At 58.1% G+C, this 115,343-nt stretch carries 106 protein-coding genes and 12 pseudogenes (1 of these 118 running past the window's edge); 69 read left to right on the forward strand and 49 right to left on the reverse strand.

The window, feature by feature from the left end:
• The 3 genes from repA to FY152_23635 all read left to right on the forward strand — a co-directional run bounded on the left by repA (window position 1) and on the right by FY152_23635 (window position 3,665).
• Complete coding sequence (gene repA / locus FY152_23625) at window positions 1-1,224, forward strand: plasmid partitioning protein RepA (GenBank protein UXS35179.1); 1,224 nt, start codon at window positions 1-3, stop codon at window positions 1,222-1,224.
• Window positions 1,221-2,261 carry a plasmid partitioning protein RepB gene (repB, locus tag FY152_23630; GenBank protein UXS35180.1) on the forward strand — a complete coding sequence of 347 codons (1,041 nt, stop codon included), beginning with the start codon at window positions 1,221-1,223 and terminating at the stop codon, window positions 2,259-2,261. The genes repA and repB overlap by 4 nt, the downstream gene beginning before the upstream one ends.
• A 189-nt stretch (window positions 2,262-2,450) precedes the next feature.
• Window positions 2,451-3,665: a replication initiation protein RepC gene (locus FY152_23635; GenBank protein UXS35181.1), complete on the forward strand. Its 1,215-nt coding sequence runs from the start codon at window positions 2,451-2,453 to the stop codon at window positions 3,663-3,665.
• Window positions 3,666-3,938: 273 nt separating this feature from the next.
• Here the strand turns inward: FY152_23635 and FY152_23640 are convergent, their stop codons facing one another.
• From FY152_23640 to FY152_23655, 4 genes are read right to left on the reverse strand one after another with little or no spacing between them, the layout of a single operon-like run.
• Complete coding sequence (locus tag FY152_23640; GenBank protein ID UXS35182.1) at window positions 3,939-5,066, reverse strand: FAD-binding oxidoreductase; 1,128 nt, start codon at window positions 5,064-5,066, stop codon at window positions 3,939-3,941.
• Window positions 5,067-5,110: 44 nt separating this feature from the next.
• Window positions 5,111-6,118 carry a Gfo/Idh/MocA family oxidoreductase gene (locus FY152_23645; protein UXS35183.1) on the reverse strand — a complete coding sequence of 336 codons (1,008 nt, stop codon included), beginning with the start codon at window positions 6,116-6,118 and terminating at the stop codon, window positions 5,111-5,113.
• A gap of 19 nt (window positions 6,119-6,137) precedes the next feature.
• Entirely contained in the window at window positions 6,138-7,646 is a 1,509-nt protein-coding gene (locus tag FY152_23650) for an amino acid ABC transporter permease/ATP-binding protein (protein ID UXS35184.1), read from the reverse strand.
• Window positions 7,647-7,706: 60 nt separating this feature from the next.
• The gene (locus FY152_23655) at window positions 7,707-8,540 is read right to left on the reverse strand and encodes an amino acid ABC transporter substrate-binding protein (GenBank protein ID UXS35185.1); all 834 of its coding nucleotides are present in this window, start codon (window positions 8,538-8,540) and stop codon (window positions 7,707-7,709) included.
• Between the two features lie 226 nt (window positions 8,541-8,766).
• On the opposite strand from FY152_23655, the gene FY152_23660 reads away from it, so the two are divergent.
• Window positions 8,767-9,831 (forward strand): LacI family transcriptional regulator, encoded by a 1,065-nt coding sequence (locus FY152_23660; GenBank protein ID UXS35186.1) that lies wholly within the window; start codon window positions 8,767-8,769, stop codon window positions 9,829-9,831.
• Between the two features lie 1,599 nt (window positions 9,832-11,430).
• Here the strand turns inward: FY152_23660 and FY152_23665 are convergent.
• A pseudogene (locus FY152_23665) lies at window positions 11,431-11,600 on the reverse strand (recombinase family protein).
• Window positions 11,601-11,945: 345 nt separating this feature from the next.
• Between FY152_23665 and FY152_23670 the strand changes: the two are divergent.
• Window positions 11,946-12,193, forward strand: a pseudogene (locus FY152_23670) (type II toxin-antitoxin system VapB family antitoxin).
• A 69-nt stretch (window positions 12,194-12,262) separates the two neighbouring features.
• Window positions 12,263-12,381: pseudogene (locus FY152_23675) on the forward strand (sulfite exporter TauE/SafE family protein).
• On the opposite strand, the gene FY152_23680 reads toward FY152_23675, so the two are convergent.
• Window positions 12,361-12,540, reverse strand: a complete 180-nt coding sequence (locus FY152_23680) for a hypothetical protein (protein ID UXS35187.1) — start codon at window positions 12,538-12,540, stop codon at window positions 12,361-12,363. The pseudogene FY152_23675 and the gene FY152_23680 sit on opposite strands and share 21 nt — an antisense overlap.
• A gap of 341 nt (window positions 12,541-12,881) precedes the next feature.
• Between FY152_23680 and FY152_23685 the strand changes: the two genes are divergently transcribed.
• From FY152_23685 to FY152_23715, 7 genes are all read left to right on the forward strand, one after another.
• The gene (locus FY152_23685) at window positions 12,882-13,076 is read left to right on the forward strand and encodes a hypothetical protein (GenBank protein UXS35188.1); all 195 of its coding nucleotides are present in this window, start codon (window positions 12,882-12,884) and stop codon (window positions 13,074-13,076) included.
• Window positions 13,077-13,486: 410 nt separating this feature from the next.
• Window positions 13,487-13,732, forward strand: a complete 246-nt coding sequence (locus FY152_23690; GenBank protein UXS35189.1) for a hypothetical protein — start codon at window positions 13,487-13,489, stop codon at window positions 13,730-13,732.
• Window positions 13,733-13,779: 47 nt separating this feature from the next.
• On the forward strand, window positions 13,780-14,835 hold the full coding sequence (locus tag FY152_23695) for a fatty acid desaturase (GenBank protein UXS35482.1): 1,056 nt from the start codon (window positions 13,780-13,782) through the stop codon (window positions 14,833-14,835).
• A gap of 329 nt (window positions 14,836-15,164) precedes the next feature.
• The gene (locus tag FY152_23700; GenBank protein UXS35190.1) at window positions 15,165-16,034 is read left to right on the forward strand and encodes a transglutaminase family protein; all 870 of its coding nucleotides are present in this window, start codon (window positions 15,165-15,167) and stop codon (window positions 16,032-16,034) included.
• A 220-nt stretch (window positions 16,035-16,254) separates the two neighbouring features.
• A complete protein-coding gene (locus FY152_23705; protein UXS35191.1) occupies window positions 16,255-16,464 on the forward strand; it encodes a cold-shock protein in 210 nt (69 codons plus the stop codon).
• A gap of 162 nt (window positions 16,465-16,626) precedes the next feature.
• On the forward strand, window positions 16,627-16,848 hold the full coding sequence (locus tag FY152_23710) for a hypothetical protein (protein UXS35192.1): 222 nt from the start codon (window positions 16,627-16,629) through the stop codon (window positions 16,846-16,848).
• 191 nt (window positions 16,849-17,039) lie between these two features.
• Window positions 17,040-17,507 (forward strand): hypothetical protein, encoded by a 468-nt coding sequence (locus FY152_23715; protein UXS35193.1) that lies wholly within the window; start codon window positions 17,040-17,042, stop codon window positions 17,505-17,507.
• Window positions 17,508-17,565: 58 nt separating this feature from the next.
• On the opposite strand, the gene FY152_23720 is transcribed toward FY152_23715, so the two are convergent.
• Complete coding sequence (locus FY152_23720) at window positions 17,566-18,714, reverse strand: tyrosine-type recombinase/integrase (protein UXS35194.1); 1,149 nt, start codon at window positions 18,712-18,714, stop codon at window positions 17,566-17,568.
• Window positions 18,715-19,166: 452 nt separating this feature from the next.
• Between FY152_23720 and FY152_23725 the strand changes: the two genes are divergently transcribed.
• Window positions 19,167-19,415 carry a hypothetical protein gene (locus FY152_23725; GenBank protein UXS35195.1) on the forward strand — a complete coding sequence of 83 codons (249 nt, stop codon included), beginning with the start codon at window positions 19,167-19,169 and terminating at the stop codon, window positions 19,413-19,415.
• 312 nt (window positions 19,416-19,727) lie between these two features.
• Here FY152_23725 and FY152_23730 read toward each other — a convergent pair whose 3' ends face one another.
• From FY152_23730 to FY152_23740, 3 genes are all read right to left on the reverse strand, one after another.
• Complete coding sequence (locus FY152_23730) at window positions 19,728-20,681, reverse strand: hypothetical protein (GenBank protein ID UXS35196.1); 954 nt, start codon at window positions 20,679-20,681, stop codon at window positions 19,728-19,730.
• Window positions 20,682-21,375: 694 nt separating this feature from the next.
• Window positions 21,376-23,142 (reverse strand): hypothetical protein, encoded by a 1,767-nt coding sequence (locus FY152_23735; GenBank protein ID UXS35197.1) that lies wholly within the window; start codon window positions 23,140-23,142, stop codon window positions 21,376-21,378.
• Window positions 23,139-26,426, reverse strand: a complete 3,288-nt coding sequence (locus FY152_23740; protein UXS35483.1) for an AAA family ATPase — start codon at window positions 26,424-26,426, stop codon at window positions 23,139-23,141. Before FY152_23740 ends, FY152_23735 begins: the two co-directional genes overlap by 4 nt.
• Window positions 26,427-26,656: 230 nt before the next feature.
• Here FY152_23740 and FY152_23745 point away from each other — a divergent pair, with 230 nt between their 5' ends.
• Window positions 26,657-28,894, forward strand: coding sequence for a prepilin peptidase (locus FY152_23745; GenBank protein ID UXS35198.1), 2,238 nt, complete (start codon window positions 26,657-26,659; stop codon window positions 28,892-28,894).
• Window positions 28,895-28,997: 103 nt separating this feature from the next.
• On the opposite strand, the gene FY152_23750 is transcribed toward FY152_23745, so the two are convergent.
• The 8 genes from FY152_23750 to FY152_23785 all read right to left on the reverse strand — a co-directional run bounded on the left by FY152_23750 (window position 28,998) and on the right by FY152_23785 (window position 38,986).
• On the reverse strand, window positions 28,998-29,354 hold the full coding sequence (locus tag FY152_23750) for an SH3 domain-containing protein (GenBank protein UXS35484.1): 357 nt from the start codon (window positions 29,352-29,354) through the stop codon (window positions 28,998-29,000).
• 309 nt (window positions 29,355-29,663) lie between these two features.
• A complete protein-coding gene (locus tag FY152_23755) occupies window positions 29,664-30,545 on the reverse strand; it encodes a hypothetical protein (GenBank protein UXS35199.1) in 882 nt (293 codons plus the stop codon).
• Between the two features lie 6 nt (window positions 30,546-30,551).
• Window positions 30,552-31,160 (reverse strand): His-Xaa-Ser repeat protein HxsA, encoded by a 609-nt coding sequence (gene hxsA, locus FY152_23760; GenBank protein ID UXS35200.1) that lies wholly within the window; start codon window positions 31,158-31,160, stop codon window positions 30,552-30,554.
• Window positions 31,157-32,245: a His-Xaa-Ser system radical SAM maturase HxsC gene (gene hxsC / locus FY152_23765; protein ID UXS35201.1), complete on the reverse strand. Its 1,089-nt coding sequence runs from the start codon at window positions 32,243-32,245 to the stop codon at window positions 31,157-31,159. The genes hxsA and hxsC overlap by 4 nt, the downstream gene beginning before the upstream one ends.
• Window positions 32,242-33,651 carry a His-Xaa-Ser system radical SAM maturase HxsB gene (gene hxsB / locus FY152_23770; protein UXS35202.1) on the reverse strand — a complete coding sequence of 470 codons (1,410 nt, stop codon included), beginning with the start codon at window positions 33,649-33,651 and terminating at the stop codon, window positions 32,242-32,244. The genes hxsC and hxsB overlap by 4 nt, the downstream gene beginning before the upstream one ends.
• 309 nt (window positions 33,652-33,960) lie before the next feature.
• The gene (locus FY152_23775) at window positions 33,961-35,097 is read right to left on the reverse strand and encodes a hypothetical protein (GenBank protein UXS35203.1); all 1,137 of its coding nucleotides are present in this window, start codon (window positions 35,095-35,097) and stop codon (window positions 33,961-33,963) included.
• A 41-nt stretch (window positions 35,098-35,138) separates the two neighbouring features.
• Complete coding sequence (locus FY152_23780; protein ID UXS35204.1) at window positions 35,139-35,462, reverse strand: hypothetical protein; 324 nt, start codon at window positions 35,460-35,462, stop codon at window positions 35,139-35,141.
• A complete protein-coding gene (locus FY152_23785) occupies window positions 35,459-38,986 on the reverse strand; it encodes a hypothetical protein (protein ID UXS35205.1) in 3,528 nt (1,175 codons plus the stop codon). The genes FY152_23780 and FY152_23785 overlap by 4 nt, the downstream gene beginning before the upstream one ends.
• 396 nt (window positions 38,987-39,382) lie before the next feature.
• Between FY152_23785 and FY152_23790 the strand changes: the two genes are divergently transcribed.
• Window positions 39,383-39,622: a hypothetical protein gene (locus tag FY152_23790; GenBank protein ID UXS35206.1), complete on the forward strand. Its 240-nt coding sequence runs from the start codon at window positions 39,383-39,385 to the stop codon at window positions 39,620-39,622.
• A gap of 205 nt (window positions 39,623-39,827) precedes the next feature.
• Complete coding sequence (locus tag FY152_23795) at window positions 39,828-40,112, forward strand: hypothetical protein (protein ID UXS35207.1); 285 nt, start codon at window positions 39,828-39,830, stop codon at window positions 40,110-40,112.
• A gap of 888 nt (window positions 40,113-41,000) precedes the next feature.
• On the opposite strand, the gene FY152_23800 is transcribed toward FY152_23795, so the two are convergent.
• Window positions 41,001-41,624, reverse strand: coding sequence for a plasmid pRiA4b ORF-3 family protein (locus tag FY152_23800; GenBank protein UXS35485.1), 624 nt, complete (start codon window positions 41,622-41,624; stop codon window positions 41,001-41,003).
• 313 nt (window positions 41,625-41,937) lie between these two features.
• Between FY152_23800 and FY152_23805 the strand changes: the two genes are divergently transcribed.
• Window positions 41,938-42,264 (forward strand): hypothetical protein, encoded by a 327-nt coding sequence (locus FY152_23805; GenBank protein ID UXS35486.1) that lies wholly within the window; start codon window positions 41,938-41,940, stop codon window positions 42,262-42,264.
• Window positions 42,265-43,532: 1,268 nt separating this feature from the next.
• Here the strand turns inward: FY152_23805 and FY152_23810 are convergent.
• Window positions 43,533-43,775 carry a hypothetical protein gene (locus FY152_23810; protein UXS35487.1) on the reverse strand — a complete coding sequence of 81 codons (243 nt, stop codon included), beginning with the start codon at window positions 43,773-43,775 and terminating at the stop codon, window positions 43,533-43,535.
• A 395-nt stretch (window positions 43,776-44,170) separates the two neighbouring features.
• Between FY152_23810 and FY152_23815 the strand changes: the two genes are divergently transcribed.
• Window positions 44,171-45,256 carry a PAS domain S-box protein gene (locus FY152_23815; protein UXS35208.1) on the forward strand — a complete coding sequence of 362 codons (1,086 nt, stop codon included), beginning with the start codon at window positions 44,171-44,173 and terminating at the stop codon, window positions 45,254-45,256.
• Between the two features lie 140 nt (window positions 45,257-45,396).
• On the opposite strand, the gene FY152_23820 is transcribed toward FY152_23815, so the two are convergent.
• Window positions 45,397-45,711 (reverse strand): hypothetical protein, encoded by a 315-nt coding sequence (locus FY152_23820; GenBank protein UXS35488.1) that lies wholly within the window; start codon window positions 45,709-45,711, stop codon window positions 45,397-45,399.
• Between the two features lie 109 nt (window positions 45,712-45,820).
• Here FY152_23820 and FY152_23825 point away from each other — a divergent pair, with 109 nt between their 5' ends.
• Window positions 45,821-47,167: an MFS transporter gene (locus FY152_23825; protein UXS35209.1), complete on the forward strand. Its 1,347-nt coding sequence runs from the start codon at window positions 45,821-45,823 to the stop codon at window positions 47,165-47,167.
• A gap of 138 nt (window positions 47,168-47,305) precedes the next feature.
• Complete coding sequence (locus FY152_23830) at window positions 47,306-47,623, forward strand: winged helix-turn-helix transcriptional regulator (GenBank protein UXS35489.1); 318 nt, start codon at window positions 47,306-47,308, stop codon at window positions 47,621-47,623.
• A gap of 78 nt (window positions 47,624-47,701) precedes the next feature.
• Here the strand turns inward: FY152_23830 and FY152_23835 are convergent, their stop codons facing one another.
• Window positions 47,702-47,917 carry a hypothetical protein gene (locus FY152_23835; GenBank protein ID UXS35210.1) on the reverse strand — a complete coding sequence of 72 codons (216 nt, stop codon included), beginning with the start codon at window positions 47,915-47,917 and terminating at the stop codon, window positions 47,702-47,704.
• 659 nt (window positions 47,918-48,576) lie between these two features.
• On the reverse strand, window positions 48,577-49,293 hold the full coding sequence (locus FY152_23840) for a class I SAM-dependent methyltransferase (GenBank protein ID UXS35211.1): 717 nt from the start codon (window positions 49,291-49,293) through the stop codon (window positions 48,577-48,579).
• Between the two features lie 84 nt (window positions 49,294-49,377).
• On the opposite strand from FY152_23840, the gene FY152_23845 reads away from it, so the two are divergent.
• Window positions 49,378-50,172 (forward strand): AraC family transcriptional regulator, encoded by a 795-nt coding sequence (locus FY152_23845; GenBank protein ID UXS35212.1) that lies wholly within the window; start codon window positions 49,378-49,380, stop codon window positions 50,170-50,172.
• A gap of 411 nt (window positions 50,173-50,583) precedes the next feature.
• Here FY152_23845 and FY152_23850 read toward each other — a convergent pair whose 3' ends face one another.
• Window positions 50,584-51,183, reverse strand: a complete 600-nt coding sequence (locus tag FY152_23850; GenBank protein ID UXS35213.1) for a gamma carbonic anhydrase family protein — start codon at window positions 51,181-51,183, stop codon at window positions 50,584-50,586.
• Window positions 51,184-51,214: 31 nt separating this feature from the next.
• A complete protein-coding gene (locus FY152_23855; GenBank protein UXS35214.1) occupies window positions 51,215-51,595 on the reverse strand; it encodes a nuclear transport factor 2 family protein in 381 nt (126 codons plus the stop codon).
• A 92-nt stretch (window positions 51,596-51,687) separates the two neighbouring features.
• On the opposite strand from FY152_23855, the gene ftrA reads away from it, so the two are divergent.
• Complete coding sequence (gene ftrA / locus FY152_23860; GenBank protein UXS35215.1) at window positions 51,688-52,722, forward strand: transcriptional regulator FtrA; 1,035 nt, start codon at window positions 51,688-51,690, stop codon at window positions 52,720-52,722.
• A gap of 34 nt (window positions 52,723-52,756) precedes the next feature.
• Here ftrA and FY152_23865 read toward each other — a convergent pair whose 3' ends face one another.
• A complete protein-coding gene (locus FY152_23865) occupies window positions 52,757-54,016 on the reverse strand; it encodes an MFS transporter (GenBank protein UXS35216.1) in 1,260 nt (419 codons plus the stop codon).
• A gap of 127 nt (window positions 54,017-54,143) precedes the next feature.
• Window positions 54,144-55,283 carry a CynX/NimT family MFS transporter gene (locus FY152_23870; protein UXS35490.1) on the reverse strand — a complete coding sequence of 380 codons (1,140 nt, stop codon included), beginning with the start codon at window positions 55,281-55,283 and terminating at the stop codon, window positions 54,144-54,146.
• Window positions 55,284-55,592: 309 nt separating this feature from the next.
• Between FY152_23870 and FY152_23875 the strand changes: the two genes are divergently transcribed.
• From FY152_23875 to FY152_23890, 4 genes are all read left to right on the forward strand, one after another.
• The gene (locus tag FY152_23875; protein UXS35217.1) at window positions 55,593-56,114 is read left to right on the forward strand and encodes a MarR family transcriptional regulator; all 522 of its coding nucleotides are present in this window, start codon (window positions 55,593-55,595) and stop codon (window positions 56,112-56,114) included.
• Between the two features lie 266 nt (window positions 56,115-56,380).
• Window positions 56,381-57,448, forward strand: a complete 1,068-nt coding sequence (locus tag FY152_23880; GenBank protein UXS35218.1) for an alpha/beta hydrolase — start codon at window positions 56,381-56,383, stop codon at window positions 57,446-57,448.
• A 14-nt stretch (window positions 57,449-57,462) separates the two neighbouring features.
• Window positions 57,463-57,921 carry a hypothetical protein gene (locus tag FY152_23885; GenBank protein UXS35219.1) on the forward strand — a complete coding sequence of 153 codons (459 nt, stop codon included), beginning with the start codon at window positions 57,463-57,465 and terminating at the stop codon, window positions 57,919-57,921.
• Between the two features lie 56 nt (window positions 57,922-57,977).
• A complete protein-coding gene (locus tag FY152_23890; protein ID UXS35220.1) occupies window positions 57,978-59,189 on the forward strand; it encodes a multidrug effflux MFS transporter in 1,212 nt (403 codons plus the stop codon).
• A gap of 68 nt (window positions 59,190-59,257) precedes the next feature.
• Here FY152_23890 and FY152_23895 read toward each other — a convergent pair.
• Window positions 59,258-59,634: pseudogene (locus FY152_23895) on the reverse strand (VOC family protein).
• Window positions 59,635-60,056: 422 nt separating this feature from the next.
• Window positions 60,057-60,590 carry a serine hydrolase family protein gene (locus tag FY152_23900; protein UXS35221.1) on the reverse strand — a complete coding sequence of 178 codons (534 nt, stop codon included), beginning with the start codon at window positions 60,588-60,590 and terminating at the stop codon, window positions 60,057-60,059.
• Between the two features lie 102 nt (window positions 60,591-60,692).
• Between FY152_23900 and FY152_23905 the strand changes: the two are divergent.
• Window positions 60,693-61,167 (forward strand): annotated as a pseudogene (locus FY152_23905) (Lrp/AsnC family transcriptional regulator).
• 36 nt (window positions 61,168-61,203) lie between these two features.
• Here the strand turns inward: FY152_23905 and FY152_23910 are convergent.
• Entirely contained in the window at window positions 61,204-61,809 is a 606-nt protein-coding gene (locus FY152_23910; protein UXS35222.1) for an amino acid transporter, read from the reverse strand.
• 16 nt (window positions 61,810-61,825) lie between these two features.
• On the opposite strand from FY152_23910, the gene FY152_23915 reads away from it, so the two are divergent.
• From FY152_23915 to FY152_23935, 5 genes are all read left to right on the forward strand, one after another.
• Window positions 61,826-62,182: a hypothetical protein gene (locus tag FY152_23915; GenBank protein ID UXS35223.1), complete on the forward strand. Its 357-nt coding sequence runs from the start codon at window positions 61,826-61,828 to the stop codon at window positions 62,180-62,182.
• Window positions 62,183-62,215: 33 nt separating this feature from the next.
• Window positions 62,216-62,314, forward strand: coding sequence for a metal-binding protein ZinT (locus tag FY152_23920; GenBank protein UXS35491.1), 99 nt, complete (start codon window positions 62,216-62,218; stop codon window positions 62,312-62,314).
• A 445-nt stretch (window positions 62,315-62,759) separates the two neighbouring features.
• Entirely contained in the window at window positions 62,760-63,740 is a 981-nt protein-coding gene (locus tag FY152_23925) for an alpha/beta hydrolase (GenBank protein ID UXS35224.1), read from the forward strand.
• A 98-nt stretch (window positions 63,741-63,838) separates the two neighbouring features.
• Window positions 63,839-64,291, forward strand: a complete 453-nt coding sequence (locus tag FY152_23930; protein UXS35225.1) for a RidA family protein — start codon at window positions 63,839-63,841, stop codon at window positions 64,289-64,291.
• A gap of 71 nt (window positions 64,292-64,362) precedes the next feature.
• Window positions 64,363-65,094 (forward strand): gamma-glutamylcyclotransferase, encoded by a 732-nt coding sequence (locus FY152_23935; protein ID UXS35226.1) that lies wholly within the window; start codon window positions 64,363-64,365, stop codon window positions 65,092-65,094.
• Here FY152_23935 and FY152_23940 read toward each other — a convergent pair.
• A complete protein-coding gene (locus tag FY152_23940) occupies window positions 65,081-65,980 on the reverse strand; it encodes a LysR family transcriptional regulator (GenBank protein UXS35227.1) in 900 nt (299 codons plus the stop codon). The two genes, FY152_23935 and FY152_23940, sit on opposite strands and share 14 nt — an antisense overlap.
• Window positions 65,981-66,019: 39 nt before the next feature.
• Between FY152_23940 and FY152_23945 the strand changes: the two are divergent.
• The 5 genes and pseudogenes from FY152_23945 to FY152_23965 all read left to right on the forward strand — a co-directional run bounded on the left by FY152_23945 (window position 66,020) and on the right by FY152_23965 (window position 69,254).
• Window positions 66,020-67,010 (forward strand): annotated as a pseudogene (locus FY152_23945) (MFS transporter).
• Between the two features lie 218 nt (window positions 67,011-67,228).
• A pseudogene (locus FY152_23950) lies at window positions 67,229-67,945 on the forward strand (ATP-dependent DNA ligase).
• 174 nt (window positions 67,946-68,119) lie between these two features.
• Complete coding sequence (locus FY152_23955; GenBank protein UXS35228.1) at window positions 68,120-68,596, forward strand: Hsp20 family protein; 477 nt, start codon at window positions 68,120-68,122, stop codon at window positions 68,594-68,596.
• 72 nt (window positions 68,597-68,668) lie between these two features.
• A complete protein-coding gene (locus FY152_23960; GenBank protein ID UXS35229.1) occupies window positions 68,669-68,968 on the forward strand; it encodes a DUF982 domain-containing protein in 300 nt (99 codons plus the stop codon).
• Window positions 68,969-68,978: 10 nt separating this feature from the next.
• Window positions 68,979-69,254 (forward strand): hypothetical protein, encoded by a 276-nt coding sequence (locus tag FY152_23965; GenBank protein ID UXS35230.1) that lies wholly within the window; start codon window positions 68,979-68,981, stop codon window positions 69,252-69,254.
• 233 nt (window positions 69,255-69,487) lie between these two features.
• Here FY152_23965 and FY152_23970 read toward each other — a convergent pair whose 3' ends face one another.
• Window positions 69,488-69,727, reverse strand: coding sequence for a hypothetical protein (locus FY152_23970; GenBank protein ID UXS35231.1), 240 nt, complete (start codon window positions 69,725-69,727; stop codon window positions 69,488-69,490).
• A gap of 182 nt (window positions 69,728-69,909) precedes the next feature.
• Window positions 69,910-70,248: a hypothetical protein gene (locus FY152_23975; GenBank protein ID UXS35232.1), complete on the reverse strand. Its 339-nt coding sequence runs from the start codon at window positions 70,246-70,248 to the stop codon at window positions 69,910-69,912.
• A 320-nt stretch (window positions 70,249-70,568) separates the two neighbouring features.
• Between FY152_23975 and FY152_23980 the strand changes: the two genes are divergently transcribed.
• Window positions 70,569-70,811 carry a hypothetical protein gene (locus tag FY152_23980; GenBank protein ID UXS35233.1) on the forward strand — a complete coding sequence of 81 codons (243 nt, stop codon included), beginning with the start codon at window positions 70,569-70,571 and terminating at the stop codon, window positions 70,809-70,811.
• A 742-nt stretch (window positions 70,812-71,553) separates the two neighbouring features.
• Here FY152_23980 and FY152_23985 read toward each other — a convergent pair.
• Complete coding sequence (locus FY152_23985) at window positions 71,554-71,916, reverse strand: transcriptional regulator (protein ID UXS35234.1); 363 nt, start codon at window positions 71,914-71,916, stop codon at window positions 71,554-71,556.
• 93 nt (window positions 71,917-72,009) lie between these two features.
• On the opposite strand from FY152_23985, the gene FY152_23990 reads away from it, so the two are divergent.
• The 13 genes from FY152_23990 to virB11 are packed head-to-tail and all read left to right on the forward strand — an operon-like array spanning window position 72,010 to window position 82,134.
• The gene (locus FY152_23990) at window positions 72,010-72,549 is read left to right on the forward strand and encodes a hypothetical protein (GenBank protein ID UXS35235.1); all 540 of its coding nucleotides are present in this window, start codon (window positions 72,010-72,012) and stop codon (window positions 72,547-72,549) included.
• Window positions 72,550-72,551: 2 nt separating this feature from the next.
• Window positions 72,552-73,238 carry a lytic transglycosylase domain-containing protein gene (locus FY152_23995; GenBank protein UXS35236.1) on the forward strand — a complete coding sequence of 229 codons (687 nt, stop codon included), beginning with the start codon at window positions 72,552-72,554 and terminating at the stop codon, window positions 73,236-73,238.
• On the forward strand, window positions 73,235-73,534 hold the full coding sequence (locus FY152_24000) for a Type IV secretory pathway AvhB2 protein (protein UXS35237.1): 300 nt from the start codon (window positions 73,235-73,237) through the stop codon (window positions 73,532-73,534). The genes FY152_23995 and FY152_24000 overlap by 4 nt, the downstream gene beginning before the upstream one ends.
• Window positions 73,535-73,536: 2 nt before the next feature.
• The gene (locus FY152_24005) at window positions 73,537-73,878 is read left to right on the forward strand and encodes a type IV secretion system protein VirB3 (protein UXS35238.1); all 342 of its coding nucleotides are present in this window, start codon (window positions 73,537-73,539) and stop codon (window positions 73,876-73,878) included.
• Window positions 73,871-76,252 carry a VirB4 family type IV secretion/conjugal transfer ATPase gene (locus FY152_24010; protein ID UXS35492.1) on the forward strand — a complete coding sequence of 794 codons (2,382 nt, stop codon included), beginning with the start codon at window positions 73,871-73,873 and terminating at the stop codon, window positions 76,250-76,252. Before FY152_24005 ends, FY152_24010 begins: the two co-directional genes overlap by 8 nt.
• The gene (gene virB5, locus FY152_24015) at window positions 76,252-76,950 is read left to right on the forward strand and encodes a P-type DNA transfer protein VirB5 (GenBank protein UXS35239.1); all 699 of its coding nucleotides are present in this window, start codon (window positions 76,252-76,254) and stop codon (window positions 76,948-76,950) included. Before FY152_24010 ends, virB5 begins: the two co-directional genes overlap by 1 nt.
• Window positions 76,947-77,180 (forward strand): EexN family lipoprotein, encoded by a 234-nt coding sequence (locus FY152_24020; GenBank protein UXS35240.1) that lies wholly within the window; start codon window positions 76,947-76,949, stop codon window positions 77,178-77,180. The genes virB5 and FY152_24020 overlap by 4 nt, the downstream gene beginning before the upstream one ends.
• A gap of 4 nt (window positions 77,181-77,184) precedes the next feature.
• Window positions 77,185-78,120, forward strand: coding sequence for a conjugal transfer protein TrbL (locus tag FY152_24025; protein ID UXS35241.1), 936 nt, complete (start codon window positions 77,185-77,187; stop codon window positions 78,118-78,120).
• A 35-nt stretch (window positions 78,121-78,155) separates the two neighbouring features.
• Window positions 78,156-78,422 (forward strand): hypothetical protein, encoded by a 267-nt coding sequence (locus tag FY152_24030; protein UXS35242.1) that lies wholly within the window; start codon window positions 78,156-78,158, stop codon window positions 78,420-78,422.
• A 3-nt stretch (window positions 78,423-78,425) separates the two neighbouring features.
• A complete protein-coding gene (locus FY152_24035; GenBank protein ID UXS35243.1) occupies window positions 78,426-79,097 on the forward strand; it encodes a virB8 family protein in 672 nt (223 codons plus the stop codon).
• On the forward strand, window positions 79,097-79,945 hold the full coding sequence (gene virB9 / locus FY152_24040) for a P-type conjugative transfer protein VirB9 (protein ID UXS35493.1): 849 nt from the start codon (window positions 79,097-79,099) through the stop codon (window positions 79,943-79,945). The genes FY152_24035 and virB9 overlap by 1 nt, the downstream gene beginning before the upstream one ends.
• 9 nt (window positions 79,946-79,954) lie before the next feature.
• Window positions 79,955-81,124, forward strand: a complete 1,170-nt coding sequence (locus FY152_24045) for a TrbI/VirB10 family protein (GenBank protein UXS35244.1) — start codon at window positions 79,955-79,957, stop codon at window positions 81,122-81,124.
• An 8-nt stretch (window positions 81,125-81,132) separates the two neighbouring features.
• The gene (gene virB11 / locus FY152_24050) at window positions 81,133-82,134 is read left to right on the forward strand and encodes a P-type DNA transfer ATPase VirB11 (protein UXS35245.1); all 1,002 of its coding nucleotides are present in this window, start codon (window positions 81,133-81,135) and stop codon (window positions 82,132-82,134) included.
• Between the two features lie 56 nt (window positions 82,135-82,190).
• Here the strand turns inward: virB11 and FY152_24055 are convergent, their stop codons facing one another.
• On the reverse strand, window positions 82,191-82,535 hold the full coding sequence (locus tag FY152_24055) for a hypothetical protein (GenBank protein UXS35246.1): 345 nt from the start codon (window positions 82,533-82,535) through the stop codon (window positions 82,191-82,193).
• Window positions 82,536-83,007: 472 nt separating this feature from the next.
• On the opposite strand from FY152_24055, the gene FY152_24060 reads away from it, so the two are divergent.
• The 5 genes from FY152_24060 to FY152_24080 all read left to right on the forward strand — a co-directional run bounded on the left by FY152_24060 (window position 83,008) and on the right by FY152_24080 (window position 88,932).
• Window positions 83,008-85,155, forward strand: a complete 2,148-nt coding sequence (locus tag FY152_24060; protein ID UXS35247.1) for a ParB/RepB/Spo0J family partition protein — start codon at window positions 83,008-83,010, stop codon at window positions 85,153-85,155.
• A gap of 68 nt (window positions 85,156-85,223) precedes the next feature.
• Window positions 85,224-85,880 (forward strand): hypothetical protein, encoded by a 657-nt coding sequence (locus FY152_24065; GenBank protein ID UXS35248.1) that lies wholly within the window; start codon window positions 85,224-85,226, stop codon window positions 85,878-85,880.
• A gap of 198 nt (window positions 85,881-86,078) precedes the next feature.
• Window positions 86,079-86,501: an antirestriction protein gene (locus tag FY152_24070; protein UXS35249.1), complete on the forward strand. Its 423-nt coding sequence runs from the start codon at window positions 86,079-86,081 to the stop codon at window positions 86,499-86,501.
• A gap of 155 nt (window positions 86,502-86,656) precedes the next feature.
• A complete protein-coding gene (locus tag FY152_24075) occupies window positions 86,657-87,847 on the forward strand; it encodes a DUF932 domain-containing protein (protein UXS35250.1) in 1,191 nt (396 codons plus the stop codon).
• Between the two features lie 86 nt (window positions 87,848-87,933).
• On the forward strand, window positions 87,934-88,932 hold the full coding sequence (locus FY152_24080; GenBank protein UXS35251.1) for a hypothetical protein: 999 nt from the start codon (window positions 87,934-87,936) through the stop codon (window positions 88,930-88,932).
• Window positions 88,933-88,969: 37 nt separating this feature from the next.
• Here the strand turns inward: FY152_24080 and FY152_24085 are convergent, their stop codons facing one another.
• Window positions 88,970-90,160: a DUF1173 domain-containing protein gene (locus tag FY152_24085; GenBank protein ID UXS35252.1), complete on the reverse strand. Its 1,191-nt coding sequence runs from the start codon at window positions 90,158-90,160 to the stop codon at window positions 88,970-88,972.
• A 251-nt stretch (window positions 90,161-90,411) separates the two neighbouring features.
• Between FY152_24085 and FY152_24090 the strand changes: the two are divergent.
• Window positions 90,412-90,648: pseudogene (locus FY152_24090) on the forward strand (hypothetical protein).
• A gap of 61 nt (window positions 90,649-90,709) precedes the next feature.
• Complete coding sequence (locus FY152_24095; protein ID UXS35253.1) at window positions 90,710-91,117, forward strand: hypothetical protein; 408 nt, start codon at window positions 90,710-90,712, stop codon at window positions 91,115-91,117.
• 150 nt (window positions 91,118-91,267) lie between these two features.
• Here the strand turns inward: FY152_24095 and FY152_24100 are convergent, their stop codons facing one another.
• Entirely contained in the window at window positions 91,268-91,660 is a 393-nt protein-coding gene (locus FY152_24100) for a hypothetical protein (protein ID UXS35254.1), read from the reverse strand.
• Between FY152_24100 and FY152_24105 the strand changes: the two genes are divergently transcribed.
• The 3 genes and pseudogenes from FY152_24105 (at window position 91,653) to FY152_24115 (ending at window position 98,485) form a co-directional block, all read left to right on the forward strand.
• On the forward strand, window positions 91,653-96,125 hold the full coding sequence (locus tag FY152_24105) for a methylase (protein UXS35255.1): 4,473 nt from the start codon (window positions 91,653-91,655) through the stop codon (window positions 96,123-96,125). The two genes, FY152_24100 and FY152_24105, sit on opposite strands and share 8 nt — an antisense overlap.
• 5 nt (window positions 96,126-96,130) lie before the next feature.
• Window positions 96,131-97,166, forward strand: a pseudogene (locus FY152_24110) (DNA primase).
• Window positions 97,167-97,543: 377 nt separating this feature from the next.
• Window positions 97,544-98,485 carry a DUF2493 domain-containing protein gene (locus FY152_24115; GenBank protein UXS35256.1) on the forward strand — a complete coding sequence of 314 codons (942 nt, stop codon included), beginning with the start codon at window positions 97,544-97,546 and terminating at the stop codon, window positions 98,483-98,485.
• Window positions 98,486-98,533: 48 nt separating this feature from the next.
• Here FY152_24115 and FY152_24120 read toward each other — a convergent pair whose 3' ends face one another.
• The 3 genes from FY152_24120 to FY152_24130 all read right to left on the reverse strand — a co-directional run bounded on the left by FY152_24120 (window position 98,534) and on the right by FY152_24130 (window position 99,916).
• Window positions 98,534-98,812, reverse strand: a complete 279-nt coding sequence (locus tag FY152_24120; protein ID UXS35257.1) for an HU family DNA-binding protein — start codon at window positions 98,810-98,812, stop codon at window positions 98,534-98,536.
• Window positions 98,813-98,924: 112 nt separating this feature from the next.
• Window positions 98,925-99,434: an RES domain-containing protein gene (locus tag FY152_24125; GenBank protein ID UXS35258.1), complete on the reverse strand. Its 510-nt coding sequence runs from the start codon at window positions 99,432-99,434 to the stop codon at window positions 98,925-98,927.
• On the reverse strand, window positions 99,431-99,916 hold the full coding sequence (locus tag FY152_24130; GenBank protein UXS35494.1) for a DUF2384 domain-containing protein: 486 nt from the start codon (window positions 99,914-99,916) through the stop codon (window positions 99,431-99,433). Before FY152_24130 ends, FY152_24125 begins: the two co-directional genes overlap by 4 nt.
• A 304-nt stretch (window positions 99,917-100,220) precedes the next feature.
• On the opposite strand from FY152_24130, the gene FY152_24135 reads away from it, so the two are divergent.
• The 3 genes from FY152_24135 to FY152_24145 all read left to right on the forward strand — a co-directional run bounded on the left by FY152_24135 (window position 100,221) and on the right by FY152_24145 (window position 101,823).
• Window positions 100,221-100,487 carry an antitoxin of toxin-antitoxin stability system gene (locus FY152_24135; GenBank protein UXS35259.1) on the forward strand — a complete coding sequence of 89 codons (267 nt, stop codon included), beginning with the start codon at window positions 100,221-100,223 and terminating at the stop codon, window positions 100,485-100,487.
• The gene (locus tag FY152_24140) at window positions 100,484-100,882 is read left to right on the forward strand and encodes a type II toxin-antitoxin system VapC family toxin (GenBank protein UXS35260.1); all 399 of its coding nucleotides are present in this window, start codon (window positions 100,484-100,486) and stop codon (window positions 100,880-100,882) included. Before FY152_24135 ends, FY152_24140 begins: the two co-directional genes overlap by 4 nt.
• A 617-nt stretch (window positions 100,883-101,499) precedes the next feature.
• Complete coding sequence (locus tag FY152_24145; protein ID UXS35261.1) at window positions 101,500-101,823, forward strand: DUF736 family protein; 324 nt, start codon at window positions 101,500-101,502, stop codon at window positions 101,821-101,823.
• Window positions 101,824-102,474: 651 nt separating this feature from the next.
• Here the strand turns inward: FY152_24145 and FY152_24150 are convergent.
• Complete coding sequence (locus tag FY152_24150; GenBank protein ID UXS35495.1) at window positions 102,475-102,813, reverse strand: WGR domain-containing protein; 339 nt, start codon at window positions 102,811-102,813, stop codon at window positions 102,475-102,477.
• Window positions 102,814-103,386: 573 nt separating this feature from the next.
• On the opposite strand from FY152_24150, the gene FY152_24155 reads away from it, so the two are divergent.
• Both FY152_24155 and FY152_24160 read left to right on the forward strand, forming a co-directional pair.
• Entirely contained in the window at window positions 103,387-103,581 is a 195-nt protein-coding gene (locus FY152_24155) for a hypothetical protein (GenBank protein UXS35496.1), read from the forward strand.
• A gap of 85 nt (window positions 103,582-103,666) precedes the next feature.
• Window positions 103,667-103,912: a hypothetical protein gene (locus FY152_24160; GenBank protein UXS35262.1), complete on the forward strand. Its 246-nt coding sequence runs from the start codon at window positions 103,667-103,669 to the stop codon at window positions 103,910-103,912.
• 4 nt (window positions 103,913-103,916) lie between these two features.
• Here FY152_24160 and traG read toward each other — a convergent pair whose 3' ends face one another.
• The 3 genes from traG to FY152_24175 are packed head-to-tail and all read right to left on the reverse strand — an operon-like array spanning window position 103,917 to window position 106,343.
• Window positions 103,917-105,836, reverse strand: coding sequence for a Ti-type conjugative transfer system protein TraG (gene traG / locus FY152_24165; protein ID UXS35263.1), 1,920 nt, complete (start codon window positions 105,834-105,836; stop codon window positions 103,917-103,919).
• A complete protein-coding gene (locus FY152_24170) occupies window positions 105,833-106,066 on the reverse strand; it encodes a conjugal transfer protein TraD (GenBank protein UXS35264.1) in 234 nt (77 codons plus the stop codon). Before FY152_24170 ends, traG begins: the two co-directional genes overlap by 4 nt.
• Window positions 106,056-106,343, reverse strand: a complete 288-nt coding sequence (locus FY152_24175) for a pilus assembly protein (GenBank protein ID UXS35265.1) — start codon at window positions 106,341-106,343, stop codon at window positions 106,056-106,058. Before FY152_24175 ends, FY152_24170 begins: the two co-directional genes overlap by 11 nt.
• Before the next feature lie 224 nt (window positions 106,344-106,567).
• Here FY152_24175 and traA point away from each other — a divergent pair, with 224 nt between their 5' ends.
• The gene (traA, locus tag FY152_24180; protein ID UXS35266.1) at window positions 106,568-111,196 is read left to right on the forward strand and encodes a Ti-type conjugative transfer relaxase TraA; all 4,629 of its coding nucleotides are present in this window, start codon (window positions 106,568-106,570) and stop codon (window positions 111,194-111,196) included.
• A 202-nt stretch (window positions 111,197-111,398) separates the two neighbouring features.
• On the opposite strand, the gene FY152_24185 is transcribed toward traA, so the two are convergent.
• Both FY152_24185 and FY152_24190 read right to left on the reverse strand, forming a co-directional pair.
• Window positions 111,399-111,749, reverse strand: a complete 351-nt coding sequence (locus FY152_24185; protein ID UXS35267.1) for a hypothetical protein — start codon at window positions 111,747-111,749, stop codon at window positions 111,399-111,401.
• 567 nt (window positions 111,750-112,316) lie between these two features.
• Window positions 112,317-113,237, reverse strand: coding sequence for a LysR family transcriptional regulator (locus FY152_24190; protein UXS35268.1), 921 nt, complete (start codon window positions 113,235-113,237; stop codon window positions 112,317-112,319).
• 243 nt (window positions 113,238-113,480) lie between these two features.
• Between FY152_24190 and FY152_24195 the strand changes: the two genes are divergently transcribed.
• Window positions 113,481-114,395 (forward strand): HEPN domain-containing protein, encoded by a 915-nt coding sequence (locus FY152_24195; GenBank protein ID UXS35269.1) that lies wholly within the window; start codon window positions 113,481-113,483, stop codon window positions 114,393-114,395.
• Window positions 114,396-114,397: 2 nt separating this feature from the next.
• On the opposite strand, the pseudogene FY152_24200 reads toward FY152_24195, so the two are convergent.
• From FY152_24200 to FY152_24210, 3 pseudogenes are all read right to left on the reverse strand, one after another.
• Window positions 114,398-114,890 (reverse strand): annotated as a pseudogene (locus tag FY152_24200) (IS630 family transposase).
• Between the two features lie 71 nt (window positions 114,891-114,961).
• Window positions 114,962-115,223 (reverse strand): annotated as a pseudogene (locus tag FY152_24205) (ATP-binding protein).
• Window positions 115,224-115,226: 3 nt separating this feature from the next.
• Window positions 115,227-115,343: pseudogene (locus FY152_24210) on the reverse strand (Fic family protein); it runs 514 nt beyond the window's last position.

Below are 115,343 nucleotides of genomic sequence, written 5' to 3' on the forward strand. Positions count from 1 at the left end.
ATGGCGATAGCGAAAAACGTAGAAGCAACGATCAGTCAGAAGGAAGACGCGGGTGGAAAGATCATGCGTCACGCTGGCCTTCTGTCACAGCAATTGCAGCAGCTTCGCACCCGCATGTATCCTCCGAAGTCGGAGAAGAGCTTGAGGCCCTTCCTTACGAACGAAGTCTCCAAGCTGACGTCCATACCCGATTCCACCCTGAAGCTCATGTCGAGCGAAGGACGCGGTCCGATTCCCGGTCGGCTGGAGAATAATCATCGCGTCTATGCGCTTGCCCAGATAAACGAGTTGCGCGAATTCTTTGCCAGCCAGAAGCCTTCAGAGGCGCTGAGATTTTTGCCGCGCAGACGCGAGGGCGAACATCTTCAGGTCATCGCGATCGCCAACTTCAAGGGCGGCAGCGCGAAGACCACGACCTGCGTTCATCTTGCACATTATCTCGCATTGCAGGGGTATCGCGTCCTTGCACTTGACCTTGATCCGCAGGCATCGCTTTCCGCTCTCTTCGGTGCGCAGCCCGAATTCGATGTCGGCGCCAACGAGACTATCTATGCGGCTCTTCGTTATGACGACGCCGAGCGTCGCCCGATCCGCGATATTATTCGCAAGACTTACTTCGATGGTATCGACCTGATTCCCGGTAATCTCGAAGTCATGGAGTACGAGCACGAGACACCGCGTGTGCTGGCCCAAAAATCAGGCTCCGGGGCAATCTTCTTTGAGCGCCTGAAGCTCGCACTTGCGGAGGTCGACCAAGATTACGATGTCGTCATCCTCGATACACCTCCGTCACTGGGGTTTCTGACGCTCAGTGCAATCTATGCTGCCACCAGCATGATTATCACGGTACATCCGGCGATGCTTGACGTGGCTTCCATGAGCCAGTTCCTGTTGATGATGGGCGATTTGATCAGCGTGCTGAACGAGAGTGGAGCACAGCTCGATCAGGATTTCATCCGGTATCTTGTCACCCGCCACGATCCGAACGATGCGCCGCAGTCACAGGTCGTGGCTATGATGCGCCATCTGTTCGGAACTGATGTGCTTCTACCCACGCTGATTGAAAGCACGGCGGTTGAGGCAGCGGGACTTGCCAAGCGGTCCATTTACGAACTGGAGATGGGCCAGATCGGCCGTGATACGCACAAACGCGCACGCGAGGCGGTGGACGCCGTCAACGAGGCGATATTGAAACTCATCAACATCAGTTGGGGACGCACATGACCAGCAAGTCGTCGCGTAAATCCATCGTTGCAAATTTCGGACTGCTGTCGGCGGAGCTCGAAAACCGGCTGTCGACGGACAGTTCTGCCTCCCCGCAACAATCGCCAGCACCCGCACGTGTGGGCGCTGGCGTCATCGGTGCGGCACATCGGGCAATCGACGACATCAAATCGGAACGCGACCGGCTGAAGGCGCTTGTTGAATCGGGCGGCGGTGCGATCCGGGAACTCGATCCGTTAATGGTCGATCCCTCCCCCTTTCCTGATCGTCTTCCAGACGACGATGCATCGGACTTCGAGACTTTCAGGAACTCCATTCGGTCCGAAGGTCAGAAAGTTCCCATTCAGGTCCGCAAGTCACCATCCTCACCGGATCGCTATCAGGTGATCTACGGCCATCGTCGACTGCAGGCAGCCAAAGATCTCGGAATTCCGGTCAGGGCGATCGAGGTCGAGATTTCCGATGTCGAGCTTGTCATCGCGCAGGGTATCGAAAATGCCGATCGTCAGGATCTGAGCTGGGTCGAGCGCGCCCTGTTCGCCCGCCGTATGGATGACGCCGACGTGAAGCCTCGCGATATCAAGGCGGCATTGTCGATCGATGATCCGGAGCTTGCGCGAATGCGGGCGGTTTATCGCTCAGTTCCCCTCGATATCATCGAGGCGATCGGTCGGGCTGCCAAGGTCGGCCGTCCGAGATGGGTAGAATTCGGGAAGGTGTTTTCTGAACGTGCTGATCTGCACGAAGAACTGCGTAGAGTGCTGTCAGCCGCCGCAGAGAAGCGGCTGGGGTCAGACCAGAAGTTTCTAGCCGCCTTCAATGCCCTGAAACCCGCAACAGAGCCCCGGAAGGACGGCAAGAAGATTGCCGGTGCCGCGGGCGAGCCGCTTGGCAGTTACTTGCGCACGCCCAAGGACATTCGCATTTCGGCGGAGACGCCGGCCGGAGCAGAATTCCTCGATTTTATCGAAGCCGAACTGCCTACACTGGTGGAGCGGTTCGCACGCGAGGGGATCCAGGACTTAAATCGAAGCTGACTGGCAGGCTTCGAAATGATTTTACGGAAGGAAAGTGCGCAAAAGAAAAAGGCCCCCGAAACGTTGCCGTCATGGAAGCCCTTCTCGTTGTGTGAGAACTTGAGAATCGCATTTCCATGAATCCTAGTCAAGAGTCTTTGGCATCGTTTTGGTGAGCGTGGATCTTTTGCCTTTTTGAAAGGTGAGGACATGGAAGGTGGACAAGTGACGACGCCCTTTGGGCGGCGGCCGGTGAACCTTGCGCTTGTGAAGCGGCAGATTGCCACGACCAAGATCGAGGAAGGCAAGTCGGCAGACAAATGGAAAGTCTTTCGCGATGCATCGGAGGCAAGAGAAGTGCTCGGTCTGCAGGATCGTAGCCTTGCGGTGCTCGACGCTCTCCTCAGCTTTTATCCCGAGAATGAACTGCGCCAGGACGCGCAGCTCGTCGTCTTCCCGTCGAACATTCAGCTGTCAATTCGCGCGCATGGCATCGCAGGTGCCACTTTGCGTCGGCATCTTGCTCTTCTCGTTGAGGCCGGCTTAATCATCCGCAAGGATAGTGCGAACGGCAAGCGCTACGCTCGAAAGGATGACGAGGGATCAATCGAACACGCCTTCGGATTCGACATATCCCCGCTTCTTATGCGTGCTGAGGAACTCGCATGCCTGGCTCAGCAGGTTGCCGCTGATCGAATTGCCTTCAGAAGAGCAAAGGAAAGCCTGACGATTTGCCGGCGCGATATCCGAAAGCTGATCACCGCTGGCGTTGAAGAGGGAGCCTCAGGCGATTGGGGCGGGCTTGAAGAGCGATATCTTATGCTCGTCGGGCGAATTCCGCGCAATCCGACACTGAATGAACTTGGCGATCTGTGTGCCGAGATGGGCCGTTTGCGAGCGGATATCCTCAAACTCCTGAATTCTGGCGATTTTTCTTCAAAAATGATCACCAATGATGCTCAAATTGAGCGTCACATACAGAATTCAAATACCAACCCTCCTAATGAACTTGAACCTAGCTCTAGAAACGAGCATGGAGCGAAGCCGGGCGAGAACAAGCAGACGGGCCATGTGCCGATCAAGGCTTTTCCTATTGGCCTTGTATTGCGAGCCTGCCCGGAGATTTCGAACTATGGGCCTGGGGGCCAAATCGGGAGTTGGCGCGAACTCATGACCGCCGCCGTGGTTGTCAGGTCAATGCTTGGGGTTAGTCCCTCCGCATATCAGGAAGCCTGTGAGATAATGGGTCCAGAGAATGCCGCGGTAACTATCGCCTGCATTCTGGAACGTGGTGGCCACATCAATTCACCGGGCGGGTATCTCAGGAATTTGACGAACAAGGCAAAGCGTGGTGAATTTTCACTTGGTCCGGTACTTATGGCGCTGTTGCGAGCTGGCGGTCACCAGGTGAAAGCCACGGGATGATGGTTGGCGAAGAGGTGGTATCTATGACGGCCGCAGCCTGGGACTTCGGAACCGTAGTCAAGGTGGTGAGGCGTTTAACTGCTCACGTCAGGAAGACGGCCATGCCAGTTATCACCACCCGCCCTGCCCTTCATTGACCCGTCCCGTTCACTTCACCGAACTGGTGAACGGGACAAGATCAATCCACGTCCGGTCGATAATTGGTGCATGCGGCAAAATAAGCCCGCCGTTAGTTCGGCAGGCTCGTCCTCCGGAAATCTTCCTAAAATGGTTCTAGCCCGCGAAACGCTCGGGACGGAAGGTCGCCAACATCGGATGTTCCGCTCCCGTTGCAATCTCATAGGCCAGCAGCTCGCCGGTAATAAGACCAAGCGTTGCGCCACTGTGGCTGAAGGCGACGTAATAGCCGGGAATGGCCTTGATGGCTCCAATCACCGGCTCGCCGTCGCCCGGGATCGGTTTCCCACCAACACCGATCGAAGCGACTTCGAGTTGCGGATTGCCTTCCATCACCTTGGCAGCCTCCACCAGAAGCTCGGCAACAATGTTGTCATCGATCTCATAGGTGCCGTCCGCACGCACTGTCACACCCTCGTCGGCCGCCCAGTCGGCATCCAGCGAGAAGGAGCCACCCGGCGCGGGGCGAACAGCGACGCGCGGTGTATTGAGGACAGCGCGCAGGGGATGGGCCAGCGGCTTGGTTTGCACGAGAAGCGCGATCGGTGTCCCGTCACCGATGGTCTGTCCGCTTTCCGCAGCCATCTTGGGCACGGCCGGGCCTGTCGCGAGCACGACAGCATCCGCCCGATGGAGGTGACCCTTTGCAGTTTCCGCACCAACAGCACGACCACCCTCGAGCATGACCCGCGCGGCACCCTGGTCCGTTACCAGAACGCCTCCGAGCGCGAAAAACTCCTTGAGAAGCACACCGATCAATGTCGGCAGATCAACCCAGCCCTCCCCGGCATTGAAAATTGCACCCTGCGGGGTGATTGCGCCTGCATCGACACCGGGCGCGACACGGGCGACTTCGGCTGCGGAAAGCCGCTGCGCGTCATAGGCAAGCGAAACCTCGTGGCGATAGGCCGCGTCGATCTCGTTGCGCTCGTCATCCGCATCCCAGGTCAGGCCACCATCGAAGCGAAGCCATTCTGCGTCGGGATTCCGCGACGCCAGCGTCCGATATCGGTCGATGCCGGCCATACGCAGTCGATGATATGGTTCCGAGCGCATACGGGCCGAGTTGAGCCAGGAGAGCGAGCGACCTGAGGCGCCATTCGCGGGCGGGCCGTCATTAAGGATCGTGACCTGGATGCCGCTTCGCGCAAGCTGCACGCCGGTGGAAACTCCGAAGATACCGGCACCGATGATGACGGCCGAAGAGATGGTGTTGTCGGTCATGGGGTTGGCTTTCGTTCAATTGTCATACGGATGGTGTGAAGCGGTCAGGGCTTTTCCCAGCGACCACTGGCGGCGGAGCGGAAGAGGGCGTCGATTGCCTTCATGTTCGCAATCGCGTCGCCAAGCCCCGTGTCGAGTGGCTCTCCGGAGAGAATGGCCTCGGCGAATGCATCGGCCTGTTCGCGATACTGGTCGACCTGCCCGATCATGATCTCCTCGCGCCCACCGCCAGTAAGATCACGGCCGTCATCGAAGATAAGGACAGTCGGTTCATCGGCCGGTGCATTGAAAGGAATTGGAATTTCCAGACGCCCGCGCGTTCCAAGCACCGTAACCTTTTGCGTGAGGGACAGTTGCGTGGAACAGGTGAAGGCAAGCTGCTTTCCCTCCGGGAACGCTAGCAACCCGCTCGTCAGCCGGTCCGTGCCAAAGACGGGATCGCGCTCCATGAGCGCAATCGCCTGCACCGGTTCCGCGTCGAACAGAAAGCGCGCGGTGTTGATGGCATAACAACCGACATCGAACAGACCGCCGCCACCAATATCGGCCTGGTTGCGCACATTCCCGGGGTCATCGAGATAATAGGAAAAGATCGTCTGGATGGCTCTGACCTCGCCGAGGCTCCCCTCGGCGATCATCGCACGCGCCTTCTTCCATTGCGGATGGTGGCGCACCATGAAGGCTTCTGCGACCGGCAGGCCTGTCGCCTTTTGTGCGGCCGCCAGTTGCATCGCCTGCGCGGCATCGAGCGCAATCGGCTTCTCGCAGAGCACGGGTTTGCCCTGCTCCAGCGCCTTGATCGTCAAGGGCACATGCAGATGATTGGGCAAAGGGTTGTAGATTGCATCTATTTCCGGATCAGCAAGCAGATTCTCGTAGCTGCCATAGGACTTGGCGATGCCGAAGCGGGCCGCCATTTCCTTCGCCTTGGCGGCATCGCGCGAGGCGATCGCCGCAACGTGTCCCAGGCGGCTGGACTGGATGGCGGGAATGACCGCCTTGGCGGCAATGCCCGCGCAACCGAGCACGCCCCATCGTATCGTTCTTGTCATCTTTTTCTCCTCCCGACGCTCAGAGCACTTCCGCAAGGAAGCGCTGAAGACGCGGGCTCTGCGGATTGTCGAATATCGCCTCCGGCGTGCCGGCTTCCACCACGCGCCCCTCGTCCATGAAGACAACCTGATCGGCGACCCGGCGGGCGAAGCCCATTTCATGCGTGACGACGACCATGGTCATGCCGCGCGTGCCGAGTTCGGCCATGAGGTTGAGCACGCCCTTGACCAATTCCGGATCGAGCGCACTCGTTACCTCATCGAAAAGGATGACTTCCGGTTCCATCGCAAGCGCACGGGCAATGGCGACGCGCTGCTGCTGCCCGCCGGAAAGACCGCCCGGACGGTGATGCTGGCGGCTCGCAAGACCAACATCGGCAAGCCTTGCCTTGGCAATGCGCTCGGCCTCGGCTGCCGGCAGGCCCTTGATCTTCGTCAGCGACAGCATGACGTTTTCCAGTGCCGTGTGATCCGGAAAGAGGTTGAAATGCTGGAAGACCATGCCGACCCGGCGGCGCAGCGTTTCCGGCTTCATGGCGAGAATGCTTTCACCATCGATGAGAATATCGCCGCTCTTCGGCTCGACCAGACGGTTGAGCCCACGCAACAGGGTCGACTTGCCGGAACCGGACGGGCCGATGATGCAGGTGACGCTGCCCGGTTTTACCGAAAGGTCGACCCCCTTCAGCACGTCGAGATCGCCATAGGCCATGCCGAGACGGCGCACATCGAGGCTGCCGCCCTTGAAAGAGACACCGGTGGCGCGGGCTGCACTATCGAGTTCACTAACCTCCTCCAACCCACTGGTGATGGTCGAGGGGCGCTGCTTGCCAATCCGCAGGCGATTGTCGATCGCATTGACGACATGGGTGAGCGGTACGGTGACGATGAGATAAAATACGCCCGCCAGCAGCAGCGGTGAAAGATTGCCCGTCACCACCGCCTGATCCTGCCCTACACGAAAGATCTCGCGCTCGGAGGCCAGAAGCCCAAGGAAATAGACAAGGCTTGAATCCTTGACGTTGCCGATGAACTGGTTGACGAGGGCCGGCAGCACGCGGCGCACGCCCTGCGGCACGACGATAAGGCGCATGCCCTGGCCGTAGCTCATCGACAGAGCCCGGCAGGCCTCCATCTGGCCACGGTCGACGCTCTGGATACCAGAGCGGAAAATTTCGCCAATATAGGCGCCGGCAATCAGGCTGAGCGCCAGAATGCCGAGCGGATAAGGCGACGGGCCGAAGAGTTCGCGGCCGATGCGGGCAAAGCCCTGACCGATCAGGAGGATTGTAACGATGGCCGGCAGGCCGCGGAAAATATCCGTATAGAGACGAGCGGGGATGCGCAGCCAGGGCGAGCGGGAAATGCCCATGATGGCGAGCATCATGCCGATGGCGACGCCAAGCACCGTCGAGGTCGCAGCCAGGATCAGCGTATTCTTCAGGCCAACCGTGATCATGGTCGGCAGCACTTCGGCCATGGCATTCCAGTCGAGGAAGCTACGGCGCAGGTTTTCAAGCCAGTTCATCAGGATATCCCTTGAAAGAAAGGCCGGTCCGACCGGTAAGGGCCGGACCGGAAGGCGGCATCACTGCTTGGGAAGATATGCCTGCGGCATCGGCGTGCCGGGGAACCATTTTTCGTGCAGCTTTTTCCAGGTGCCGTCCTGCATGGCCTCTTTCAGGCTCTTGTTGAGCGCCTCGCGCAATGCATCGTTACCCTTGCGGATGACGAAGCCGGCCGGTGCATCGAAGCTCGGAATATTGACTGCAACCTTCAGCGCCGGGTAACGGGCGGAATAGTCCTTTGCCGCCTCGAAATCGAGGAAATGGGCATCGACCGTGCCGTTGTTGAGGGCGGAAACGGCAGAGTTGTTGTCCGGGAACTTCACGAGATCGGTGCCGGCAAAGTTCTTTTCGGCATAGATTTCCTGCAGCGTGCCCTGCACGACGCCGAGACGCTTGCCCTTGAGGCCCGCTGCATCGGTGATGCCGGCCTCCGAAGTAAGGACGCTCAGGAAACCTGCGAGATAACCATCGGAGAAATCAACGGTCTCCTTGCGCTTGGCCGTCGTACCGATTGCGGCGGCTGCAACATCGAAACGGCCGTTGGCGACCGAGGGCATCAGGGCCGAGAATTCCTGACCGGTGAAGACCACCTGCTCCTTCTTGAAGCCAAGGCGTCCGGCGACATTGAGGAAAAGCTCGATGTCGAAACCGGTGAAGTTACCGTCAGCGGTGGTGAAGGCATAGGGCTTGGCATCGCCCATCGTACCGACACTGATGGTGGCGGGATCAATGAGGCCAAGCGGATTGTCGGCAAGCGCCGGCGTCGCCGCGACTGAGAGGACACCGAGCGTGACCGCGATGGCGGTGGCGCGGATTTTGGTAAAGGGGGAAGTGAAGGCTTCGGTAAATCGCATTGGTTTCGTCTCCTCTGGTGTCGTTGTCTGCGATGTATTCAAGGCGCACGGGTCCCATCCGGACGGCGGCATGACCTCACCTGCCCGGCCCATGCAGTTCGCATGTCGGAAGTCTTTTCTGCTATTGAGACCGGTCTCAATAATAAAGAGACCGGTCTCTTTGATTGTTGGCAATTGTTATCTTCGCATTTGCCACTCGTCAAGTTCTCTTGTAAGGCTACCGTTTATGGATAAAAGCCTCTCTAAATCTCCTTCCGTCACCGTGGCTGACGTCGCACGCAGGGCCGGCGTCTCGAAGGCAACGGCTGCACGCGTGCTTGGCGGCTACGGAACTGTCAGCGACAGGGTGCGCGAGGCTGTCACAGCTGCCGCAAGTTCCCTTGCTTATCGCCCCAATGAGCTTGCCCGCAGCATGACGACGGGCCGCTCCGGCACAATCGGCGTCGTAGTGGGGGATATCGAGAACCCCTTCTTCAGCCTCGCGGTACGCGGCATCACGGATATCGCCCGGCAGGCGGGCTTTACCGTCATTCTTATCAATTCGGGCGAGGACGCGACGGCGGAGAAGGCCGCGATCTGCACATTGCTTGCCAAACGCGTCGATGGCCTGATTGTTTCCCCTGCCAAGGAGAATGATGTCGATCACCTCAGGGAGGCCATCCGTTCAGGCTTGCCACTCGCATTGCTCGACCGTTGCGGCGAGGCGTTGGACGTAGATACTGTCATAGCCGACGACCAGAACGCTGCGGAGAATATTACCCGCCAGCTGATCACACTTGGTCACCGCCGCATCGCCTATCTTACCGCCTGCGACACGCCGGATCATCGCTTCCATACGCCGCGGGACATCAGCACCGGTTCGGTGCGGCGCCGCATCGAAGGGTATCTTAGTGTCTGCCGTGAGGCTGGCCTTATCGGTATGGAGGACTGGGTGAAGGTTGGGGCCGTTACACCGGAACGCACACACCGGATCGTTATCGAAATGCTCCAGTCGGGACACCGTCCGACGGCGATCATTGCGTCGGACAGTATAATCGGTCTTGAAGTGTTCAGGGCACATCGTGAATTGGGATTAAATATTCCGGGTGATCTATCTCTGGTGTCGTTCCATGACGCAGACTGGACATCTGTAACCACCCCCCCGGTTACTGTCGTGCGGCAACCCGTCTACGAACTGGGAGCGACGGCGGCCAAGCTCTTGGTTGAGCGATTAAATGGCGAAGATCGGGCCGCGCGCAAGATGGTTCTAAAAACCGAGGTCGTTGAACGCGCTTCCACGCAAGCTATTTGACACCAACCGTCGCTCCTGGTCCGCGGATTTCCACGTTGCTTCCGTTTCCGGCATGGCCGCGACGTCCTCAATCATCGCAGGACCAACGTGCGGCCTTTGGGTCGATACTGTCGAAGACGCACCAGCCATCAGGGGCAACCGGTTTGGAAAGGGATTCTATCTCCTCGTCACCGCAGACGGAATAGTAATCTTTTGGTGCGCCGTGCAGACAAATGTATCCTGGCGGCGTGTTGAAAACTTATGTAGGCCTCACGAGAGAGGCATACGTTGCAGGCCCCTCCCCTTCTCCGGTATTGACCACGCGGTGGTATCACTGATGGGTAAGTCACTTCCGGCTATCTTGCAGTTGCGCGTTGTTAAAGAACTGGCGCTTCGGACGTTCCCGGTGCATTTCCCGTTTACGGCGAATAAAATGACACCGGGCGAGTTTGAAGAGTTCCACGGTCGCGGCGAACCTCGTCATCCCGCAGCGGCTTTTCTGGCGTTAGCGGGGGGCTCGCGGTTATTCCGTAACGGGGTTGCATATAAGTGGAGTCATTGCAGCGTGTACGTTTCGCGAGCAGCTCACACCTTCTCTCAAGTGGATATGCGGCCTTGGTTTGCGACGGCTGATACCGCCGTTCTGGTTCGCGCTCGACCGGAGAGATTCACCTTGGTGGAGTGCCAAAATTGAGCCCGTTGTTCGTCCACATCGTAGACATGCCGGCACTTGGGAAGTGGCTCCTTTGGCAGCGTACTATCATGCCGGTCAGTGGCCCCTCCCCTGCCCGCCTTCCCTCCCTCGTCCCTGCGGAAGTATGTCGGCTCTCTTTCGTGGCCGAGCTATGCCAAGCGGTGTTTTTCGCAAGGCAATATTGAGCTCTTCGGCATCCCTGCTTCACCTGAGCAGTGTTCCAAGCGAATGTTTCACTTTTGCAAACCTTGTCAGCTGACAAGGTTTTTGGTGCGGCGTGCCAATTGATTCCTAATTCGCCCGGGTTCTCTCGGTGCAACTCCGTTGGCTTCGGAGGCTAACAAGGGCGACTCAGCGCTTTGAAAACTCTGTCAGCTGACAAGGTTTTTCAGAGGTGCCTTCCAAGCCAAGCAGTGAAGATCGCACCCAATGGTATCAAGAAATGAACACGCCGTAGACTGAAGGGACTTATTCAAAGTGACGATGAAATACATGTAGCCGCGCTTGTAGAATCCGACCTGCCGTGGTGGAGGCGCCTGCACTTTCCAGGCACGCTGCCCCACTTGGCAATGTCGGACAGTCCGGATCGCGCGGCATTTGTCCCGTCTGCCTGGAGGCGATCGGCAAAGCGGCCGCGATCAATACGTTCGCAGACGCTGGTCGGGCTCCGAGACCGTGGCTTGCCCCATCCACCGAGTTTGCCTGCGCTTCTCCTGCATGAAATGTTTCACGCGATACGACTTCCGGTTCGAATATAGGGATGGATTGGCCGAGCTGATTTGCTCCGGCGGCCTGGCACCTGTCTCGTGCACCGCTGGCACACTTTTTGAGGTCCGTCACGCCGACCTGCTCATCGCGACGATGGAGGCGACCGGACTGACGACGGTTGCCATTTGCGTCCACCGCGCGCGGGCCGCTCCCCCATCGGGCCGGGCACGTGATGCGCCGGATCCGTGCTCCTGAAAAATCCGCTCGCAGCCGGCGGCGCGCAACTTGTCCATCTGAGCGTCATGGACCTGATCGTCCATCGAGACGCGTCATAGCCGATAAGCCGTCTGGGTGCTGACGATGGATTTTCGCCTGGCCGTTTTACCATGGTTTTCTCAGGCGTTTTCAGGTGCTTTGTACAGATAAGGAATGCGCGAGAAAATGATCAGTTGCAAGCGGGGCCCATGATCGTAATACAACGTCGTCAGGCTCGAAATGCGGCGGTCGATGGATGCCATCAGATAGCCAGCATGAAATGCGTTCTGGTGGCCGTCTTTTGCAGAAATTGCTTACAGTGTGGCGTTTGTTTTGGTCTTCAGGCGCAACGAACATGCATGATGGCAAAAACGCAGGGCTAAATATCAGAAACACCTGAAAGCCATCGAGATGGCATCTGCCATCTCGATGGCTGTATCAATTTAAGTTAGATTGGATTTAGACGAAGGAGCATTCAATGGTAACACCGCACCTATCTGTCCGCAGTTCCAAAGCGCGCGACCTTGCACAAAAGCTTGCCCGCCGAGAAAATCGCACGATTGCCGATATTGTCGAGCGCGCGCTCGAAACCTACGAGGCTCGTGAGGCGGGACGTGAACCCGCTGCGAAATTCTATAGCCGTCTTCATCGCAGTCGGGTACGGATATCGATGTCGACAGCATCATCGATGAAAACAGACGCGCTCACAAAGGCGTCGAGCTTTGATTTTTCTCGACACGAATGTGATGTCGGAGACTTTGAAGAAAGCTCCTCCTTTTTGCCCTCTCGCTTTCGATCGTCGCTCTGCTCTTTTCCTCTGTCGGTCAGGCGGGGGCACCGGCTATGTGGCGCTGATGGGGCTGGCCGGGTTCGCGCCCGCCGTTATCAAGCCTTCAGCCCTCGCCCTCAACATTCTCGGCGGCGATCAGAAAGTCCTTCGGAAGATCGACCGGCAATAAATCGATGCTAATGGCGGCCAGTTCCTGCGGTGCGAGTTGTCGAAGAAGGTTGTTCTTGATGGTGTGCGAATCCGGGGCGGAGATAGCGCTCTCCTGTTCTGCAGGCGGGAGCACTTAAAGACCCTCAGCAGCCATCACAGTTACCTATTCGGAATAGTGACAATGGCCGAGCGTACACGGGAAAGCTGAGCTGTGCATCTTCTCTTTCGAACTGCCTCTGGCCCCGGTCTCGTAAGAACCGATGAAAGGGCACGTCGCCCTTGTTAAAGCAGAAATTGTAACCATATACAGGTGATCGACCATTGCTTGCGATCTTGAACGGAAGCTCGCTTCACGATTTTGCACGGTACAATCGATCTGATCGGCGAGTGTCGCCGGGGCACGACGGGTCCAGCCGCCCCCGTGGAAGTCAACGTCTCTGCAGACGGCCTCACCCCAAACAGAAGGAGGACGTGATGTCTTCCAATCAATATGCCGCATGCGTCTCGCAAAACCTCGTGCGAACAAGTACGTTCGGCTACCACGAACAGGCCATGGTCTCCACAAAGGTGCTGTTCTCGGGCAGCATGCAACAGATGCCGCCGGCGGGTATGAGGGCGCTTCCAGCTGGCGCCTCGCAGTGGAAAGCACAGGCCCTCCCGACACCATAAAAACCGGGCGCAAGGTTGGGGAATCTCTCGACAAACGGTGCCAAGGCGCTTCGGAGGCCTATGGGGCCAGACAGGCAAGGCCGCATGAATGATGCTTCACGTTCAGCTCACGGCTGATTCACGGCCTCGCTACAGCCATTTCTGCCCGGATAATTAATCGAGTCGGCCGTGCCACGCCACGTGGCGCGCTTGCCATTGAAGGATTTCATAATGAATGACACATTCCGCCAATCCGCCGACGCGCTGTTTCCCGCTAAATGTGCCGAGGCAGGCTCTAATGCGGAAAAGCTCATAATCCTGCGAAAGGGGATGCAGCGGCGAATGCATGAGCTGCGAGAAACGGAGCGCATCGCTAGAGAGGCCGCACGCCTCCACGCCCAATCTCCCTCCGCCGCCAGGAGGACCGCAACTTGACTCTTTTCGACTACACTGGCGGGGCGGGGCTTTACGCTGGTAAAGCACTTGGCGGGAGGCGCCGGCCCCGCTACAGGCGCTTCGAGAGTGCCGCCGAAGCTCTACGTTTTGCGATCGAAGACATGCCTGGCGCACAGCAGCTGGGTTCTCTCCTCGAAGTCGACGAAGCTCGCTTCGACTATAGAGCGATCCGCGCGCTTTATGACGCTCCGGGTTATCCGCTACATCGCCGCATCAAATAGCGAGTTTAAGTCGGCGGTTTCACGCGAAACGACCCGCTGGGCATAATCTGATCCTCCGACGAAAAGGCAAGATTTTGAACACGACGACACCGTCCATCCGCAAGGACGAGAAGACCGAATTAGCTTGGCTGAAGATCGTTGCCAGCTACCGTAAGCCCAGGTTGGCTCGAAGCCTGTACGAGCTCGGCGTGACGCTGATCCCGTTCGTTCTGCTGTGGACCGGCGCGGCGATCGCGCTGCAGTTCGGATACTGGACAGGCCTCATCTTGGTCGTCCCCGCCGCAGGCTTTTTGCTGCGTCTCTTCATGCTGCAGCACGACTGTGGGCATGGTTCGTTCTTCGGTAGACGACGTTTGGATGACTGGACCGGTCGCGTCCTCGGTGTCCTGACGCTCACACCCTATGATTACTGGCGATGCGCTCATAACGAACATCATTCCTCAGCTGGTAATCTCGACGAACGTGGTGTCGGCGACATCACGACCCTCACGGTCTCGGAGTATCGCGATCTGACGCCGCGGCGACAGCTTGGCTATCGCCTTTATCGAAATCCATTTGTCATGTTCGGCATTGGCCCCGCCTTTCTGTTCCTCTTCAAGCAAAGGCTGCCGTTCGGCATGATGCGCTCGGGGACGCTGCCTTGGATCTCGACCATGGCGACCAACCTCGCCATCGCCATATCGGCGGCTTTGCTCATCTGGAGCGTGGGGATCATCCCTTTCCTCGTAATCCATCTGCCGATCGTTCTCATTGCCGGATCCGCGGGGGTCTGGCTGTTCTATGTCCAGCACCAGTTTGAGGGCACGCACTGGTCGCGACCGCCGGACTGGGCATTTCCGTACGCCGCCATGCATGGAGCCTCCCACTATGACCTGCCTCGCGCGTTGCGCTGGATCACCGGCAACATCGGCATGCACCATGTTCATCATCTGTCGAGCCGGATACCATTCTATCGGCTGCCCGAGGTGCTTCGGGACCATCCTGCACTTGCAAACGTCGGCCGGATTGGACTTCGAGACAGCTTGGCCTGCGTCAAACTTGTTCTCTGGGACGAAAAAACGCAACGATTGATCTCTTTGAGGGAAGCCGAGAAGAACGCTTGATAGCAGCCGGTTGGTTGCTGGTTGCCCGCTTTTGTTGACGGCTTGCTGTTGCCGATGTCGAGTTCGGATGTCGCATCGGAGCCGATGCCACGGTGGCGGATACGACGATAGACGGGGCGATGACCGAGTAGGTCATAGAAGGTGCTATGCGGTCCGCAGGGCAGATGACATGAACGTGTTCCTGGCCGCCACGGCGAGCGTCTCAGTTGGAGCCGCAATAGTAACTGGTCAGGGCTCTCAGAAGCCAAGCCTGGCCACGAGGACTGTCCCCGCCATTTGGAATACGTGAACTTTTCCACTGGTAGGTCTTTTGTCTGTGAGGAGCGGCAATGCCAAAACTTTCCATTCGTCACCGGACGACCTACAGCTACCGATGTCCCGTTCATCTCTCCCCCTATCGGCTTTTGCTTCGACCGCGCGAGGGGCCCGATCTCCTGCTGCAAAGTCATCAGGTTACAGTTTTGCCGGAAGGCAGGGTGGCGTGGACAACGGATGTATTCGGAAACGCAGTAGCGACTGCGACCTTCGCCGAGCCGTCGCACCAGCTTGAGATTGTAAGCCAGGCGGATGTCGAACTGAAATCGGAAGCTTGGCCGGTGTTCGACATCGCTGCGTCGGCCGCGAGTTACCCGTTCCTCTACGATGATCAGGATTGGAAGGACTTGAGCGCTCTAAGGGACGTTCAGTATGCCGATCCTTCCGGCGACTTCCGGCGGTGGGTCAGGGGATTCGTGATGGCGGAGCCGACTGATACACTTTCGCTGTTGAAGGATCTCAGCGCAGGTGTTTCGAACGGCGTTGCCTACCAGGCGCGCGATACAGAGGGAACACAACCTCCGCTGCAGACTCTTGGCCTACGATCCGGGAGCTGCCGGGATCTCGCGACGCTGCTTGCGGAATGCGTCCGGGTTCTCGGCATCGGGGCGAGGATCGTGTCCGGATATCTCTACGACCCGGCGCACACCCTCATCGGTTCGTCGCCGGGCGGCTCGACCCATGCATGGGTTGAAGTGTTCCTTCCGGGTGCGGGATGGATCGCCTTCGACCCGACAAACAGGAGCATGGGCAGCGCCAACCTGATCCCCGTGGCGGCCGCGCGCGACATTACCCAGCTCGTGCCGGTATCGGGATCGTTTATCGGTCCGGCAGATGGTTTCATGTCGATGGATGTGGCCGTGGACATCTCCTTTATTGCCTGATGAAGGGGAACGCAGGTCTAGACAGTAGTCTCCGCGGCGAAGCTGAGTTTAGTCCAGCGCGTCCCTTGTAAAATCGTAACGTGCACCCATATATAGGTCATCGACCATTGCTTGTGATGTTGGTCCGGAGCCTCGCTCCCGTCGGATTTCCTCTCAAATCATCGATCTTCCCCGCAAGGCATCGCGGGACCCACAACGATTGCTTTGAAAGGAAATCGTCATGACGACTGGCACCGTAAAATGGTACAACTCCACCAAGGGCTTCGGCTTCATCCAACCGGACAACGGCAGCACGGACGTCTTCGTCCATGCGTCGGCTGTGGAGCGCGCCGGAATGCGTTCGCTTTCGGATGGCCAGAAGATCTCCTACGAGGTTGTTCAGGACCGCAAGTCCGGCAAAAGCTCGGCCGAAAATCTTCAGGCAGCTTAAAGATTTCATTCGCTGCGCTGACCACGGATGCACTGGCAGCAGAGCTGAGTGGCTGTGAGAGGTCGGGTTAACGCCCGGCCTTTTTTCAAGCCGGGCTTTCCCGGCCTGATCCACCGTCGACCGGTTGGATGCGTCCGGGCCGGAGACCAAAAGGAGATTATCATGACCATGACCGAGCAGGCATTTTTCAAGCCCGAAAAGGTTTCCGCGCGAGACAAGGCCGCGACCACGAGTGAAGTGGCGCGGCAGATCATAGAAGCGGAAGCAACTGACCGGATCCGCAAAACCGCGCGCCTTCGCCAGCTGCGCGAAGCTCAGCCGATCGAGCTGAAACCGGTTCGTCCAGCGCGGCGCCGAAAGACAGGGCAATCTGCGGCAGTGTGATGAGGGAGCTACCCGCGGGATGATCCTGGTCATCAGACCGACACGTTAACGGAAGGAGAGGATGTGCCTCCCACCCACAACATTGTTTCGCCAAGCTATTCCAGCGCCGCTCCAACAATCGTCGTTGTGATCAGCTTTGTTTTTGTTTTATTCTTGATCACGGAGGGCTGGCTTTGGTGAACATAACCGACATGAAGCAGTCTCTTTTGCGAAGGCTTCTTAAAAGAGCGGACTATGCGACGCTTGACCTGAAGCCCGCGGCGGGAGCAGACCACGCGGCGGAGACCTCTCTCATCGAGCAGATCCGGGCCGGCATGATCGCTTACGAGGATTATCCCGCGTCTAAGAGTACAGTCGACGCGCAAGCGGGAGGCGAGGAGGTAGGTTCCCTAAACGAGATGAATCGTACGCGTGAGAGCTGCGATACGGAAGAGCAGATGGAATTCGCCGTGAGCGCCAACGGCGACCGCTGGTTTTTGTGCTGTCAGAGCAAGGGTGACGTCGTCTTCGTCCTGCATCGCGCAAATCCCTCGTCGGGGGGGCACGAGACACGCAGGTCCGTCGACGCATTCCTCGATCTGAAACCCATTGGGCCCGAACACGAGGCCCTGCGAGCGCTGCTTAGATCGAACGATGGAAGTCTGATTCTGGGACGTTGAGCAACCTTTCTGACTTGAGCAGCCACCGTTCTGGCACAAAACGCGGCCAGTGGGGCGTTTATAACAAGCGCGCAGCCCGGCCGCTCCGCCTCGTCGCACTGTTGTAGTAGCTGGAAGCCTGCTGGACCGAGCGGTGACGCGACTGCTCCATGGCCTCGGGGAGGGGGATGCCGCGATTGGCGGCCTCGGTCAGATATCCTGACCGCAATCCATGCGCCGAAAACTCCCCCCGATCTAACCCAGCCATCTCCGCCCGCTGCTTGAGGATCGCATTGATCGACTGCGGATCAAGCGCCCGTTTTGACACTGTTCCCCAACGGCCGATCCCCCGAAACACGCTGCCCTTGTCGATTTTCGCAGTCGCCAACCACGCATTTAAGGCCTCGACAGGTCGGCCGGTGAGGTAGACGACCTCGTCCGCTTCACCGGTTGTCGTTTTGGTGCGGCCGAGATGAATGACCAAAGAGGGGAGGGGAGGGCCGCCTTCAATTTCGATTGGAGCTTCCACGGTCAGTTGTTCTAGGCGAAGGCCTGCGATTTCGCTGCGGCGGCGGCCCCCGGAGGCAAAGGCGACCATCAGGATCGCCCGGTCACGGACATCGCGCAGGCTTTCAGTGGCGCAGGTCGCCAGCAGTTTTGCCAGCACATCTGATGTTACCGCCTTGGCGCTCTTGCGGCGACGCTGTCTCGGGACGGCGCGCACCGCCAGACGAATGGCGGATTTGAGGGCAGGGGAGGCGAAGGCGCCGTCGAGTCCGCGCCATTTCGTGAGGGTCGACCAGCTGGCCAGCCGCCGGCGCACCGTATCCGGTGCGTGCGGGCCGGTGGATTTCAGAAAGCCTTGGCGCCGGAGATTGTCGTCAACCTCATCAGGCATGCCGTGGTCGGGGTCAGTCGCACGTTTCTCCGGATCCCACAGATGATGGGCCACAAACTTGAGGAGCAGCGCCTCGGGCGCTGGCCATGGCAGCGATCGTCCTGTGGCCGCCAGTCCCCAGGCTTCGAGATAGGCGAGGTCGGAGGTTAGTGCCCTCAGGGTATTGTCCCCCATTCCTTGGTTGACGAGATGGCGCAGCGTCTCGACGTCCTGATCGGTCAACAGCTCGGCGAGCTCGTCGCGGCGTTCGAGCGGTAGGACGGACGCAATGGTATCGAGCTCTTCGGCGCGCCGCTCGGCGGACGTCTGTGATGTCGTCGCTTTGGCCACGAGGGACTCCAGAATCGCGGGTTTCGGCGCCCGCTGGGACCGTGATTTGCCCCGATTTTCCCCGATTTGCGCCGCGAAATCAACTACCATCGATAAGGGTTATTTATCGATGGTTAGAAGCTTAAATTCCAACCGTACGATATGCTGAACTCTAATGCCAAGATAGCTTTCGTATAATCAATTGTTAACCATAATTTCAATGGCTTACGGTCTCACAAAAATCAGCATGACTCGGTAGCTGAAGGGGTAGGTGGGGCAGATTTGGTGGCGGTGCCGTTGGTCAACGTAGATGGCGTAGCCGAGCTGAAGCGGCTCCGGATTTTCAAGCCGGAGCGAGAATGATCGTCGGTAGGGGTGGAAGCGCTAGGCCGACGTTGTCGATGCCAAGCCGGTCACCCAAATAATGGTAGAAAGATAGTCTAAGCGTTTGGCAGGTCTTGAGAAGGCCAAGCATGACGTCGCGCGCGACGCGGCCATCACGACTCATCGTGCCGCCGGAGATCTTTCGCTTTGTAACAAAACTCCGCAGATCATTGTCGGATGCATTCGGGATGATCGAGCACCTTCAGCAGTTCCGTCTTCCTTCGAAGCAGCCGCTCAAGCCGCTTGTCAAGCGCCTCATACCCCGTACGCAAGCTGGAGATACGGTCGAACCGTCGTCGGAAGGCGGACCGGCCTGCGGTGAAGGTTTCTGCTTATAAGCTTTCAGCGCTTTGTAGAAACGCCAGACGAGATCGCGGACCATGGGAGGAGACTGCTATTTCTTTGCCGTTCCTGGTATCAGCTTTTGCAGGAGACGCTCGGCATGAACCCAGCACAGCGCGTGATTGCCAACTCGGAACTGGCCGGCGTCGTCTGACACGATCACCGTGCTACCATCAGGCCGTGGTGAGGGATAGCACCCTGCAGGCCGGTCTCGCGTGCGTGTCGATCTCTTGTCGGTTGAAGATGTCGATATGCCCAATTTCCGTGCCGGCGCTGAAATGCTGCCACCGACTTTGCTCCAAGTACCGTCATTCGTCTTGATACCCGTGCATCTCCTCACCATACTCACGAATGATCTCGCTTGTGTCGACATATTCCATCGGGTCGACGCCGAAAAAATCTACCGGATCCCGCTCGTCAAGGGTTGTGATCTCGTGAGGCAGACCTGCTGCCATGAGTTCAGCAAGCCCGGTCAATTTGAGACCACAGACATCACACGAAAAGCTCGTCGGAACCGCGCGCGCCTCGTACATGAGGGACCCGTCACGCAAAAACTCGCGGCTGACGCCGACCGGTTTTGCGCCGAGCACGGCCTGCGACCCGCAGGAAGGGCACTTATGAGATTTCAAATGTGTCCCGTTCGTCTGCACCGCGTAGCCAAATGCGGCTGCCCTTTTGCGCAGTTCTGCCTGTTCTTCACTTGTTCGCTCATAGAACCGGTCCTTTGCATTCTTAATGTCGCTCCTGACGCGCTGCGATCGATCCTTGAGCTTCGCGGTCGCCGCCTCAGAAGCGGCAATGGCGTCTTCCGCTCCCATGAGATCAGAGAGATCGAGCTTGGTGGCCTCGGCGCCTTTCACGGCGAGCAGGTACACGGCTGGAAGGATCTGGCTGAGATCCTGCGCGCTGATGTCATCACCCTCGCCATGCAGCTCGCGGTTTCGTGCCTCGATAAGCACCGAGATGGGGTCGAAGGTCACGGCATTGAGGTCTGGGTAAGCAGATTTAAGGCGTGTGATAGCGGTGCGGAGCCCGACAGTCTTGGCGTTTTCGAAGCCTTCGACGCCGGCCGCATGAAGCAAACTATCCTCGGAAAGATCGGCATTTAAGACAGGACTCTTGAATATTAGGACCCCGCGAATGAAAAATTCACAGAAGAACGAAACGTTCAGAAGGAATTGGTCATCGTCACGAGGCAGTTCCGATGCTTTCGACCAATAGCGCTTGGCCTTCGCGAAATATTTTGATGCGTCCCAAGTCATGTGTGCGTTTCCAAAGCTATACGCCAGAGCCAGCCGGTTTGCTCCGGGGTCGGTTCGCGTCCATGGAGGAACGACCAGTTATCGATGATTATCCAAGAGATTTCGTGCCAATAGATGATATGGTCCGGCATTGCGAGATCGATTGCCGCGGCAAGACGTTGGGCATCCCTGTCTAGAGGGTGCATCACGTCGGCGTTGTAACGATAAAAGCGGCCGTGCTTACTCGTGTTCACGAAGGTTGCAGAGTACGACTTCGTAGCCGTCTTGATGCGGAAGGTTCCAGAGGGCAGTCCCACGTGAAGTCGCTTGCCGCAATACAAGGTCGTGCCACCTGGCCGCGCGACTGGACAGAAGAGTGCGACATAACGAGGCGGCAACGAGCGAAGCGCAAAGTCAGTATGAGGCGGAAAAAGGCCGAGTCCATGGTTAGCCGACAAAGTATTCAGTCGGGCTGACTCGATATCCCTCGGGCGCAGCTTATCAACCCGCGTTGTATTCGGCTGGAGTTTTGCAATACACGCTCGAAGCGTTTTCAACTCAGAAGCGTCGGTTCGTGGATGCGCGTAAAAACCCACTCTCTTAAGCGAGATTATAATCTCCTCCGAGTCTTTTTGGTCGAAACTCAGCCTGGCGCCTCCTCGCTAGCCTCCACCTCATAAACTTTGGTGGTGACGGTCATAACCAATTCTAGTCGTTAATTGCCTAAATTTTCCTGCGTGACGCGCCGAATTGCAGACTGGAATTTTTCAAGAAGCGTAGTCGCCAGACCGGGGCCTTCGAGGAAAAGTCCGATCTCGTCCATGGGGTTGTCCGTGTCGGCTGACTGAGATCCCCAATTCAGGCTACTGACAACGATTTGATCATTGTCCCATGCAAGAAACTTCGCGTGAAGCTGGGGTTCGGGCACGCCATGAAGGTCGACTTGTCCTTGCATTCGTTTCCGGTGCTCAGCGACGTGACTGCGTTTCACTGGCCCTCCCCGCCGGGAATAGTAAATCATCACCTCATCAAGCCTCTGGCCAGCTACTTCGGCTGGGTCGAAGAGGGCAGGCACCATGTTAGCCCCTACTCGGTTCGTACAGCAGATGAATCGAGTCTTCGCATCATGTGCAGCAATTCGTAGCAAGCGATTGTGGTCCGACGCATGGAGAATGCGCATGGCAGTCCTTACGGATCCGGGTGAGGGGGTCGAGGTTGAAAGACGGCTCCGATTGCGTCGCAGTTCGGCAGCCATGAATTGGAGTGCTTCAATCGACTGACCGGCAGTCGATATTTTGGCAATGATTGAGTGCATCACGTCCATTGCTGCGCCTGCGGCGTTCGCCTCAGTCAATTCGACCGACACTTCAACGGCACTAAACGGGGACGATAACCAATTGCAGGATCCCATCGAAACAATCGCTCCGCCTTTCCCGTCATCCGCAACCAAGAACTTTGCGTGGCTATCAACCGAGTCGCGATGAGCAAGTACGTAGCCGCGCGTTCGGCGGATAGCGGACAGGCGCTCACCCAATTCATGCATCGCTGCTGTATGCTTTGGGACGTCAATGGATGTTCCAAAGAAGAGGTGACATTTGACGCCCCGCTGGCACGCATCGTCGAGAGCCCGCCACAACCGATCGCGGTTTTCCTTGCACCGCTCGTCATTTTGCGAAGCGACAAAGGTAGACAGCACGAAAACATGTGATGTTGCCGCTTTGACGATTTGTTCAAAACGCTCAAGTTGCTGGAGCGAGCCCACCACGATCTGATCGGGACAAACTTCTGTCGAGATCGTTGCTGGTTCCTCAGACGCTGAAGACGCGGCCTTTGGCAATATTCCCGTTCGTATCGTTGATCTAAGTGCTTCTATCAGCTTTTCGCTCGCGCCCGGCGGGCTCATACCGTCTTTGACGTCGTTGAGATCGATCTCGAGAAATTTGCGCTCCAGGTACGAGCTGTTGGCCTGGATGCCGCGAAGCCACTCACCCGGGCGAAGCATGCCCGACATGAATTCCGTCACGCGCTGCATCATGGAATAATCGGTCTCCGCGGGGCCAACAGGGAAAGCAACGATCTTTCCGGCTGCGGGTAACCTGCCAACCGAGATGGTATCAACGTCCCTGTAACGGAAGACCGATTCTCCGACCTTCTCATAGATCACGCTAATACCGATCTCTCTCTCCGCGGACCTCTCAGGAAGCGCGCGACCCGATCGAATGAACTCTCGACCGACGATGTTGGTTGAAAGCACGGGCCGAGGTGCCATGCGGACCTCAATCAGGCCAAATTGCATTAGTCGGGCCACAGTGGAAGCGGCAACCTGACGCGGGATTTTAAGCGACGAGACCAGTTCATCGATGGTGCCAGGCGTGGCATCGAGCGTCAGCAAGACCATTTCCTCGATCGGGCTCCATCCCCAAACCCGCTGGACGAGACCTGGCGCTCGATAGTGCCACGCAGGAATATATATTTTGCTCACTTCTTCAATCTCCCGTTCTCGTCCGCCACGACGACGGAAACACCCGGCCCCAAATGAGGGAAATCCTGGGTTTCCAGCTGGGAGATCTCATTGAGCATCAAGGTCAGGAACCGAAACTCCTCATTGGTATTATCCGGGTCGATACCGTCAACGGCGTTTTTGATGAACTTCCGGCTCGTCGCAAGAATCAGTTTCTGCTTTGCGCGACTGAGCAGAACGTTCATACGTTGCGGGCTTTTGATAAAGCCAAGCGCGCGAGTGCCGACGAAGACATTGTTTCGGACGAGGCTCGCGAGAACAACGTCAGCTTCTCCGCCTTGGAAGCTATCACTTGTATATACGAACTTGCCGTTACCACGAGGGCTGGAAAAGCCGAAGAGCGTGTCGGATCGAACATTGATAAACTGGCGGAGCTTGCGCTCCAAATGGTTCACCTGCGCCAAATAGGGCGAGAGGACAACAAGCGTCGGCCGACGGCCGTCCTTTCCGATCACAGGTTTTAAGTCTTTCATAGCAGTGATGAGTGCGGCAGCTTCGACCTCATTCTTGTACGATCTCTTCACTTTCTCCTCAAACGATCGGCGTCGCGCGACGCTTAGCGAAGGCAGGTCGAGAAGAACGATCGGTGAGGCCGGCAGTCCATTGACTACGTCAACCTTCTGTTCCCGCTCTTTCACGCGGTCGGAGGACACGAGCTTTTTTTGATAGAATGTATTAGACACAAGGTCACAGATCGCTGGGTGCATGCGGCTCTGTTCCTGGAGAGTCGTCGATATCGAACTCTCACGGCCCGTAGCGGCTTGACGTTCGTCTTCGCGCTCGGCAATTGTGCGGAACGGCTCTTCAAGACGTGTTGCTGCAGCCAGAACGTCGCTCAATAGAAAAGAATTGGACTTCAGGCTACTGAACGCTTCGTCGACCTCAGGCGGCAGGTCCGAGATAGCCGATAGTTTTTCCTGGGCGTCGACCAGGAGCTCTGCGGCCGTGGAGGGATCGTAGAAACGCTGTCGTTCAGCGCTGTCGAATGGTGACAGCTGTTTATGGTCACCGATCATGACGCGTCGGTTTCCTAACAGCAAAGCGCCAATCAATTCGGCGCCGTTGGCGCGGGCAGCCTCTTCGATGAACACCCAATCGAACTGTTCGCCGTCCGCGATCATTTCTTCAATGGTATTCGATGACGTCGTCGCAAGAGTGACGTCGGCGGAACGGAGCATCAGATTGTCGGTGTCGCGCAGAATTCTATCCGCTTGTGCCGCTTCAGCAGTATCAATAGGCTTCAGTGTCTGCTCAATCTGCCGGCTCTGATTTCTGGTAATCGCCGGTCGACTTCCAACGGACTGCGCAGCCGATTTCAACAAGGCGACCGAGCTCTGTCGCAGCGTGCTGTCTTCGACGCTATTTTGCGACTTCTCTACACGCACGATGATTGATGCCCGTTCCGCAAGGCACTTGCGGAGCTCATCTTCCATATGAACGAGTGTCTCGTGGTTCTGTGCCGATACGAGAATTTTAGCGTCTGGCGTTCGCTGCAAAATGCTTTTCACGAGATTGGAGATGAGGAAGGTTTTTCCGACACCGGGTGGTCCGACGACCACATTTATCGATCGTCCAGCAACGATGCTATCCCAGGCAGCGATCTTGGTAGGGTCCATGTCTTCAATTGGCTCGCCAGGCGCAGCGATCTCGCGTAGGACGTCATCCAGAGCTACCTGTGCCGGATCATCGAGCGATCTGAGAAGCTCCACGTTCTGTCGTGCGGCGACGATGTTGAGCAGGCGACGGCGAATGGCGCGCTCAGTTCCAGTATCTCTCTTCGGGCGTAGGAACAGGTTGTCACCAAGCGTCGGCAGGTGATTGGTGGTGAAGGTGAGTGTCAGCTGGCCCTCGACCAACTTGCACTCTTCAAAACTGAGCTCCGGACTTCTTTCGCGACTGAAGACCAAATCATCGACTGGCGATAAGGTCCAATTCGGTTTGCCGTCGTCGTAGCGCATTTCCGACTGAAGAGCTGTTACAGTCTTTTTCAGGCCAATGCGCTTTCGGCGCTCTTCCCGTTCGGGATCCTCGACCAGAATCACCGTCACCACATCTTTCTCGTCCGGATCGACCATGGGTGAAATCTGAACAGGATAGATTCGAAATTGCTCCCTTAGTAGGGTAAAGGCTTCAAGCAGGATCAACGCATACCACGTCGACACGTCATCCGGTTTGCGATCATCTTCTGGGTGGCCGAACAAATCCTTCCACCGCTTTGCACCATGTCCAAGCCTGCGAACGCGCTCCTCCGCGCCGCCGCGGTGCCGTGAAAGCTGGAGACGATGAGCGATTTCGATCGCCCCATCCAACCAATCGTTTGGCTGTCTTTTGTGAGCCGCTTCGATGGTAGCCGTAAAATCGGTCTGTAACTTCAAATCATAGACCGCGACGTCCGTTATCAGCCGGACCTTATCTTGGCCGGTCGACTTGGCGCGAACGCTGGGGTTTAGAAGGTCGTTCTCAACGAACTTGAAAATCTCGTCTGTTTCGGTGGCCTGAATAACGCCGGAAGTTAGAAAGGGCAGGTCGCGTTGGGCAACGCCGTGGCCAGGGTAGAGGACGAGTTCGCCTTCTGCGCTAGATCCTGCCCGGCCAACGTCCGAGATGACCTCGTCCAGTTCTCTGATAACTACATTCCCATCAAAGAGTTGGAATTGTGGAGGTTCCGCCAACCTCTCGAGCATTCGGCGTTCGATTGCTGAGAGAGCTGGCCCCTCGTCGCTATCAGCTCCAAGGATCGATCTGGCGGTTCGTGCGAGATCCTTCCAGTCCTGTCTAAAAGAGATCGATGCTGAGGGGTCAAAGAGGTGTTCGTTTGCCCCAAGCACACCATCGGAGATGTGGATGCATGCTTCGAAGCCGCCGAGCCGATACCCTTCGGTTTCGTCACTCGCGCCAAATATTGTCTGCTCAGACACCGAGCCATGTACAATTCCGGCGTCGTGAATCAGGCGCAAACCCTCCGCGACCCGTCTAATATTGCGCCAAAAAACGTAGCGACCCGTATTCGTCATGAAGCGGCTTTTGCGCGCCTTCTTTCGGTGCGACGAGCCTGCGATGGGGCTGCCAGGGTCAAGCATGACGATCGCAATCTCGTCTTTATCCTCGGCAACCTCAAGCACCTCAACAAGAACGTCGCGCGCCACTTTCGATGTGAGCACACGCCGAATTCGCCTTTGGGCTCGTGCCACGATGCCTTTCAGGTCTTCGTCGAAAGGCGTCCGCGTCTTGGGAAATAAGCGCAACACATAATGTTCGCCGTCATCAATGCCGACGGCAGAACGTAGGTGTGAGTTCCATCGATCGACTGGGGAATGAAACGCATCTTCCGCGAACCGGAACCGGCTTCCTAGCGATTTGTTCTTTGCATCTTTATCGCGAGCCATTTTTAGTTGTCTCAGCCGGTTAAATTGTAAGAATCATCTGAAAAATATTAGGTTCGCCAGCATACGTTTTTCAAGCGGCGGAAAAATCTATGCACGAACTTCGCGCTAATGGTGTATCGAATCGATATGAGGGGCCCAGGGCGACGCCGAAGGAGAAGGCATTGGAAGAAGCTGAGACTGTCCAGAGGACGGAAAGTGAAGTCTTTGCCGAGCTCGAAATCTTGTGCGCTTCTCCGGGATTTATTCACGCGATCGCCTATTTTTGCTTTCGGGATAATCTCATCCGATACAGCGGCCAGCTCGGCGTCAGAGACATGGATTCTCATTATGAGGGCTCCAGTCTCCTGCGAAGTGAAATCTCGACATTGATAGGCCTGATGGTTCGCAGTCCGTGGACAACGGATATGCCGGCGCCGGAAGCCCTGCAGGGCTACATCGATAGCACCGACGAACTTATGCAAGAGCTTCATCATGCCATGGCCGCCGAGGCTTTCTTCGGCGGGAGAGATCTGGCAGGTCTGTTGGCCGGCAGAGATCCGTTTCAGGATGGAGCCGCGATGCGGGAACCCATCTTCTACGGCGGTGAATCTGCTTACAATTTCCAGTACAAAGCCCTTACCGAGCTGAAATACCGCGCCGATGAGGAGTGGCTCGAGAAGACACGCGGCTTCAGCATCACGGAGGCACTCTTAGTCGCGAAGGCGATTGGTGACCATCACCTTCATCGCCTAGGCCTTCTTCGCAAGGAAATGCGAGCACAGTCCCCGGACCAATGGACGTTTCTTCCCGCTTTTACCTTTACGATCAAAGATATTGCGGCTCGCGCTGAGATCGCAATTGGGAGGGTCGAAGCGATCCTAGCTGCATTCAAGTTTGGCAGGCACGAGCGCAACAGCGCATTTATCGGCTTGAGTGAATTCAATGAGGCGAACGCCCGGCCGATTCTAGCTTGCGGAGACGGCGGCTATATCCTCCTGCAACACTACCAACTGCAGGAATCACTCTACGAGTCGCCGTTTTTCTGGATGATGGCGGACGACGATTATCGCTCTACCGCTACCGCCAACCGGGGCATTTTCACAGAATCCTATTCGAGTGAGCGCCTTCGCTCGGTGTTTGGCCCCTCCCGTGTCCTAACGAATATTGACATCTACCGCGGGAAGAATCGGTACGCGGAGGCCGATGCGCTCGTCCTTTTCGGTAACCAGGCGATTGTTGTTCAAGCGAAATCAAAACGCCTTACTCTGAATGCGCGCAAAGGAAACGACCTGGCGCTCAAAGACGATTTTAAAAAGGCCGTTGCGAACGCCTATGATCAAGCGCTTCTCTGCGCAGGCGCATTGCAGCGTCCGAGCGACTTTGTCTTTCGAGACATGCAGGGACGGGAACTTAAGATTGCCGGCCCAGTTGAAATCATCTATCCGATGTGTGTCCTCGCCGATCACTATCCCGCTTTGACTTTCCAGGCGCGGCAGTTCCTCAAGATAGAGGCCGACAAGATCGTCCGAAGTCCGCTCGTCACGGACGTGTTCACACTAGACATCATCGCGGAATTTCTGGAGACGCCGCTCCACTTTCTGAACTACCTGGATTTGCGCGCACGCTCTTACACCAAGCTGCTGATCACCAACGAGTTGATCCCGCTTTCGTACCACCTCAGGAATAACCTATGGCTCGATGACAAGTACGATATGGTCAATCTTGGTGACGACTTTACGGCTCACGTGGACGTAGCCATGGCGGTCCGGCGTCAAGGCGCTTCTGGAAGCCGAGAGATCAAAGGAGTTTTGACTCGATATAGGGGCACGCCGCTAGGAGCGATAGTAGCACAGATCGAAGCCAGTGCGAGCCCGGAACTGACAGAACCGGGAATGTGGCTTTTGCAACTTTCGGACAGCTCAGCAAATGGTCTTTCACGTGCTTTAGACTTGCAAAATAAAGCGGCTGTCCGCGAAGCGAAGACGAAGGATATTTCACTTCCTTTCGACGCACAGCACGCAGGTATGACGATCCATATAAATTCGCTTCCTGAGGATCTCGCGAGAGAGAAAATCCTGCAACATGCGCGAATAAAGAAGTACGAATTGAGGGCTGAACGATGGTATGGGATGGTCCTACACTCCGGTGATCTCCAAATGAGGCAGGCCGTAGTGTTGTCCGATCCATGGCAGCCGAGTTCGGTGATGGATGCGACCCTAGCAAAATTGCCTCGTCGGTCACCGGCGCCACTAGATCAGGTCAGTTTGCGGGTTGGCAAAATAGGTCGCAACGAGCAATGCTCATGCGGAAGCGGCCTCAAGTTCAAAAAGTGTTGTCTCAATCGATGAGCGGTTGGGGAGCGTCAAATGCTTGCAATTCAAGCACTTAACTGAGGTTTATCACGGGTCGCCGGTTCAGATCCCATCAAGAACTTAGTGTTCCTCCTGTGAGTTAATCGCTCCGAAGGAATTTCGCATTTACCCATCCATCTCGGCCGGTTTCCGTCACAAGGATGTGCACCCATCCGGATTCCTCCATTATAACAGCGACCACGGTCCCCGTCGGCAGTATCTCAATCAATGGTGACGTCGGATCAGGCGATTTGCGCATGTTGAGGTTGGTTATGGTTCTGGCAGGTTTTGCGTTCTTTTGATCCGAGACTGGAGCGATCGCGATTTGGGGTGTTGATTTTATCTCTTTCGTGATCAGTGGCGGGAGAGGGGGAACTACGGCGTCAGTTACGGCTGCGATAGAGCCATTTTCGATTTTTTGCGCCAATGCGGATTTAACTGCGACATCGAATGCCAATTTCAGGTCTTCTTCGATATTTCGAGATTGCCGAGCAGACGTCTGTCCTGGCGCCACTTTTTGTTCGTCCGCGAGTTTGCTGTTGTTCGGATTAGTTGGAAGCGGTGTTGTCAGAGAATCACCAGATAGGCCTGTGCTTGCATCCTTGGCCCCGAGCGAGACCGAACCCGAATTCGCATTTTGATATCGCGCAGAAGTGTTTTCACCGTGCGATGTTTTATGCTTGGAAGATATGTGCGCCAAAAAAGTAGCGCCGGCAGTCATGCCAACGATGATCCAGAAATTTCGATAGGGTGCGGACATCGGTTGTTATCCTCTGTCAACTTCGACTTGTTTTAAACGAACCAGCGCGTCAAGCATCGTTTGCGGCGGCGCATTACGAAAAGTCTCTGTTGCTTCCTTTAAGCGATGTAAATCATCAGATGCGTTGCCGAGTTCGCGTTCGATCTTCGCGCGTTGTTCACCAATTTTGTTTTTGACGTCTTGAACAGCTTGGGGGTCCGTAGGGATTGACGCGTTGAAAACGAACTTCTTGGTGATCGAACTCGCCCATGCCTCCATTTCCCCCACAAGAGAAGGTCCGAAGCCCGGTACGCTACCAATACGTCCGTTGCGAACGTCCCATGCCGTTTGGAAACCGTAAGAGGCAAGCGTGACTTTGCGACCCTGCCCGATGCCAGAAATTTTCGCACGATCAATTGATTGGGATTTCATGTAGCTGATGAACTGAATTTCGCGCTTTTTCTGTTCAAGCGCGTTGAGCATCTCATGCTCTTTCGCTGGGAGCTTTGCATGGGTATTCGCAAGCGACAGATAGTGATTTCTTGCCTTCTCGAATTTCTCGGGCCCGGCTTGATTCCGCCAAATCGTTCGTTGCTCTTCCCAGGCTGTTTGGGCACCATCATATTGGGCTTTAAATTTCGTTTTTATGTCTAATGAGCAAACAGTGGTGAATATTGTGCCAACTGCAAGCGCGGTTCCCCAGAAACCATGCACAGCCAATGCGAGGTAGGAGCCAATCGCAAGAGCCGTTGCGCCAGCAAGGACGGTGACATTGCGTTCAAATCTTGCCGCGCGGCCCGCCGCTGATATCTGCACGAGGGGAAGTGGAGCGAGCGCTGCTTCAAGCTCCGGTGGCGCTGTGGGAGCTGGGATCGCTCGGATTGTCGAAAGAAGCTGGCTAATATCCATAGTGATTCAGTTAGCGACGATACCGAAGGCGTTGAGCACTTCGGGCGTAATGGTTCCGGTGACTTTCAAATTGTAGTCGGTCTGCATGGCGATCAACGCGGTTTTACTGCCTGGGCCGACCTGCCCGTCGATCAAGCCGGAATAATAGCCATACGCGGTCAACGCTGTTTGCACCTGCATCACAATCCGTTTGAACTTGTCGGTGTTGCCTGCAAGAGGTTTCAGCGGGATGGCAGGTGGTGTCGCCGGCGCGCTATAAAGCGGTGCAGGTGTTGCCGGCACGGCCGGTGCTACGGGTACGCTGGGTGCAGACGGGTAGATTGAGCGCGCGGGTGGGGTATAGGATCGAGAGGGTGATGAATAGGTTGATGACCCACCATAGCTATAGCCTCCGCCGCTGCTTGATCTATGGCTTGAGTGTGAGCGATGACTGGAATGAGATCGGTGTGATCGGTGGCCCGCAAGGGTGAAAACGTGTTTGAGCTTCAACCGCTCCAGGATAGTTGGAACCGAGCTCTTTTTCTCAACGACTCCGCCAATAGGCATGGCCGCTGTCTTTGACGGCAGAAAACCCGCCGCCAAAAGCGACGGGATCAGAAATAGCCGCGATTTCATAATGGCCCCAATGCAGTAAACCCCTCGCTATGATCATACCATTGAAAAAAACCACCACAAGTTTCGCGAGCGCTGCAATTATCGCAAAAATCGAGATACTTTCGTTTCCAGTCTGAAATCGTTGATGGAGCATTGGAACGGTAGGATTCCGGGACGGAGCAGGCCGGGAAATTGTAGAGCCAAGCCTGTGTTCCTCGAACTGTCACAATATCAAGCGCCCGAGCGAGTGGATCAAAATCGACAGACGTATCTTTAAACGACGACGTCCAATTCATGCGGCCATAGCCTATGCGCTCGAGTTGCATGACTGCCCAAAACGAAATAAAATTCAGCCTTGTGGAGATGAATTCGGCAAGCGCCGGGAGGTCATTCCAGTTTTGCTGTAGTACGACCGTTCGAAGCTCGACAGAGGCACCGGCACGCAGCAGCGTAGCAAGTCCGCGTTCAAGCGTTTTGAATGCACCCTCTTTGCCCACTATTCGATCATGAACTTCGGCTGTTGCAGAGTAGAGTGGAACACCCCACAGGACACGATCCCAACCGAAGCCTGCGATTTGTTCGACGTCATTCCCATCGAGGTGCTGTGCGTTCGTTAGAACGTGAAATCGGATGTCGGGTCTTAATTCAATGACCGTGGAGAGCATTTCGAACAAACGATGCTTGTGAAGCAGCGGCTCGCCGCCGGAGATGCCGATTGTCGCACCCGATGGGGCAAGCATCGCCGCTAGCGCGAAATGCTCAAACATGTCCTGGTGATACTTTTTAGGCGGCTGCGAGCACATGACGCAAATCTGATCGCATTGTTCGGTGACAAGAAAGGTATTGTGCTCCGAATGAGCTCGGATCAGGCGATGGGCGCTGACTTGCCCCGGCAGGAGTAGCAGCACGTCACCGTCCATAATCTCACCGGTTCGTGCATAGACACCCAGGGAAAAGCCGTTGAAATCATACTCCCGGCGGTCTCCGGCAACATCCAGCAGAACAGCATCGTGCGGACCTCGGTCTTCGCACAGTTCTTCACGGAGCCGAACTACGAGCGGAGTGTCGATCGGTAGCGGATCAACTTTGAGGCGCAAATCGATCATCGGTGAAACTTCGAAAATGATCGGTCGAACCGGACAGATCCCGACCAAATCGCGAGGGACTTCTGGACCTTGGGATCCTCTGAGTAGATCAGGGAAAAAATCTTGTCGAAGATATAAGTGTGGCGCTGGCAAAAGTCAGTGAGATGCTTTGGATGGTCGATACGTCCATAACGTGATAGATCGTCGACCAGATCAACACCGCAAAAAGCCTGATAGGGACAGTGGACGCAATCGGGATGGAAGTTGTTGACCGCTTCGCCGTTCAGGACCTTGATCTTGTCTGGTTTCAGACCAGTGAAAACATCCCCCATTGACAGATCGAGTTGCCCCACACGGGTGACCATTCGCGCTTCGTCGGTCGGATAAAACTTGCCATCGTAGTCGATCACAACATAGCTTTGGCCAATGATGTTGGGGTTGCGGAGATCGGTGTGATGGTTGTGGCCTGACCGCAGGACACGCCTTAGACAGTGCGTAAAGTAATATTCTTCTACGGCCAGATCTGCATCCCAGTTGTATGAAATCAGTTCATCGATGAACAGGAAGTGATATCGGTTCCAGGCAGCAGCACTCGCCCGGGCATCAAACCTTTTGCGTGCAAAGCCCTGATAGTTCACGGGTCGCAGATAAATCGACCGGATTCCATAGTGAACAAAAGTGTCGATCAGCGCCCTTGGGACCGGGGGATTGCGCGGGTCAACGGTTGGAAGGGCAGAGACTTTGTCGGCACCGAGCCGTTCGACCGCGGCGTCAAGGTTCTCGAAGAACGCGGATGTTCTTTCCGTTGTTACGGTACGCTGAGCCTGATGGATTTCCCGGGTTGCATCGAGTGAGGTGCTCGTGAAAACATCTGGCTCATTCAGGACTGCCCAAGCCTCGTCCGAGACATCTTGCAGGTTTGTACAGATGACAAACTCGCATTGATCAAATCTGGCCCGACAGAATGCCAGCACCTGCTTGATGACATCCAGACGGAGTAAAGGTTCGCCCCCCTGGAACTCTATCTTGATGTTCCTGGTCGACAGTCCGCCCAGGAACTCAAAAACGGCTGCCAGCGTCTCCTCGCTCCAGTCGAATCCCGGCGTACCTTCGTTCACCCGCGAAACCTGGCAGTAGCCGCAGGCGAGATTGCATCGCAGCGTTGGTACCAGGATCACGTAGTCCATTTCGGACGGGAGGTAGAGGCGGCTGGCGAAGCGATGTTCGAAGCCCAAATACGCGAGGTCACCCAATTCATCAAAAGCGTGGCCATTGGCGTTCAGAAACTGGAGGTCAGAGGAACTCAATTCGTCGCGGGCATACCGGTCAAGAAACGCCTCGTCTGCTTTGAAATAACCGCCGGCGTCATCTGCGAAAAGTACGTGCCCGTCGTTGCCGATGCGAAACTTAAGAGGAGCGACCAGCAAGGCCGGTTACTCCCTCGATCAGTATTTTGCGTAGCGGCAACGTCTGCTCAAAAATTTTCTGACGGTAGAGACAGAACTGGAAGTCCTGTTTCACGCGTGGATCGTCTGCATTCGGTCCCGTAAAGCGAACCGAACTCCCTTCCACGGTCAAGTCGACCTCCGGGTATAAATATCGGAAGCGAACGGACGCATCCGGGAGCCATGGCTGTAGCTTCTCATCGATGAACAATTCTGAACCGCTTCGTTGTGTTTCCATTTCTAAACCAGTCCACAGAGTTGACCCTCACAGGCTGCAAGACAAGAGATATACTATCTCAGGTTTTGCGAAAGGGAAGTCAAGCATTGGTCGGATGCGCCGACTTTGTGCTTTAAAAGCTCGATCCATTCGCCGTCATCGAAACCGTAAAACTGGATAACACATTCGCCTGATTCAGAGTCTGACCATTGGGCTGTCATCAACCGGCTGGAAAGCTCGTATTTCAAGGTAAGGTCCAGGTTGGCTCGGCCCCCCACGGGCAGCTTGAATACTTCTCCGGTGCGTACGTTCCCGACATAGGCGTTTGAACATCGTGCCCCGCAATCGATTTGAATGACTGCAAGTTCGCCGGCAAAAGCGGGACCTTCGGCCATTCTGCTTGTGATCTTGTCCTGGTAGTTTCGAAGCGTTGCGCTCTGACCACCAAGATCGGGTGGGTTCCTGGGGCCTGAATAAATGCGCGCAACAGGCAATTGTGAAGGTTTGATCCGTGCGAGCGATATCTGTCTTTTACGTCCCGCAGCCATATTATCCGTCGGTTGCCAAACAATCGGACGATATCCCACATCAACCACCGATGTCGTCCCGCCAAGGGTCTCAAAGTACCTGATATCAGAGAGCGCCACGGAGTGGAGCGTAGCCACAGTAGCCATGTGAGCATACGCATCGGCGCCGTACCGGCGTTTGAGATCGATGAGACCCGAGCGACTTATCTTCGTCACGAAAGTTGCGACAACGGCAGAGTCTGCGACCTCGTAAAAACTCGAAATCGCCACACCACCGTCCGAGGTGCTCACAACGGGCGAACCACTTGCTGGCATTATTCCGAGATTGCCGAAGCGCTGCCTGATTGCTGCGAGGGTTGTTTTACCGAACCGAAAGTCTGAAAAATACGCGAGTTGAGATAACCCTCGGCCATCCCATGCGGCCTCCAGGCGCACCAGTTTCTCTGTCGACTTTTCGGATGTGATGGACACTTTGACGCCATTTGCGGCATTGAACGTTCCATCCACGTATCCGTCGAAGCTATTCTGCCAGCTAACATTCTCCAGGTTCGACCGATTTTCGCCGATGAAATGACCGGCAATTGACTGAGCCGAAGCGCGCCCACCAAGGATGAGAGAAAGCATGGCTGCAAGACCAAGTAAGCCGACCCAACGGGAAAAAAATCGTGACTGTTCAGAGAACATTTGTGCCAGCCCCCCGCGGCAATTTTTGACACCCCGATTGCCTAACGGCGCTCCCACACCTTTAGATATGGCAAGCCGCCCATCTCAGCGACGGCCTCTGCAGCTTCCTCGCACGACATATGTGCAAGTGTTTTCGCAATTCGCGGCCGCAATACCTGCAACTGCGATTTTGCTCGTTCGTATTCTTCATTTGTCAGATTACTCCCAATAGTCGCGTCCACAAGCGAGTAATAGTCGTTGCATCGATCTTCAACTGCGCGAACACCGGCTTCAAATCGGGCGAAGCGATCAGCTGCGTCAGCATACGCAACTAAGGGGACCGCTGTCATTACAACTGAAATGACAAGTTTTTGGATTTTTGTCATTGAGTTGCCTCTCGAGTAGCATTCGCGGCGAACCTGCTGCTGATGTGATCTTGGTTGTATTCTGATACGTGCCGCGGCTGCATTTGCCTCAAGAGGGCTGCCCGGTTTTTAAGGCTGCTTTCCAAAGTCGCTATTTCGCTTGCCAGATGGGGTCCGCGATAAACGATGGAGGTTTCATGACGAGCATAGTCGCCCGATCGATGGGCGCTGCACCAGTTGAAGGATCCGACCGCAAGGAGCGTATCATCGACCCAAAGCAGTTTGCTGTGCAATTGTTCTACGGGGCGAACGATAACTCCGAACCTAGAGAGAAGATTGTCTGCCTCTTCGAATAAATCTGCATTGCTGGCTGTTCCCCGGGTAAGAACCGGATCCGCATAGACACTCATCTGAACGCCGCGCGCTTGAGCCGCGCGGATCGCGGAGATCAGGCCGACTTGCTCCATCGTTCCGATTTTGATCCATGGCGACACAATCGCGACGCGCTGCTTTGCCTCTGACAGCGCGCGAAGCATAAAAGCGTCATGCTCAGCGGAGTCCCGCAGCATTTCAACCGCAAGCGAACCCTTCGAAAGATCGACGCGAGCTTGTTGCTCAAACACGATCTCGTTTTCGGGGTGCTCAAACAGAAAGCGGGCAAGAAGTGAGCGGGGCGTAGCTGGTGCGACGGCCGCAAAGACATCCATGTCGCCAAAAACGAGGAACGCGTCCTTGGCGCGTGACACCGCGACATTCAACATACTGGGAGACTGGTCGATAAATCCGCCATCCGCATGTTTCGTATAGACCGGGGAAAAAATAACGATCTGCCGCTCGGCACCCTGAAGGGCATGGACGGTCCCGACGGTGATTCCGGTTTCCTTGCTCGCGTCGATTCCAAACTCCCGGCAGGCGGTGCGGATTTCAGAAACCTGCCGGCCGAAGGGCGTTACCACGCCAATAATCTCACTTAAGGGCTTTCTGTAACGTTTCTCGAGATCCCCGGCATTGGCCTTTATCCATGCGGCAATCATGCGTGCTTCAAGCAGGTTGTAGCGGCTACCGCCGGCTGCCTGGGCAATGCCGTCGATATGCAGATAGCCCATCGGAGGAATATCCATATCGGCCGATGGACCACGTTTTGGCTGGAGCGTTCCCTGGTAACAAAGCTCATTGCAAAACCGAATAATGTCGTCGTAGCAACGGCGGTGTTCGAACAGATAAAGCCCGCGTTCGAGGTTTTCGTAGGGATGGAAGCGGCAGGCCGATTGAGCCAGGCGCATCACGCTGCCGGTTCTTGATGTCATGCCAACGGCTTCCAAGTTCTCCAGGGCTTCTCCCGCGCGCCCATGAGGTATCAGTCCTGCCTCGGCGAGATTGCCTGCGTCGACAGTGGCGGTCAGCGATGTGATCGGTTCGATTTGCTGCGTATCTCCAATGACCAGCGCCCTCTTGGCCAAAGAGAACGACGGACCGGCAACTTCGGGCAGTACCTGTCCTGCCTCATCGACAATCAGAAGATCGATGTAGTTGTAGAGGTATTCAGTCTGGTAGCTGCGTCCAACCTTGTCGCGGCAAGTCATCTTGCCGGGCAGGGTGGCAAATGTCGAAACTGCGCAGGGTGTGATCATCATGCGCATCCGCCAAAGCGCCTCAACCATATCGCGGTCGCTTTCACCTCTTTTATCCTTGCGGACCTTCTCCAGCGCGGGAAGGACCTTTTCCAATTCAAGAAGCCAGCGACCCTCCCAGTAATGCGTCGCCAGTAGAAACATCGAAAAGCGGATGGTCACATCGGCGTGGCGGTCGAAGTCCAGAATATCAGGATCCGCTTTCTTGCCGCCGATACCACTATATACCGTCTGGAACGCACTGATGTGGTCCCGCAAATTCGTTATTTCGCGTTGCGACTGGTGATAGGTTTCAGCAGCTTGACGCGCCGTGTTCTGTTTATTCGTGACGAAGGCTTTGAGATTCGCTTCGATGCGTTCAAGCCGTGTCTCGTCGAGCAAAGTCTCGTCAACACCCAATTCGCGCAAGAAAATTCTGGCGCGGATAACGCGCTTTTGCGCAACAAAAGGAAGGAAGCTGAGCGCGGAGGTGAGCCATGGTTCTTTGGCCAGCCAAATATCCCAGAGCTTTAACAATTCGCTTGCCGCCGCCGCAATCGTTTCGCTCTCTACCTTCGTTGCCAACAGCCGCCGAATGGCATTGTCGGGGTCGACACCTAGCGTTTGGCGGACCCTGGCGCGCGCATTTACAAGATTGCGCCAGGTTTCATCAGCGTCGAGGAGCTTCCGGCTGTAATGCTCGATGTTTGCGCGTAGCTGCTTGACCACTGTTTCAACAGTCGGTTGTTTCAAGTGCGGAAATGCGAGTTTTGCGGCGTTTAGATAAGCAGTCCTTGCCTTTGCGAGGAATGGCGCTGTTTCTCTCTGCCTGAAAAATGTATCGGTCTGGTACTTTCGCGTTGCTTCATTTTCTTTTGAGAAGGATGCAAGGAAAAAGCCAAAGCTGAAGAACTCCGGCAGCCATCGTCCTGCAAAAACTCCATCTCCTTTCGCAAAATCTTTCGCGAATGCATCAATGATGTTGGTGACAGCTTGATTGTTGGTTGAAGCCGCGATGATTAGCGGCGGATTGCCACCGGCAAGTGCTGCCTTTATCCACTCTCCCGCAATTGCCGACAGCAACATGGTCGTCTTTCCGGTTCCGGGAGGTCCGTTCACCGCAAGGATCTCACCGGTTCCGGCTTGAGCAAGATGCGCCAGTACTTCCCTTTGCTGGTCGGCGACTGGAAACGTCTGATTGGAGTGACCCAGTCGATCGTGAAGAATGAAGGGCAGTCCGATGGTGGGCTCGATCTCCCGGATTTTCGTCCTTGCAAAATTGGCGAGCAAAGGTGCGTCCGGCTGTTCTTTGATCAGAGTATCGCTTAGCGCGAGAATCTGGCGAACGGTCTGTGAGGTATTGGTTGCCAGGCAGATCAGACCGGAGTCGATAGTGGTGTAATCTTTGTCACCGTGGGGCCAGCCTGCTCCAACCTCTTCCATCATCTTTTTCCAATAGGCCTGGTATGCGGACCACATGGCGGGGTCTGCAGGATTGGCCTCAAATGGCTTCATGGTAAGAAAGCGATCGAAGTCGCGCATGTTTCCGATGGAAAATCCACCACCAAGAAGGGGGTCGAGGATATCGCGAGCGATCCGCGTGTGGCCGGGTATGATGCGGCCTTTTCGATCGACCGCCGCGTCAGTCAGAATAGGAGCAACCTCAGCTGGCAATCCGTCGTTCTTGACTGCTCCACGATCAAGCATCCTGCGAACGTGCAGTGGCCTGTACAGTACTTCGACCTGCTTGAGGGTATCCGGTTTATCTTTGAAAAGAGCGTCGATCGTTTCCTGAGACAATCGTCCGGTTCGTGCCTCTTCGGATGAGACCGTCTGAAACTCTTTGCTTGCCTTCGTTGTCAGGCAAGCATCCCGCGATGCACTGTCGGCCACTGCGGCGCGCCAGTATTTCAGAACGGACAGATTGGCTTTCATGTTGTTGCCTCAAGCAGATGCACTTTGTTCTCGCTGGAGCCCAGCCGCGTAGTCGTAGTGCGCACCTTTGCAATTTACGCGTTAACACTTTGTGTTATGCTCGCTAAAAGCTGGCTGACCAAGCCGAAAACGGCTTCCGCCTCCCAGCAAGTGCGGCATCGATTGGCCGCTATCGCAATTTGGATATTATAAACTGACAGTATGCTCGCGGCCCGCCAATCGGTGTAACCGGTGTTCTGGCCCCACGTTGTCCGCTGTGCCTAATCTGTTATCGAGTTTCCATGGATGAGCAAAGGGGAGATTCTCCTTGGAGACTACGTTGGAGGTTCTCACCACGCGGCGGGGCCGACGTGAGGCTCATCGCCAATGGCCGGACGAGGTTAAGGTACGGGGGTCGTGTCGGAGAGTTTGCGGCCGGGTGTGACGGTGAACGAAGTAGCGGAACGTTACGGGCTGAAGGCCAATCATCTGTCGTCAGGGCGAACACTGGCGCGACAGGACAAGCTGGTTCTGACCGAGCCGGAAGATGCGGCCGAGTTCGCCGCCGTAGTCATCGAGACCTGCGCCGGAGCCACCGACGGTCAAAGCAGCCTCCCGCGCCGAGATCGTCGTCGGTCCAGTCACCATCCGTCTTAAGGAAGGTACGTCTGCCGCCCGGATCGCCGCCATCGCGCGTGCCCTGGCGGTGGCGACATGATCTTCCCGTCGAACCGCGTGCGGATCATTGTGGCGACCAAACCCGTGGACTTCCAGATCGATGAGCTTTTGCCATGGAATCCTCCTGCCCTTTGCGCCCAACTCGCCACTTCCTAGAGGGTGGTTCTTGAAGTAAAACACGTCGATGAAAAACGAATTGGTTCATGAAATCTGGCTCGATCCCGAGCCAGATGGTCAACTGCTCCCCGGTCTTTGTCTGGCTGGTCCCATGGGAGACAATTTTAGAGCGCTCCTCAATGAGGGGGCCGTGAAGGCGGGCGAAATAACCGGGCACAGCTATTTCGATGTCATGACGAAATACTGGAAGCTTCAGAGCTGGGGCGAGTACCAGACGGAGCACCGACAGGATCACGAGCCATATCCGGACGAGTGGGTTCGAATCCAACGCCCTTTTATCGACAGTATGTGAATTGCAGATTGACTGCGATGACCACTCAGTCGCTTGGCGCTGAACACCACTGATCTTACAGGTGAGCACCGTACTTTTGGTCAAGTGTGATCGACACATCGCTTACCAATCGGTGATACTATCAAGCCAAGTTCCTGATGAGCTTACGGGTCTCACGCTGAGGGAATTTGTGAATAACAGCGCAGGGAGCAGGCTTTGCTCCTGAAACAGACGGTAGCACCTCAACCAACTCACCGGCCGAGGCTGACGCCAATCCTGGCCGACAGCAGGCGCTCGGAAACTTCGTCCATACGGAATAACCCGATCGCCCCTCACCGCCGCTGATAGGGACAGTGAGGCAAAGTGCCTCCGGCCTAGTGGCCGATTTTCGTGGGGTGTTGCTACTGTATGAATATTCCATTAGGCCTTGACTTCAGCCAGAACTAGTGTGGACTGTTGCATAGTATTGCTGTGCTCTGAGTCCCCGTCATAAGGTACGCGCAGGCTTATTTTCGTAGATCAAGGAAGGAGAGCATTCATGGCACTTAAACCAGGACCAAAGCCGATAGCGAAATCCACAGGGAAACCGGATCAGCGCCGCCGTGATAACAAAAGCACACCAGGGAATACACCGTCCCTCAAACCCAGCAAGTCCACCAAATAAGGCACCTCAGAGAGGTGCTCTCGCTGATTTGCACTTCTACCGCAGTATTCGATTGAACCTGCGCGAAATGCCGCGCGGACTGCGTGCCTGTCGGATGTAATGTCAGCTTTCTCGAATTCCCCGCCGATACCCGTCACCTTCTTTCATCGCCGATCGACGGCCTCTTCAGGCATGGAGGGTCCGTTAAGCTATTGGATTTCGCCTCAGACCCTTTCAACTTGTTCGACCTTGAACCCTTACTCAACTCATTTCTTAGGTAAGACTTTCTGTTTCGGTTGATACAGACGCCGTTTGACGTTTGAGCGCAGAGCGTTGCGGAGATCCTTGTCCACCACCGCCAGGTCGAACCATTCCGGGTCAAAGTAGCCACCGCACCAACGAATGGTCTCGGCATATTCTGGATCTTCCCGATCGGCGATGATCTCCAGGAACCGCTCATAACCTGACACACCACCAACATCTTCCGGCGGTCGCGCCCTTTCGCCGGCGATGCAGCTACCGTTTTTGGGTGTTGACGCGAGCGTCAGGAACTCCTCCACCATAACCGTATGCCGCCAGCCATCCCCGAAATCATAGTGGTAGCTGAAGACTGCACCTTGCTCGAAGTCCAGCAAGCGAACCTCTCTCTGATCGAAGACCCGAGGATCGTCATCGGTCGCATCCTCCATCAGGGCCTCGACGTCGCCATACCGCAGACCACCGATGCGGAATTCATAGAGATGATAGTTCCACCAGTTGAATGCGGCCTGAATTCCGAGATGCAGGTGCTCCAGGTTCCAATGGGCAGGCAGGACCAAACGGCGCCAGACGTCCGGCTCGATCTCGTCGATGGAAACTCTGATCTGCACAGCGTTTGCGGCTTTGAACATTGGAAGAATGAACAAGGTTGGGAGAAGATCGTCAAGAAGGCCGCTCGATCGTGGCACTTTTATTGGAGTTGGATCGTCCTGGCGGCGATCCGACGGCTTGTGCAGCCTTCGATGCTCACTATCTCTGAGATGACCCTGAACAGGAGCATCGCATGGATCAAAGCGCGGCCGATCTGCTGTCGAAAGTCTGCATCGAAATTCTTCCGCCGGATCGCGATGAAACGTGGGCGTCGGATGCAACGACATGTCCGTGTTGTGGAAAGTTGCGCCCGGCATCCAGCATGGATGACGACGGCTGCGGGATCTGTGACGAATTGCTCGCGCCTTGACCTCCTACAGAAAAGCACCTCCACCTGTCCTGGCGACGTTCGAAGAAGCGCTTGCGAAATTGCCGGAAGGCTATGTTGACGGAAATTTTGGTAATCGATCATGGGGCGTGACCGTCAAGGGGTCGGAGGATGGCAAACGAACCTGGCTTTATGGCGAGGAGCTTGGCGGAACCGATATCGTCAGCTTTAACTTCTATCGATTGATTGGGTCGGGGCCGATGCTGATGCCGTGCGAAATGTCCTCTGCGACGGTGGTCGAATTCGTTCTCGGCTTCGAGCCGAGTACGGAGAAAGCTGCGCCTACACCATAATGGCCGAAAAATGAGCACAAGATTACGTTGCATTGCAGCAAGCGCATGGCTGTGCTGCGATCTGAGCGCTAGCGATCGGGGCAGCCTCTGGTATCTTCAGGACATCGAAGCAATGCACCTCCTCCCGCAGAGCTTCGTGTTTCAGGTGACCCATCCTCCTCCCAAGGGACGCCTGACGGAACAGCGGCACTCCTCCTCCCAGCCGTTGTTCAATTCTTTCGAAAGCCTGCCGCACCTCCTCCCGCGGCAGGCTTTTTCGTTTCGATACAAGCCCGGAATTCAGGCGTCAAAGCAGATTGCCTTATTCCACCAGCTCTCCGGATTTCGAAACGATCATGGATCCGTACGGTTCGCGGGACGAGGGCACATATGACGTGATGGAAGCGGGTAAACCTGAGGCTCCTGTGGCGGCGATCATCATCAATCTCAAACATTCCCAAGGCAGCGCGGCTGGATGCCGCGCGCCACTCGCTGAAATCCAATCCTCTACAAATCTCGGTGCTATTCAAGCGACAAGCCGCCGACTGTAGTCCCTGACGGACATTGGGTCCATTGCTTGACCGGTAGCATCTTGAAAAGAATAGCGTCGCACGTAATGTAATAGTGCTATTCAAGGTTGCCGGCTTAAGAAAGATGAACAACGGGCATTTGGCATTGATGTATCTCGGTATTGCCTTTCTGGCCACTGGCTGCGCAACGTTTTTGGGCGGTCTGGTTTATCTCTTTTGGCTTATATTTAGTGAACCAGCGATCATCACAGGTGAAAGCACCATCCGCGCCTTAATGCGCCAGGGCTAGGAGCCAGTCTGTTGGGCGGAAGCTGTCGTTGCCGGATCTCAGGATGTGGCAACGTATCCGGAGATGTCCTTATAGGCCGGGGAGGCGGGCAGCTTTCATATGACATGCGACGGAGCGAACCTGTCGCTCGGCCTCTCGGCTTTCAGCAGGTGGACAGAATGGTCACGACAGCGTCGAAGGCTGGGCTTCTTGCTCGATAGGCCTGTCTCATCGGCGGAATGCGGCGCCAGCATCGCTACCGATTATATCACGGTCCTCCCACGATGCGCACCTCAAGTAGATCAGGTTTTCCGCGGCGGTAGTTTTTGCCGTTTTATGAGCTTGAGCTTTGTGACTTGGCCTTGCGTCAGGCCGTGCGACCACTTGGAAAGTATCGCGTTCTGGACTGCGGCGCGGTCTCGGATAACGCTATTCAAAAAAATGATGTGACCAAGGGTTTGCGTTGGTGGCCTTCGATCTGAGCCGGAGGACTACCCGGCTGCGAAATCGTTTTCACGCAGCAACGCGATGAACGCTTCTTTCAGGTTCAGGCAACGATAAAGCAGATCGGCCTTTTCCTCTTTTAGCCGTCGCAGGAGGATCAACTCTCTTTCGTTGACGTTATTCGCCATTGCCCGGAGGCGAAGATCGATTTCGATCTCCCTAACTGCCATTTCGCAAGCGGCGATTTCCTCAAGCAGCCGTTCCCAATGTTTTTCCAGCACAAAGCTCACTTTGTGGCCCCACCCAATCGCCCTGTTTACCAACAATTAACAACCACAGGGGATTTGGACCAGCGTTTCCAGATATGGTTAACGCCCCGGCTGAGTTACGATCCGTTGACGTTTGGTCTCGCACGCCGGGGCGTTCGACACTTTTTCGATGCGGCAACATCCAATTGTGATGTCCAGGATTTTTGGTAATCTTGACCGCTTTGAGGCGTTTGCCGCGCTTCTCGACAAAATCGGCGAGCTCTCCAATGATGTCGTATTGCGACGATCGGGAATGCGACGATTGTGCGCCATCACCACAGCTCTTGCGCAGGGGTCAAAATATAATATCTTCAAGTTTATTGGGTCTTCTGCGAGCCTGCCAGCAGACATTTCAGCATTCGACGAGTACCCATGAGATGGAAGAATATCCCCACGCCGATGATGGCGCAACGAACGAAGCCCGTCTGCAGCGGCGGCTGACACAATTGAAAGGAGCGCAGCCGGGATATGAAGCTGCGGCTTTCCTTGCGGCAATCGTCGAATCGTCCGAGGACGCCATCATCAGCAAATCGTTGCAAGGGATCATTACCACCTGGAACCTGAGCGCGGAGCGGCTGTTCGGCTATTCAGCTGACGAAGCAGTGGGACGACCAATTACCATGCTGATCCCGGAGGATCGTCTGGACGAAGAGCCTGCGATCCTTGCAAGGATCAACGCGGGAGAGCGTGTCGATCATTTCGAGACAGTCCGCCGTCGCAAGGACGGCACCCTCATTGACATTTCCCTCACGATCTCACCCATCCGGGCCGGTGACGGCACGATCATCGGCGCGTCCAAGATCGCCCGTGACATCTCTGAGCGGAAACGTGCAGCAGAACATCAGGATATGCTGCTCCGGGAGATGCATCATCGGGTAAAAAATCTTTTTACGATCACCGGCAGCATTATAACTCTGGCCGCACGCACGGCGCAGACGCCTGCTGAACTCGCCGACGGCATGAAGAACCGTTTGATTGCTTTATCGCATGCTCACCAGCTGACCTTGCCCAGCTTCAGCGGCGGCGAATCCCCATCGGAACGATCCACGACCCTCTTTAATCTCCTGTCGAACCTGCTTTCTCCGTTTGCAGACAAAGACGCCGGGCGATGGCATCTGCATGGCGAGGACCCGCACATCAGTGCGGAACGCGTGACAAGTCTTGCGCTGCTGTTTCACGAGTATGCTACCAACGCAGTGAAATACGGTGCTCTTTCTGCGGCGGACGGACAACTGGATGTGACGGTGACGTCAGAGCCGGACTGTTTCGAGATCGCATGGCAGGAATCGAACGCGAGAGCCGCAACAGCCGGGCAGGCCGAGAAAACTGGCTTTGGAACGACCCTCGAAAAGATGTTGGTGCAGAGCCTGAATGCCCGGGTATCGAGAGAGTGGCAACCGCGCGGACTTCTGATTAAGCTCACTCTTCCGCGCGACCTGTTTGCGCTTGCAACCGAGACATAAGCCGGGAACGAACGCGTTCCACGAAATATGATCCTGCGGGAAGCGATCAGGGTAGCCTACCGCAGGCGCGCAATCGAGGACGTCACGGTCGGCGCATCGCTGAACGGGCCGATCGCGAACATGCACACAAGCCGAAACCGTCAGCCCGCTACAGCGGCCGCGGCCCGGACGTTACCTGCCGATTGATGGCCGATCAAGTCAGCGTAAAATCCTCCCATTTCCACCAGGTCGTGATGCGCTCCTCGCTCTACGATCCGACCATCGCGCATAACAAGAATTTCGTCGGCAGCCCGAATGGTCGAAAGACGATGAGCGATGATGATTGTCATTCGATCAACCATCAGCTCATCGAGAGCCCTGCGAACATGCGCCTCACTGGCTGCATCGAGATGGGACGTTGCCTCATCGAGGATGAGGACCGGAGCGTTTTTGAGGAATGCCCGCGCGATGGAAATCCGCTGTCTCTGCCCACTGGATAGAGGTCTCGTTTCGTTTCTATGGCAAGCGACGCGGTTTTGCCGTTGCTGTTATCCGAGCGTCATACTTCGGCTCTACGAGTGAACAATGCATCGTCATCTCTTTGTGTTGTTCCTGCTTGCGCTCACCCAGATCACCGGTTGGGGCATGGTGAGTATCCTGCCTGTGATCGCGACAACGGTCGCGAAAGAATTCCGAACCTCGCTGCCGATGGTCTTCGTGGGGACGTCTTTGATGTTCGTCACGATGGGGCTCGCCGCCCCTTGGACGGGCCGCGCATTTCGCATGTTTGGAGCACGTTCAGTCATGGCAGTGGGCGCAGGCCTGATCGGGGCAGGGCTTAGCCTCCTGGCTTTGATGCCGAGCCTTTCGCTATTCTGGGCTGCTTGGGTATTGATCGGGATGGCAGGCTCGATGTTTCTGACACCATCGGCTTATGCTTATATTGCGGATTACGCAGAGGATCGGGCGCGCAGTCTCATTGGCACATTAATGCTGGTGACGGGTCTTGCGGGCAGCGTCTTCTGGCCCGTTACCGCATTTCTCGAGAGTGGAGTTGGCTGGCGTGCAACAGTTCTAATCTATGCCGGTATCATGGCTTTTGTCGTCTGCCCGCTCGTTCTAATCGGCCTGCCGGCGACTGGAACAGCGACCGTGCCTGCCACCAGCGCAAGAAGTGCTCGCAAGGGCCCTGTCTTCGCCCTTCTCGTGACCGCCATCGCTTTGAACAGCTTCGTGACGTTTGGCATTGAAGCGGTAGGCATCCAACTCTTGCAGGCGACCGGAATGGAACTTGCCAGAGCCGTCGCGGTTGCCTCGCTTTTGGGGGTCTTTAAGGTCGGCGGGCGCGTGATTGACCTCCTCGGCGGAAATCGATGGGACGGGCTGTCCACCGGGATCGTGTCCGGCGCAATGATACCCATCGGTCTTGCGGTAATGTGGATTGGCGGTCAAGGCATCCTGTCTGTGGCTGGCTTTCTCGTGATCTACGGCGTAGGGAGCGGGGCTTTCGCTGTTGCCCGAGCGACAATGCCGCTCGTCTTCTTTGAGAAATCCGACTATGCCGCCGCAATGGCTACTATTGCCTTGCCGATGAACCTGATCAACGCACTGGCACCGCCGGTACTGGCTGCGCTGATGGCGGGGACCGGAGCGCATCCGGTCCTTGCGGTTCTTGGAGCTCTGAGCACGATGGCCTTTCTCGTTTTGTGGCAATTGAATCGCAAGCGGTCGTGGAGTGCAATCGCTGGGTCATTGTGGCCGACGCACTTTTGTTTCAACCTCCATAATGCCGCAAGCGGGGAGGTGAGCATCTGCAACAATAGAGATTGTCCAGATCTGGACGGGGTAGAGAAGGCGGCATCCGGTCAGGCAATCAAGCGTTCCAAATTTTTTAAATTCTTATTGAAACCGATAATCTCAGAGAGATTTTGAATGAGCCAGGAACCAGACAACCCGCGTTGGCAGTCCGTGCCGGATCGACCTACAGGGACCATTCTGCACTTTCGAAAAGACGGAAACCCACGCAAATGTTATGACGAAACCCATGGAAATCTGCGGGGGAGAACGAAGATGCGTCGATTGTCTGAACAGGATAGCTCCCTCTATTTGCGACGTTGCAGTCAGGTGCTCAACATCCTGTCAAACGCAAAAAGACTGGAGGTCGTGCTGACATTGCTCAAAGGCGAGCGGAGCGTGACGCAGTTGGCGCACCAGATCGATCTGTCGCAATCGGCGCTTTCGCAGCATCTTGCAAAAATGCGAGAGGCGGGCGTCGTGGAAACAAGACGCCACGGACTTGTTGTCTATTATCGCATCGCGATGCCGGGGGTCAGCGGGCTACTGGAAGAGGTCAAGCAATTCCTTGAAGCAAACCCTGAAAAAGGGTGATGCCTATATGCGCGCGGGATGCTTTCTTGCCTGCGCGCGACTGGTCCCCGATGCTTACCGCTTCATTCATGACAAGGCCTAGCTGGCGGCAAGACACGCCGTAACGCGCCATTCTTCATCGCGCAGGCGTGCCAAGTTCTCATCCAATTCGCTCAGCCTCATCATATGGGCTGTGATCTGCAATGAGATGATGTGTCGATCATCTATCGAGAAACGTTCCCACCTTTTGAGATTGTCGATGACCTCAATAAGGTCGAGACGTTCCTGTTCGAGCTTCTCCAAGTTCCAGATCATCGTAGCCGGCCTCCCGTTTCGACTTGCCTGAAACGTAGCATGGGCGGATCGGTTCAAACCGTTAGCATTTAGCGTAAATTTTATCTAAACTTTGCGGCCTGCTGCGGCTTTCCTGGACACCGAGTTATGGTGCTTCCAATCAAACTTAAACTTCAGAGTCCGCCAAGGGCCGAACGCAGACAACTCTAGCCGAGGCGCGCGAATGTCGCGTTACGCTTTGCGCCACCCCAGCGGACAGTCCCGCTCGCGGCCCCATTCCGGGCGTCTTAAATTGATTAAATACTTGAACTGCCTCGTTTATCTGCCGGCTTTCATCGAAAGCTATGGCGGGTCGGCGAAGGCGTGCGCTACCGGTTCTATATGTGATGGCCAACTTGATCTGAAGGCTGACGGGAAAGTCGGCTTCGGTCCCCTTGGTGCCCGCCGCGTCACCGAGATCGGCCTCCAGGTGCTCTTCCTTTTCCCTTTGGCGAGCCGAAACGCGGAATCTGCTAATCTGGCCGTAGCGCCGAGTCGATTAACTGCCTTCACGAGATCGACGTCGCAATGTGGCTCTCGCCGCCATGCAGGTCGTTCGCGTTGAAGTAACTGAAAGCTGGCCTTCCGCTCCGCGAGGCGTCATCTCATCCACAGCGTCTGCAATTGGCGCGAACTGTGCATTATTTTGTATTCTCATGCCGTCGGGCCAGCCACGCCCCCCAAAACAGGCTCTCGAAGAACCGAAGTGGTTGCTTGAAACCTGCGCCGGTCAGTAATGAAATGACCTCGTCTTCCGATCGGGGTGGCTCCGCACCCTGCAGAATCTTGCCCATTTTAGCCTGCACCTCTTCGGGGCCGGCGCCGGTCATACGCCAGCGTGCTGCCCAGGCTGCCATGAGCAGGGGCTGCGACGCGTAAACCCGGTAATTTCCCGCGACAATCAGGGGTGCTTCGGGATATAGCCGCGCTGAAATCTGCGTCAGAATATCCTGCTTCGCGGCGTCCCCCGGTAAATGGTGCAGCACGCCGATCATAATTGCGGCGTCAAACGACGGGGCTCTATCCAGATCGGCGACCGCTCCGAGAACCGTCTCCACCCGGTCAGACACTTCTGCCTTGGCCAGATGTTCGCGTGCAAGGTCAAGCATCGGTGCAGAAGGATCGATGGCCACAAAGTCCCATTTCGACTCCAACCGTGCGGCGGCGATGATTTCGCCCGCCGTGCCGCCAGCCCCGACGACCAGAACCCGTGCCGCCTTTCCTTCACCCATGGCCGCCGACAGCATGCAAGCCGAAAGCTCGTGGCAGGCGTCATAGCCGGCCAGCGCGATCCGGCTCTGGCGTGCGTATTCCCCGGCACGGGAGGCGTCGAATTTGGCTGCGGAATTCTTTGTCATGCTGTCTCTTGTCCGTTTTCGGCGGCCTGGCGTGCTACGTCCAGAAAGGATACAAGATTTACGATCAGGAGAGGGAGGAAATACATGACTGAAAGTTCAAATACCGACCAAAAACATGATCGGCTGACGGCTTTCCTGAAAGCCTTTCAACTGGGCGCCTTACGTCGCGATTCCGCTGAAGCAGCGAACCTCCTCATCGTCGATACCCATGGCGCAGGCGCACCGACTCATCTGCTTTATCGCGCCAGATCCACGGCGTCGCTGCCGGATGGCGCGGCTATGTGCGCTGGTGCCGCAGTGGATTTTGGCGGCAGTGCCAATCCGTTGATCGGTGCGCTGCCTGACGAATTGTGGTTTTCACTGGCCGACGAACCGAAATTGGGTGGCTTGTGCGAACTGATGGTGGCCGAAGTCGAGGTTGCCCGCTGTGGTGGCGGCACCATCGAGGAGCGGCTATGCGAGATCATCGTCGTGCTCGCGATCCGCAAGGCGATAGCGATCGGAACGGTCGATGCGGGATTACTGGCAGGTCTAGCGCATCCCCAACTGCATCCCAGCCTCGTCGCCATACATGACAATCCCGCGCGAAATTGGCAGATTGCGGACCTTGCCGCCATAGCGGGCATGTCGCGCGGACAATTTATTTCCACCTTCACGCAAATCGTTGACCAGCCGCCGATCGCCTACCTCAATGGCTGGCGCCTGGCGCTGGGACGAGCCAAACTGCGAGCCGGACGGAGTGTCAAATCGGTCGCCGCCGAAGTCGGCTTCGGCAGCGCCGCCGCATTTTCCCGTGCTTATTCCCGCAAGTTCGGTTCCCCCCCGTCCAGAGCAAAATTCAAGCCGGCGGTTCGCGAACATGGAAACTGGAAAGCTTGATTAGACTTTTCCGGGCGAGTGGATGCAATTGCGCGTGTTCATAGCGCCTTCCATGTTCAGGGTTGGTCGGTGACGAAGATCGTCCGATATCCGCATGTCTCCCGCAATACCATCCGCCAAAATTTACGCTACGATGAGGCGAGCTTCCTTATCTGAGCGGTAACCTCTTCGCGGTCGCAGACGCTTATTCACGGTCCCCGGCTGGATGAAGGGATTGGCGTCGACCTTGGCCGCTGGCCGAAACTCACAGCCTACATGCGGCGCATCGAGGTTCGGTCTTCGGTCACGGCGGCGCTGGAACGGGAAACCGTAGTCGCGTCTGTAGCGTAAGTAACTGCCTTTCAGAATAGTGAGAAATCGGGACGTGTGCCGGCCGCCCTTTGCGGGGAGTGGGGCTTGGACGCCGAGGCTTTAACAATCGCTTTCGGTTCGATGAATTCCAAGAGCATCGGACAAGCGTGACGTAATCGTTTTCATTACGTCGGGCGCGCTTCTATCGACGCCATAGACGAACCCAGGAAAATCCAGTGTATTCTGGATTGCCCAAATGGCTTCGTGCTGATCCGGCGACAGAATTTGCGCGGGGTCACCGACAGCCACCCAACCAATCGGCACGGTCGAGCCTGCTTCCAACCGCGTTCGCAGGTGCACGGTTCCGTTGATGCGGACTTCCGACCCATGTCCGATCTGCGCCCCGTGAAACACAGCGGCTCCGGTGGCGACAAAAACTTCGGCGTCGATTTGGGCGCCAACCACATGGCTGTTCGGACCAACGATGCAGTGGTCCCCAACGGTGCAGTCATGCCGGCTGGTGGCGCGGATGACCGCATTCTCGAAGACGATGCAGTTGCGTCCGATGCGGATGGAGCCGCCGGCTTCCGCCACCAGGCGAGCGCCATGCATGATCCTGCTACCTGCATCAATAGCAACATCACCACAGACCGTCGCGTCCTTAGCAACCCAGGCATCCGGATCGATTGATGGCAACCGTTCTTCGTACGACAAAATCATGGTTCTTGAACTCCTGCCTCTATTCTGGCCACTACGACGATGCGCGTACAGTTTCGAGATGCCAGACCTTGGCAACGATCCGCCAACCGTCAACGCCCTTCACGAAGCAAAGATGGTCGACGAAGACATTCGCGTGAATTCGCAACCTCACCTTCACAGTCGCTGCGGCTGGCGAAAGCCAATCAATCAGGATGATCTCGTCTTCGCGATCCTGCGCGCGGCTTGCGGGGGATTCACGCTTTGCGATCACTTGGCGGTAGTCGGCAATAGGGTCGACCGTAATGACGCCTTCGTCTGCATCGAACAGGCTGCAGGCCGGATGAAAGACGCGGTCGAAAAGCACGAGATCGCAGGCGTAGAGGGCATCGAAATAGGTCTGTATGGCGTTTAGCAGCTCGGTACCGCGGTTCATTGCGCTTCCTCCGTCGTTTGTTGGCGAGTGACCGTGTCGCACGCCAACAAGCCGAGTTGCCAGTGGCAGGATTGCCAGATAAGACGGCATTCATGCCAAAAAACGAGATACCATCCTTTCCTCCAAACAGGCGTGTCGTCAGCCTCGTCTATGACGGCCTCTGTACCTTTGAGTTCGGAATCACGGCCGAGGTTTTTGGACTGCATCGCCCGGAGGCAGGACCAGACTGGTATCAGTTCAAATCGGTCTCGCTGGAGGATCTGGTTCTTCATGCCTGTGGTGGCCTGACGGTCTCAGCGACAGGCACTGAAGCCGATCTGCATCAGGCCGGAACGATCATCGTTCCCGGCTGGCGCGGACCCGATGCGCCTGTGCCCGATCAGATCTGCGACGCCCTGGTTCGCGCTCATCGGGGCGGCGCCCGGATCATCTCCATCTGTGGAGGTGCTTACGTGCTCGCAGCCGCCGGTCTGCTCGATGGCCGACGTGCCACAACGCATTGGCGTTTCGCCGAGGACCTGGCCCGCCGCTATCCAGCTATCGAAATCGACGCGAGCTGTCTCTATGTCGATGAGGGGGACATTCTGACTTCGGCGGGCAGCTCTGCAGGCATCGATCTGTGCCTGCATATCGTCCGGGCGGATTTCGGGGCGGAACTTGCCAATACGGTGGCGCGTCGTCTGGTGATGTATAGCCATCGCCAGGGTGGACAATCCCAGTTCATCGAACGCCCCGTGCCATTGAGGCGAGAGGCTGACCGCCTGTCATCGATCCTCGATCACATTCTGGCCAACCTTCAAGATCCGCACACAATCAGTTCACTTGCCCGCCACGTCGGTATGAGCGAGCGTACTTTTCAGCGTCGCTTTCAGTCCCTGACCGGTTTATCCCCGCTCAAATGGATCCTGAGGGAGCGGCTGGAGCAAGCCCGCATCCTGCTGGAAACCAGCTCTACCGCACCCGATGAGATCGCCAGAGTGACTGGGCTTGGAAGCGCCGAAAACCTGAGGCTTCAGTTCGGTCGATGTTACGGGGTCAGCCCCGTGGCTTACCGCAATCGTTTTGCCTTACGGTCAGCAGGTGACCAGATGCGCCTCAACGGCGCCAATCAAATTTCTCCAATTTAGTTGGGGTGAATACCGTCCCCCGGGACTGCACGATTCATGCGACAAGAAACGCGCCGCGAATATGTGGTCCGACGGTCGCTTCCGACGAACCCGCCGGGGTTTGCTGTGCTGCCACTTTCGGAGGCGGCATGCGTGTGCCAACGGCGAACAAGATGGCGCTGAGACCCGCAAAACCGGCAAACAGCAGGAACATGCCGGCTCCGCCAAAAGCACCAAGCATGGCGCCGCCGAGTGTCGGTCCGATGAAGTTGCCGACGGTCGAGAACGAATGAGCGCCAAAATAGCTGCCTCGGTTTCGGTCGTTCGCAATTCCGTCGACCAGCATGTATTCGCAGGGCACAACCAGGATCTCTCCAATTGTGAAGACGACCATTGAGACCGCGAGACCCCAAAACCCGGCGGCGCTCATGAACCCGATTTCACCCAAGGCAAACAAAGTGCACCCGATCACAAGGCCATGGATTGCGCCTACGCGTTCAATGAACCGGCGGGCGAACGGATTTCCGATCAGGACAGCGGCACCATTGATTGAAACGAGATAGGCGTAAATTTCCATGCCTCCGGCGACATGGCTGGTGAGGTACGGGGCAAGCGTCGCTGACCATTGGCCATAAACCGCCATCAGCAGGATGCCGCCGCCGACAAAGAAGGTCAGCCGCGGATCGCGGATCGCAGCCCTAAGGCTCTCCAGCAACGGGACGGGTGCGTTCGCCTGAGGAACGACGTCACCTTGATGGATGGGCACGTGCAACAGGTGCAAGGCTACGGCGAACGCCACATAGACAGCGCCTGCAATGATGAAAAGAGTGGTGGAGGCCGCGCCCGCAGCTATGCCGATCAATGGGCCTATGGCCCAGCCCGCATTCGTCGCAGTGTAGCGCCATGAGAAATATTTGAGGCGCAGTGGTTGCGGGCACACGTCGCTCATCAGCGCGCGCGATATCGGCTCATAGATCGCGAGCGCGACCGCGGCGACGATCTGGGCAACGCAAAAGGCGATGACGGTTTCCGCCAATCCCATAACGATCAGCGCAAGCGCCATGGAAAGCAGGGTAAGCGTCAGCATGGTCCTGCGGCCCACCCTGTCCGACAGGGAGCCTGCGAAAGGAGCTGCGACAGCGCCCACCAGGGGACCGATCCCCAGTAGCGCACCGATAGCGGCAGGACCGAGCCCGAACGACTGTTGCAGCTTGATGGCCAGGAACGATAGCGTCATTGCACGTGCGATGGTCACCAGTCCTGATCCCGTAACCAGAAACAGGACGTAGTTCAGTCGTTGTCTTTCCTGCTTCATTGCATCCTCATCAACTTCATCGTCGGGGCGGTATAACCGCATTCGCGAAACTTCCGGTCTCTTAAATCAAATGAAACATCGATTTTTGCAACGTAGAGCGCTGCGACCTGCCATGTCGCGAATTCAGTCAAATGATGCGCTTTTCAGGAGAGAAACGCGTCGCGAGCGAGATGAGCAGGCAGATGCCGACAGCCATCATGACCCAGGCCTGTGACAAGTCATCTGAATGGCCGCGCAGCCAGCCGGCTGCAAAGGGCATGATGCTTGCGATAATGTAGCCGCCGCCCTGGACGAAGGCCAAGAGCCGGCCGGCACTCGCCGGTTCGTCAGCGTGATCGAGCGTCACGATCAACGACAGAGGAAACAGCGCGCCGATCCCCAGTCCAAGCAGGATCATCGCGGAAAGTGCCATGGTCAGCGGCATGATGATGAGGCAGATCAGGCCCCCGAGAATGGCGAAAAGAGCGACGACCAGCGGTCCCCGACGATCAGGAAAGCGATTGATGAACGCCGAAACAGCAAGACCGGCGACAACCTCCATCAGCGTAAGACCCGCGAGCATATAGCCGGCAATATCTTCGCTGCGCCCCAGTTGAACATAGAAAGGTGGCAGCCATGCCAGGACAAGCGTATAGGCGCCCGTACCGACGCCAAAGAAGATAAGCAGGAGCCAGGCTTTGCCGCTTCGTGACGGGGACAGACCCACGGTTTGACGGGATGCCGTTCGCTGTAAGGAGGCATCCGAAGGCGATGCTCCTTGCCACAGAACAAGTGCGAGGAGAGCAGGCAGCCCCCAAAGTCCCAGCATTGCTTCCCAGCCTACGAAACGGGACAAGCCAGCCGCTGTCGCGGCTGCGAGCGTTGCGCCGCCCATGATGCCGGTTGAGTACAAGCCCATCACGCGCCCTGCGCCGGACGGGAATACCTGCTTGATGAACCCCGGCATCAACGCTTGAACGCCAGCAATGCCAAGACCGCATGCTGCCGCACTGGCAAGAAGCCCGGCGCTGGAAAACCAGAAGAGCCGCGCTATGCAGGCAAGAGCGATGATCGCCACTCCCAGAGCAATGCCGCGTCTATCCCCAATCCATTGCTGCAGGGAAGAGCCGGCGAGCGCCCCGAGACCCATCAGAAAAACCGGAAGGGTGGTTAGCGCGCCCGCGCCGGTCGATGTGAGGCCCGATGCAGCTTCAATCCGGTCGAGAACGGGGCCCAAAGCCGCAAGGGCCGGCCGCAAGTTCAGCGCAACGGCGACAACGGCGATTATCGAAAGGGTGTTCGAAGCGGAGGATGTTTCATAGCTTTTGCGTTGCACATCTTGATGTTTTAGCACTTTCTATATCTCTTTCTATTAAGAATCTTGACATCGAGATAAACTACATGGTTGAAAGCAGCAACAGGTTTGTGCGACCGCGTCGACGAGTTGCGTGCTTGCGCAGGATTAAAAACTAACGGCTGAACCGATGCTCAGAGAACAGAAAGCCAGATATGCCAGTTGGATCCGCGACCGGCCATGACAGTAGCTACCGGTACACGGTTGAATCATCGCGAACATTCTTAGAAGCGAGGCACGAACATGAGTGAGCCTATCAACGGCTTGGATCCCGCAGCCGCTGCAGCAGAACAGTGGCGGAGGGAACGACCTGACATTGATCCCTTTCCGATGGAGGTGCTCGGCCGTCTCGGAGAGATCACGCTGATCATCATGCGCGATCGTCTCATCCCCTTTTTTGCAGAGCATGGCCTACAAAGCGGGGAGTTCGACGTATTGGCAACATTGCGGCGCTCGGGTGCACCCTACGAACTCACCCCCACCCAGCTCTATGAATCCGCAATGCTCTCTTCAGGTGGAATGACGGCTCGTATAGATCGCCTTGAACGAGAGGGTTTGGCGGAGCGACGAAACCATCCGACCGATCGACGGGGTACACTGGTGGCTTTGACCCCCAAAGGTGTCTCGTTGATCGACGGGATCCTTGCGAAGCATGTCGAAAACGAGCGCCGGGCGCTGGCAGGATTAACAACGGCCGAGCAACATCAGTTCAACGCCCTTTCCATTAAGCTTCTTGCAGGCTTACGACATACAAAATTACGGTGAATGCGCCAGGAGCGGTTCTTCCGAAGGCATGCTGATGGGATGAGCCGCCTGCGAGGGGAACAAGCGCGCTATCAACTTTTGCGCGCGTCAGGGTTTCGCGGCCGAATCTACCCGGATGGTCAAACCCTTACCGGCTATCCATTCCAGCTATGCCCGATGCCAGCGCGTTCCCAGACCTGAACTTTGAACGTATTCGCAATAGTATGTCCTCTCTTACGGAGCCGTATAATGGCACTGAAGCTCTCTCGGCCCTCCCGCCGATGCACATGAAGCTCTCGCTCAAGCTTGTTTCCTTGGGCCTGGTTGCACTGGTCGTTCTGCCGGTCGCAGTGGGCAGCGTCTACGAGGTACTGTCTCGGCATTGGACCAAGGCAAAATACCCGCCTCCGGGCAGACTGATTGACGTGGGAGGACGGAATATCCACCTCGATTGCCGTGGCCAAGGATCGCCGACCGTCATTCTTGAGGCGGGATTGGACCATTATGGGACGCTTTCGTGGGCAAAGGTACATGACAGCGTCGCACGCCTTACTCGCGCTTGTGCCTATGATCGCGCCGGAATTATGTGGAGCGAGCCGAAGGCCACGCCGCAGCACGCCGATGCCGTGGCAGAGGATCTTCGGGCTGTCCTGACCGCGGCAGGAGAGAAGGGACCTTTAATTCTGGTCGGCCATTCGATCGGTGGGCCTTACAGCATGGCCTACACCCGGAAATTTGGTGACGAAGTCGCGGGCCTGGTGTTCGTCGACGCCTCGCATCCGGATCAGGTCGCTCGGTTCGCGGAGGTTGCGAACACACCGCCGGACTACATCAACGAGGCTATGCAGATCGCGTCGAGCCTTGCGTGGACAGGGATTATCCGCCTCATGGCGACGGCTGACGACGCACATGATGTCCCGGTACGCGTCACGGAGAAGGCCAACGCCTTTGTCAGCACATCGCTGGCGGCCGTGGTGTCCGAGAATATGAATGTCGATCAGACGCTGGAGGAGGCCGGCGGCCTCCGCACTTTGGGTGACCGCCCCTTGGTCGTGCTCACGGCAATGGCACCGCTCGGCAAAGACGCTGTAAATGCAGAGAAAATGTCTCGGCAGGAGGACACGCGTCGTCGTGACGTTTGGAGGAAGCTGCATGAGGACGAAGCCTCCTGGTCAACGCGCAGCCGGCACCAGCTTCTGGCTGATTCCGGACACTATATCCAGTTCACTCGGCCTGACGCGGTCATTGCCGCCATTCTCGAGGTCGTGGATCACGTGCGGTTTGAAAACACCGGCGTGGGCGATTTGCGCCGACGGCAAAGTGCTTTGTCGGCGTCACCTGCTTTTAACAAATAATGGAATAGAACGACATGTCTCCTAAATACCTTCCACTTGTTGCCCTGCTGGCATCCTGGCCACACGTAGCGGCCGCCGCTGACGAATTTCCAAAGCGTCAGTCGGGTTTGTGGGTATTCGACTCTCCGGATAATCGCTTGGTAAAGGGGAGTTTGTGCGTCGATGACACTCGCACCAACTTCGTGGAGACGGATATCTGGTCGAATTTTGCGCAGGAGTGTGTTGTGTCCAATAATGTGGGCAGCCTCGGGCCTCAGAAAATTGAGGCGAACTGCCAATCGTCGATGACTGGCAAGGTAAAACTCACCGTCACCTATGACGGGGATTTCAAATCCCGTTACCACTTTGTTTCGGTCAGTTTGTTTGAGGGGATGGGCGGAAAAGACGACCAACTGACTTCGACGGTCGAAGCCGTGTATCAAGGACAATGCCCGGACGGCATGAAGCCAGGCATGCGAAGACCCGGCACCTGACGATCTCTTGAAGCCGGCACGATCTCCGGGATGTTTCTTAAAAATGTGAATGACCCATGACATATTCCATCAGCTTCCGCGAGCGCATTATCCTCTATGCCCTTCTAACCTCGTTGACCTCAATCAGCATCGATGCGCTCCTGCCGGCATTACGCCAGATCGGAGAAGAGGTCGGTGTCGCGCCGCCGCTATCCACGCAGCACATCATATCACTCTTTATCTTCGGCATGGCATTCGGGGAATTGTTGGTGGGGCCGTTGTCCGACGCGATAGGGCGCAAGAAAGCGCTCGTGCTCGGTGTTTGCCTCTACGCGGTCGGAACCATCACGGCGATGCTGGCCGGATCGCTCGAAATAGTCATCATTGGCCGGTTCCTTCAAGGCGTAGGAGCGTCGGGCCCCAAGATCGCAACACGGGCCATGATCCGCGATCAATTCGACGGCGATGCGATGGCGCGCGTCATGTCCTTCATGTTCACGCTCTTCATTCTCGTGCCGATGCTGGCTCCAGCCATGGGTCAGGGCATGATCTCGTTTGGCGGGTGGCGCAGCGTCTTCGGAATTTGTCTTGCGATTGCGCTCCTGCTTGGTATCTGGCTGGTGATGCGACACCCGGAAACATTGCCAGTCCCTAAACGCATACCGCTCCAGCCGACACTGTTGGTTCGGAATGGCGGGCGGATCCTGTCAAAGCGCCGTGTGACCTTACTGATCATCGCAACCGGGATCGTGTTCGGCGCGCAGCTCCTCTATCTCAGCACGGCGGCGGATTTGTTCTTCGACGCCTATGGGATCAAGGAAACATTCCCATTCTACTTTGCTGTCCTGGCCACAGGAATAGGCTTGGCATCGTACCTTAATGCAAGGTTCGTACAGAAATTCGGCATGGATGCTATGGCGCGCGCCGCCTTCATCGGGCTTGCATCCGTTGGTCTCTTTATGCTGCTCGCCTCGATGCTCTGGGGCGGCCGTCTGCCTCTTGTCGCCTTAATGCTGTTCGGGTTTTCCGCATTCTTTGCCGTTGGGATATTGTTCGGCAATCTCAACGCGATGGCGATGCGCTCTCTTGGCCAGGTTGCCGGCCTGGGCGCTTCCCTGATCGCGTCGGGATCGAGTTTCGTTGCGACCCTGTACGCCATCGGCATAGGAAGTTTCTATGACGGAACGGCCATAAATCTGGCAGTCGGTTTCTTTGTCGCAGGTGTCAGCGCCCTGGTTCTGGCGGAACTCGCAGGGGATGACGCCTCGCCGGTCGAAGCCGCTCGTTAAGCAGAAGCCAAGACAGGAATTCATGAAAGCCGAACAAACGTCAATTCGCCCGGCTTTGCGTAGCGGCTTTAAATCACCTGGCCGACATCGATACGATTCCCGTCCGGGTCCTCGAATACAAATGCTCGCAGGCCGTAATCCTTGTCCTGAAGGCTTTTGATGATCCTTGCGCCGTGTCGCTTGCAAACAGCATGGAGGGCATCAATGTCATCCACCACCAGGTGGGCAACATTGAAATCCGCAGCTTTGTGACCGGCTGCAAGGTCAGATGTAGCTCACCCTGATCGCGCTTCAGGATCATGAAGCCGACAGGATTACCGTTCTCGAAAATCTTCTGGAAGCCGAGAACCTGGGTATAAAAACTATGGGACTTACTCATGTCCCTTACGGGGAGCGTGGCGGCAATTCGTCCAAAACGGACGCCGTGACTGGCGATATCGTGCATCGCAGAGCCTCTGATTGCAAAGCCGCGATCTCATCTCCAGACGGTGCTGGTCGATGTGGTGCGCTTTGTTGTTTGAATCAGCAGGACGGTGCCTACGAGGTCTGTTTAACCTGTCTCGGTCCCTCGGGGAATAGGGATTTTGTCGCTGAACTCCGAAGACTGTCGTAAGATCAGGATTTCGGCCTCGGTCATGTAAATTAAACTGCGATGCGATTTCCTTCGCTATCGGTAATTCCAGCGACAACCACTTCCGCTGCCCGGCGTCTATGGCAATAGGCAAGTGGTGAAGGACGACAAGGTTATCGGCAGTTGGAGGGATGTATTACGAAAAGTGAATGTCGCCTCCACCGCAAGAGCCTGCAGCATCGATTTGCTGATCGCCGATCTGCCGAGGGACTGCGTGACGACCTCGATCCAACGGATCACACGCGGCTCATGAAAGCTCTCAGAAGTGCCAGACCCTCTGGCCAATCGCCAAGTTGGCTTTGGTCGTTGATATGGCCAGCCGCGCCGACCACCTTTAAATCGCCGCCCCATTGCTCTGCCCGCATCTTGACATAAGGCAGTGAACCGTAGGGATCATTGGTGCTTGCCACGATAAGAGAGGGAAATCGGAATTTAGCCTCAGGCGCGCCTGCAAAGCTTATCGCCTGTGGGGGAAAAGCCGGAGATGCCGGGTCAGGCACGGCAACCAACATCGCCCCTCTGATTTGCAGATCGGAAACTTGATGCCAATGGGCGACGAGCAGGCAGGCCAGGCTATGGGCAACCAGAATGGGCGACGTTTGCGCGGCACGCACGGCTACCTCCAACGCCACGATCCAGTTGGAAAGATCTGGGTCATCCCAACTTGTCGGGGCAAAACGGCTTATGGAGGATTCGGCGTCCTCCCAAAGTGTATGCCAGTGGAGCTTGCCGGAATTGCCGATACCCGGCAAATGAATGATTTCTGTCATACTGCGCCTCTTCGTTGTTCGCCGCCATGATGGGCATTTACGAGAACGAGAAAAATAGGCATTCATCGGAAAAGAACTCCGAAACCCGATAGATTCAAGGTCATGACAAAGCATTTCGACGCCCGTACCGAACTCGATCCAACAGACATTTCCATGATCGAAATATTGCAGGACGACGGGCGCATCAGCGTTTCTGAACTTGGAAGAAGGGTCGGCCTCTCTCAGCCGGCCACGTCCGAACAGCCTGAAACGGCTTGAAGAACGCGGCATCATCAACGGCTACAGGGCTGTCATCGATCCTGCTTCTGTAGGTCTTGGAATGATGGCGATCGTCCGCCTGCGCACCACACACGAACACATCAAAACTTGTCTGAAGCAGTTTTCCGAGATGCCGCAGGTCATTGAGGTCCTGAGGCTGACAGGAGAGGACTGCTTCCATCTGAAAGTGATCGTGCCCACACCAGCCGAGCTGGAAGGCACTGTCGATGCGGTTGCTCGCTATGGTTCGGTCACTACGGCGATCGTTCTGCGCAGCGAGCCGGTCAAGCGTATTGGACGTGAGCTACTGAAAGGCTAGGTGTCCAAGACCTGGAATTCTGCTCCAGGTAGACGGTCAGCCGGGTCGAAGTTCTTGAATCCAGGCATGTCCTGGATGCAGTGCCTCCAACCATCGATGAAGGGCGGATCTCTCTGTGGATTCCAAGCGAGGTAAAGCATTGCGGAAGTCCTGATCATCTTTCTCGCGGGCGTGCCTGGCTTTGAAGAGCAGGACGATGTGTGGCGCGAGATACCGGATGCCGCCGGCTGTCGCGCGTATGGCTTTGGCTCTGGGAAGGGTCAAAGATGGATCGCGTTTGTAGACCCACATGTCCAGCGATCCCCGATCGACCATCATGTCGACGCGCCAACGCCCGGCACCGATATCCGCACCCCAGAGCTGCCAAACATCCTCGGGCAGTGGTTCTACCCGGGGGAGATGATCGAGTTTGCCATCCCTCGCTGTAAAGAACTCCAGATCCGACAGGACGCTGCGATAGCCTTGGGCCTGGCATGCAGGCACCGAAAACTCAAGGTCTTCATGTGCGCGGGTCTGCTCGCCGTGCCAAAGATCCAGGGCCCAGCCGCCTACAATATACCAGTCGGTGTCAGCACGGCCGAGACGAGCGACCAACTCCTCCGGGGACCATGCTTCCCAAGCGTCATCTGGTGGTGGCTGCATTGAAGCGTTTCTCCTGATGGGACAAGAACGTCTGATACGTCAACTGACCCCCGATGTTCAACGGCGGCTCGCGGCGGTACTGCTCTGGTTTGCGATTACCGATCAGTTTTTCAAGGGTTCCCGGAACATCTGCATCAGTCACCTTCGGCCGCGGCAATACCTGGCAGGGCTGATCGATACTTTGATCGGTTACTGGGTCGTCGGCATTCCCGCGATGTTCGCCTTCGGATACGGAGCCGGATGGGGAAGTTACGGCGTATGGTTCGGGGTATGCATTGGCTTTGCGGTGACGAGCGTTCTGCTTTGGCTGCGTTTCGTTTCTGAACTCCGCAATGCCTCCGAACCGGGACAGGTGCCGGCGGTCTCCATCTAATCGCCTACCGTTGATCCAGCGCCTCACAAATCCATTAAAACATGTTTAATCAATGAAGTCACAAACTGGCCGACCTACTACCCATCCTCCATGAAGGTCGACGAGATCGTCAGTGAGATGAAGGCGCACTGATCGCACCATTGACGACAGATCAGGGACAGGCGCTGGGTCCATCCGGCGCTTGTTCTTGTTGCTGTCTGTGAATTGGTGTTTCGTGCCGCGGCTGGCATGAGCTGCTCGAACTTCAGCGCACATTCCGCCATGGCCTGCTATTCCAATGGCTAGTTTCACACCTCGATAGGTCGGGGTCGCGGAGTGCAGGATTGAACAACGGGTCGGCGGTGCGGATCCATTCAAGGCAAGGCGCTCATTTCGGTGGTTAGCGGCCCGATCACTCAAGTTGCATGTTTTCATCCGGATCTGAGCACTGTCCTCTACCGCGCAAACTATTTCATAAACAGCAATAAACTCAAAATTATTCCTGCAATTGTGAGCGGAGACATCTGGCGGCAATATCAACCTGTCAGACGAACACAGCGTCGCCTGAAGTTTCAATAACGAAATCGCAGGACGCGAAATGACCCAGAACATCCCTCCAATGACACGCAGAGGCGTGCTGCTTTCCGCAGGCGCTGCCGCAGCGGCTGTCGCAATTCCTCCCGCTTTTAGTTTTGCGGCGAAGGCTGCATCCGCCGCCAACCCAATCGAAGGAAACAAGACCATGGCCTATGTAACCACCAAAGACGGCGTCGAAATCTTCTACAAGGACTGGGGCCCGAAGGATGCCCAGCCGATCATGTTCCACCATGGGTGGCCGCTCTCGTCCGATGACTGGGATGCGCAGATGCTGTTCTTCGTTTCCAAGGGTTTTCGCGTCGTCGCCCATGACCGCCGTGGCCATGGCCGTTCCGCCCAGGTTGCCGACGGTCACGACATGGATCACTACGCCGCCGACGCCTTTGCCGTCGTCGAAGCTCTCGACCTGAAGAATGCCGTCCATATTGGCCATTCCACCGGCGGTGGCGAAGTCGCCCGTTATGTCGCAAAACATGGCGAACCCGCCGGCCGTGTCGCCAAGGCGGTTCTCGTTTCCGCCGTGCCGCCGCTGATGCTCAAGACCGAGGCCAATCCGGAAGGCTTGCCGATGGAGGTTTTTGACGGCTTCCGCTCGTCGCTCGCCGCAAACCGTGCGCAGTTCTTCAGCGATGTGCCGGCCGGCCCCTTCTATGGCTTCAACCGCGATGGTGCGACCGTTCATGAAGGCGTTATCCAGAACTGGTGGCGTCAGGGCATGATGGGCGGCGCAAAGGCCCATTACGACGGCATCAAGGCCTTTTCGGAAACCGACCAGACCGAAGACCTGAAGAATATCAGCGTCCCGACACTGGTGCTGCATGGCGAAGACGACCAGATCGTGCCGATTGCCGACTCCGCCCTGAAATCGGTGAAGCTGTTGAAAAACGGCACGCTGAAGACCTATCCCGGCTTCTCACACGGCATGTTGACCGTGAATGCCGATGTGCTGAACGCCGATCTGCTGGCCTTCATCAAGGGGTGATCGACGCTGGCGGCGGGTGCGGCCTCCCACGCGTCCGCCGTCTTTCAAATTGCTAATCCACACGCGCGGATCGCGCTGCCTCACATTAGGAAACCATCATGACGAACACGAAGAAAATCGCAAACCTCGGCGTCGCCTGGGAGCAAGCTTTCGGCTACGCACAGGCCGTTCAGGTCAAGGATACAATTTATATCTCCGGACAGTTGAGCCACGACGGCGATGGCAACCTCGTCGCGCCAGCTATTCTCGATGATAAAGGCCGGCCCGTCGATTTCACGCAAATGGAAGAGCAGATCCGTCACACATATGTCAATGCCAAGAAGCTGCTCGCCGAGTTCGGCGCCACTCTTGATGACGTCGTCGAAGAGACGCTTTTTGTTCTCGACATTCCGAGCGCATTTGCAGCCGGATCAAAGGTTCGCAAGGAGATGTACGGCACAGACACGCCGCCGGTTGCAAGCAACCTGATCGGAGTGAGCGCGCTGGCCTTCCCGGAGCAAATCGTCGAGATCACCTTCCGCGCCATCGTCGACGTGCCGACCGCCTCATAAAGCAACAGCCACGCCAACAGCCGCCGAAGCGTTTTCGCACTGGTTGCCGTCTTGCCAGAACAGGTTTCGGAATGCCGAGAACATCCTCCCACAACATGAGATCGCCAGCGGCTTTGCATCTGACTCCAGAACTGGTTGCCAGGACCCTCAGGTTCGTCGCAGAGGAAGGTCCGGAGCCAAATTGGACGCCAATCTCGCCCCAGCAGCTCGACCACCTTGTCGCTCGAGTGGAGGAGGGGTCTTGCGAAGAGGAAATCTGGGTATTTGCCTATGGTTCATTGATGTGGAACCCCGGATTTGAGGAGGCGGCGAAAGAAGATGCCGTCGCGTATGGATGGCATCGTGCTTTTTCGCTGAGGATCGAACGGCTCCGTGCCACCTCTGATGCGCCGGGTCTGATGCTTGCACTTGAGCCGGGCGGTAGTTGCTCTGGCCTGATCCTCAAACTTCCTTGCGCAACGAAGAGGCAAGATCTTCGCAAGCTTCTGGCGCGGGAAATCCTATACGCCGAAGTGTGCGACATGGTGCGGTGGGTCACGGTCAAGACATCTACTGGCACACGCCGCGCCTTGACGTTCTGGGCGAGCCCCAAACGGTCTCTCCTTACGGAAAAAGTGCCTCTCGATGAGGCCGCCGGACTGATTGCGCAGGCATGCGGACCGGCGGGATCCTGCGCGGAATATCTGCATCGCACGGTCCTTGATTTGGCGAGACGCCAGATCTTCGACCGCAACCTTTGGCAGTTGCAAAAACTCGTTGCGGAAAGGCTTGAGGCTCGTCCGCCACCCGTCAATCCAGCATGACCATATGTGCCGCCACCTGTTCCTCGAAGAATTTCGAGAAGGAGGCGATACGCGGCGGCAGAGCCTGGTAAGGCGGGTAGTAGAGGGTCAGCCATAGATCCGGCGGCGCCCATCCGTTGAAGACATGCACGAGTCGTCCGCTGCGGATGTGGTCGGCGATGTTGAACCCCGGAAGCAGAGCGACACCTGCCCCATCTGCCGCCATATCGGCAAGAACCTCACCGCTGTTGGCGCTGAACGCACGGCCGGCCGAGATCGTGATGCTGGACCCGCCATCCGACAGGACCCAGTTTTCCCGCCGGCTTTCCCCACTATAGGCCAGGCAGTCGTCGGGGTTCAACTCGTTCGGATGCTGCATGTCGACGAAGCGAGTTCCAGGTGCGGCTACCAGAATGCGCGGAACCACACGGATCTTGCGCCAGATGGTAAACTTGTCGGAAGGCTGCGACGAGATGCGGATCGCCAGATCGTAGTCGTCGTCCACGATGTTCACCAGGCCGTCAGACAAGGAGATTTCGAAGCTCATCTTCGGATATTTTTCCTTGAAGCCAGACAGGATCGGCGGCAGCACGGCCTTGCCGAACCATGTGGGAGCGCTGATGCGCAGCCTTCCTTGGTCCGCCTTATGGGCATTCATCACATCGCGGCGCGCATCCTCGAGCGTCTTCACCGCAGGCTGTATCTGGGCAGCGAAGATGGCGCCATCTGTTGTCAAGGAAACCTGACGCGTCGTCCGCACAAACAGCTGAACACCGAGCTCGGCCTCCAGCGCCGCTATGGCTCGGGTGACGGCTGCCGGCGTCATATCAAGTTCGCGTGCTACCTGGGCGAAATTCCGCTTCTCGGCGGCGAGGAGAAAGGTGCGAAGGGCTTTGTAGTCGTTCATATCATTGTTTCACTTTTTGCAATTCTGTCGAGAGAAATATTGCAATTCCTCTCGGTGATCAACGGGCCTGCATTCAGTCCACACAACAAACCTGTGCTGACGGAAAGGCATTGACATCTTTCGCCATCGCCGGCCGCGGTCGCGATGATCCAGGCGGCTGGAACCCTGCCGATCTTCTTGCTGGCCATTCCTGCGGGCGTTCTCACCGACATCCTTGATCGCCGCAAGTTCCTGATCGCCGTCCAACTCCTGCTGGCATCCGTCAGCATCTCACTTATGTCCTGTCCCAGACGGGCATGCTGTCGATCAGCGCGCTGATCGGCCTGACTTTTCTCGGAGGCATCGGCGCGGCGCTGATGGGGCCGACCTGGCAGGCAATTGTTCCCGAACTGGTCAAGCGTGAGGATGTGAAGAGCGCCGTGGCGCTGGACTCGCTCGGCACCAATATCGCCCGATCCATAGGCCGGCCGCAGGTGGTCTGCTTCTTGCCACCTTCGGAGCAAGGATTACCTATGGCGCCGATGTCGCAAGTTACTTCGTCGTCATCGCGGCGCTCATCTGCTGGCCGCGTGCAAAGAACGCCAACGACGCGTTGCAGGAAAACTCCTTCGGTGCGTTCCGTGCAGGCCTTCGTTACACCCTCTCGAACAAGCCGCTGCATGTGGTGCTTCTGCGTGCTGCCATTTTCTTCGCCTTCGCCAGCGCCGTCTGGGCGCTCCTCCCGCTCGTCGCTCGTCAGTTGCTCGGCGGTGATGCAAGCTTCTATGGTATCCTGCTTGGTGCAGTCGGCGCCGGTGCGATCGGTGGCGCGTTGATCATGCCGAAGCTGCGCGAACGTCTGAGCTCGGACGGTCTGCTTCTCGGTGCCGCGCTGATCACCGCTTCCGTCATGGATGTCTTGTCACTCGCCCCGCCGAAGATCGTTGCCATCATCGTTCTTCTGTTTCTCGGGGGCACATGGATCACCGCCCTGACCACACTCGACGGTGCGGCCCAGAGTGTCCTTCCGAACTGGGTTCGCGGTCGCGGCCCCAACACCTCCAATGCTTACTTGCGACGATTGCCATGAGATCGGTACCGGGACGCCGCGAAGACCCTGTCAATAATAAGCAACGACGATCGGGACAAGTGGCTCATGAAGAGGATCCGAAGAATTGAGAAGGCAGGTGAAAACATGAATGCAGATCGACTGTTTACCCAAAGTGAATTGCACGGAAAATCGGCCGATCCGTTCATCCAGGACGGCGGGCATTCATTGATGGCGAGGCGGTGGTACTGAATGAGGAAGGCCGCCCGGACTTTGGAGGGCTGCAGCGCTGGCTCGGCAGAAGAGGGGGCAAGCGCGTTTCGACGGAGTCCGTTCTCTTCGCCTTTGACCTTCTCTATTTTGACGCCCACGATTGGCCCCGGACCGAACTGTCAGTTCGCCGTCATCTCTTGACAGACTTGCTGGAGGGCGCCGTCGGTGCGATCCAGTTGTCCGAAGAGATAGAGGGAGACGACGCTGAGCTATTGGCCAACGCCTGCTCGATCGGCATGAGAGGTATCATCGCCAAACATCGAGATAGCCCCTACCGCCCTGGTCGGACCGGCGACTGGCTGAAGATCAAGTGCGTGCAGAGCAAGAGTTTCATGATCGTCGGCTACGAGCAGTCGGCGGTTGCCCACGGTGGGATTGGCAGCCTCCTGCTGGCGGCTCGCCGGGACCACGATTGGGTCTATGTCGGCGCCGTCGGCACGGGCTTCAAGGAAAAGGATGCAGCTTACCTGAAGAAGACGCTCGACAGACTGAAGACACGGACACCAGCCGTGCCGCTTAAAGGCAAGAACTACGTTTACGCGCAGCCGACCTTGATCGCGGAAATTGAATTCCGCGGCTGGACCGACCACGGCAATTTGCGACACGTATCTTACAAAGGGTTGCGCGAGATCCAGGACAATGCCGCTGTTTATGACCTCAACTGAGCAAAGGATTTCAGTGCGTCGGCGAGGTCTTAAATTTTTTCGGCTGGTGCTCTTGAATCCTAAATTCTCAAAAACCAAATCGATTGCCGCCAACCGCTGATAAAGGGCTGGCCTTGCTGGGAGCGCCGCCTTTCGGCGCTTCCGTACCCATGTTGCTTCAAGGAGGATATGGCTATGGCAACATCTTACGACTACGCACCTCTCTTCCGCTCGAGCGTCGGCTTCGACCGGGTGTTCAATCTTCTCGAAAACGCTCAGCGCGCCCGTTCGATCAGCGACTGGCCGCCCTATGACATCGTCAAGATCGGTGATGATAGCTACCGGATTTCGATTGCGGTCGCAGGTTTTGCCCAGGATGATCTCGACATCACCTTCCAGTCCAATCTGCTGACGGTCACTGGCAAGAAGCAGGAGACGGCATCCGAAGGTTATCTGCATCGCGGCATTGCCGGCCGTCCGTTCGAACACCGGTTCGAGCTTGCCGACCATGTCAGGGTGAATGGTGCCCATTTGAACAATGGTCTTCTGTCGATCAATCTCGTTCGTGAGATCCCCGAGGCCTTGAAGCCGCGGAAGATCGACATCCAGGCCCAGCCGGCCCTCGTGCAGTCGACCGCCCCGGTGCAGATCGAAGCGCAAAAGGCTGCCTGACCGAAACTTCAGAGAAGGGGCGTCGCGCGCAGCGGCGCCCGTTAACATCACGGGTTGGGAAGGAGAGAGACAATGAAACCCGATATGTTCAGACAACCAGTTACCATCCTTGTCGGCCTTGGCTTCCCGGCTGAGGTCCGGAGCGTCATGGATGCCTACCGGCATCTTGCCGAATGGCCAGCATCGTTGCGTGACACGGCACACTTGATCGCGCTGAAGGCCTGTAGTGCGGCACTGCGTGGCGAGATCGAAGCGGAGACCGCGCGCGGCCTATTCGCCGCTTTCGCTGAAAAGCATGATCTGCTGGCGCCGGAGAATGATGCCATCGCGGCATCGCACCTTCGGCGGGACAAAGATCCACACGTTCGATAGAAAGGCCGACATGCACGAGATGTTACAGCAGGCCGTGAGCAATGCCGAGGCGATGGGGCCGGCGGTCCTGCTTCAGGGCATGCAGATTGAGCGGCCGATCGATGTCGTAAAAGCGACTGCTCTCACCGCACACGACAAGCGGACCATCCTGGCTGCATGGGCCTCGGATTTCTACGCGGTCGATTCGAAGCCGTTGTTCCGCCATATTCCCGGAACACCGGAGTCGGTTTCCCTCGATGAGGTTCAGGCTGCCCTCCAAGAACTTGATCGACGCTACGGCTTCTGATCTCTGGCTTCTCAGGCAGCCTGTTTCATCGACTTCGCCAGCCGCTTGATGGCCTGCTCCAACGAACGCTGGCCATCGCAATAATCCCGCCAGGCGCTCGTATTTTGGAGGAGTGCCGGTACTGTGCGGTGAAGCGTTTCGGATCAAGATCGGCCTTCACCTGGGTCCGGGGAAGCCTCGTGATAAAAACAACTAATGCAGCTCGTTCGGTTTTGGTGCACTCGGAGTTGGGGCTACTTCTGGCGGATTTTGTCGTCTGCCTGGAGTCCAATATCCGATACGCTGTTCCGCCCGGATTTCGTCTCAATTCTCCCCTTAAGGTTGTTGATGTCCTTTTGGGACGTTCCCCACTCCGCGTCAAAAAACCATGTGTCGCCCTGCAACTCTGGATCGATGGCAGGTACAGCTTTCAGTCCAGCATCAATCTTTCCAATCGTTGTACCATCGGTAAATTCAACCCAAAACGAATTCATTCTTTCCTCCTGAAGATGAAAAATGCTTGCGGATACGGTCGAATGTCCGACCGGCCAAATAACGGTGACATACAATTTAAACGAGATCAATTATAAGTAGTAACCCGTGGTTAGATGGGTTCAGACAAGAGCAGTCCGGAGTCGTACGATAGGGCCGAGAGAAGCATGAACAATGCCGTAGCTCAGAGCCTGCGGGGGGCGGCTCGCGATCCACGATTGGCCTTCTTCGTAGGGGGGGACATTGCTGATTGCCGTTTATGGTCAATGGTCGGCGACATTGTTCCCGCCGGGTGCAGATCAGCCAAAGTGGCCGTTGCGGCAACCGCCAGGCCGCCAGAGGCATGAAGAATCCGATCCTCCAGCGAGACAGATTGGAAGGTGTGCCAGTCGGATTCTGCTTCGGGCCGATGCAGGCTGAAAACTTCGGCCGTGATCCCGAACTCGAAGGTGCGCAGACCACCATAAACCAGACTGACGACACGCCTGTTTGCAGGAAAGCGGGGTTTCTCAATACTTGGCATGGATGTTGTCGAGGAAGCAGGGGTGTTTATACTCCAGCAGAGGATAATATCTCATGACGGCTGCGATATGCCCGGTTCTGGCTGCTCTCTTTGTCGCTGAGGTAATCGGCTGGGTACACGTGTGGGCAGAGGTGGCTCGCGACCAAATGTTCGGCATAGTCGGAAATCGGACGCGGGCGCCCAACCAGGTAACCCTGCACTTGATTGCAGGTTTCTCGGGCAGGACAGACGGCCTTCGCCGCAGGCATACGAAGAGCCAGACAGTGTTGACCCTTCGGACAGATGCCTTAGGATTGTAATTCGATTGTCCGAGGTGTCATTTGAAAACACTTGAACTTGTTTGGTTGATTTGCGGTATTTTGGCTTTGGGAACTTGGCTCTATTCGGATGAATATGGAGCGCATGGCGATTTTGCAGTGATATGCAGTCTTGCGGGCGTCTCAATTTATCTCCTTTTGAGGTCGAAGGAGAAAGTCTATCGGTTGTTTGCCTGTGTTTCGCTCACCGTCATCTCCGCAGCGCTCGGAGTAGCTTTGCTGCGCATGGTGGGGTTGGCGGGGTAAAATTTCTGCCAACCCAATCAGGGGCACCCCTTAGGGCGACCTACTTCTACAGCGATCTCCCCTGCGCGCTGTGGGGCACCATGACAATTCGGGAGGCACGACGAGCACCTTGCAGCCTCGATCCTGGCTGGCGCAATCGCGCATGGCCGAGAATACGCTTACGGCGCTTTCAGGATGACATGCGACAGGCGAGGACCGGAGCGGTGCTGGGTGCGGCGATCCTATGATGTCGCGATAGGCATATTCGATCAGATTCCAATGAGTTCAAGCAGCCCGCTCCAGGGCAGCCCGTCAAACGGATCCCCATGTGCAAACCCGTTGCGAATGCTGGCCAATGTCGTCGGCCCCGGCCAGACGCGGGCTTTTCGCGCCTGTTTCGCAGCGTCGGTTTCAAAGAGCATCGCTTGAACCGAACCACCGTAAAGTCGTGTAAAGGAAAGCTTGTCGTCGGTAAGCCCCCTTAGCTCGAGACCATAGCGGACGGCTCGCCCACGGTTCGGTTCCAGCTCTTGTTGTTGCAACACCTAAAGCAGTCGTGCGCTTGCAGCGTTGCAGACGACCGAATTGCCGGCTCCAATAACATGGCGAGATTTGGCCCCACTCTCTCCATGGAGACCGCCCGACGATACTCACCTGAGGTGCGGTGCGCCCAGCGCGGAGTGTTAAAACAGCGCTCAACTGGGACCTCGGTGCTGCCAAACCAAGGCTCCGTCCGATACTGCACATTGTCTGCTGGCTAAAATCAGCGCTTTCCATCTCCGACAACCATCCGCAGGCTCTCGAACACCCCTGGTGCGAACTGGAACTGTCGCGCCGTCCCGCGGCCCATCGAGTTCTTACCCAGCGTCTCAAGCAGGATGCCCCGCTCAACCAGAAGGTCCATCGTTTCAATAACGCCGCCCCGCGTCATACCGGTGATTGCGATTATATTTGATAGCGTTAGCTTCTCGTGCGCTTGGTGCATCATGTACAGGATGTTCATCATCCCGATCTGTTTGATACGGGACTGCGCCGATTCACCTTCGATCGGCTTTTCCAGAATTTCACGCACTGCGAAGACAGATAAAGCCTGGCTTTGCCATCGGTCGCTCAAATTGCTTGCCATTGGTTTAACTATCTATTATTTGTATAGTATGTGGATCGAGGCGAGTCGCTTCTCAATCCCGGCTGACATTGAAGAACGCGGAGGGTAGGGGACATGCGAGGCCTTTTCTTTCAAACGATCGTAGCAGCGTTAGGGTTCGCCTCACTCTATACTATTTCGGCGCAAAGCGCTCGTGCCGACGAATGGGGTTGCCAGGTTATTCTGTGCTTATCCAATCCGGGCGGCCCGACGCAATATGGCGAGTGCAGGCCACCGATCGAGAAGCTCTGGAGCTGGCTTTCGAGAGGGCGTTCGTTTCCGACCTGCACGGGTGTCGGCTTTCAAAGCTCCCGCCCACGTTATGAGCCATACTACTGCGATGCCGGCTACCGTCTGTCTGCTGGCTATGGCCCACGGGGAAATGAGGCGACGTGCATCTCGACGTCGCTACAGGTCGTAAGCAACAGCCTTTGCCAGCGGGATCGAGACGGCGGTGGTTCAAACGATGGCTCAGCGATATCGCCACGCTGGCAGAGGGAAAACGGTGGCTATCAGTGCATGGCCTATACCGTGGCCCGTCCCTTGGTGCGCGAGAAACCCCGTTACGTCGATGTGACGATCGACGGGGTTGGTAAGCAGAGGGTCTGGTTCTGAACATGCCCGTTGCGTTCCTGGATCTAGCGCAGAACTGCGCACCCATCGTTGCATCGGAGACCCTTGCGGGCATCGTCAGCCTTGAAAGCCGGTTCGCGCCGTTCAACATCCGGATCAACAGCGGTGAGCCCCTCAAGCGGCAGCCCGCCACGAAGGCCGAGGCCATCGAAGTCGCCACATCCCTGGCGGCAAAGCGCCATGACATCCAGCTGGGTCTTGGCGGGATCGGGCTGGAAGAACTGCAGAGACTGAACCTCTCGATATCCGACGCCTTCGATCCGTGCCTCAATCTAAAGGCCACAGCGACTTTGCTCGATGGTTACTACCGCCTCGCGGCCAAGGCGGGGGCGAACCCCGCCCGGGCCGAGCAGATCATGCTGCAATCCTATTACGGACGTGACGATCCATCCGTTGGGGCCATGGTCAGCTACGACGATCAGGTTCGCCACGAAATCAAGCGGCTCGGTCCGACGATGGCCAAGTTGACGATTAGCGACACGGGGGAGGGAAGGGGGACCGGCGTTCCGACTGAGGTTCCCCAGGCAGATTTCGTCGCCGAAGTGGTGGCGGAGAACTCCGCAGAAAAAGCAGCCCCGATCTCTGACACGCCGACATGGGATGTCTTCAAGTCCCGACGCCGTTCGTCCGTCCTGGTGTTCCAGGGCAATCAACTGGAGCAGAGTAAATGAAAATACCTTCTCGAGTCAGACCCGTTTTCGCTTCGTCCGTGATGGCTGCTGCCATCGTGGTTATGCTTGTCGAACCAGCTTTCGCGCAGGCCGCCGGCATCGAAACGGTGCTGCAGAACATAGTGACAATGCTGACCGGCAACATCGCCAAGCTTCTGGCTGTCATCGCGGTCATCGTCATCTGCATCGCCTGGATGTTTGGCTATATGGACCTGAGGCGCGCAGGCTTCTGGATCATCGGCATCGGCGGTATCTTCGGCGCCACCGAGCTCGTCAACACTATCGTCGGTGGCTGAAGATGTCGGGCAAGGGAGCGGTTCTCGAAGAAGACACGCTGTTCATCGCATGCACGCGGCCGGCGATGATCGCCGGCGTGACGATGGAGGCGATGGGCTTCAACATCATGCTCACGACGATCCTCTACATCGTCGCCGGGTCGATCGCCTACTTGGCTGTCGGCGTCGTGTTCCACCTCATCTTCCGCGCCCTGGTGAAGCACGATCACAACATGTTCCGTATCCTGCTCGCCTGGGTCGAGACGCGCGGCCGGTCGCGAAACAGCGGCTACTGGGGCGGATCAACACTCTCGCCTCTCAGACTGGCCCGCCGCTTTGACGAAAGGGATATTGGATATGCCTAGTATCGCTACCCTCAGATCCCGCGAGCTCTCTCCGGAAGCTTTCATTCCGTACGTTCGGCACATCGATGAGACGACGATCGCCCTCGACTCCCGAAGCCTGATGGTCATGATCGCCCTCGAAGGCGTGTCATTCGAAACCGCTGATGTCCTTGACCTCAACGCACTCCATCGCGACCTCAACACGCTTTACCGAAACATCGCCGATGAGCGGCTTGCCCTCTGGACGCACCTGATCCGCCGCAGGGACAGCGACTATCCCGATGGGACGTTTGCAACGCCATTCTCCGCCGCGCTGAATGAAAAATATCGCGAGCGCATGGTGCGCGAGGACCTGTTCCGCAACGATCTTTATCTGACCGTCCTCTGGTCACCGGCCCGCGATCCGGCCGACAAGGCGGCTAAACTGCTGTCGCGCCTCCGGCGGGCCAGGCACGGTGGTTTTGAGCTTGACGAAGAAGCCCTCAAACAGCTTCAGGACAAGGTCCTCGATATCGCCGCCGGCCTGAAGCGTTTCGAACCGCGCGTGCTCTCGCTGTACGACCAGGACGGCATGCTGTTCTCCGAGCCGAGCGAGGTCTTGCATCAGATCGTTGGCGGAAGGCGCGAGCGAGTGCCGCTGACGGAGGGCCGCATCGCCTCGGCGATCTACTCCGACCGTGTCATCATCGGGCGCGAGACGATCGAAATTCGGCATGAGGCGGCAACCCGGTTTGCCGGCATGCTGAGCTTCAAGGAATACCCTGCCCGCACAAGGGCCGGCATGCTGGATGGCGTCCTGACCAGTCCATTCGAACTGATGCTGTCCCAATCCTTCTCGTTTGTGTCGAAGGCGGACGCTCGCGTCATCATGGGGCGAAAGCAGAACCAGATGGTCAGCAGCGGCGACAAGGCGGCCTCGCAGATCGACGAACTTGACGATGCCATGGACGATCTGGAGTCCAACCGGTTCGCGATCGGCGAGCATCACCTGACACTCTCCGTCTTCGCGTCGACAGTGAAGGAACTGACGGACAACCTCGCAAAGGCTCGCGCCAGCCTGACCAATGGTGGCGCTGTCGTGGCAAGAGAGGATCTTGGTCTCGAGGCTGCCTGGTGGGCGCAACTGCCCGGCAATTTCCGCTACCGGGCGCGATCAGGCGCCATCACCTCGAAGAACTTCGCTGCGCTGTCGCCGTTTCACTCTTATCCGATCGGACAGAAGGACGGCAATGAATGGGGACCCGCCGTCGCTCTGCTTAAGACGGCCTCTGGATCACCCTATTACTTCAATCTCCACTACGGTGATCTCGGCAACACCTTCATGTGCGGGCCATCGGGGGCCGGCAAGACCGTGATCGTGAATTTCATGCTGTCACAGCTGGAGAAGCACGATCCGCATGTGGTGTTCTTCGACAAGGATCGCGGTGCGGACCTCTATGTCCGCGCCGCTGGAGGCACCTACCTTCCGCTGAAGAATGGTGTCCCCACCGGCTGCGCGCCCCTCAAGGCCCTCGACCTGACACCTGAAAACAAAGTCTTTCTGGCGCGTTGGGTCGGTAAGCTTGTGGGATCCGGGACGCGAGAACTGACGGTTACAGAACTTCGCGACATCTCCGGCGCGATCGATGGCCTTGCTGACCTGCCTGTGGACCGCCGGACGATCGGAGCACTGCGGACCTTTCTCAACAACACCGATCCCGAAGGGATCGCCGCCAGGCTTCGCCGGTGGGAGAGGGGAGGGCCGCTTGGCTGGGTCTTCGACAATGTCATCGAGGATATCGGCTTTGGCGATTTCGGAGGGTCAGGCAAGTTCATTGGCTACGACATGACCGATTTCCTCGACAACGAGGAAATCCGCACACCGCTGATGGCCTATCTCTTCCACCGCGTCGAGCAACTGATCGATGGCCGTCGGATCATCATCGTCATTGACGAATTCTGGAAGGCGCTTCAGGACGAAGGGTTCCGCGATTTGGCGCAGAATAAGCTGAAGACCATTCGCAAGCAGAACGGCTTGATGCTGTTTGCCACGCAGAGCCCGCGCGACGCGCTGATCTCGCCGATCGCGCACACTATCATCGAGCAATGCCCGACACAGATATTCCTCCCCAATTCACGCGGCAGCCATGCCGACTACGTCGAAGGTTTCAAGCTCACGGAGCGGGAATACGAATTGATTGCACGTGAGCTTTCTGTCGAAAGCCGAAGGTTCGTATTGAAGCAGGGACACAACAGCGTCGTCGCCGAACTCGACCTCAACGGTTTTGACGACGAACTCGCCATCCTTTCCGGACGGACCGCCAATGTTGAGCTCCTCGACGCGATCCGCGCGGAGGTCGGGAATGACGTCAAGGATTGGCTTCCCATTTTCCAACAGCGAAGGAGTGCAAGCTGATGGCTTCCCATCGACTAAAGGGCGCAATGATCGCAACAGTGCTTATCTTTTTCGCCGAAGGCGCAGCTGGGCAGGGGATTCCGGTCATTGATCAGACGGCTATCGCAAAGCAGATCGAAAGCATCGCGCAGCTGAAGTCGCAACTTGACGCCCTCAACCAGCAGATCGAACAGGCGCAGCAGCTTTATGGCTCGCTCAACAAGCTAACCGATATGGCGGATGTCGCCAGCGTTCTTAACGATCCCGCGATCCGCAAGGCGCTTCCGTCCGATTTCGCCGCCATCGAGGGGTTGCTTAAAGGCAATGGCACCGGCGTGTTCGGAGATTCTGCCTCGAAATTCCTGGACAGTAACTCGACCTACCGCACCAGTGCCGACGATTTCTACGCCAAGGAATTGTCGCGTATTCAGAGCCAGAATGCGGGTCAGATGAGCCTGGGTCAGCAGATCTACGATGCTGCGACCAAGCGCATCGACGGAATCGATCAACTCCGCGAGAAGATATCGTCGGCGAGCGACTCCAAGGACATCGCGGACTTGCAGGCGCGGCTCCAGGCCGAACAGGCATTCCTTCAGACCGACGTGCTGCGGATGGAAGGGTTGCGGATGGTGCAGCAAGCACAGAGCCAGATCGATGAACAACGGAAATCAGAGGATTGGCGCCAACGCATGGACGCCATGAAGGCGGCACTGCAGTGAGGCGGGTTCCGATTTTCCTCTCGCTGGCGCTGCTGGCAGGCTGCTCGCAGGGGGCCGAGCGAACGTACACGGTCGAAGAGTTTGTCGCCGATCCCGAGCTGCTGACCCGTACGATTTCTGATTGCCGGGACAATCCGGGTGAATTGCGCGACACGCCGAATTGCAGGAATGCGGAAGCGGCAGACGGCAGGCTCCGCCTCCAGAACATGCGCGAAGCGCTGCGAGGTTGATCCGATGTACCAAGTGTTCGAATTCATCGATGGACAGTTCAAGCGACCGTTGGAGACGTTCGTCTCGGATGGAACCTCGAACATCGCCGAATGGGTGACGGGGCCGCTGACGGCCGCCGTCACACTTTACGTCGTGCTCTACGGTTATCTGGTTCTACGTGGGTCTGTGCAGGAGCCCATCCTCGACTTTGCCTATCGCGCGATAAAGCTCGCAATCATCGTCATGCTGGTCAAGAACGCCGGCGAATACCAGACCTACGTAACCAACATCTTCTTCGAGGTGTTGCCCAAAGAGATCGCGCAGGCCCTCAATTCAGGGGCGGCGCCGAGCGCTAGCACGTTCGACAGCCTGCTGGACAAGGGTCAGGCGTCTGCGACCGATATCTGGTCGCGCGCCTCCTGGCCGGTCGACATCGTCACCGGGGTCGGTGGCATGATGGTCATCGGCGTCAGCTTTCTCGTTGCAGGGATCGGTTATGTGGTCTCTCTCTATGCACGGTTGGCGTTGGCAATCGTGCTGGCGATCGGGCCGATCTTCATTGCGCTCGCCATGTTCCAATCGACGCGCCGGTTTACCGAGTCCTGGATCGGGCAGCTTGCGAACTTCGCGATCCTGCAGGTCCTCGTCGTCGCCGTCGGTTCGCTGCTGATTTCCTGCATCGACTCGACCTTCACCGCGATCGATAGCTACACCGACGTTCTCATGAGACCGATCGCGCTCTGCGCCATAGGCATCGCCGCCCTTTATGTTTTCTACCAGCTTCCCAGCATCGCGTCAGCCTTGGCCTCTGGCGGTGCGTCGCTGGCTTATGGCTATGGCGCCGCTCGAGATGCGCACGAAGGCATGCTGGCCCGGGGAACATCATATACCGGCCGGATGATTGGTCGCGGGGCTCGCGTTGCTGGCCGCGCGTTTGGGTCAAGAGATGCCGGCGCATGACATCCGCACAAAACAATAAGAAAAGGCCTGCCTGAATGATGAAGCCTGCCCTGTTGCTCGTTCTTGCTGCCACGCTCGGCGGCTGCGCGTCACTGACCTACCCTTTACCGAAATGCGATGGCTATTCGCGCCGCCCCCTGAACCGTTCGATGTGGGAATGGGAGGGCGACAGCAAGCTGAAACACCAGCAATCCGACGCAAGGCCCTCCACGTCCATGACGCCGTTTGCCGAAGAGACCAGAGAGCCTGCAGCCTTCGCGCACCTTGACATCGACGGCTCCTATCGCCGCTGTGAGGGATGAGACATGGTGACGACAGACAATCCTAAGAGCTATTTCGACAAGGCCCGTCGTTTCGATCAGGACCGACTGATGCAGATCGAACGTTCGAACCGGATCGCCTGGTCGATCGCCATCGCGTCCGGCATTGTGGCGAGCGTATCCGTCTTTGCCATTGCGGGTCTCACGCCGCTCAAAACGGTCGAGCCCTTCGTTGTTCGCGTCGACAATTCTACGGGCATTGTCGATGTCGTGTCGGCATTGACGGCGACGGCCGGCACCTATGACGAGGCGGTGACAAAATACTTCGCTGCCAAATATGTGCGCGCCCGCGAGGGTTATGTCTGGAGCGAGGCACAAGAAAACTTCCGCACGATCGCCCTTCTATCGACCCAACAGGAACAGACGCGCTTCGCAGCCATGTATCGGGGCAGCAACCCGGAATCGCCTCAAAACGTCTACGGCCGAACTGCCACGGCGAGGATCGATATCGCGTCGATCTCCCTCATCAATCAGAATGTTGTCTCCGTGCGCTACATGCGCACCACGACCCGCGGGGAGGAAGTTCGCACCACCCATTGGGTTGCGACCTTGACCTTCTCGTATGTCAACGCCCCGATGTCATCGACGGACCGGCTCGTCAACCCGCTCGGTTTTGTTGTCAGCGAATATCGGGCAGATCCGGAGGAGGTAAGATGATGCGCACCTTGCCAATCGTCGCATTCGTCCTATTCGCTTCCGTGACGTCGGTGCTGGCGCTGGAGATTCCACGCAGCGCCTCGCAGGATAGTCGTGTCCGCTTCGTAAACTACCAGCCCTTCAACATCACGAGGGTCGTCGGCACCTTGCGATCATCCGTACAGGTCGAATTCGCGTCTGACGAGGAGATCGTCCATGTGGCCCTCGGTAACAGCGTCGCCTGGGAAGTTGCGCCGGCCGGCAACATCCTGTTCTTGAAACCGCGCGAGAACCAGCCGGTGACGAATATTTCCGTGGTGACGACGCGCCGGGATGGCTCGACGCGAAGCTACCAGATGGAATTGACAGTGCGAGACGGTTCTGTGGAAGCCGGACAAAATACCTATTTCTACGTTAAGTTCAGATACCCCGAAGATGAAGCTGCGTTTCGCCGGCAGCAGGCTGCATCAAGGGCCCTCGCGGCCCAGGCGAAGGAAGCCGACAATGTACTGGCCCTCCACGAGGCGTATGGCCCCCGAAATTGGCGATATTCGGCGCAAGGGTCTCAGGCACTGGAGCCGCAAAGCGTCTACGACAATGGAAAGATCACGACGTTTGCCTTCATCGGCAACCAGGAAATGCCTGCGATCTATATGGAAAATTCGGACGGGTCGGAAAGCCTAGTTCCGAAGTCGGTCGATGGCAATCTCGTCATGGTGCATGCGATCAGCCGCAAGTTCATCCTACGGCGGGGCAAGGACGTGCTTTGCGTGTTCAACGAGGCCTACGACCGAGTCGGCATCAATCCCGATACCAACACGACGTCGCCCTCGGTAGAGCGCGTCGTGAAAAGCGACAGCGCGCAATAGGGGGTAACCATGGCTCAAGAAGACGAAACGCGCATTCCCGGAGAGCGTGCGGAAACAGTCACCGGCCGGCGGATCGACAACAACCCACTCTTGAAGCGTGGCGCAGTGGCCGTTGCAATCGTGGCCTTTGTCGGCTTCGCCCTTTGGTCGACGACGGGCAAGAAGGCGAAGGAGGAGAATGCTCAGCCTGAGCGAGTGGTCATTCGCCAGACGAATCCGTTTGAGGCCGCCAAGGAAAAGGCCGAACCGATTCAAGCTGTCCCGGAAGTGAAGTTGCCGACACCCGTCGTCGAACCGGTCGTGGAGGAACAGGATAAACTTCTCGATTCCGCCCGACGCGCCCCTGTGATGGCCTTCAGCAGCGGGCAGAAAAACACCAAAGACCGACGGGAGGCCGATAATTCGAATTCCCCTGACAGCAATTTCGTGCCGTTCGACAACAATATGATGGGACAGAACCAGCAGAACAGCGACCAGCAGCGTTTTGACGGTCTCCTGCGGCCAACCCGGCTTGAGGGGTCGCGCGCGGGCACGCTCGGCAATCGGGACTTCATCGTGGCGATGGGGACTTCGATCCCTTGCGTTCTCGAAACGGCGCTGGCATCCGACCAGCCGGGTTTTACCAGTTGCGTGATCAACCGCGATGTTCTTTCCGACAACGGCCGGGTCGTGCTGATGGAAAAGGGCACGCAGGTCGTTGGGGAATATCGGGGCGGGCTCCAACGCGGACAAAAGCGTCTCTTCGTTCTCTGGAACCGGGCAAAAACACCGAAAGGCGTCATCGTCACGCTTGCGTCTCCGGCGACCGATGCCCTTGGACGCGCCGGCGTCGATGGCTATGTCGATACCCACTGGTGGGAGCGCTTCGGCAGCGCCCTCCTGCTTTCGATTGTTGGTGACGCGACCAGCTATGCCAGCAGTCAGTTGCGGGATAGCGATGTGGACGCACAGAACACCACGAGCGCCGGCCAACAGGCGGCGGCGATCGCTGTCGAACAATCGATCAACATCCCGCCAACGCTGAACAAGCATCAGGGCGAACAGGTTTCGATTTTTGTTGCTCGCGACCTCGACTTTTCCGGAATCTATCGTCTGCGGGTAACCGAACCGCGTAACCGCATTTTCGACCGCGCCGTGCTGGGCGATTTTTCGCCGCGGTCGACGCTTGTCACGAAGTAGGGTAGGCAATGTCGGAGGGACAGGACTCGGCTGTTGTAACGGAACTCTTGAAGCCGTTTTCGCCATATCTCCAAGACCCGTCCCTTTATGAAGTGATTGTGAATCGGCCCGGGCAGGTGCTGACAGAAGGTTCAGGCGGTTGGCGGACCTATGATAAACCGGAACTGACCTTCGAAAAGCTCATGCGCCTCGCTCGGGCCGTGGCCAGTTTTTCTCATCAGTCGATCGATGAGACACGTCCAGTCTTGTCGGCAACGCTGCCCGGCGACGAGCGCATCCAGATCGTTATCCCTCCGGCCACGCTGAAAGACACGGTCAGCATTACGATCCGAAAGCCTTCGTCGGTCGATTTCAGCCTTGACGACCTGGAGGCAAACGGATTCTTCGGAACAACGCGCGCAGTGTCTCATCGTCCATCCTCCCGGGATGAGGAGTTAACCGAACTCTACCGTGCTGGTCGTTTTAAGGATTTCCTGCGCCAGGCAGTCATCGCCCGCAAGAACATCATCATCTCGGGTGCAACAGGTTCAGCCAAAACCACCCTTTCGAAAGCGCTCATCAAACATATCCCCGAAGCCGAGAGGATCATCTCAATCGAAGACACGCCTGAGCTGGTGATCCCGCAGCCAAATCATGTGCGACTTTTCTACTCAAAGGGCGGGCAAGGTCTTTCCCGTGTGGGGCCGCGTGAACTCCTGGAGTCATGTCTTCGTATGCGGCCAGACCGCATCTTGCTACAGGAGCTCCGCGACGGAACTGCGTTCTATTATATCCGCAATGTCAATTCCGGCCATCCCGGTTCGATAACGACTGTTCATGCCAATTCAGCGGAACTTGCCTTCGAACAGTTGGCGCTCCTGATCAAGGAGTCAGACGGCGGAGCCGGCATTGATCGCGCTGACATTCTCACGATGCTAAAAGCGGGCATTGATGTTGTGGCGCAGTGCAAGCGAGAGAATGGTACATTCCGGTTAGCGGAAGTGTTGTTCACAGGGGCATCGAAAGATTGAGCTCCGGCCCAATTATTCTAACGCGCGCGCTGGTGTCGAACTCTTCAAAAGAAGAGTCATACCCGACTACTCGACCCACGCGCCACCATGGGGCCAAACGTCTCGACGATCTCACACCGCGCGACCACGCCTCCGGGCCCATCATTTAGCAATGCGAGGACAGCGGCCCGATCCAACGGCACCGTCTCCATCTTCTCAAGAACCGTCGTCGCCCATTCCATTTCGGGGTCGGCCTCAACGTCCTCGCGCAAAGCAATCACCGCACTGCGGGCTTCCTCAAGACTGTCAAAAAAGATTTCCGCAATCCCCGTTGGCTTCCATCGTTCCTCCGGAGGGATGCCGGCCACGGAATAGGTGTAGAATGTAAAAGAAGGAGTTTTCACCGATTTCTCCTCGAGCATTGAGGCGGTACGTCCCCGCCATTCGTGCTCATTGACCCCTGGTGATCGGGGAGTTGGAAAACCGAGCGTACTCGATCCCTGGGGCCTTTAGCTCAAAGAGCCTGTTGCATACGCCACAGGCTCCCCGACCATAAGGTCAAGGAGTCGAAGCCATTCTGGTTGGCCTCCGACCAGTACGCTTGGGGTTTCCACGCCCCGAAGCGGCACGTACCGCTTCAATCTGATGCTTATGACATCCGACTGTATTTGTCCTGAGTTTTCTGCCGCACCATGGTGTCGAAAAAGGGATTTGCCCCTTGAGTGGGACGGGTCGCGGCGGAGGGAGAAGGGTTGGCCGCTGGCGACACGGTAAATACGGGCCGGGAGCGGTGAGGGCGGCGGGCGTGGTTGGAGGAAGAGGGGGGAAAGAGGGTTTGTGGCGGATTGAGGTTGTCGGAGAGAGGCTCCGGCCGACCCGCCACGGAGAAACGACATGGCACAGGCCAGCCAGAAAATCACGCTCAACGCCGGGCGCGACATTCCCTTCAACAAGCTCGTTCTGAGCCAGCAGAACGTTCGTAAAACCAAGGCGGGCATCTCGATCGAGGAGCTCGCCGAGGATATCGCCCGTCGCGGACTGCTGACCAGCCTCAATGTCCGCGCTGAAGTCGATGGCGACGGCAACGAGACGGGCATCTACCGGATCCCGGCGGGCGGTCGCCGTTACCGCGCTCTTGAGTTGCTGGTGAACCAGAAAAAGCTGTCAAAGATGGCGGCCATCCCCTGCATCGTCAGCAAGGGCGACACACTCGAGGTCGAGGATTCACTTGCCGAAAACGTCAGCCGCATCGATCTGCATCCGCTGGACGAGTTCCGGGCCATCATGACCCTTCGCGAGCAGGGCCTGGACGAGGAAGAGATTGCCGCCCGCTTCCATATGTCGGTCGCCACGGTGAAGCAGCGTTTGCGCCTGGCCTCAGTCTCGCCGCGTCTCCTCGAGGTCTACGCCAACGACGAGATGAAGCTCGGCCAGGTGATGGCGTTCTCCATCACCAATGATCACGTTCGCCAGGAACAGGTTTGGGACACGATCTCTCGGTCGCATAACCAGGACGCCTATTATATCCGGCGGATGCTGACCGAAACCGCGGTCCGAGCCTCCGATCGTCGCGCCGTTTATGTCGGTATCGACGTCTATGAAGCGGCTGGCGGTGTCGTTATGCGTGACCTGTTCGAGCAGGACAACGGCGGATGGCTGCAGGATCCGGCGCTGCTCGAGCAGCTCGTGCTCGAAAAGCTGTCCGCTGAGGCCGAAACGCTGAAGGCTGATGAAGGCTGGAAGTGGGTCGAAGCCGCGTTCGACTTTCCCTACGGCCACACCTCGGGTCTTCGCCGCTTCTACGGCGAGCGGGTCGAGTATAGCGAGGAAGAGCTTGCGCGGCATGACGCGCTGAAGGCGGAATACGACAAGCTCGATGCTGAGTATGCCGAGGCGGAGAGCTATTCCGAGGAGACCGAGGCGCGGCTTGAGGAACTCGGCAACGCACTGGATACACTGAACGACCGGCCCTACGTCTTCGACAGCCAAGACGTCGCCCGCGGCGGTGCCTTTATCTCGCTTGCGGCCAATGGCGAGCCCAGGATCGAACGTGGTTTCGTCCGGCCCGAAGACGAACCTGTGGCAGAGAACCAAACCGGAGATGCCGATTATGGCGCGAGCGATCGTCAGGGCGAGACTGAAACTGGTACTATTCCCGCGAACGGCGGCATCTCGGTCAACGGCAAGCCTGTCGGCATCGGGGAACCGGAGGAAGACGACGGAAAGGTTCGTCCGCTTTCCGATCGCGTCATCGAGGATCTAACGGCGGCCCGCACCGTTGCGCTACGCAACGCGCTGGCGAACGATCCCGTGATGGCTTTCATCGCCGCCCTGCATGTCACGGTCCTCAAAATCTTCTACCGATACGGAGCGGACTCGTGCCTGGAGATCACGCTTCAGCACACCGCGTTCAGCCAGACGCAGGGGCTCGGCGATACGATCTGGGCAAAGGAGATCGAACAACGGCAGGAATCCTGGGGTTATGACCTTCCCGGCAACGCCGACGAGGTCTGGAACTACCTGATTGCGCTCAACCAGGATAGCCGCATGGCGCTGTTTGCCCATTGCGTCTCCTTGTCGGTGAACACCACCGTGCAAGCGTGGAACCGGCGGACAAAGGAAACGGCTCACGCGACGCAGCTTGCCCATTCGCTCGGCTTTGGCATGGTCGCCGCCGGTTGGACGCCGACGGTCGACAACTATCTCGGCCGTGTCACCAAGGCGCATATCCTGCAGGCGGTCCGCGAAGCGAAGGGCGAGCAGTCGGCGCAACTGATCGATCATCTCAAAAAACCCGACATGGCGCGCGAGGCTGCCCGGCTGCTCGAAGGCAGCGGATGGCTCCCTGAAGTGCTGCGGCTCCCGGTCGATCAAGTCTCAGGCGAGGCAGAGGCCGGTGTGACGCTCGTCGACGCGGGTGTCGAGGGCGATACCACTCAGGCCGCCGATTACGATCTTCCGGCCTTCCTGACGGTTGATGAAGAAGCCGAGGGAACGGCTACCAATTCGATCGACGGTGAGCATCTCGAAGCCGCCGAATAACGGCCCCCGACTTTCACTCACGAAAGCCCGGCCCCTGTGCCGGGCTTCTCTGTTTCAGGAGCACCGTCATGCCTGCCTATACGATCGAAACGACCTACACCCTGCCGATATTCCGGCATGGAACCTATATCGCCGACACGCCCGAGGCTGCCTGCAAGGCGGCCCTTGGCGACGGCAACTGGGAGTCTTCGAAGAAAGACTACGACTCTTCGGGCGAGGTTCATGTCACCGGCATCTGGGAGGGTGATAACACCGTCTATGCCGGATCGCAGATCACCATACCGTCTCAGTTTGATGAATCCGTTCAGCGCCGGGCTCGCCACTTTGAAATCCTGCTCGGACTGCTGAAGATGCTGTTCCACGACGTCCAGGCGGCGCGATCTCCGTCAGGCGACTGGCTGGCGAAATCGTCTTGGGCGATAGCGCGGGGCGAGGCTATCCTCGCCTATGCGCCCGATCCCACCGAGCCGGCCGACGCGCCAATGCCAAGTCATATCCTCGCACGTTTAGAGGAGGAGCGCGTGCGCAGCGCGATAGCTGCAATCCTCGAGGTCGACCGAGACTTCGATGGGCTTTCGCCGGTTTCCGTGAGCGATGCGGAGATCCGATCAGCTTGTGTGTCCATCATAACCGCAATGGACCTCTCCGATGCCATAAGCAATGCCGAGTTTCACGCGGCAATGGCAGCAATCCGAGCGGCCTACCGTCGCCTCCATCCAGATTAAGTCCTGTCGGACCCCTCTGACTTTCGAATCCTGTCTGCTTTCCGTTCAACCCGGCCCGGCCTCCTTCCTGCTCGTACCAGAAGAGGGGGCGGTTAGGGCCAGCTCAAAAAGGAAGAGTGGGGCCGAGGGGAGGGGCGAGCCGGGTGGTGGAGAGAGGGTGCCCGGTCACAATCCTGTTTCGTCTCTGGAGAAAGATCGATGTCGTTATCTGAAGTCACGCCTCAAACTGCTTCCATTGTCCCCGACGAGCGCCGCCTGGAATTCCTGCCTACCCTGTTTGGGCGCTCGCTCCTGATGATCGGCGAGAATGCGGTCTACAGCCTCATGGAGCAGCTCAGCCCCCTCGATTATGGCGGCGGGTTCTGGAATTTCTACGAGCAAGAGGGCAAGCCGCTGTTCCTTGCTCCGATATCCAAAACGCGTTTTCGGATCTCCGGGGAAATCACCGGGTTCCTAGGAGAAGTCTCGGCTGAGGCTGCCGGGATTATCGCCACGCTCTTTGCGTTCTCGCATCTCTCCTTCCAGTATCAATCCGTGCATCTCTCGGAAGGCTACGACCGCCTCTGCGCCTATGCAGCGGACCACACCGAGGCCGCAGAGATCTTTCAGGCGATCGATTGATCACCAGCCTCTCGTCCCTCCCAGGAGGCACACCTTTCTGTTCCGACGTACTGCGTTGGAAGCCAAGGCTTGCGGTGGCAATTCATCGTCCATCCCACCAGCCCGGTTGTCGCAAGAGCGCTCAACCGGGCTTTTGCGTTTCAGGAGACTTCATCATGAAAACCATGATTTCCAATTCGCGACCGGCATCGGCCGGATTTAGGGTCGATATATCCCGCGGTGAACGCATCGGCCGTGTTTCATCGGAATGGTTTTCGCGTCCCGACGACGAGCGCTATCTGTCGCTTTCCGATCTGCATCGCGCGGTCACCGCCCGAACGGAGCGCGCTCGTGTCCGCACAGTCGAGACCGCAGAAATCCGCGTCGAAGCAACCCGCGACAATGCCGAACGCTTGTCCCTGATCGTTCCCGGCGGGCGGGAGCCGGTGGCGCCGACACACTGGAGCTACGGTCAGCTCTGCAGCCTGGTTGGCGCGCCTGCAAGCTATATGCGTCAGCTGCCCGCACCGCTGGCGGCGATCAATCTGCAGCACGGGCTCCTCAGTCACAACGCCGAAATGGTGAAGACGCTCGAGATGGACGACGGTCGCGTGGAGTTGCGTGCGGTCACCGGTCCTGAATACGGGCGCATCTGGGACAGGGATTTGATCGCGGCCATCATGAACATTGCTGGCAATGGGACAGGCGATACGATCTGGAAGGTTCCCGGTCTGCTCGACTGGTCTACGATGACCCACAATCCTTTCGTCGACATCACGAAGGATACGACGACGTTGTACGCCAGCGATCGCGACGTCTTCGTCTTTCTTTGCGATGATACGCATCCGATCGAAGCTGGGCGACTGCCGAACGGCGACCCTGATTTGTATTTCCGTGGCTTCTATGCCTGGAACAGCGAGGTCGGCTCGAAAACGCTTGGGATCGCCAGCTTCTACCTGCGAGCAGTGTGCGCCAATAGGAATCTCTGGGGTGCCGAAAATTTCGAGGAGATTACCATCCGTCACTCGAAGTTCGCTGCCCAGCGCTTCGCCCACGAAGCCGCCCCGGCGCTGACGAACTTCGCCACCTCCTCGCCCGCACCGTTCATCGCCGGCATACGCGCCGCCCGTGAACGCATCGTCGCCCGAAACGAGGAGGATCGCTCCGAGTTCCTGCGCAAGCGTGGCTTCTCAAAGGCCGAAACCGGCAAGATCATCGACACCGTTCTTTCCGAGGAAGGGAGACCGCCGGAGTCGATTTTCGACTTTGTGCAGGGCATCACCGCCCTTGCGCGGGGAAAGTCGCATCAGGACAGCCGGCTGGAACTTGAGGGCAAGGCGAAGAGACTGCTGGAAAGCGCTGCCTGACGACGTCCCTGCCAGCCATCCTCATCCATCGCTTTCATCGCCCGGCCACCACGCCGGGTTCTTCCCGTTCCCGGAAAGGAAACATCATGACCACACTTGAAACCAGGATCTACAGCCATCCGCCCCTTCCGCTGGCAGACATCAGCCCGCTCGAAATGCTGATCCTCACCAATGTGCTCGAGTGCAGCGAAACCGAAGAGGGTCTTGTCCTGTTCACGGATGTCGGACCGACCAATCCGATCCGTGTGAGGCGCGGCGAGCTGGTCGCCGCGTTTGGCGCCTCAGCGCGAAACGCCGGGGATCCGGTCAACGTCTTCATCGCCGACCGTATCCTCGCCCTTCAGCCGGCAGGGGGCAACACGGTCGAAGACGATGTGATGATCGACATCGATCTAAGCCACTTCCCGTGGCAGTTTGTGGTGCAGGGCATCGTCGCGCGATCACCGGATCTGCACGAGGTCGCCGTGATCCAGTGGACGAACCACCCCTCGCACCGTCCGGACAGTTTTGGCGCCGGCGTTTCGCTGATCACCGCGAAGGCCGTCCATCACGCCACAAGCGAAGATATTCTCGGCCGGTTCAGACTTCAGGACAAGGCCATCCCAGTTGCCACATCGGCGGTTCCTTCTTGTCGGGACAACAATGCTCCGGCCGGTAGCGCTGCAAGCGATGTATTCAAGGTAAAGGAGATCGAGACGGCTCTTTGCCTCTGGGAGGCGATGCTTTATTTCCGCGGTCTGCATCAGGATGAACGGCCGGTCCCGGACACCATCGCCCGCATGTCGGAGCTCTGGAGTGCCGTCGGATGGCAGGAGATGCGGTCCCATGTCCGCGAGATCGTACCCCTCGCACTTGCCGTCTATGACGACGTCTGCGAAGAGTTTGAGGAAGAGGGGTTCACCTTCGATTTCGATTTCGCGCCGGCATTGGTCGAGACCCTCTGCTGGGCCGAGGACGCGGCGTCCCGCGAAGGCGAACCGGGAGAGCTCCGTGAAGAGGTGATGGCAGCCGTCAGGCGCCATCGACAGGATGTCGTCGCGCGATATAGGCCGAGCTCCGCTGCCTCCTGCCACGTCGACCGTTGAGGAAAGGCGTTGGCGGCCGAGCCGCAGCGTCCGCGGATCACGGAAGCCGCGGGATTTCGCCCTCCGCAACCCGCCAGACCCAGGGCGTGATCTCCGGCCTCGTCTCGATCATCTCCGCAAGCGCCTGTTCATAATCCTCTCCGGCGCTCGGCGGAACGATGAACATGGCGACGGGAGCCGGTTTCTGCTCCGGCAGTGTCACCGACACAATGGGCGCATCGCGTGGCAGGTTGAACCGCAAGCCTTTGACACTCTTTCGCTTGAGGTGACCGAGCTTCTCCAGAAGCCGCAGCTCGTGGGTATCCTCGAAGGGCAGCCAGTGCTCGTTGACCACCATCAGCGATACCTCTTCGACCGCCGCAATGCCGGCGGCCGAGACGCCGAAGGTGGCGATGACGATCAGATGGAATGCCTCGTTCGAGCGCCACAGTTCAAGCTCGACCTCATGACGCGCGGCGAGCCGCCGCCATGCGCCGTCCTCGATCATCAGCGGAAAAGGCATGTGCCGTATGCCGATCCTCTGCCCCTCACGCGCGGGAGTAAACTCCTTCACTTCCGCTACGATCATCATCAGCTTGCGTGGACCCAAGCCGGTCGCCTGCACGCCCTTGAGCACCGCTGCACGCCGGGCGGCGATCTCATCCTTGTCTTCGGCATGAAACACTTCCGGCACGAAGAGCATGTCGGCCAACGTCGTGCCTCTGGCTGTCATCTGGGCGGCCGCGTTCAGAAGGCTTGTTCGCACCCGGCCCCAGCCGCGTCTGCCGGCCCAGGTCGAACGCCATTCCGTCAGTTCGCCCGCCTCCCAGAGATAATGCAGCATTGCCCGCAACGACAATTTCTTTGGTTCGCTGCGAATGCCGTGTTCGGAAGCTTCGCTTACCGCACCGGGTGCCGCGCGAGGCCCGCGCTTCGTCAGCGAGAAATCCAGTTTCAGGTCGGCCTTGCCGTTCGCATCGATCTGGATCGCGTTGCCAATCAGCGGCCCCAGGCCGGATAGCTCGTAAGGAGGCTCATAGGAGGGGCATGCGGAATCATGATCGCGTCCCGATAGCGGCATTCGCTTGATGACATACAGCTCATCGACTTTCGCGATGTACATCGGCACGGACGGTTCCTTGCACATGCACATCGGGCGGAGCCGATGCTCGTAGGCCTGCGGAAGGAATATTCGCAATTCAGGCGACGACTCTTCCATCACCCGACCATCGATTGTGAATGTTCGCACCTATGCTCTCCCGTTCGGTCCTCGAAGCTACGCGACTACGACATATTTTACTATCTAAAAATAGACAGTAAAGCGCTGCGACCTCAGCGACTTCGGCCTGGAACAGAGCATTGGCCGCCGCGCGACACGTCCGAGCGCCACGGAGCACAGCGCGATATCTCCCACACCTTCCAGTGGTGAGATCGACGGTCACCGGCATTTCGAAACCCTTCGCCCTGCGCATGCCGGGCTTATTCCGCCAGGAGGATAAAATGACAATACCCAACCATGCCAGGACCAATTTCGACACCCTGTTGCGCGCAGCCGCAGACGGTAACCTCGTCCTGATGGAATGCCTGGACTGCCGGACGAGCGAACCTCGTTATGTCCTGTGCGCTGTCGGTCACGACGGGACAGACCGGGTGTTCACACCGTTTGGGCATCTTGCCGACGGCGACCCCTACGACGCTTATTTGCCGCCCGATCCTGATAATCCTCAAGGCTTTCTGACGCCGGGTCAGGATCTATCCGACAGCCGCTCGCCGGCGGTTGACGACAGGGGAGAGAGCAATGCGGATCAGGCGTAAGCCCCGGCCCGGCGAACAGCCGCACTACCTCGCTCACTCCCTCTACGCGGCAGAGCTCGGGGCGCCCGACCCCGGCCATTATCGTTCGACGCCTACCGGTGCGCCGGATGTCGCTGCACTCGTCCATCCCGGCACGGTGATCCGCACGTCGTACGGTACGGGCGGAACGGTGATCGGGGTTGAAGGCCCCTATGTCCATCTTGCATCCGACGGCAGAGAGCATCCGCATTTCACGATCGTCTACGTGCCGTCCGAACGGTTCGGTCGGCACAGCAAGCTCGATCACAACTGGATCAACGAATGCGTTGCTGTTGACGGCCGGATCCTGAAGCTTCTCGAAGTCAACCTCGATGAGGTCTTTATCGAAGGCGCGGTCTCCGGCCGGCGCTGACGCTCCGGGGAGACCCCCACCAATCTTTCTTCCAACCAGGCCCGGTGCTTCGAAGAGTGCCGGGCTTTCGGCATTTTCAGGAGAGCATCATGACCAGGCCTGTACTCGACTGCCCCAGCCCGGCTTCTGCACCGGCCGCACCGGTGTTTCTCAATCACCGGTCCCAGGCCGTTCGGCCCGTCTGCTTCGCCATCGTTTATTGGGACGGGCCCGGGCGATACCCTCTACGTCTTCGAGGACCGCGACGCCTTCGAGCGTCAACGCGCCACGGCCGAGAGACATTTCGTCCATGTCCATGAGCTGTCTGCCGAGGAAGCGGCCGGTTGGATCGCGGCCGGCGGCAACGCCGTCCTGCACGCCGTGTCGGTCGCCGGTGTTGCGGCATTCGAAAATCTGAAGCTTGCGCCCGGCTGAAGGCGGGGCGCCTGTCGCATCGAGCGCCTGGAGGGAGAGAGGGGCCGGAAAAGGGCGGTCTGCCGGGGCTTGGAGAGCGTCCGGGCGGGCCAGTCCTTTCCCGCTCTCGACAGGGTTACCCATGAACATCGTTCCCTCCCGCGCCACAAGCTCGACCGGCGCCTCACTCGCAACCGCCCATCACACCAGCCGAGCATGCAAACTCGTTCAGGCTGGCGACGCGCTTCTGCCATCTCTCGAGGGCGGCCGGTCCATCGGCGCAGTCGATCTTCGCACTGTTCTGACGGACATCTTCGGCGGTTCGGATGCAGAAGGCTTCTGGTCATGGAAAGACGCCTACGAGGCGACCGAAGTGGCGCAGGTCCTGTTTCTGCGCAAGTTCGGCGCGGCGATCACCGCCCGCGCAAATGCACCGCAGGCAACGCTGGCAATGCTGGCCAGGGTGGCGGGTTTGAGCCCGACCCATACGCGGCGCTCCGAGGAAAGCCAGCGACTCCAGCAATTTTCGACGCCGGTACCATTGGCTTATATCGCCGCCCGTGCCGCCGGCATCGTGGCGGATGATACCGTGCTCGAACCCTCCGCCGGGACCGGGCTGATGGCGATCTTCGCCGAACTCGCGCATGCGCGCCTGTCTCTCAACGAATATGCGCCCCTCCGCCACGGTCTTCTGCAACTGCTCTTTCCCGGGTCGGCCGTGGCGCAGCATGATGCCGCCCACATCGATGACTATCTCGATCGCTCCATCCGGCCCACCGTCGTCTTGATGAACCCGCCGTTTTCCGCCGGCGTTCATGTCGAAGGCCGAATCGCAGACGCCGCGTGGCGTCACCTCGCCTCCGCCTTCGCACGACTTACCCCCGGCGGACGACTGGTTGCGATCACCGGCTCAAGCCTCTCTCCCGACAATCTGACATGGCGCGACGCCTTCGTCCGCCTGCAGGAGCGTGGCACGGTTTCGTTCAGCGCCGCAATCGATGGCTCCGTATATGCCCGGCACGGCACGACGATGGAGACCCGCCTGACCGTGATCGACAAGATCGCTGCCGCCGATCCGATGAGCCTCGTCGCCTCCCACGGCATCGCCCCAGATCTTGAGACCCTGCTGACGTGGACTTCCAGCCTGCAGCCTCGCTCGCCGTTGTCCGCGTCAAACTCGATCGGCGCTCCGTTGAACGGAACGGCCAGCGCCAGCGCGGCGAAGATGGCCGCCCGAAACACATCTACCCTGCGGCCCGCTAGCGCATCGGCAACAATCGGGCGTCCTCTCTCCGCTACTCGCGCGCCGCGCCCTGTTTCCGCACTGTCCCCACGCGTCGATGATGCCGTGGTCGAACTTTCCTACGAACTCTGCGATGCGGCAGTGATGACTCGCTGCGACGGCACTGAGGGCATCTACGAGCCTTATCGGCTGCAGGCGATCCGCATTCCGGACGCAAAACCGCATCCGGACAAGCTCGTCGAATCTGTCGCCATGGCATCGGTCGCGCCGCCCAAGCCGAGCTATCGCCCGCACCTGCCGAAGCGCGTCATCACCAGCGGCGACCTTTCAGACGCCCAGCTTGAAAGCGTGATCTATGCCGGGGAGGCCCATTCGGGTTACCTCGCCGGTCACTGGTCCGTCGACACCAGTTTCGACAACCTCAAAGCCGTCAAACCGGAGGATGAGGGCTCTGTCCGATTTCGCCGGGGCTGGTTTTTGGGTGATGGCACAGGTGCAGGCAAAGGTCGGCAGGCTGCCGGTATCATCCTTGATAACTGGCTCAAGGGTCGTCGCCGCCATCTGTGGATTTCCAAATCCGAGACACTGATCGAGGACGCCCAGCGCGACTGGGCAGCACTCGGCCAGGAGAAGCTGCTGGTCACGCCGTTGTCACGCTTCCGCCAGGGCAAACCGATCAAGCTCGATGAAGGCATCCTGTTCGCGACGTTCGCGACGTTGCGCACGGATGAACGCGAGGGGAAGCGATCGCGTGTCCAGCAAATCGTCGATTGGCTCGGTCAAGAGGCGGTCAGCGGCGAAGCCGCGACAGGAAACGCAAAAGGTTTCGATGGCGTCATCGTCTTTGACGAGGGGCATTCGATGGCCAATGCCGCCGGCGGAAAGTCCGAGCGCGGCGACAAGGCAGCCTCACAACAGGGCCGTGCCGGTCTGCGCCTGCAGCGTGCTCTCCCGGATGCCCGTGTCGTCTATGTCTCGGCGACCGGCGCGTCCGAGGTCGAATCGCTGGGGTATGCTGAACGGCTTGGCCTTTGGGGCGGCACGAATTTCCCCTTCTCGACGCGATCGGAGTTCATTGCCGCGATCGAGGACGGTGGCGTTGCGACCATGGAAGTGCTTGCCCGTGATCTCAAGGCAATGGGCCTCTACGCCTCGCGCTCCCTGTCCTTCGAGGGTGTGGAATATGACATCCTTGAACACGAGCTGACCGAGGAACAGGTTCGCATCTACGATTCCTACGCCGAAGCGTTCCAGGTCATTCACAACAATCTGAACGCGGCGCTTGAAGCCTCCGGTATCAGCAGCAGCAAGGGAACGCTCAACAAAAACGCCAAAGCCGCCGCCCGCTCCGCCTTCGAAAGCTCGAAGCAGCGCTTCTTCAGTCACCTGTTGACGTCCATGAAGACGCCGGCGTTGATCGACGCGACGACCAGGGACCTGGCGGAGCGGCATGCAGCGATCGTCCAGATCATTTCGACTGGCCAATCCCTGACCGAACGCCGGCTCGCGGAAATACCGACGGAGGAGTGGGGCGACATCCAGGTCGATGTCACGCCGCGCGAGATCGTTGCGGAATATCTGAACCATTCCTTCCCAACCCAGCTCTTCGAGGAATATTCCGACACCGAGGGCAATCTCCTGTCGCGGCCAGTCTATGACCTCGACGGCAACCCTGTTCTGTGCCGCGAAGCCGTCGCCCGCCGCGACGCGTTGCTCGAACGGCTCGGCAGCCTGCCGGCCATCCCGACCGCCCTCGACCAGATCGTTCAGCACTTCGGCACAGATCGCGTTGCTGAGATCACCGGTCGCACGCGCCGCATCGTCCGCCGCGATGACGGCGGCACGATCGACCGCTTCGCCGTCGAAAGCCGGCCGGGCAGCGCCAATCTCGATGAGACCCGCGCCTTCATGGACGACGAGAAGCCGATCCTGATTTTCTCGGAAGCCGGCGGCACGGGACGGTCTTATCATGCCGACCTCGGTGCAAAAAACCAGCGCCTGCGCCTGCACAATCTTCTCGAAGCAGGCTGGCGGGCGGACGTGGCGATCCAGGGTCTCGGCCGAAGCCATCGCACCAATCAGGCGCAGCCTCCACGTTTCCGCATGATCGCCACCAACGTCAAGGCCGAGCGTCGCTTCCTGTCGACCATCGCCCGACGTCTCGATACGCTCGGCGCCATCACCCGCGGCCAGCGCCAGACGGGCGGGCAGGGCATGTTTCGTTCGGAGGATAATCTTGAATCCCAATATGCCCGCGATGCGCTGCGGCAGTTTTACAAGCTGATCCACAGCGGCGGGGTCGCCGGTTGTTCGCTCGAAAAATTCGAGACGATCACCGGGCTTTCGCTCAGCGCGGAAGAGGGGGGTCTGAAGGACGAGCTGCCGCCGATCCATACCTTCCTCAACCGCATGCTGGCGCTGACGATCGAAATGCAGAACCTGTTGTTTGATGCTTTCGAGCAATTGCTGGCCGCCCGCATCGAGGGCGCAATCGCGGCCGGCGTCTATGACAAGGGCCTCGAGACGCTGGTCGCGGATCGCATGACGGTGAAGGAAAGGCGACTGGTTTACACTCATCCGGTGACCGGTGCTCAGTCGCATCTATTGACCATCGAACGCATGGATCGCAATCAGCCGATGCAGATTGCCGACGCCCTGAGGCTTGTTCAGCGCGACCCACGGGCAAAGCTGATGATCAACGGCAAGTCCGGCCGCGCTGCCGTGCAAATCCCGACGCGTTCGATCATGCTCGACGATGGCTCGGTCCAGCCGCGCGTGGCGCTCATCCGGCCGATGGACGAAATCCGTTTCGAGCTGCGCCAGCTCGAGGAAACCAACTGGGAAGAAGTGGACGAGCAGGGCTTTTCCGCTGCCTGGAGCTCAGAAGTCGCCGATCTCCCCGAGTTTTCGGTTTCGACCATGCATGTGGTCTCCGGCCTCCTGCTGCCGATCTGGAAATTGCTGCCGCAGGATTATTGCCGCGTCTATCGGCTCGAGACCGACGAGGGCGAGCGGATCGTCGGCCGCCTGATCTCTTCGGAAGGGCTTTCCCGGCTTTGCCGGAATTTCGGGCTCGATCGGACAGAAGTCGTCAGCGCCGCGCAGGTGTGGGAATCGCTGCTCGGCGGTTCCGCGGTCGTCGCGCTCGCGGGCAATATGACGCTGCGGCGCGTTCGGGTGATGAACGATTATCGCATCGAGCTTGCCGGCTTCACCGACGGGATGCGCGACAGGCTGAGATCGATCGGCCTTTTTTCCGAGATGATTGCCTGGAAGGTTCGCTTCTTCATTCCCGTCTCGAATGACGGACAGGCCGTGCTGTCGCGCCTCATCGAACTGCATCGTATCATCGATGTCGCCGGGCGGGGCTGACTGCCATGTTGTCAGCTTCCGAACTTTCAGAACGTCTGGCGCGCGATGCCGAGGCGGTCTGCCGCCATTACCTCTCTGCCGGCCGCCGGGCCGGCAATTACTGGGTCGTCGGCGACGTCGCCAACAGCAAGGGAAAGTCTCTCTACGTTCATCTCACGGGCCCGCGGGCGGGGCGGTGGGCAGATGCGGCGACCGCTCAATATGGCGACCTGCTCGACCTCGTGCGGGTGACCTGCGGACTGATCGACTTTCGCGATGTTGCAGACGAGGCCCGGCGTTTCCTCAACGAACCGCGGGTCAGCCCTGTCTCTTCCTGCGGGGATGACAGGCTCGAGCCAGCCGGTTGAAAGACCGGCCGCGGAACGTGCAAGACGCCTGTTCCAAATGACGCAGCCGCTCGCTGGCACTCTGGCCGACAGCTATCTGCGTCAACGCGGCATCCTGCGCGCATCTCTGCATTCCTCGCTCCGGTTCCACCCGTCCTGCTACTATCGCGATCTCGTCAGCGGCGGAACCCGCAGTTATCCTGCGCTGATCGCAGCGGTGACCGACCAGGCGGGCACGGTTACGGGCGTGCATCGCACCTGGCTCGATCCTGACGGCGACGGCAAAGCAAGGGTCGAGGATCCCCGCCGCGCGCTGGGCGGGTTGCTCGGCAACGCCGTGCGGTTCCGCTTTCCCGTTGACGGCCCCGTCCCGGTCATGGGGGCAGGCGAGGGGCTTGAAAGCATGTTGTCGCTCTCGCATGTGATGCCCGGCATGCCTGTGGTCTCGGCGCTGACGGCCAATCACCTCGCCGCCTTTCGGCCGCCAGCCGGGTGTCTGCGTCTTTACGTAGCCGCCGACGCGGATGCCGCCGGCCGGAATGGGATCGAGGGACTGAGCCGCCGAGTGCAGGCGCTCGGTATCCTGCCGCTTGTGCTCACACCGGATCTCGGCGACTTCAACGAGGATCTGCGCCGGCTTGGACCGGACCGGCTCATCGCAAATCTCCGAGGCCAACTCGCACCGGAAGACGTCAGGCTCATTCTGCCCTCGTAGTGCGGCCGAGAAGGGGACACAGGAGTGGGGCCTGGGCGTGGCTGGCAGCGCCGGTCCTGTCGGTCTCTGTCCTGGTGGCGCGCCTACGGGCCTGCCGAGAGGCGACCCTTACCAGGCGGCTGTCAGGCCTTCAGCGGGTCGGTCAGGTTTCTTCCCCGCGCCGGCTTTTTTAATCCGCATCGGCTGTTCCGAAAGCCGGTTCCCGGTTTCGGACCGATGCGGCAGCCGGCGCTCCTCGCGGCCCAAGAAACCCTCCCTCAACCGCCCGGCGCTGCGCTGGGCCGCTTCGCTGCGCTCGCGGTTCCGGCCTTCCCGCCGCCTGGACAGGGATCGCCGTCAGGCCGCGAGAGGCGCGGCCCAAACTGACGGAGACGATCATGAACCTTACCCTTCCCATCGACGACACCTTCGAACCCGACCACGCGTCTTCCCCGACCGACCGTGTCATCTACGAGATGCAAGTCTATGGCTACCGCCCCTTCCAGGACGAGCCCGACCCGCGCCCGCTACCGGAGGAGCCAATGGTCCAGTCGGCGCTGACCGCGATGTTCTCAGCGATGTTCGAGATGCTCGGCGACACGCGGCTGGAGCCTGATCTCGAAGACCTTCTCTGGTCGACGGTCAATCTCTTCCACCGCGCCGGCGAGCGTATCCAGCGCGAACTTCAGCGCAATGAGGACGCCCAGCGCACCGGCCAGCGCGAGCAGGACGGCTCTGAGGTAAAAAGCGTCGAGCTTGAGCGCCATGTCGCCGAGGGCATCACGCTTCTCGAACGCCGCAACGCCTTCGAGTTCATGCGCGACTATGCAGCTGATCTCTTCGAGGCGCAGACCGGTTCCGCATGGCGGCCGCGCACCGGTTCCAAGGTCAACCACGCCAATATGACCGCGGCGATGATCGATAGCAGAGATTTCCTGTCTGCCCGCCGGCACGCCGAAAACACCGTGCTGATCCCGGCCGGAACCAAGATCGCCTTCGGCGGCGGTATGGACTACAACGATCACGACCGGATCTGGGCCGCCCTCGACAAAGTCCATGCCAAGCACGCGGAAATGATCCTGCTGCACGGCGGCTCGCCGAAAGGCGCCGAGCGTATCGCCGCGTGCTGGGCCGATGCCCGCAAGGTCACCCAGATCGCCTTTAAGCCCGATTGGAACAAGCACGCCAAGGCCGCCCCGTTTCGCCGTAACGACGACATGCTATCGGTCATGCCATCGGGCGTCATCGTCTTCCCCGGTTCCGGCATTACCGACAACCTGCGCGATAAGGCCCGTCGGCTCGGCATCAATGTCTGGGAACTCAAAGGAGATGGCGCGTGAGCGCCATCGTCTTCGAGACGCCATCTCGCCCTCGTCTTTTGCCCGAGACTACTTGTTCAGCGCGTCCTTGAGCGCCTTCGCCGGAGTGAACGCAACCTTTTTCTGTGCGGCGACCTTGATCATCGCCCCGGTTGCCGGATTGCGCGCTTCGCGCTCCGGTGCGTCCTTCACCTTAAACTTGCCAAAGCCGGGGATGGATGTTTCCGCACCGGACGTTGTGGCGGCCGTGATGGCCGAAAATACGGCTTCAACGATAGCTTTGCCTTGAGCCTTGGTCAGACTGTGTTCGGCGGCGATCTTGTCTGCGATTTCGTTGGTTGTGGTCATATGAACTCCCTTTTCTGTCGGAACGAAATCCTTTCCACCCGGATAATCCGCTGTCACGCGGTTCGTGCCTCACTCGCGGCTGCCTTAGTCACCTTTCCACAAGTTCTAGCGATTAGACCGCCGCCGGCGGGTGGAGACGGGTATCAAGGGCGAAGGTCTCCTGGAACTTCAGCGAATAGCTGTCAGCCGCTTGGCTCGCGACAAAGATCAGGTTCCAGCTATGGGTGGACACCGCGCTTGGGATTGCGACAAAACGATGCTGTCGCAGCAGGTCGTCGCCAAATGCCTGCTGACCAGCGCTCGGTATACCGGGCCGGAGCCAGTTCGGATTGGGAACGGTGGCGGGATCGACGATATGCACCGCGGCGGTGTCGGCGATGACAGCGGCCGTCAGGATATGTGGGACTGTGTCCAGCGCAGGAAAACCCTTGTGGACCGCGACCTCAAGGATCGCCGTCGACGGGTCGATGGAGCAGTAGATTGCCCGCACGCCCTTGCTGTTCCAGCGACCGCCGACACGGTAAGCGCCTTCACCGCTATCCCATGTGGGAGCATAAGCGGCCTGGTCGAGCCGCCACGCGATCAGCTCGGACCCGCCAAGCGCAATCGGCAAAGGCGTCATGCATAGACGCCGTATTCGAGCCGTTCCAGATAGTCCTCAACCAGCTCGACGCCGGCAGGCGTTCCGAGCAGGTCGATCGGGCGGCGTTGATCGAGCCCGATGGCAGGACGCTCCAGCCATTGCTCAGCTTCCGCCTGCGTTCCCAGCACATCCGTCGCCTTCGACAGGATTTCGGCAAACTTCCATGCCCGACCGCTCTGTTCCTGGCTGAGCGGCTTGGACGGCGCGTCCTTTCGGCGTTGCCATGTCCTGAGGCTCATACCGACGGCCTTTTCGAGGGATTCGGTCTTCCCAATAAAGACCAGGCTTCCGACGAGGTGATCGATTGCGGAGGCCGGTAAGCCGATCAGCAGCAATTCATGTGCGTCGAGCGCTGTTGTCAGCCGGCGCGACAGCACGCGAGCGCCACCGAGTAGGGCCTCGATCTTTTGCAGTTCCCCGCCGCGTGTCATTGAAGAAGGTGCTTCTGCTGCGACCGCCATCACTGTCTCCTGTGTCATCTGTCGTTCCAAATATGACATCTGTCGCCGCGCATTTCAAGTAACAAGGCAAACCCGGCGATTTGCATGAAATCGGCGGGGCTCGTCACGCGCTTTTCGTGAATATTCGATTAAAGCGAAACTTGCTTTACTGACTTTTGCAACGTCGCAGATTAGAAAATTTTGCGGTGCCGACGATCTCTTGTTGGGGCATTCCGTTCGAAAGCGCCACTCCTCACCTTGCTGAGGAATCTCTTGCATTTTTGAGGAATTGTGTACACATTTGCCGCTTAAATGGAGCCCCGTAATGCCTCAGTCCCGGCCACAGACATCACCTCCCCGCCGTGTCGGCGTTCGGGAGTTTCGCGGCAATCTGACGTCCTTCCTCAAGCAGGTTGAGGATGGCCAGCGGTTTGTCCTCACCTCCCATCATAAGGTCGTTGCGGAGATTGGGCCACCATCAAAGGAAATTGTAGCTCGCAAACCTGGCGCGTTGCGCGGCAAGATCAAAGTTGCTGAAGACTTCGACAGCTTGCCGGCGGACGTCCTGGCCGCGATGGAAGACGAGGCGTGAGGCTTCTCCTCGATACGCATGCCCTATTGTGGTGGTTGAACGATGACGCGAAGCTGGGCAACCATGCGCGTGGCCTTATCGGCGATTCTGAGAACGACGTTCTTGTCAGCGTTGTCTCCCTTTGGGAAATCACAGTGAAGCTTCGGATTGGCAAACTCGATGCCGATCTAGAAGAAATTCTTGCGATCTTGCCGGCTCAGGGCTTCGATCGGCTGGACATCTCAGATGCGCATCTTATCGCCCTTGCCGCTCTTCCGCTTCATCACCGTGATCCTTTCGATCATCTCCTCATGGCACAGGCCGTGGTGGAGGGCGCACATTTCGTTTCGCAGGATCGGACTGTGGCGCTTTACGGTATTCCTTTCGTGACGTGCTCGGATCCTAGCGCCTTGTGATTTTCGCGGGGTTGAATCTGACGATGAAGCCGGCCCCGATCGTGCGGGCGGGTCGCTTGCCTATAGCGGTGTATCGGGCGGATAAGGACCGCTCTGACGGCCGGGCGCTGCCAGGCGAATGGGCGAAAGCCCGAAGCCGATGCCCTACGCGAGCTGCGTCATCCGATATTGCAAACAGTCTGAAGGCCGCGGTGCGGTCACCGTGCCGATCGCGCGGACACGCAATGTCTGATGTTGGCAGTAGGCGTGCTCGTCCGCATGTCACAGTTGAGACCAGGCGAGGGCGCGACATTGACCCGGACGGCGGCGAAGCGCTCATGAGGCGCGACGCCAACATCCCGCAGCGCTGGGCCGGGCAGCCATGGGTTAACGCACCCTTCAGTTGCCCCGAACCATTCCCGAATTTATGTCGCTCGTATAGACGACCGCCGGCTTTTGCGGCCAACCCCTGAAGGGGTAAGACTCGGTCAAAATTTTTGCGAAATTCGATTTCGGTATTTTCCCTCTGGCGGAAAATAGAATTTCGCAAAATTTTTGTCCGAGCTGACCGCAGCAGATCGGCCGTCTCTTCGTGCGCCATCGGGAAATGGTCCCGAGCAACCGAAGGAGACACAACCATGGCCACCACGATCGCAACCCTGACGCAGAAGACCGACGGCATCCTCGAAGGCGTCTTCGCCACCATCCGGGTCAACGCCCCGATCGCCATCATCCCGAACGCCAGCAAGGCTAGCGAGGAAGCCCCCGACTACCGCGTCATCCACCGCAAGACCGGCTTCGAGATCGGCGCTGGTTGGAACCGCATCGCCCGGCAGACCGGCGAGGAATACCTCTCGGTGAAGCTGGAGGCCCCCGAGATCGGCGTGATCTTCGGCAACCTCGCCCAGGCACCGGGCGGCGATCCCAGCAAGAAGGTGATCCTCTGGAACAACCCGAACTGAACGGCGAGCATCGGCCCCGAGCGATCGGGGCCGGCTCTAGCGTGTGCGGCCAGCCCGCCGGAACAATTGGCTGAAATGATCGCGGGCATCGAGCCCGCGATCATTCCTTCTGGTGCCACACGAGACCAAACCCTGTCTGCTCAGAATACCAAGTCTGCCGCGAGCATCGCGCCGCCTCAAGGACATCGCGGCCCCTCCAATTTTCAGCCGACGCCCTGAAGGGCGCCGTCAGAAAATCGGTTCCTCCGCTCGCCGCCTCCGGCGGTCGCGTGCCGCGATCCTTGACCCGGCCCAATCCTCACGCCCACCGACGTCATCTTTCACAAATCTCAAGGAGACGAAGATGACGCTGGAACATCACATTGAAGAATTGCGCGCCGAACTCAGAAACTGCTGGGACCGCGAGGAGCGCCGCGAAATAGAGGCGGAGCTGGAAGTAGCGGTTGCCGAACTCAATATCTGGATCGATGAACTGACGCAGGATCTGCGGGGTGAGAAGCCTCCCTTCTGAGGGAGGCGCTTGCCGCATCGCCAAGCCGGGCTCGCCGGATCGACCGGCAAGCCTGGCTCCAATGCCGTTGCGCGTATAAATGGACAACTCTGCCCTTCCTTGCATCCAACCTGCAGGGGCAGCGCCAACCGTAGCGCTCGTTAACCGATGCGCTGATGCCTGATCGTCTTCAGACTGTAGCCGCGGGCCCGTTTCCGGCATAGGAGATTGAGAAACATGGCGACGGCCTCCTTTTCCCCGTCGAAGTGATGTTCGATTGATTGTCCGCTCGAACCGATGCGGCCCCATCGGCGGGTCAGGCAAAAAGTGCCGAACAAGGTCGGTTCGATCGAGAGCGCATAATAACGCGCCATGTTCCTGGCTGGGTCCGTGCGTTCGATATAGAGCTGGTAAGGTTGAGCAAGCATGGCCCAAGAATCGCCGATCGTGGGAACCCGGTCCAACGACAGTTTTGAATCGAAACGCCTGCATCGATTCATTTTTGTGATCTCTGCTTGGTGATGCGGTGGCCGTTGGCGCGGACAGTGTTCGGACGAGCCGGCCGCTGGCCGACCGTGCTCTACTCGCGCCGTTTCGTCGCTCCCCGAGCCGACGTTGTCGTCTCGGCCTTTGGTGACGATCACTCTCGCGGGCAAACCGCATCGACCGGCCGCCACGCCTCAGCGCTTGCTCCTCGCGCGTGGCAACGACTGCGCCGACCATGGTCCCTCAAGCACTTTAGGACTCGGCACCCTTGCGATAGTCGCCAATATCCTCCTGTACCACTCTATCAACCTCGTTCTTGCCCTTGGCCGCAGCTTCGGTTTAGAATCCTATGCGATCGGAATTCCGCTATCGATGGAGCCCGCAATGCCGACAACGCCGCTGGCCGCCGAAATCGAGTCGAGATGACGGAGCCCCGCAACACCCGGCGATCGTTTCCTGCCATCGCGCGACTTCTCTTCCTGATCGTCGGCGGGCTGACGAAGGCGACCCTCTACACCGCGTGGTGTCTCGCCTTCTACATTCTCAGCATGTTTCGCCCGTTAACCGGGATGGCGATGGTGGCTGCAATCGTCATGGTGCCGCTCTCGATTGCAGCCTTCGTCAAGCCCGAGGCAGCGAACGGTATGCCGTTCTGGGCCTTCATTCTGATGACCTTCGGTTTCGCCGGCTTCTCCATCGGATACACGATCTTTCTCGACTGGATCACGCCGCCCGGCCTGGAAGATACGTCCGCACGGTTCCGCCGCGGTGACCGCGGCTGAACAATCAGCAAAGAGTTCGGCTCGATTTCGCTGGTCGGTCGGGCTATGTTCAAAAAATCGCACCATCTCCAACGAGGAAAATAAGATGGCATCCATTGAAGAAGCGGCAGCCGCGACAAACTCCATCCTGGAGCACGTGTCATCCGCGCTGGAAAGGTTGCAAGGTGGTTTTAACGGCCGAATCGTCAATGGCTTCGGCATCTATGCCGATCCGTCCAATAGACACTACGACCTGATCGAGGCGCGCAAGGCGATCGACGCGGCACTGGCCGTCATGAAGGCAACGAAATGGCCGACAGAGGCCGAATACGACGCGCACGAAAACGCCTGAGCACTTACGGCCTCAGCTTGGCGAACCTGTTGGGTTTCACCTGCGTGTCCATGTCCTTTCTCCTGAAATAGATCGCCCGACCGCAACGGATCGGGCTGTGGCCCTGGACGACGATGATCTGCTCGTCCTTCCTCATCGACTGTGTGATCTCATGCGGCATGATCAGCGGTCGGCGCTGGAAATTGACGCTCTCTGATTTTCGCGATGCGCTGTTTTTCGTGTCCCAGCCAATGTTGCGGGAACTGCCCTTCACTTCGACGGTCATCTCCCCACATTGCGCCGAGACGTTGCGAGCTGTCTCCAACGCTTTGATCGCAGCGTAGCTCGCGAACGCGCAGCCGTCGATCCACGAGACTGCGCCGTCTTTTCCAAAATGCCGCTCAAGCTGACCAACGGACTGGTAGAGAAGCATCATGCTGACGCCGTACTTGCGGCCGCGGTCGCGCGCCTCTTCGAGCACGCGCATATAGCCGAGGAGGTCCACCTCATCCAACATGAACAGCGCCCGGCGTTCGAACGCGCCGTCAGCTTCAATCATGGCATTGATCAGCGAGCCGACGATCACACGCCCGATCCCCGGATAGGAACGCAGGATCGATGCGGGGATATTGAGGAACACATCCTTCTTGCCGCCTATGAGATCGCTGGCTCTGAATGTGTTGCCACACACGAGGGCTGCGTAATTGTCGAGCGACAGCCATTGCGTATCCTTCGACGCGGTCGAATAGACGCCTGAGAACGTCTGCTCGGTCATGTTGACGAACACACCCAGCGTTTCGCTGATGAATTTCGATGCTGAATTTTGTTGAACGTCGCGGAGCATGGCAAGCACCGACGTCTCCGGCTCGGAGACGATCTGGCGAAGACTGCGCAGGTTTCGCCGTCCTGCATATTCTGGCGACAGCATGACATGCGCCAGAAGGCCGGTCAGAAGATTGTGCGCCTGCGACTGAAAGTAAGAGCCGGTCGAGGATTCGAAGCGCACGCTTTCCGACAACAGCATGTGAGCGATACCGACAATGTCCTGTTCCTTCTGCTTCGACGTCTCGATGCCGTCGAGCACGTTGAAGCCCATGATCGGGTTTGTCGGGTCGAGCACCATCACCTGACGCCCTAGCCTTTCGCGCCGATGCTCGACGACCATAGGGGCGACCTCCGTGGACGGGTCGAGACAAATCAGGGGACCGGAATATCGAAGTGCTGTCGGGATAACGTTGCTGGTGGTTTTGTATCCACCGGACCCCGCGAAAAAAAGCATGTGAGTGGAATCGAAATCTTGGCGGTAGGTGAGCAGCGGCGCCTTGCCACCCTGTCCCCAGGTCGCCGGATCGTTCGGATCGAATGGCAGCTCATGAACGATTTCCTTGTCGACACGATATCGCTCGCCGACGACAATCTCGCCGTCGTCGGGAAAGAGCCGGGCCGCCGCGGACATGGAGAGCCAGTCCGCATCACCGAAGGTACCGCGCCTGGCGCGCTTCACCGGTTCGGAGACAACGGTCGAGATGCGTGCGGATGCCGCCGTCGCCATGAAACCGGCGACGGCGCCGACAACCGCGACCATATCGATGAACGACAGCGCCTGATTCCACGTGGCCGCGCCGCTCTCGACGGACGGTGACAGCCGGCCGAACTCTCGAAGCCCATAAAAGCTGGCGACGGATAAAAAGCAGATGAGTGTCGCCATCGCTATCGGCTTTCGCCGATGCAATGGCAAAGCCCAAACCGTGAGAAGCCCCGCTAGGGGCCCGAACAAGAGAACCGGCACGGGAGAGGCTCGAAGGAACCAGTACTGTGTTTTTCCGCTCATGCCCGCAGCGAGTTCCGGCCAACGCCAGCCGACGACATAGGCCGCAAAAGCTGCGACTGTGATCGGCACGAGTATGAGCAACAGGCTCAGGTGGGGTCTTGCCCTGATTGTCATTCTGCCGCCTCGACCATGAGCGGTGTGCCGCCATCCAGCATCGGGACTTTGAAAGCCTCCTCACCGATCCCCCGGAGTCGCCGATGCTCCAGTGAGCTCGGTGCAATCCTCGCAAGCTCCAGCAATCCGCCGAGCAAGAAGGCGCGGTCTGCCTTCGACAGGCCAGCTCGCACGACAATGCCGCCAAGCAGGAATTTTTCGCGCGCTTCCTTTTTCCGGTCAGTTGTCATGAGAAACCTCCGTCTCCGCTCCAGCCCCACCATCTGCCTGTCCACGCGGCGCAGCAGATGCGCAACCAGACCCCTTCTTTTCCGCTTTGTGAAATCGCGCTGCGATCTCTTCGAAGATGCGATCGACCTCCTCGTCAGCGATCTCCAGTTCCGCCAGCCCCGACTTCGTCGCAGCGCGCGCGAAACGATCGGCAGATTTTACTATCAACATTTTCTTACGCTCCCGCAGCTTCTCGATCTGAGCGTCAATATCCAGAAGTGCCGATTTTGTCGCCATTATTCGTATCCTTTCTTGGCTTCGAGAAAATTTCCGATCAGCATTTAACTTACTAGAAAATGGTAGTCAAATATGTCACTATGCACAAGTCCCCAAATCGTCGATGCCGGAATTCCGGCTTGGGCCGTCTTCCGGAAAAGCGGCATCGGCCCTGTGGTCCGATCGGTTTGAGGGCGCAATATACGTCGCTGTCGCGACGTGCCTGAGAGGTTCGGAGACCAGTCGTGGCGATCATGTTCGTCAGAGCCCAGGTGATTGGAAGGGGAGCGGGGCGCAGCATCGTCTCGGCCGCCGCCTATCGCCATCGCGCCCGGATGATGGACGAGCAGGCCGGTACGTCCTTCAGCTATCGGGGAGGGGCCGCGGAACTGGTGCATGAGGAATTGGCGCTGCCGGATCAGATCCCGGCCTGGTTCAAGAATGCAGTGAGCGGAAAATCCGTGGCCGGTGCCAGCGAGGTCCTGTGGAATGCGGTCGATGCCTTCGAGACGCGGGCGGACGCCCAGCTTGCGCGCGAGTTGATCATCGCCCTGCCGGAGGAATTGACGCGGGCGGAGAACATCGCTGTGGTGCGCGAGTTCGTGCAAGACAATTTTACGTCCAAGGGGATGGTCGCGGATTGGGTCTATCACGACAAGGACGGCAATCCGCATATCCATCTGATGATGACGCTGCGTCCCCTGACGGAGGAGGGTTTCGGCCCGAAGAAGGTTGCTGTGCTTGGCGAGGATGGCGAGCCGCTGCGTGTCGTCACGCCGCATCGGCCGAACGGCAAGATTGTCTACAAGCTCTGGGCCGGCGACAAGGAAACCATGAAGGTGTGGAAGATTGCCTGGGCGGACGCTGCAAACCGGCATCTGGCGCTTGCCGGTCATGAGATCCGTCTCGACGGGCGCTCCTATGCCGAACAGGGTCTCGACGGGATCGCGCAAAAGCATCTCGGTCCGGAAAAGGCAGCACTCGCCCGCAAGGGCGTCGAGATGTATTTTGCGCCGGCCGATCTTGCCCGCCGGCAGGACATGGCGGATCGATTGCTCGCGGAACCGGAGCTTCTGTTGAAGCAGATCGGCAATGAGCGCTCGACATTCGACGAAAAGGAAATCGCCAGGGCGCTGCATCGCTATGTCGACGATCCCGTCGATTTCGCCAATATCCGGGCGCGCCTGATGGCGTCGGACGATCTCGTAACCCTGAAGGCGCAGGTGTTCGATCCCGAGACTGGAAAGGCCGCGGAACCGGCCGTCTTCACGTCGCGCGATATGCTGCGCATCGAATATGACATGGCGCAGTCGGCGCGGGTTCTTTCGCAGCGCAAGGGCTTTGCGGTTTCGTCTCAGGCAGTCGCTGCCGCTGTCGAGACCGCTGATCCTGAAAAGCGATTCCGGCTCGACGCGGAGCAGGTCGATGCTGTCCGTCATGTCACGGGTGAGAGCGGTATCGCGGCGGTGGTCGGTCTTGCCGGCGCGGGCAAGTCGACCCTGCTTGCGGCGGCGCGCGTTGCCTGGGAAAGCGACGGTCGCCGGGTTGTCGGTGCGGCACTTGCCGGCAAGGCGGCGGAAGGACTGGAAGATAGTTCCGGCATCAAGTCGCGCACGCTGGCGTCATGGGAACTGGCCTGGGCGAGCGGGCGTAATTTGCTCAAGCGCGGCAATGTGCTGGTCATCGATGAGGCCGGCATGGTGTCCTCGCAGCAGATGGCGCGCGTGCTGAAGGCCGCCGAGGAGGCTGAGGCGAAAGTCGTCCTGGTCGGCGATGCCATGCAGTTGCAGCCGATCCAGGCTGGTGCTGCGTTCCGGGCCATATCGGAGCGGATCGGGTTCGCTGAACTCGCCGGCGTTCGTCGCCAGCGAGAACAGTGGGCGCGCAGCGCCTCCCGGCTCTTTGCACGCGGCGAGGTCGAGAAAGGCCTCGACGCCTATGCCCAACATGGCCATCTGGTCGAGGCGGACACGCGCGATGAAGTCGTCGGGCGGATGGTCGCCGACTGGACGGAGGCGCGCAATCGGGCGATCGAGGCCTCCGTCTCGGAAGGTAGGGAAGGCCGCCTTCGCGGCGACGAGCTGCTCGTGCTCGCCCACACCAACGAGGACGTGAAGCGCCTGAACGAGGCGCTGCGATCGGTGATGATCGACGCCGGCGCACTCAGCGATCGTAGCTCATTCCGGACAGAGCGCGGTGAGCGGGAGTTCGCTGCCGGTGACCGGATCATCTTTCTGGAAAATGCCCGTTTCGTGGAACCGCGCGCCAACAGCCTCGGTCCGCAATATGTGAAGAACGGCATGCTTGGCACGGTCATTTCCACGGGCGACAAACGGGGCGATGCCTTATTGTCCGTCCGTCTCGACAATGGCCGCGATGTCGTCATCAGCGAAAACAGCTATCGCAATGTCGATCATGGCTATGCCGCCACCATCCACAAATCCCAAGGGTCGACCGTCGATCGGACCTTGGTGCTCGCCACCGGTATGATGGACCAGCACCTGACCTATGTGTCGATGACGCGGCATCGCGACGGCGCCGAGTTCTATGCCGCGAAAGAGGATTTCGAGGCGAGACCGGAATGGGGATGGAAGCCGCGCGCCGATCATGCGGCCGGCGTAACCGGCGAACTCGTGGAAACCGGGAACGCGAAGTTCCGACCCGATGACGAGGATGCCGACAAGAGCCCCTATGCGGACGTCAGGACGGATGCCGGAACCGTCCACCGTCTCTGGGGCGTGAGCCTGCCGAAAGCGCTGGAGAAGGCGGGTATCTCGGAGGGCGACACCGTGACGCTACGCAAGGATGGTGTCGAAAAGGTCAAGGTGCAGGTCACCGTTGTCGACGAAGAGGCCGGCGAGAAGCGCAGCGAGGAACGCGAGGTCGATCGCAACGTCTGGACCGCCGAGCAGAAGGAATCCGCGGCCGCCCGTTCGGAACGCATCGAGAAGGAGAGCCACCGGCCGGAACTGTTCGGGCGTCTTGTCGAGCGTCTGTCGCGCTCCGGCGCGAAAACCACGACGCTCGATTTCGAGAGCGAGGAAGGCTACCGGGCGCATGCGCAGGATTTCGCGCGGCGACGTGGGCTCGACACGCTCTCCCAGGCTGCGGCCGGAATGGAGGAGGGCGCTTCCCGGCGGCTGGCGTGGGTTGCGGAAAAGCGGGAGCTGGTGGCGAAGCTCTGGGAGCGCGCGAGCGTGGCGCTTGGCTTCTCGATCGAGCGGGAACGGCGCGCCGCCTACAATGAAGCCCGGGCGGAAGCTCTCGTGGAAGGCATGCCGGTCAGCGGACATTATCTGATCCCGCCGACCACCCAATTCGCTCGCGGTGTGGATGAGGATGCGCGGCTGGCGCAGCTTTCATCGCCGGCCTGGAAGGACCGTGAAGCGATCCTGCAGCCGTTGCTGGAGAAGATCTACCGCGATCCGGTGGCCGCCCTCTCGACCCTCAATGCCCTGGCGTCTGACGGTGACGTTGAACCTCGGACGCTTGCCGGGGATCTTGCCGCAGCACCGGATCGGCTCGGCCGACTGCGCGGTTCTGATCTGGTGGTCGACGGACGCGCAGCCCGCAATGAGCGCGCGGACGCGATGGCTGCTCTGAGGGAATTGCTGCCCTTGGCGCGCGCCCATGCCACGGAATTCCGCCGGCAGGCCGAGCGCTTCGGTATCCGCGAACAGCAACGACGCGCCCATATGTCCCTGTCGATACCGATGCTGTCGAAGCCGGCAATGGCGCGCCTCGTCGAAATCGAGAGAATCCGCGAACGGGGCGGGGACGATGCCTACAAGACCGCTTTCGCCTATGCCGTCGAGGACCGCCAACTGGTTCAGGAGGTCAAGGCCGTCAACGACGCCTTGACCGCACGCTTCGGCTGGAGCGCCTTCACCGCGAAGGCCGATGTGGTTGCCCAGCGTAACATCGCCGAGCGCATGCCGGAAGATCTCGCGCCGGAGCGCCGGGAGAAAATCCTCCGCCTGTTCGCCGCCGTCAGGCGTTTTTCCGAGGAACAGCATTTGGCCGAAAAACAGGATCGTTCGAAGATCGTCGCCGGCGCGAGCATCGAGATCGGAAAGGAAGCGATGCCCATGTTGCCGATGTTCACCGCTGTGACCGAGTTCAGGACGCCGGTGGAAGAAGAAGCGCGCAACCGTGCTAGCACGGTCGCGCACTATCGTCACCATCGCGCAGCCCTTGCCGAGACCGCGACGCTCATCTGGCGCGATCCTGCAGGCGCGGTCGGAAAGATTGAGGAGCTTGTCGGAAAAGGCTTTGCCGGCGAGCGGATCGCCGCGGCGGTCAGCAACGATCCCTCTGCCTATGGTGCGTTGCGTGGTTCTGACCGCCTGATGGACAGGTTGCTCGCCGTCGGTCGCGAACGAAAGGAAGCGCATCAGGCTGTGCCGAAAGTTGCCAGCCGCGTGCGTTCGCTCGGTGCGTCGTGGGCGACAGCCCTTGATGCGGAGACTCGAGCCGTCACCGAGGAGCGTCGGCGCATGGCGGTTGCCATCCCAGGGCTATCGCAGGCGGCCGAGGATGCCCTCCGGAAACTGGTGGCAGAAGTGAACAGGCAGAACAAGGACAAGCAAAAGAACACCAAGCGCGGTGTTGCTGCGGGTTCACTCGAGCCACGTGTCGTCCGGGAGTTTGCAGAGGTCAGCCGGGCGCTCGACGAGCGTTTCGGCCGGAATGCGATTCTGAGGGGTGAGAAGGATACCGGCAATCTCGTCTCACCGGCGCAACGCCCCGCCTTCGAGGCGATGCGAGAGCGCCTGCAGGTGCTGCAGCAGGCGGTGCGGGCAGAAAGTACTCAGAACATTATCGCCGAGCGCCAGCGTCGCACGATCGAACGAGGCCGTGTTTTCACTCGATAGGAATCAGTAGGACGAGACCGAAACATTTGGTGGAAGATCACAAACGTCGCTGAGGGGTTTGATCGCATCAAATCGAGGCAGCCGGCAGCCGCTCGCGACGAGGCTTGCGCCAAGCACAATATTACATGACGCTGGTCAACTTGGTGGTTCGACAGCTACGCCCTGCAAATCTTCTGTATTGATCGGAGGGAGCCAATGGACTTCATTCTCTCATGTCCGTTGTCGCCGTTCTCGGGAATTGCCCGGACCTGGCCCCTGGTGCTGGCAGCCACGTCACTGATCTTGCGGCGCCGGGCGCGAGTTCCCACAAGCGACCCTCGATCAACGTTTGAATGCCGTAGAACGTGAGCAGGTCTCCGGCGGAGACCCGTACGATGAGACCATCGTTAGCGACTCGGATGATCGCAAACCCGTTCTCGAAGTTGAGTTGTCTGCCGCTGTCCCTGTCGATGATCGACAAGCAGATATCTGTGCTCTGCATGCAGATTTTCTTTGCTATGGCCGGCGCAGCCTCTAGCTCAATGAAGGCCTCCGAGACGTTTTGATACCTCATTCATCCTCCGTCAGAAGTGTCTCTCTTCGGCAGTATGTCCAATATACGACATACGCGATGGCCAGCAGTGTTATGGTGGACAGCATGTCGTCGGTCTTGACGATGGGAAATACCCACAACGGCACTCCCTCATATGAGCGATCGCCGCGCGGTTGACATTCCCGGGCGATGCCGCACAGCAGGCGGCATGAGATCTATCAGGACCGCTGAGAACAGGAGGGCCCGCCGACTCTTCGGGGCGGGTTTTGCCAATCGGCTTCGATACTTCGCAGGCCTATGTCCCAGAGATGGCCCGGGCAATGACCGGAGGCAGGGCTACAGCCCAGCGGGTGCTTATATCGCTGCCCGGCGTTCGCGCGGGACCTGACGGTCGCCACCTGCGTCACGGGCTCGTTCGAAGTTGCTGGTCTGAAGGTCACCGAGCCCCGCAATATCGCGCAATGAGGTGACGACGACAGACTTGCTGCTTGGTTGTCGCACAGAATAAGGGGCGCATGTGCCAAGGCGTTCACGATTGTCCCGCACACGGGAAACCCGGGGGCCCGCCGTCATGCTGTTTCAAGACGTTCAATTGCGGTACTGTTTACGAGCGGGTGCTTTCGCAATAGTGGATGCGAGTTGGCGGCCGATCTCGATGATGTCATCACGATTGGCGGTCGGGTCCTGTTTGCTCCAGGCCAGTCCAAGGCCGATGCGCAGATCGATCTCTTCCACCGCCTTTAAACGAAAGTTCCTGTTCGGCAGATTTGCCGCCCATTCCGGAACGAAGCCGACCCCGACACCTGCGGAAACGAGAGCTATCAGTGAAAGTGTGTCGTCGCAGGTGTAGACGATCCGGTCGGAAAGATCATGCTCACGGTATGTATCCAGAAAGTACCGCTCCGTGTAGGACAGGTTCGAACGCGAAAAGGAAATGATCTTCTGACGGCGCAAGTCCTCAAGCGTGACGGTCTGGGCTTCTGCGAGAGCATTGTCTTTGGAGACGGCGAGTAAATAGCGCTCCTCTGTTAGCGCCTGCCATCGCAATGCGCCGTTGTTGTCCAGTGGCCGGACAAAACCGATATTGACCTGTCCGCGCTCAATGTCCCGCACGATGGATTCGGTTGTGCCGTTGCGGATATGAATGCGGATGTCTGGATAGCGTCGGCCAATTCGTGCAAGAAAATCGGGCAGAACACCGAAGGTTGCCGGGTGGATGGTGCCGATGGTGATCTTGCTGGCAGCTTTGCCCGCGACCGCCTGTGTGATCGCGCAGCTTTCGTCGACATCGCGAAGCAGTTGAACGCAACGCTCGTAAAAAACAGAACCTGCCGGGGTGAGTTGTACGCGGCGTGTGGAACGAATGAGAAGGGGAAGGCCCAGTTCCTTCTCGATCGCCTGGACTTGGGCAGTGACTGCAGGCTGGGCGAGGTTGAGCCGGATGGAGGCGCGCCCGAAATGCAGTTCCTCTGCGACGGCAACGAATGTGCTCATTTGGCGCAGATCCATTTCAGTTCCTTCCGCCGGACGCGCGATTAAGGTCGAGGCGGGCCTCTAATTCCAAGAGGATAGAGTGGTCCGTTGCGTTGGTCCAGATGCAACATTGATAGGACATCGCGATTAATGGTTGCTGAAGGCGGTTTAACCCCGCATAGTGTCGAAGCAGGTGGATTGGGGCTACAACAATGTGGAGTAGCAATAGCCTGCCGATAACGGCTAGGATACCCGTTCAGAAGAATCGATGGTGAGGCCATGAAAACGGATATCGGACATCTTCCGCAGGCAAAGCAGCGCGAGCTGGAAAGGGTCGTCCGGATCATCCACGAAGAGTTCACCGGCATTGTCGAGCGTTCGAAGTCGGAGGCCAAAAAGGACGGGCGGATTTATAAAATCATCCTGTTCGGTTCCTACGCCCGTGGCACATGGGTGGATGAACCGCATACGTCGAAAGGCTATCGATCGGATTTCGACATCCTTGTCATCGTCAGCAACAAGGAACTGGCCGACCCCAAATACTGGGACAAGGCCACCGACCGGCTGATGTGGGACAAGGAGATCGAGACACCGGTTGGACTGATCGTGCATGGTGCCCGCGAGATCAGCAATTTTTTACATGATGGCCAATATTTCTTCGTCGATCTCGCCCGCGAAGGTGTCATCCTCTACGAATTCGATGATCGGCCGCTGGCTGAGCCGAAACCGCTCAGCCCTGCCGATGCACTTAGGGTCGCGGAAGAGCATTTTGAAAAACAGTTGAATGGCGCGAAATATTTCCTCCAGCTGGCACGTTACTCGATAGCCGATGGTCAACCAAATCATGCGGCTTTCACGCTTCATCAGGCAGTCGAAACCGCCTATTCCTGCTACCTCCTGACGCTCACTAATTATTCGCCGCCCTCGCACAATCTGAAATTCCTGCGCGGGCTTTCAGAAGATCGTGACCGCCGTCTGGTCGACATCTGGCCACGCGACCATCAGCGGTTTACCGCATGGTACAACATTCTCAACGAGGCCTATGTCAAGGCGCGCTATTCGAAGCATTTTGAAATTTCCGAGGAAGCCCTTGCCTGGCTTCAGGAGCGGACGGCCGAGCTTCATGTTCTGGTCGAGACGCTCTGCCGGGAGCACATCGAAAAGCTTCAGCAGGCCGTGAAAAACGGTAGTTGAGGCTAGTCACCTGAATCTGAAGTTCGGCTCATTGTTTTTTGGCAGAAGCGCTTGACCGAGGCGAGTATTTGGTCGGCGGATTTGACCCACTTGTATGGGGTGGGGTTTTCGTTATGGGTTTCGATGAAGGCGTCGATGTCGGCCTCCAATTTGCAGTGGAACGGTGTACGCCGCGCTGCAACTCCTTTGGTGTCAGCTCTGCGAACCACCGCTCGACCTGATTGATCCAGGAGCCGACGTTGGCGTGAAGTGAACATGCCAGTGTGGGCGGCGTGCGAGCCAGGCCTTGATCCTCGGCGTCTTGTGGGTCGCGTAATTGTCCATCACCAGATGCACGTCCGGTCCCTTGGGCATCTCGGCGTCAATCCGCTTCAGGAAGTCGAGAAAATCGGTCGCCCCGTGACGTTCGTAGCACTGGCCGATCACCGCGCCAGTCGCAACGTCGAGCGCGGCGAACAGGGATGCCGTGCCGTTGCGGACATAAGTTTGGGTGCGCGTTCGGCGGCGCCCGGCGCTTTCAATCTAGCGCAGGGGCCTGCGGGCGCGGGTTGTTTCTCTTTTCGGCTTTAGCTTTGAGAGCGGTTTTTAAAGCGCCAGGATTCGTTCCCGGTTTCCACGATCTCGTAATGGTGTGTGAGCCTGTCGAGCATGGCAGCGGTCATTTTGACATCGCCGAATACGGCCGGCCTGCGCGAACGGGAGATAGCCAAGCTCGTCCATTATGACGAAGTCGAGCCTGGTGATGAAGTCGGCGAGCCGGCCCTGTTTTCCATTGCGTGCTTCCGTCTCAAGCCGATTGTCGAGATCGACGACGTTGTAGAAGCGCCCACTGGCAAGACCGCGAGACACAGACCAGAGCTCCGAGCCAATCCCAAGGTCGCGCAGTAACGCGTGGGAGAACAGGCGAGAGACACGTCCGTTGCCATCGAAAAATGGATGGATCCATGC

The sequence above is a fragment of the Agrobacterium tumefaciens genome (genome assembly GCA_025560025.1).
Classification (GTDB): Bacteria; Pseudomonadota; Alphaproteobacteria; order Rhizobiales; family Rhizobiaceae; genus Agrobacterium.

Coding starts and splice junctions, on each gene's coding strand:
- repA (UXS35179.1), top strand. CDS start 1: ATGGCGATAGCGAAAAACGTAGAAGCAACGATCAGTCAGAAGGAAGAC.
- repB (UXS35180.1), top strand. CDS start 1,221: ATGACCAGCAAGTCGTCGCGTAAATCCATCGTTGCAAATTTCGGACTG.
- FY152_23635 (UXS35181.1), top strand. CDS start 2,451: ATGGAAGGTGGACAAGTGACGACGCCCTTTGGGCGGCGGCCGGTGAAC.
- FY152_23640 (UXS35182.1), bottom strand. CDS start 5,066: ATGACCGACAACACCATCTCTTCGGCCGTCATCATCGGTGCCGGTATC.
- FY152_23645 (UXS35183.1), bottom strand. CDS start 6,118: ATGACAAGAACGATACGATGGGGCGTGCTCGGTTGCGCGGGCATTGCC.
- FY152_23650 (UXS35184.1), bottom strand. CDS start 7,646: ATGAACTGGCTTGAAAACCTGCGCCGTAGCTTCCTCGACTGGAATGCC.
- FY152_23655 (UXS35185.1), bottom strand. CDS start 8,540: ATGCGATTTACCGAAGCCTTCACTTCCCCCTTTACCAAAATCCGCGCC.
- FY152_23660 (UXS35186.1), top strand. CDS start 8,767: ATGGATAAAAGCCTCTCTAAATCTCCTTCCGTCACCGTGGCTGACGTC.
- FY152_23685 (UXS35188.1), top strand. CDS start 12,882: ATGTCTTCCAATCAATATGCCGCATGCGTCTCGCAAAACCTCGTGCGA.
- FY152_23700 (UXS35190.1), top strand. CDS start 15,165: ATGCCAAAACTTTCCATTCGTCACCGGACGACCTACAGCTACCGATGT.
- FY152_23705 (UXS35191.1), top strand. CDS start 16,255: ATGACGACTGGCACCGTAAAATGGTACAACTCCACCAAGGGCTTCGGC.
- FY152_23710 (UXS35192.1), top strand. CDS start 16,627: ATGACCATGACCGAGCAGGCATTTTTCAAGCCCGAAAAGGTTTCCGCG.
- FY152_23715 (UXS35193.1), top strand. CDS start 17,040: ATGAAGCAGTCTCTTTTGCGAAGGCTTCTTAAAAGAGCGGACTATGCG.
- FY152_23725 (UXS35195.1), top strand. CDS start 19,167: ATGACGTCGCGCGCGACGCGGCCATCACGACTCATCGTGCCGCCGGAG.
- FY152_23730 (UXS35196.1), bottom strand. CDS start 20,681: ATGACTTGGGACGCATCAAAATATTTCGCGAAGGCCAAGCGCTATTGG.
- FY152_23745 (UXS35198.1), top strand. CDS start 26,657: ATGCACGAACTTCGCGCTAATGGTGTATCGAATCGATATGAGGGGCCC.
- FY152_23755 (UXS35199.1), bottom strand. CDS start 30,545: ATGGATATTAGCCAGCTTCTTTCGACAATCCGAGCGATCCCAGCTCCC.
- hxsA (UXS35200.1), bottom strand. CDS start 31,160: ATGAAATCGCGGCTATTTCTGATCCCGTCGCTTTTGGCGGCGGGTTTT.
- hxsC (UXS35201.1), bottom strand. CDS start 32,245: ATGATCGATTTGCGCCTCAAAGTTGATCCGCTACCGATCGACACTCCG.
- FY152_23775 (UXS35203.1), bottom strand. CDS start 35,097: ATGTTCTCTGAACAGTCACGATTTTTTTCCCGTTGGGTCGGCTTACTT.
- FY152_23780 (UXS35204.1), bottom strand. CDS start 35,462: ATGACAAAAATCCAAAAACTTGTCATTTCAGTTGTAATGACAGCGGTC.
- FY152_23785 (UXS35205.1), bottom strand. CDS start 38,986: ATGAAAGCCAATCTGTCCGTTCTGAAATACTGGCGCGCCGCAGTGGCC.
- FY152_23795 (UXS35207.1), top strand. CDS start 39,828: ATGAAAAACGAATTGGTTCATGAAATCTGGCTCGATCCCGAGCCAGAT.
- FY152_23800 (UXS35485.1), bottom strand. CDS start 41,624: ATGTTCAAAGCCGCAAACGCTGTGCAGATCAGAGTTTCCATCGACGAG.
- FY152_23815 (UXS35208.1), top strand. CDS start 44,171: ATGGAAGAATATCCCCACGCCGATGATGGCGCAACGAACGAAGCCCGT.
- FY152_23825 (UXS35209.1), top strand. CDS start 45,821: ATGCATCGTCATCTCTTTGTGTTGTTCCTGCTTGCGCTCACCCAGATC.
- FY152_23830 (UXS35489.1), top strand. CDS start 47,306: ATGCGTCGATTGTCTGAACAGGATAGCTCCCTCTATTTGCGACGTTGC.
- FY152_23835 (UXS35210.1), bottom strand. CDS start 47,917: ATGATCTGGAACTTGGAGAAGCTCGAACAGGAACGTCTCGACCTTATT.
- FY152_23840 (UXS35211.1), bottom strand. CDS start 49,293: ATGACAAAGAATTCCGCAGCCAAATTCGACGCCTCCCGTGCCGGGGAA.
- FY152_23845 (UXS35212.1), top strand. CDS start 49,378: ATGACTGAAAGTTCAAATACCGACCAAAAACATGATCGGCTGACGGCT.
- FY152_23850 (UXS35213.1), bottom strand. CDS start 51,183: ATGATTTTGTCGTACGAAGAACGGTTGCCATCAATCGATCCGGATGCC.
- FY152_23855 (UXS35214.1), bottom strand. CDS start 51,595: ATGAACCGCGGTACCGAGCTGCTAAACGCCATACAGACCTATTTCGAT.
- ftrA (UXS35215.1), top strand. CDS start 51,688: ATGCCAAAAAACGAGATACCATCCTTTCCTCCAAACAGGCGTGTCGTC.
- FY152_23865 (UXS35216.1), bottom strand. CDS start 54,016: ATGAAGCAGGAAAGACAACGACTGAACTACGTCCTGTTTCTGGTTACG.
- FY152_23875 (UXS35217.1), top strand. CDS start 55,593: ATGAGTGAGCCTATCAACGGCTTGGATCCCGCAGCCGCTGCAGCAGAA.
- FY152_23880 (UXS35218.1), top strand. CDS start 56,381: ATGAAGCTCTCGCTCAAGCTTGTTTCCTTGGGCCTGGTTGCACTGGTC.
- FY152_23885 (UXS35219.1), top strand. CDS start 57,463: ATGTCTCCTAAATACCTTCCACTTGTTGCCCTGCTGGCATCCTGGCCA.
- FY152_23890 (UXS35220.1), top strand. CDS start 57,978: ATGACATATTCCATCAGCTTCCGCGAGCGCATTATCCTCTATGCCCTT.
- FY152_23900 (UXS35221.1), bottom strand. CDS start 60,590: ATGACAGAAATCATTCATTTGCCGGGTATCGGCAATTCCGGCAAGCTC.
- FY152_23910 (UXS35222.1), bottom strand. CDS start 61,809: ATGCAGCCACCACCAGATGACGCTTGGGAAGCATGGTCCCCGGAGGAG.
- FY152_23915 (UXS35223.1), top strand. CDS start 61,826: ATGGGACAAGAACGTCTGATACGTCAACTGACCCCCGATGTTCAACGG.
- FY152_23925 (UXS35224.1), top strand. CDS start 62,760: ATGACCCAGAACATCCCTCCAATGACACGCAGAGGCGTGCTGCTTTCC.
- FY152_23930 (UXS35225.1), top strand. CDS start 63,839: ATGACGAACACGAAGAAAATCGCAAACCTCGGCGTCGCCTGGGAGCAA.
- FY152_23935 (UXS35226.1), top strand. CDS start 64,363: ATGCCGAGAACATCCTCCCACAACATGAGATCGCCAGCGGCTTTGCAT.
- FY152_23940 (UXS35227.1), bottom strand. CDS start 65,980: ATGAACGACTACAAAGCCCTTCGCACCTTTCTCCTCGCCGCCGAGAAG.
- FY152_23955 (UXS35228.1), top strand. CDS start 68,120: ATGGCAACATCTTACGACTACGCACCTCTCTTCCGCTCGAGCGTCGGC.
- FY152_23960 (UXS35229.1), top strand. CDS start 68,669: ATGAAACCCGATATGTTCAGACAACCAGTTACCATCCTTGTCGGCCTT.
- FY152_23965 (UXS35230.1), top strand. CDS start 68,979: ATGCACGAGATGTTACAGCAGGCCGTGAGCAATGCCGAGGCGATGGGG.
- FY152_23970 (UXS35231.1), bottom strand. CDS start 69,727: ATGAATTCGTTTTGGGTTGAATTTACCGATGGTACAACGATTGGAAAG.
- FY152_23975 (UXS35232.1), bottom strand. CDS start 70,248: ATGCCAAGTATTGAGAAACCCCGCTTTCCTGCAAACAGGCGTGTCGTC.
- FY152_23985 (UXS35234.1), bottom strand. CDS start 71,916: ATGGCAAGCAATTTGAGCGACCGATGGCAAAGCCAGGCTTTATCTGTC.
- FY152_23990 (UXS35235.1), top strand. CDS start 72,010: ATGCGAGGCCTTTTCTTTCAAACGATCGTAGCAGCGTTAGGGTTCGCC.
- FY152_23995 (UXS35236.1), top strand. CDS start 72,552: ATGCCCGTTGCGTTCCTGGATCTAGCGCAGAACTGCGCACCCATCGTT.
- FY152_24000 (UXS35237.1), top strand. CDS start 73,235: ATGAAAATACCTTCTCGAGTCAGACCCGTTTTCGCTTCGTCCGTGATG.
- FY152_24005 (UXS35238.1), top strand. CDS start 73,537: ATGTCGGGCAAGGGAGCGGTTCTCGAAGAAGACACGCTGTTCATCGCA.
- FY152_24010 (UXS35492.1), top strand. CDS start 73,871: ATGCCTAGTATCGCTACCCTCAGATCCCGCGAGCTCTCTCCGGAAGCT.
- virB5 (UXS35239.1), top strand. CDS start 76,252: ATGGCTTCCCATCGACTAAAGGGCGCAATGATCGCAACAGTGCTTATC.
- FY152_24025 (UXS35241.1), top strand. CDS start 77,185: ATGTACCAAGTGTTCGAATTCATCGATGGACAGTTCAAGCGACCGTTG.
- FY152_24030 (UXS35242.1), top strand. CDS start 78,156: ATGATGAAGCCTGCCCTGTTGCTCGTTCTTGCTGCCACGCTCGGCGGC.
- FY152_24035 (UXS35243.1), top strand. CDS start 78,426: ATGGTGACGACAGACAATCCTAAGAGCTATTTCGACAAGGCCCGTCGT.
- virB9 (UXS35493.1), top strand. CDS start 79,097: ATGCGCACCTTGCCAATCGTCGCATTCGTCCTATTCGCTTCCGTGACG.
- FY152_24045 (UXS35244.1), top strand. CDS start 79,955: ATGGCTCAAGAAGACGAAACGCGCATTCCCGGAGAGCGTGCGGAAACA.
- virB11 (UXS35245.1), top strand. CDS start 81,133: ATGTCGGAGGGACAGGACTCGGCTGTTGTAACGGAACTCTTGAAGCCG.
- FY152_24055 (UXS35246.1), bottom strand. CDS start 82,535: ATGCTCGAGGAGAAATCGGTGAAAACTCCTTCTTTTACATTCTACACC.
- FY152_24060 (UXS35247.1), top strand. CDS start 83,008: ATGGCACAGGCCAGCCAGAAAATCACGCTCAACGCCGGGCGCGACATT.
- FY152_24065 (UXS35248.1), top strand. CDS start 85,224: ATGCCTGCCTATACGATCGAAACGACCTACACCCTGCCGATATTCCGG.
- FY152_24070 (UXS35249.1), top strand. CDS start 86,079: ATGTCGTTATCTGAAGTCACGCCTCAAACTGCTTCCATTGTCCCCGAC.
- FY152_24075 (UXS35250.1), top strand. CDS start 86,657: ATGAAAACCATGATTTCCAATTCGCGACCGGCATCGGCCGGATTTAGG.
- FY152_24080 (UXS35251.1), top strand. CDS start 87,934: ATGACCACACTTGAAACCAGGATCTACAGCCATCCGCCCCTTCCGCTG.
- FY152_24095 (UXS35253.1), top strand. CDS start 90,710: ATGCGGATCAGGCGTAAGCCCCGGCCCGGCGAACAGCCGCACTACCTC.
- FY152_24105 (UXS35255.1), top strand. CDS start 91,653: ATGAACATCGTTCCCTCCCGCGCCACAAGCTCGACCGGCGCCTCACTC.
- FY152_24100 (UXS35254.1), bottom strand. CDS start 91,660: ATGTTCATGGGTAACCCTGTCGAGAGCGGGAAAGGACTGGCCCGCCCG.
- FY152_24115 (UXS35256.1), top strand. CDS start 97,544: ATGAACCTTACCCTTCCCATCGACGACACCTTCGAACCCGACCACGCG.
- FY152_24120 (UXS35257.1), bottom strand. CDS start 98,812: ATGACCACAACCAACGAAATCGCAGACAAGATCGCCGCCGAACACAGT.
- FY152_24125 (UXS35258.1), bottom strand. CDS start 99,434: ATGACGCCTTTGCCGATTGCGCTTGGCGGGTCCGAGCTGATCGCGTGG.
- FY152_24130 (UXS35494.1), bottom strand. CDS start 99,916: ATGGCGGTCGCAGCAGAAGCACCTTCTTCAATGACACGCGGCGGGGAA.
- FY152_24135 (UXS35259.1), top strand. CDS start 100,221: ATGCCTCAGTCCCGGCCACAGACATCACCTCCCCGCCGTGTCGGCGTT.
- FY152_24145 (UXS35261.1), top strand. CDS start 101,500: ATGGCCACCACGATCGCAACCCTGACGCAGAAGACCGACGGCATCCTC.
- FY152_24150 (UXS35495.1), bottom strand. CDS start 102,813: ATGAATCGATGCAGGCGTTTCGATTCAAAACTGTCGTTGGACCGGGTT.
- FY152_24160 (UXS35262.1), top strand. CDS start 103,667: ATGGCATCCATTGAAGAAGCGGCAGCCGCGACAAACTCCATCCTGGAG.
- traG (UXS35263.1), bottom strand. CDS start 105,836: ATGACAATCAGGGCAAGACCCCACCTGAGCCTGTTGCTCATACTCGTG.
- FY152_24170 (UXS35264.1), bottom strand. CDS start 106,066: ATGACAACTGACCGGAAAAAGGAAGCGCGCGAAAAATTCCTGCTTGGC.
- FY152_24175 (UXS35265.1), bottom strand. CDS start 106,343: ATGGCGACAAAATCGGCACTTCTGGATATTGACGCTCAGATCGAGAAG.
- FY152_24185 (UXS35267.1), bottom strand. CDS start 111,749: ATGAGGTATCAAAACGTCTCGGAGGCCTTCATTGAGCTAGAGGCTGCG.
- FY152_24190 (UXS35268.1), bottom strand. CDS start 113,237: ATGGATCTGCGCCAAATGAGCACATTCGTTGCCGTCGCAGAGGAACTG.
- FY152_24195 (UXS35269.1), top strand. CDS start 113,481: ATGAAAACGGATATCGGACATCTTCCGCAGGCAAAGCAGCGCGAGCTG.